Source organism: Aeromonas ichthyocola, from assembly GCF_046087985.1.
Lineage (GTDB): Bacteria > Pseudomonadota > Gammaproteobacteria > Enterobacterales > Aeromonadaceae > Aeromonas > Aeromonas rivipollensis.
This window is the reverse complement of sequence record NZ_JBJSWH010000002.1, coordinates 288,358-402,883: the sequence shown is the minus strand read 5'-3', so window position 1 is coordinate 402,883 and position 114,526 is coordinate 288,358. Positions and strand designations below refer to the sequence as shown.

At 62.1% G+C, this 114,526-nt stretch carries 86 protein-coding genes, 4 tRNA genes and 12 pseudogenes (2 of these 102 running past the window's edge); 45 read left to right on the top strand and 57 right to left on the bottom strand.

Translation table 11 applies throughout. The features are described 5' to 3' along the window. Window positions 1-2,753, bottom strand: the 5' portion of a protein-coding gene (locus ACF2JD_RS06535) for an ATP-binding protein (RefSeq protein ID WP_440987041.1). 685 nt of this gene lie to the left of the window's left edge; the window shows 2,753 of its 3,438 coding nt (coding positions 1-2,753); its start codon is at window positions 2,751-2,753; its stop codon lies off the left edge, out of view. 248 nt (window positions 2,754-3,001) lie between these two features. Between ACF2JD_RS06535 and ACF2JD_RS06530 the strand changes: the two genes are divergently transcribed. After that, window positions 3,002-3,077 (top strand) — tRNA-Gly (locus ACF2JD_RS06530). 57 nt (window positions 3,078-3,134) lie between these two features. Then, window positions 3,135-3,208, top strand: a tRNA-Cys gene (locus ACF2JD_RS06525). Between the two features lie 75 nt (window positions 3,209-3,283). On the opposite strand, the gene ACF2JD_RS06520 is transcribed toward ACF2JD_RS06525, so the two are convergent. After that, window positions 3,284-3,577 (bottom strand): hypothetical protein, encoded by a 294-nt coding sequence (locus ACF2JD_RS06520; RefSeq protein ID WP_168234597.1) that lies wholly within the window; start codon window positions 3,575-3,577, stop codon window positions 3,284-3,286. Between the two features lie 213 nt (window positions 3,578-3,790). Between ACF2JD_RS06520 and ACF2JD_RS06515 the strand changes: the two genes are divergently transcribed. Next, window positions 3,791-3,991: a YbfA family protein gene (locus tag ACF2JD_RS06515; protein ID WP_025327782.1), complete on the top strand. Its 201-nt coding sequence runs from the start codon at window positions 3,791-3,793 to the stop codon at window positions 3,989-3,991. 183 nt (window positions 3,992-4,174) lie between these two features. Here ACF2JD_RS06515 and ACF2JD_RS06510 read toward each other — a convergent pair whose 3' ends face one another. The 4 genes from ACF2JD_RS06510 to ACF2JD_RS06495 form a co-directional block, all read right to left on the bottom strand. Further along, on the bottom strand, window positions 4,175-7,387 hold the full coding sequence (locus tag ACF2JD_RS06510) for an ATP-binding protein (protein ID WP_440987040.1): 3,213 nt from the start codon (window positions 7,385-7,387) through the stop codon (window positions 4,175-4,177). 161 nt (window positions 7,388-7,548) lie between these two features. Next, complete coding sequence (locus ACF2JD_RS06505; protein ID WP_303809889.1) at window positions 7,549-8,316, bottom strand: DODA-type extradiol aromatic ring-opening family dioxygenase; 768 nt, start codon at window positions 8,314-8,316, stop codon at window positions 7,549-7,551. Window positions 8,317-8,562: 246 nt separating this feature from the next. Next, a complete protein-coding gene (locus ACF2JD_RS06500; RefSeq protein WP_106886177.1) occupies window positions 8,563-9,033 on the bottom strand; it encodes an FKBP-type peptidyl-prolyl cis-trans isomerase in 471 nt (156 codons plus the stop codon). Between the two features lie 152 nt (window positions 9,034-9,185). Continuing rightward, the gene (locus tag ACF2JD_RS06495) at window positions 9,186-10,340 is read right to left on the bottom strand and encodes a Na/Pi cotransporter family protein (protein ID WP_440987039.1); all 1,155 of its coding nucleotides are present in this window, start codon (window positions 10,338-10,340) and stop codon (window positions 9,186-9,188) included. 250 nt (window positions 10,341-10,590) lie between these two features. Between ACF2JD_RS06495 and ACF2JD_RS06490 the strand changes: the two genes are divergently transcribed. Then, entirely contained in the window at window positions 10,591-10,983 is a 393-nt protein-coding gene (locus tag ACF2JD_RS06490; protein ID WP_106886179.1) for a hypothetical protein, read from the top strand. A 78-nt stretch (window positions 10,984-11,061) separates the two neighbouring features. On the opposite strand, the gene ACF2JD_RS06485 is transcribed toward ACF2JD_RS06490, so the two are convergent. From ACF2JD_RS06485 to ACF2JD_RS06470, 4 genes and pseudogenes are all read right to left on the bottom strand, one after another. Further along, the gene (locus ACF2JD_RS06485; RefSeq protein WP_111910062.1) at window positions 11,062-12,372 is read right to left on the bottom strand and encodes an APC family permease; all 1,311 of its coding nucleotides are present in this window, start codon (window positions 12,370-12,372) and stop codon (window positions 11,062-11,064) included. 435 nt (window positions 12,373-12,807) lie between these two features. Next, on the bottom strand, window positions 12,808-14,187 hold the full coding sequence (locus ACF2JD_RS06480; RefSeq protein WP_408792670.1) for an APC family permease: 1,380 nt from the start codon (window positions 14,185-14,187) through the stop codon (window positions 12,808-12,810). Window positions 14,188-14,394: 207 nt separating this feature from the next. After that, complete coding sequence (gene gabT, locus ACF2JD_RS06475) at window positions 14,395-15,693, bottom strand: 4-aminobutyrate--2-oxoglutarate transaminase (RefSeq protein ID WP_440987038.1); 1,299 nt, start codon at window positions 15,691-15,693, stop codon at window positions 14,395-14,397. 232 nt (window positions 15,694-15,925) lie between these two features. Next, window positions 15,926-17,373: pseudogene (locus ACF2JD_RS06470) on the bottom strand (NAD-dependent succinate-semialdehyde dehydrogenase). A gap of 425 nt (window positions 17,374-17,798) precedes the next feature. Between ACF2JD_RS06470 and puuR the strand changes: the two are divergent. Beyond that, window positions 17,799-18,332, top strand: a complete 534-nt coding sequence (gene puuR, locus ACF2JD_RS06465) for an HTH-type transcriptional regulator PuuR (RefSeq protein WP_440987037.1) — start codon at window positions 17,799-17,801, stop codon at window positions 18,330-18,332. A 45-nt stretch (window positions 18,333-18,377) separates the two neighbouring features. Next, window positions 18,378-19,655, top strand: coding sequence for an FAD-dependent oxidoreductase (locus ACF2JD_RS06460; RefSeq protein ID WP_440987036.1), 1,278 nt, complete (start codon window positions 18,378-18,380; stop codon window positions 19,653-19,655). A 584-nt stretch (window positions 19,656-20,239) separates the two neighbouring features. Here ACF2JD_RS06460 and ACF2JD_RS06455 read toward each other — a convergent pair. The 5 genes from ACF2JD_RS06455 to ACF2JD_RS06435 form a co-directional block, all read right to left on the bottom strand. Next, window positions 20,240-21,433, bottom strand: coding sequence for a transporter (locus ACF2JD_RS06455; protein WP_106886185.1), 1,194 nt, complete (start codon window positions 21,431-21,433; stop codon window positions 20,240-20,242). Between the two features lie 62 nt (window positions 21,434-21,495). Then, the gene (locus ACF2JD_RS06450) at window positions 21,496-22,155 is read right to left on the bottom strand and encodes a hypothetical protein (RefSeq protein ID WP_139744216.1); all 660 of its coding nucleotides are present in this window, start codon (window positions 22,153-22,155) and stop codon (window positions 21,496-21,498) included. Window positions 22,156-22,162: 7 nt separating this feature from the next. After that, the gene (locus tag ACF2JD_RS06445; RefSeq protein ID WP_106886187.1) at window positions 22,163-22,840 is read right to left on the bottom strand and encodes a C39 family peptidase; all 678 of its coding nucleotides are present in this window, start codon (window positions 22,838-22,840) and stop codon (window positions 22,163-22,165) included. Between the two features lie 54 nt (window positions 22,841-22,894). After that, entirely contained in the window at window positions 22,895-23,884 is a 990-nt protein-coding gene (locus ACF2JD_RS06440; protein WP_171277267.1) for a hypothetical protein, read from the bottom strand. A 192-nt stretch (window positions 23,885-24,076) separates the two neighbouring features. Next, complete coding sequence (locus tag ACF2JD_RS06435; protein WP_234570209.1) at window positions 24,077-24,655, bottom strand: hypothetical protein; 579 nt, start codon at window positions 24,653-24,655, stop codon at window positions 24,077-24,079. A 369-nt stretch (window positions 24,656-25,024) separates the two neighbouring features. Between ACF2JD_RS06435 and ACF2JD_RS06430 the strand changes: the two genes are divergently transcribed. Beyond that, window positions 25,025-26,326, top strand: a complete 1,302-nt coding sequence (locus ACF2JD_RS06430) for a sigma-54-dependent transcriptional regulator (protein WP_106886188.1) — start codon at window positions 25,025-25,027, stop codon at window positions 26,324-26,326. A 191-nt stretch (window positions 26,327-26,517) separates the two neighbouring features. Here ACF2JD_RS06430 and ggt read toward each other — a convergent pair whose 3' ends face one another. Further along, on the bottom strand, window positions 26,518-28,299 hold the full coding sequence (ggt, locus tag ACF2JD_RS06425) for a gamma-glutamyltransferase (protein ID WP_440987035.1): 1,782 nt from the start codon (window positions 28,297-28,299) through the stop codon (window positions 26,518-26,520). A 115-nt stretch (window positions 28,300-28,414) separates the two neighbouring features. Between ggt and ACF2JD_RS06420 the strand changes: the two genes are divergently transcribed. Next, window positions 28,415-29,029, top strand: a complete 615-nt coding sequence (locus tag ACF2JD_RS06420; RefSeq protein WP_234691630.1) for a GDSL-type esterase/lipase family protein — start codon at window positions 28,415-28,417, stop codon at window positions 29,027-29,029. 84 nt (window positions 29,030-29,113) lie between these two features. Here ACF2JD_RS06420 and rdgC read toward each other — a convergent pair whose 3' ends face one another. Continuing rightward, entirely contained in the window at window positions 29,114-30,025 is a 912-nt protein-coding gene (rdgC, locus tag ACF2JD_RS06415) for a recombination-associated protein RdgC (protein ID WP_106886192.1), read from the bottom strand. Between the two features lie 180 nt (window positions 30,026-30,205). Here rdgC and ACF2JD_RS06410 point away from each other — a divergent pair, with 180 nt between their 5' ends. The 5 genes and pseudogenes from ACF2JD_RS06410 (at window position 30,206) to ACF2JD_RS06390 (ending at window position 36,701) form a co-directional block, all read left to right on the top strand. Further along, window positions 30,206-30,634: a GNAT family N-acetyltransferase gene (locus tag ACF2JD_RS06410; RefSeq protein WP_106886193.1), complete on the top strand. Its 429-nt coding sequence runs from the start codon at window positions 30,206-30,208 to the stop codon at window positions 30,632-30,634. Window positions 30,635-30,738: 104 nt separating this feature from the next. Next, on the top strand, window positions 30,739-31,965 hold the full coding sequence (locus ACF2JD_RS06405; protein ID WP_408792644.1) for an exonuclease SbcCD subunit D C-terminal domain-containing protein: 1,227 nt from the start codon (window positions 30,739-30,741) through the stop codon (window positions 31,963-31,965). Further along, a pseudogene (locus ACF2JD_RS06400) lies at window positions 31,962-35,721 on the top strand (AAA family ATPase). The gene ACF2JD_RS06405 and the pseudogene ACF2JD_RS06400 overlap by 4 nt, the downstream one beginning before the upstream one ends. Window positions 35,722-36,181: 460 nt before the next feature. Continuing rightward, window positions 36,182-36,517, top strand: a complete 336-nt coding sequence (locus ACF2JD_RS06395) for a hypothetical protein (protein WP_440987034.1) — start codon at window positions 36,182-36,184, stop codon at window positions 36,515-36,517. Next, on the top strand, window positions 36,474-36,701 hold the full coding sequence (locus ACF2JD_RS06390; RefSeq protein WP_440987033.1) for a hypothetical protein: 228 nt from the start codon (window positions 36,474-36,476) through the stop codon (window positions 36,699-36,701). Before ACF2JD_RS06395 ends, ACF2JD_RS06390 begins: the two co-directional genes overlap by 44 nt. A 99-nt stretch (window positions 36,702-36,800) precedes the next feature. On the opposite strand, the gene ACF2JD_RS06385 is transcribed toward ACF2JD_RS06390, so the two are convergent. The 5 genes from ACF2JD_RS06385 to cysK all read right to left on the bottom strand — a co-directional run bounded on the left by ACF2JD_RS06385 (window position 36,801) and on the right by cysK (window position 41,612). Then, entirely contained in the window at window positions 36,801-37,346 is a 546-nt protein-coding gene (locus ACF2JD_RS06385) for a cytochrome b/b6 domain-containing protein (protein ID WP_440987032.1), read from the bottom strand. Between the two features lie 274 nt (window positions 37,347-37,620). After that, complete coding sequence (gene crr / locus ACF2JD_RS06380) at window positions 37,621-38,130, bottom strand: PTS glucose transporter subunit IIA (protein ID WP_005325875.1); 510 nt, start codon at window positions 38,128-38,130, stop codon at window positions 37,621-37,623. 43 nt (window positions 38,131-38,173) lie between these two features. Then, window positions 38,174-39,901: a phosphoenolpyruvate-protein phosphotransferase PtsI gene (ptsI, locus tag ACF2JD_RS06375; protein ID WP_440987031.1), complete on the bottom strand. Its 1,728-nt coding sequence runs from the start codon at window positions 39,899-39,901 to the stop codon at window positions 38,174-38,176. Between the two features lie 44 nt (window positions 39,902-39,945). Then, a complete protein-coding gene (locus ACF2JD_RS06370; protein WP_005303128.1) occupies window positions 39,946-40,203 on the bottom strand; it encodes an HPr family phosphocarrier protein in 258 nt (85 codons plus the stop codon). Between the two features lie 440 nt (window positions 40,204-40,643). Then, complete coding sequence (gene cysK / locus ACF2JD_RS06365) at window positions 40,644-41,612, bottom strand: cysteine synthase A (RefSeq protein WP_106886198.1); 969 nt, start codon at window positions 41,610-41,612, stop codon at window positions 40,644-40,646. A 163-nt stretch (window positions 41,613-41,775) separates the two neighbouring features. Here cysK and ACF2JD_RS06360 point away from each other — a divergent pair, with 163 nt between their 5' ends. The 3 genes from ACF2JD_RS06360 to ACF2JD_RS06350 are packed head-to-tail and all read left to right on the top strand — an operon-like array spanning window position 41,776 to window position 44,959. After that, window positions 41,776-42,618, top strand: coding sequence for an AAA family ATPase (locus ACF2JD_RS06360; RefSeq protein ID WP_106886199.1), 843 nt, complete (start codon window positions 41,776-41,778; stop codon window positions 42,616-42,618). Continuing rightward, the gene (locus ACF2JD_RS06355; RefSeq protein WP_440987030.1) at window positions 42,619-43,782 is read left to right on the top strand and encodes a VWA domain-containing protein; all 1,164 of its coding nucleotides are present in this window, start codon (window positions 42,619-42,621) and stop codon (window positions 43,780-43,782) included. It begins immediately after the preceding gene. Between the two features lie 55 nt (window positions 43,783-43,837). Beyond that, window positions 43,838-44,959, top strand: coding sequence for a beta-ketoacyl-ACP synthase III (locus ACF2JD_RS06350; protein ID WP_440987029.1), 1,122 nt, complete (start codon window positions 43,838-43,840; stop codon window positions 44,957-44,959). Window positions 44,960-45,033: 74 nt separating this feature from the next. Here ACF2JD_RS06350 and tsaA read toward each other — a convergent pair whose 3' ends face one another. Next, window positions 45,034-45,738: a tRNA (N6-threonylcarbamoyladenosine(37)-N6)-methyltransferase TrmO gene (gene tsaA / locus ACF2JD_RS06345; protein WP_440987028.1), complete on the bottom strand. Its 705-nt coding sequence runs from the start codon at window positions 45,736-45,738 to the stop codon at window positions 45,034-45,036. Between the two features lie 208 nt (window positions 45,739-45,946). Between tsaA and ACF2JD_RS06340 the strand changes: the two genes are divergently transcribed. Continuing rightward, on the top strand, window positions 45,947-46,939 hold the full coding sequence (locus tag ACF2JD_RS06340; protein ID WP_106886203.1) for an NAD-dependent epimerase/dehydratase family protein: 993 nt from the start codon (window positions 45,947-45,949) through the stop codon (window positions 46,937-46,939). 71 nt (window positions 46,940-47,010) lie between these two features. Here ACF2JD_RS06340 and ACF2JD_RS06335 read toward each other — a convergent pair whose 3' ends face one another. From ACF2JD_RS06335 to cydD, 4 genes are all read right to left on the bottom strand, one after another. Then, window positions 47,011-47,397, bottom strand: a complete 387-nt coding sequence (locus ACF2JD_RS06335) for a DUF488 domain-containing protein (protein ID WP_440987027.1) — start codon at window positions 47,395-47,397, stop codon at window positions 47,011-47,013. 9 nt (window positions 47,398-47,406) lie between these two features. Further along, window positions 47,407-47,778 (bottom strand): Rcs stress response system protein RcsF, encoded by a 372-nt coding sequence (rcsF, locus tag ACF2JD_RS06330; RefSeq protein WP_440987026.1) that lies wholly within the window; start codon window positions 47,776-47,778, stop codon window positions 47,407-47,409. Window positions 47,779-47,934: 156 nt separating this feature from the next. Beyond that, window positions 47,935-49,680 (bottom strand): heme ABC transporter ATP-binding protein/permease CydC, encoded by a 1,746-nt coding sequence (cydC, locus tag ACF2JD_RS06325; RefSeq protein ID WP_440987025.1) that lies wholly within the window; start codon window positions 49,678-49,680, stop codon window positions 47,935-47,937. Then, entirely contained in the window at window positions 49,673-51,442 is a 1,770-nt protein-coding gene (cydD, locus tag ACF2JD_RS06320; protein ID WP_440987024.1) for a heme ABC transporter permease/ATP-binding protein CydD, read from the bottom strand. Before cydD ends, cydC begins: the two co-directional genes overlap by 8 nt. Before the next feature lie 201 nt (window positions 51,443-51,643). Here cydD and ACF2JD_RS06315 point away from each other — a divergent pair. Next, a tRNA-Gly gene (locus ACF2JD_RS06315) sits at window positions 51,644-51,717 on the top strand. Window positions 51,718-51,821: 104 nt separating this feature from the next. Next, window positions 51,822-51,896, top strand: a tRNA-Gly gene (locus tag ACF2JD_RS06310). Window positions 51,897-52,017: 121 nt separating this feature from the next. Here ACF2JD_RS06310 and arcA read toward each other — a convergent pair. Further along, a complete protein-coding gene (arcA, locus tag ACF2JD_RS06305; protein WP_010673581.1) occupies window positions 52,018-52,737 on the bottom strand; it encodes a two-component system response regulator ArcA in 720 nt (239 codons plus the stop codon). 385 nt (window positions 52,738-53,122) lie between these two features. Between arcA and ACF2JD_RS06300 the strand changes: the two genes are divergently transcribed. Then, entirely contained in the window at window positions 53,123-53,521 is a 399-nt protein-coding gene (locus ACF2JD_RS06300; RefSeq protein ID WP_440987023.1) for a DUF3293 domain-containing protein, read from the top strand. Window positions 53,522-53,636: 115 nt separating this feature from the next. Beyond that, complete coding sequence (locus tag ACF2JD_RS06295; RefSeq protein ID WP_025327745.1) at window positions 53,637-54,116, top strand: putative 4-hydroxy-4-methyl-2-oxoglutarate aldolase; 480 nt, start codon at window positions 53,637-53,639, stop codon at window positions 54,114-54,116. A gap of 4 nt (window positions 54,117-54,120) precedes the next feature. On the opposite strand, the pseudogene ACF2JD_RS06290 reads toward ACF2JD_RS06295, so the two are convergent. After that, window positions 54,121-54,598: pseudogene (locus ACF2JD_RS06290) on the bottom strand (hypothetical protein). A gap of 167 nt (window positions 54,599-54,765) precedes the next feature. Between ACF2JD_RS06290 and ACF2JD_RS06285 the strand changes: the two are divergent. Then, a pseudogene (locus tag ACF2JD_RS06285) lies at window positions 54,766-55,159 on the top strand (META domain-containing protein). Between the two features lie 82 nt (window positions 55,160-55,241). On the opposite strand, the gene aceK reads toward ACF2JD_RS06285, so the two are convergent. Further along, complete coding sequence (gene aceK, locus ACF2JD_RS06280) at window positions 55,242-56,969, bottom strand: bifunctional isocitrate dehydrogenase kinase/phosphatase (protein WP_111910042.1); 1,728 nt, start codon at window positions 56,967-56,969, stop codon at window positions 55,242-55,244. Between the two features lie 194 nt (window positions 56,970-57,163). Here aceK and ACF2JD_RS06275 point away from each other — a divergent pair, with 194 nt between their 5' ends. The 6 genes from ACF2JD_RS06275 (at window position 57,164) to ACF2JD_RS06250 (ending at window position 65,309) form a co-directional block, all read left to right on the top strand. Beyond that, window positions 57,164-57,853: a tRNA/rRNA methyltransferase gene (locus ACF2JD_RS06275; RefSeq protein WP_440987022.1), complete on the top strand. Its 690-nt coding sequence runs from the start codon at window positions 57,164-57,166 to the stop codon at window positions 57,851-57,853. A 260-nt stretch (window positions 57,854-58,113) separates the two neighbouring features. Next, window positions 58,114-60,573, top strand: coding sequence for a bifunctional aspartate kinase/homoserine dehydrogenase I (gene thrA / locus ACF2JD_RS06270; protein ID WP_394294521.1), 2,460 nt, complete (start codon window positions 58,114-58,116; stop codon window positions 60,571-60,573). A gap of 40 nt (window positions 60,574-60,613) precedes the next feature. Further along, a complete protein-coding gene (gene thrB / locus ACF2JD_RS06265) occupies window positions 60,614-61,582 on the top strand; it encodes a homoserine kinase (protein WP_440987210.1) in 969 nt (322 codons plus the stop codon). After that, window positions 61,579-62,853: a threonine synthase gene (gene thrC / locus ACF2JD_RS06260; RefSeq protein ID WP_440987021.1), complete on the top strand. Its 1,275-nt coding sequence runs from the start codon at window positions 61,579-61,581 to the stop codon at window positions 62,851-62,853. The genes thrB and thrC overlap by 4 nt, the downstream gene beginning before the upstream one ends. Before the next feature lie 116 nt (window positions 62,854-62,969). Further along, window positions 62,970-63,371 carry a YybH family protein gene (locus tag ACF2JD_RS06255; protein WP_440987020.1) on the top strand — a complete coding sequence of 134 codons (402 nt, stop codon included), beginning with the start codon at window positions 62,970-62,972 and terminating at the stop codon, window positions 63,369-63,371. Window positions 63,372-63,731: 360 nt separating this feature from the next. Next, window positions 63,732-65,309, top strand: coding sequence for an ATP-binding cassette domain-containing protein (locus ACF2JD_RS06250; RefSeq protein WP_408780425.1), 1,578 nt, complete (start codon window positions 63,732-63,734; stop codon window positions 65,307-65,309). Between the two features lie 305 nt (window positions 65,310-65,614). On the opposite strand, the gene ACF2JD_RS06245 is transcribed toward ACF2JD_RS06250, so the two are convergent. Further along, entirely contained in the window at window positions 65,615-67,636 is a 2,022-nt protein-coding gene (locus ACF2JD_RS06245; RefSeq protein WP_303805901.1) for a BCCT family transporter, read from the bottom strand. A gap of 246 nt (window positions 67,637-67,882) precedes the next feature. Between ACF2JD_RS06245 and ACF2JD_RS06240 the strand changes: the two genes are divergently transcribed. The 9 genes and pseudogenes from ACF2JD_RS06240 (at window position 67,883) to ACF2JD_RS06195 (ending at window position 74,989) form a co-directional block, all read left to right on the top strand. After that, the gene (locus ACF2JD_RS06240; RefSeq protein ID WP_440987019.1) at window positions 67,883-68,242 is read left to right on the top strand and encodes a hypothetical protein; all 360 of its coding nucleotides are present in this window, start codon (window positions 67,883-67,885) and stop codon (window positions 68,240-68,242) included. Between the two features lie 180 nt (window positions 68,243-68,422). Continuing rightward, window positions 68,423-68,680, top strand: coding sequence for a BufA1 family periplasmic bufferin-type metallophore (locus ACF2JD_RS06235; RefSeq protein ID WP_456305323.1), 258 nt, complete (start codon window positions 68,423-68,425; stop codon window positions 68,678-68,680). A 70-nt stretch (window positions 68,681-68,750) separates the two neighbouring features. After that, window positions 68,751-69,602 (top strand): annotated as a pseudogene (bufB, locus tag ACF2JD_RS06230) (MNIO family bufferin maturase). Further along, window positions 69,595-70,338: pseudogene (locus tag ACF2JD_RS06225) on the top strand (HvfC/BufC family peptide modification chaperone). Before bufB ends, ACF2JD_RS06225 begins: the two co-directional pseudogenes overlap by 8 nt. Before the next feature lie 33 nt (window positions 70,339-70,371). Then, window positions 70,372-70,791 carry a DoxX family membrane protein gene (locus tag ACF2JD_RS06220; RefSeq protein ID WP_440987017.1) on the top strand — a complete coding sequence of 140 codons (420 nt, stop codon included), beginning with the start codon at window positions 70,372-70,374 and terminating at the stop codon, window positions 70,789-70,791. A 62-nt stretch (window positions 70,792-70,853) separates the two neighbouring features. Further along, complete coding sequence (locus tag ACF2JD_RS06215) at window positions 70,854-71,318, top strand: GNAT family N-acetyltransferase (RefSeq protein ID WP_408849557.1); 465 nt, start codon at window positions 70,854-70,856, stop codon at window positions 71,316-71,318. Window positions 71,319-71,510: 192 nt separating this feature from the next. Next, window positions 71,511-72,818, top strand: a pseudogene (locus ACF2JD_RS22590) (methyl-accepting chemotaxis protein). Window positions 72,819-73,000: 182 nt separating this feature from the next. After that, entirely contained in the window at window positions 73,001-73,525 is a 525-nt protein-coding gene (locus ACF2JD_RS06200; protein WP_440987014.1) for a DUF3332 domain-containing protein, read from the top strand. A gap of 90 nt (window positions 73,526-73,615) precedes the next feature. Further along, window positions 73,616-74,989 carry an HD domain-containing phosphohydrolase gene (locus ACF2JD_RS06195; protein ID WP_440987013.1) on the top strand — a complete coding sequence of 458 codons (1,374 nt, stop codon included), beginning with the start codon at window positions 73,616-73,618 and terminating at the stop codon, window positions 74,987-74,989. 99 nt (window positions 74,990-75,088) lie between these two features. Here the strand turns inward: ACF2JD_RS06195 and ACF2JD_RS06190 are convergent. The 3 pseudogenes from ACF2JD_RS06190 to ACF2JD_RS06180 all read right to left on the bottom strand — a co-directional run. Then, a pseudogene (locus ACF2JD_RS06190) lies at window positions 75,089-76,130 on the bottom strand (FUSC family protein); the annotation flags it as partial. A 161-nt stretch (window positions 76,131-76,291) separates the two neighbouring features. Further along, window positions 76,292-76,794 (bottom strand): annotated as a pseudogene (gene mobB, locus ACF2JD_RS06185) (molybdopterin-guanine dinucleotide biosynthesis protein B); the annotation flags it as partial. Then, window positions 76,791-77,183 (bottom strand): annotated as a pseudogene (locus tag ACF2JD_RS06180) (NTP transferase domain-containing protein). The pseudogenes ACF2JD_RS06180 and mobB, both read right to left, overlap by 4 nt. A gap of 93 nt (window positions 77,184-77,276) precedes the next feature. Between ACF2JD_RS06180 and ACF2JD_RS06175 the strand changes: the two are divergent. Continuing rightward, a pseudogene (locus ACF2JD_RS06175) lies at window positions 77,277-78,991 on the top strand (NAD-dependent malic enzyme). 86 nt (window positions 78,992-79,077) lie between these two features. Here the strand turns inward: ACF2JD_RS06175 and ACF2JD_RS06170 are convergent. The 3 genes and pseudogenes from ACF2JD_RS06170 to ACF2JD_RS06160 form a co-directional block, all read right to left on the bottom strand. After that, window positions 79,078-79,418 (bottom strand): annotated as a pseudogene (locus ACF2JD_RS06170) (RT0821/Lpp0805 family surface protein). Continuing rightward, window positions 79,415-79,672, bottom strand: coding sequence for a hypothetical protein (locus ACF2JD_RS06165; RefSeq protein ID WP_440987012.1), 258 nt, complete (start codon window positions 79,670-79,672; stop codon window positions 79,415-79,417). Before ACF2JD_RS06165 ends, ACF2JD_RS06170 begins: the two are co-directional and overlap by 4 nt. Before the next feature lie 714 nt (window positions 79,673-80,386). Then, on the bottom strand, window positions 80,387-80,689 hold the full coding sequence (locus tag ACF2JD_RS06160; protein WP_440987011.1) for a hypothetical protein: 303 nt from the start codon (window positions 80,687-80,689) through the stop codon (window positions 80,387-80,389). A gap of 305 nt (window positions 80,690-80,994) precedes the next feature. On the opposite strand from ACF2JD_RS06160, the gene ACF2JD_RS06155 reads away from it, so the two are divergent. The 3 genes from ACF2JD_RS06155 to ACF2JD_RS06145 all read left to right on the top strand — a co-directional run bounded on the left by ACF2JD_RS06155 (window position 80,995) and on the right by ACF2JD_RS06145 (window position 83,949). Then, window positions 80,995-82,233 carry a solute carrier family 23 protein gene (locus tag ACF2JD_RS06155; protein ID WP_440987010.1) on the top strand — a complete coding sequence of 413 codons (1,239 nt, stop codon included), beginning with the start codon at window positions 80,995-80,997 and terminating at the stop codon, window positions 82,231-82,233. Window positions 82,234-82,390: 157 nt separating this feature from the next. Continuing rightward, on the top strand, window positions 82,391-83,131 hold the full coding sequence (locus tag ACF2JD_RS06150) for a dienelactone hydrolase family protein (protein ID WP_139744226.1): 741 nt from the start codon (window positions 82,391-82,393) through the stop codon (window positions 83,129-83,131). Window positions 83,132-83,382: 251 nt separating this feature from the next. Then, on the top strand, window positions 83,383-83,949 hold the full coding sequence (locus tag ACF2JD_RS06145; protein WP_005328842.1) for a lipid-binding SYLF domain-containing protein: 567 nt from the start codon (window positions 83,383-83,385) through the stop codon (window positions 83,947-83,949). 72 nt (window positions 83,950-84,021) lie between these two features. On the opposite strand, the gene pgl is transcribed toward ACF2JD_RS06145, so the two are convergent. From pgl to ACF2JD_RS06045, 20 genes are all read right to left on the bottom strand, one after another. Beyond that, on the bottom strand, window positions 84,022-85,032 hold the full coding sequence (gene pgl / locus ACF2JD_RS06140; RefSeq protein ID WP_440987009.1) for a 6-phosphogluconolactonase: 1,011 nt from the start codon (window positions 85,030-85,032) through the stop codon (window positions 84,022-84,024). A 97-nt stretch (window positions 85,033-85,129) separates the two neighbouring features. After that, window positions 85,130-85,738 carry a LysE family transporter gene (locus ACF2JD_RS06135; RefSeq protein WP_440987008.1) on the bottom strand — a complete coding sequence of 203 codons (609 nt, stop codon included), beginning with the start codon at window positions 85,736-85,738 and terminating at the stop codon, window positions 85,130-85,132. A 129-nt stretch (window positions 85,739-85,867) separates the two neighbouring features. Beyond that, window positions 85,868-89,188, bottom strand: a complete 3,321-nt coding sequence (gene mscK / locus ACF2JD_RS06130; protein ID WP_111910242.1) for a mechanosensitive channel MscK — start codon at window positions 89,186-89,188, stop codon at window positions 85,868-85,870. Between the two features lie 148 nt (window positions 89,189-89,336). Next, window positions 89,337-90,749: a pyruvate kinase PykF gene (pykF, locus tag ACF2JD_RS06125; protein WP_025327713.1), complete on the bottom strand. Its 1,413-nt coding sequence runs from the start codon at window positions 90,747-90,749 to the stop codon at window positions 89,337-89,339. A gap of 380 nt (window positions 90,750-91,129) precedes the next feature. Next, complete coding sequence (locus tag ACF2JD_RS06120; RefSeq protein WP_440987007.1) at window positions 91,130-92,260, bottom strand: JmjC domain-containing protein; 1,131 nt, start codon at window positions 92,258-92,260, stop codon at window positions 91,130-91,132. A gap of 152 nt (window positions 92,261-92,412) precedes the next feature. Next, window positions 92,413-93,783 carry an adenylosuccinate lyase gene (gene purB / locus ACF2JD_RS06115; protein WP_440987006.1) on the bottom strand — a complete coding sequence of 457 codons (1,371 nt, stop codon included), beginning with the start codon at window positions 93,781-93,783 and terminating at the stop codon, window positions 92,413-92,415. 36 nt (window positions 93,784-93,819) lie between these two features. Beyond that, the gene (gene hflD, locus ACF2JD_RS06110; RefSeq protein WP_042653881.1) at window positions 93,820-94,431 is read right to left on the bottom strand and encodes a high frequency lysogenization protein HflD; all 612 of its coding nucleotides are present in this window, start codon (window positions 94,429-94,431) and stop codon (window positions 93,820-93,822) included. A gap of 23 nt (window positions 94,432-94,454) precedes the next feature. Next, entirely contained in the window at window positions 94,455-95,561 is a 1,107-nt protein-coding gene (gene mnmA / locus ACF2JD_RS06105; RefSeq protein ID WP_106886237.1) for a tRNA 2-thiouridine(34) synthase MnmA, read from the bottom strand. Between the two features lie 318 nt (window positions 95,562-95,879). Further along, entirely contained in the window at window positions 95,880-96,347 is a 468-nt protein-coding gene (locus ACF2JD_RS06100; RefSeq protein WP_163147872.1) for an NUDIX hydrolase, read from the bottom strand. Then, window positions 96,344-97,291, bottom strand: coding sequence for a pseudouridine synthase (locus tag ACF2JD_RS06095; RefSeq protein ID WP_429165186.1), 948 nt, complete (start codon window positions 97,289-97,291; stop codon window positions 96,344-96,346). Before ACF2JD_RS06095 ends, ACF2JD_RS06100 begins: the two co-directional genes overlap by 4 nt. A gap of 135 nt (window positions 97,292-97,426) precedes the next feature. Further along, on the bottom strand, window positions 97,427-98,194 hold the full coding sequence (locus ACF2JD_RS06090) for a PTS sugar transporter subunit IIA (RefSeq protein WP_429165185.1): 768 nt from the start codon (window positions 98,192-98,194) through the stop codon (window positions 97,427-97,429). After that, a complete protein-coding gene (locus ACF2JD_RS06085) occupies window positions 98,195-98,500 on the bottom strand; it encodes a PTS fructose transporter subunit IIB (RefSeq protein WP_371158786.1) in 306 nt (101 codons plus the stop codon). 213 nt (window positions 98,501-98,713) lie between these two features. Next, window positions 98,714-100,120 (bottom strand): hexose-6-phosphate:phosphate antiporter, encoded by a 1,407-nt coding sequence (gene uhpT / locus ACF2JD_RS06080; protein ID WP_106886242.1) that lies wholly within the window; start codon window positions 100,118-100,120, stop codon window positions 98,714-98,716. A 453-nt stretch (window positions 100,121-100,573) separates the two neighbouring features. Continuing rightward, window positions 100,574-102,478 carry a fructose-specific PTS transporter subunit EIIC gene (locus tag ACF2JD_RS06075; protein ID WP_440987005.1) on the bottom strand — a complete coding sequence of 635 codons (1,905 nt, stop codon included), beginning with the start codon at window positions 102,476-102,478 and terminating at the stop codon, window positions 100,574-100,576. Window positions 102,479-103,061: 583 nt separating this feature from the next. After that, window positions 103,062-103,853, bottom strand: a complete 792-nt coding sequence (locus ACF2JD_RS06070; protein WP_440987004.1) for an XAC2610-related protein — start codon at window positions 103,851-103,853, stop codon at window positions 103,062-103,064. Window positions 103,854-103,902: 49 nt separating this feature from the next. Continuing rightward, window positions 103,903-104,427 (bottom strand): hypothetical protein, encoded by a 525-nt coding sequence (locus tag ACF2JD_RS06065; RefSeq protein WP_440987003.1) that lies wholly within the window; start codon window positions 104,425-104,427, stop codon window positions 103,903-103,905. Window positions 104,428-104,477: 50 nt separating this feature from the next. After that, a complete protein-coding gene (locus tag ACF2JD_RS06060; protein WP_440987002.1) occupies window positions 104,478-104,933 on the bottom strand; it encodes a hypothetical protein in 456 nt (151 codons plus the stop codon). A gap of 382 nt (window positions 104,934-105,315) precedes the next feature. Continuing rightward, window positions 105,316-105,801 carry a GNAT family N-acetyltransferase gene (locus ACF2JD_RS06055; RefSeq protein WP_440987001.1) on the bottom strand — a complete coding sequence of 162 codons (486 nt, stop codon included), beginning with the start codon at window positions 105,799-105,801 and terminating at the stop codon, window positions 105,316-105,318. A 73-nt stretch (window positions 105,802-105,874) separates the two neighbouring features. Beyond that, complete coding sequence (locus tag ACF2JD_RS06050) at window positions 105,875-106,156, bottom strand: hypothetical protein (protein WP_440987000.1); 282 nt, start codon at window positions 106,154-106,156, stop codon at window positions 105,875-105,877. 130 nt (window positions 106,157-106,286) lie between these two features. Next, a complete protein-coding gene (locus ACF2JD_RS06045; protein WP_193558512.1) occupies window positions 106,287-107,501 on the bottom strand; it encodes an ROK family transcriptional regulator in 1,215 nt (404 codons plus the stop codon). 119 nt (window positions 107,502-107,620) lie between these two features. Here ACF2JD_RS06045 and ACF2JD_RS06040 point away from each other — a divergent pair, with 119 nt between their 5' ends. The 4 genes from ACF2JD_RS06040 to ACF2JD_RS06025 all read left to right on the top strand — a co-directional run. Next, the gene (locus ACF2JD_RS06040) at window positions 107,621-110,899 is read left to right on the top strand and encodes a DUF5107 domain-containing protein (protein WP_440986999.1); all 3,279 of its coding nucleotides are present in this window, start codon (window positions 107,621-107,623) and stop codon (window positions 110,897-110,899) included. Between the two features lie 81 nt (window positions 110,900-110,980). After that, complete coding sequence (locus ACF2JD_RS06035) at window positions 110,981-112,432, top strand: sugar porter family MFS transporter (protein ID WP_163147880.1); 1,452 nt, start codon at window positions 110,981-110,983, stop codon at window positions 112,430-112,432. After that, the gene (locus tag ACF2JD_RS06030; RefSeq protein ID WP_440986998.1) at window positions 112,429-113,286 is read left to right on the top strand and encodes an aldose 1-epimerase; all 858 of its coding nucleotides are present in this window, start codon (window positions 112,429-112,431) and stop codon (window positions 113,284-113,286) included. The genes ACF2JD_RS06035 and ACF2JD_RS06030 overlap by 4 nt, the downstream gene beginning before the upstream one ends. Before the next feature lie 275 nt (window positions 113,287-113,561). Then, a protein-coding gene (locus tag ACF2JD_RS06025; RefSeq protein WP_440986997.1) for an Ig-like domain-containing protein crosses the window boundary here: on the top strand, window positions 113,562-114,526 show its 5' portion. 1,357 nt of this gene lie beyond the right edge of the window; 965 of the gene's 2,322 nt are visible here — the first part of the coding sequence; its start codon is at window positions 113,562-113,564; its stop codon lies off the right edge, out of view.

The window sequence follows — 114,526 nt, the reverse complement described above, 5'->3', positions numbered from 1 at the left end:
CGGGCCAGGGCGCGGGATGCAAACAGCACCACCCCCTGTTCGTCTATGAAGACCATGGGATCGGCCCCTTCCCCGAGCAGCGCCAGCAGCCGCTCCTGATCCTGATGCAGCTGGGCCTGCAGGCGCAGGCGGTGCTCTATCTCCTGCTTGAGCAGGTGATTTTCCACCAGGGAGGCGCGGCCGGCACTGGCCTCCAGCAGGGCCCTGACCCGGGCAAACAGCTCCTCCTTGCAGAAGGGCTTCACCAGATAGTCGTTGGCCCCGGCGTTGAAGCCCTCTTCGATGTCCTTGGGCTGGTTGAGGGCTGTGAGCAGCAGCACCGGCAGCTTGTCCTTGGGATGCTGCTGGCGCAGGCGGCGGCAGACGTCGAAGCCAGACAGGGTCGGCATCATCACATCCAGCAGTATGAGGTCCACCGGCTCCTGGGCCAGCTTGGCCAGGGCGTCATGGCCGTCGCTGCTCGGCAGTATGCGATAGCCGCAGGGCTGCAGCAGGTGGCGCAGTATGTGCAGATTGATGGGCTCGTCATCCACCACCAGGATGAGGGGCGCGCCTGGTGGGGGCGGGGGCAGATCGTCGCTCTCCCAGTCCGGCAGTATGAGGGGCTGCTGGCGCACCAGCTGATGCTCTATCTGGCGGCTGTCGAGGGTCAGGCTGCCCGCCTTGCCGCTGGCGAGGGGCAGGGTGAAGGCGAAGGTGGAGCCGACGCTCGGTTCGCTCTCCACGAAGAGCTCACCCCCCATCAGGTGCACCAGCTGGCGGGTGATGGAAAGGCCGAGCCCAGCCCCCTGCTTGCTCACTTCCGGGCTCATCTGCACTAGCGGCTCGAAGATGTGCTCCAGGTGGTCCTTGGCGATGCCGATGCCGGTGTCCGTCACCCTGATGCGCAGGAAGTTGCCCTCCACCTGGGCGCTCAGCACCACCTTGCCCTGGGGCGTGTACTTGATGGCGTTGCCCACCAGGTTGTAGAGCACCTGTTCGAGGCGCTGTTCGTCCGCCAGCACCGGCGGCAGCTCCGCAGGGCTTATGTCCACCAGGGTGAGGGGCTTGGCCTGCACCAGGTGCTGGCAGAGATCCAGCACCAGCCGGATCACCCCCTTGGAGGAGACGGGCTGAGGATGGATCTCCAGCTGGCCGTAGCGCATCTGGTGGTAGTCGAGCAGATCGTCCACCAGGCGGGCCAGGCCGTCGGCGCTCTTGATGATGAGACCGAGCTGCTTCTGCTGGCCCTCGGTCAGGTCCTGCTGGCTGGCGAGCATGGACTCCGCCATCCCCTTGATGCCGTGGATGGGGGTGCGCAGCTCGTGGGAGGTGTTGGCCAGTAGTTCGTCTTTCAGCTTGTCCGCCTGCTGCAGGCTGAGGTTCTGCTTGTGGGTCAGCTTGACCTGCTGTTGCAGCTCCTGGGTCTGGCGTTCGATGAGCTCTATCTTGTCTTTCACCGAGCGCTGCATGTGGCGGAATGCCTGGGCCAGCCGGTCGATATCGTCGTCGGTGCGGGGAATGGTGATGGGGTGCTCCAGGGCGCCATCCGCCACCTGCTCGGCGGCGGCGGTGAGGGATCGCAGCGGCGCCGTGATGGAGTGGGAGAGCCAGCGCGAGAACAGGATCAGCAGCAGCAGGGAGCCGGCCCCCAGCAGGATCACTAGCGTCTCCAGCTGGCGTATGGGGGCATAGGCCTCGCTGGTGGAGACCTCGGCGATGAAGGCCCACTCGGTGTCGAATACCTTCACCTGGGTGTAGGCGGCCAGCACCTCGTCATCGTGATAGGAGAGGAAGGGGCCGACCCCCTGCTCGCCGGAGAGAGCCTTGATGACGAGCGGTGTCTGCAGCGGCCGGAAGTTGGGGCTGAAGCTGTTCTCCACGCTGAATTCGGGGGCCAGCCAGGCGTTGGCGCGCATCCGCTTGTCCGGGCCTATGAGGATGGTCTCGCCGGTCTCGCCGAGCCCCTCCCGCTCCGCCATGATCTGGTTGAGCTTGTCCGGCAGCAGCTCGAAGATCACCACGCCGCGCACATAGTCGTATTGCATCACGGGGGCGGCCAGATAGGCGACCACCTGGCCGGTCAGCTCGTTGCGGCCAAAGTCGGTGAACTCGAAGATCTGCTGGGGTTTCTGGCCGCCGTCGAGGCGACGCTTGATCTTGGCGAAGGTGTTGCCAAGGCCGCTGGCCTGATAGGGGCCGGAGAGCAGGTTGGTGGCGAAGTTAGGGTGCTTGGTGACCGAATAGACAACGTCACCGTTGAGATCCACCAGGAAGATGTCGCTGTAGTTGGACTTGCGCACCATGTCGGCGTAGCCGCGGTGAAAGCGCTGGTGCACCCGGCCATACATCTCGTCTGCCAGGATCAGGGCGCTGATGGAGGGCTCGATCTCCACCTGGCTGTCCGGCTGTTGCAGCTTGTCCCAGGAGCCGGGCACATAGCGGGCCTGGGCGCGGGCGCGGGCCTCCTGAGGCGTGGTGCCGAGCTTTTCGAAGGCCCCGGTGAAACCGTAGAAGCGACCGATACTGTTGCCGGCAAAGTCCTGCTGGGAGAAGTTGATGATCTGCTCTTTGAGGTTGCCGAAGTAGTCTTCCAGCTGGCTCTTCTTGATGTTGCGCACCGAGACCAGATGGTTGGAAGTCTGGGTGGTGAGGTCCTTGCCGTGGCTGTAGAGGAAAAACAGGGTGACGACCAGGAAGGGCACCAGGCCCAACATGAAGAAAGCCAGCATCAGCTGCGGTCTGAGCCCACGAGGCCTGAAGATCCATTTCATTGTGTGATTTTCAATTGAGAATCCAGTTACTAAGCGCAGTGAGTTTCTGACTAAAGACTAACTATTTCAATGGCTTTATCTTAAATTCGCTCGTCGGGTCACAGGGAGTGGCGGGAATTTTGAGCAAGGCGTTTAAAGCCTGAGCAAACGCTCCGGAAAAGCGCGCAAAGTCATAAAAAAGGGTTGTGCCCGGGCTCGGGGTACGTATAATGCGCCTCGTTGTCAGGCAACTGGCATCATGCAGTCAGGCGGGAATAGCTCAGTTGGTAGAGCACGACCTTGCCAAGGTCGGGGTCGCGAGTTCGAGTCTCGTTTCCCGCTCCAATTTTCCATCGCACCAACGATGGATATCACTTTCAAGACAATCAGTCTTGTCAGCATGGCGCGTTAGCAAAGCGGTTATGCAGCGGATTGCAAATCCGTTTAGTCCGGTTCGACTCCGGAACGTGCCTCCATCTTCTTCCTCAGTTTCATTCTTGTTCCATGCCCTGTTTCATCCTGGAAACGTGTTTCGGCATATCCCCTTGCGTTCAATATCCTTGCTGATTCAATAACAGCTCGCATCCCTGCTTGCGCCACTCTCTTTGCAGATAGTGACTTATCTCGTCGAGGGATTGCCCCCGATATTGAAGTTGCAGCTCGGCGGCGTGGTCGGTCAGATCGGCCATCTTCTGCTTCAGCTGACCGCACTGCCACAGGCTGACGACGGGCACTCCCTGGTACGCCAGCGTGATGGCGTCATCCCGATTGAGTCGCCACTCCTGCCACTGTGACCAGGCGAGCAGACCCAGCACGCTCAGGACAGCAACATCTGCCAATTTCATGCGCTTCTCCCCCATTTACCTGCCCATGTTCTAACTCTTGCCCAAGGCGTGTTTTTTGCCAGCCTTGTTACTCTTTGGTTAAATAATGTAACCCAGTTTCACTTTATGGTTTTTAGGCGGTTTTTTTATAAAAAAAGGGGCTTGTTGGTGTAGTAATCCTACAGCTTGTGGAGTAATCTTTGCTCAGTGGTCTTACCAGTGAGGCGTTAAATCATGTTTCATCCCTTCTCCCTGACTCAGATAATCCTTCGCCGCATCTTCGTATTGATGGTGGGTCTGCTCGCCTTCCCGGTGATGCTGTTTCGCCGCGATCGCGCCCGCTTCTACAGCTACCTGCACCGGATCTGGAACAAGACCAGCACCAAGCCGGTGTGGCTCAAGATGAGCGAACGGGGTGAGCGGATCTTCTACTGATCCCCTGCCCACAATGAAAAAAGACAGCCCAGGCTGTCTTTTTTTATGGCCGGCCCCCGGCATGGGCCTCTTTTCCGCATGGCTGAGGAGTCAGCCCCTGGCTTGTACCAGGGCAGGTTTCCACCGCGCTTATCCTCACCCAGAGCCTCTCTCTTTCCCCTTCACACCCCCGATGGCGCCCCGTCATGCCTCCCGGCCGAGTTCGGCCAGCGCCGCGCGCAGGCGGGCTAGGCCTATGGGTTTGAACAGGCAGTCGTTCATGCCGGCGGCCAGGCAGAGCTCCCGCTCCCTGGGCAAGGCGTGGGCGGTAAAGCCCCAGACCGGCAGCTCATGGCCACGGGCACGCAGGTTGCGCGTCAGTTCGAAGCCGTCCATCACCGGCATCTGGCAGTCGGTGATGACGAGATCTAAGGGGTGGCTGCCGACGGCGCGCAGGGCCTCCAGCCCGTTGCTGCGCACGCTGACCTCGTGTCCCAGGTGCTTGAGCTGCTGGCGCAGCAGGATCTGGTTGGCATGGTTGTCATCCACTACCAGTATCCGCAGCCGGGGCCCTGGTTCCCGGGGAGGGAGGGGCACCGTCACCTGCGGGAGATCCGGGGTGGCCAGGGTCAGGGGCAGCCTTATCTCGAGGCGGGTCCCCCGTCCCGTCTCGCTGTCGATGCCTATCTCTCCTCCCATCATCTGGCACAGGATGCGGGCCAGGTTCAGGCCAAGGCCGCTGCCCGGGTACTGCTCGGGGGAGTGCGCACGATAGAAGGGGGTGAACAGCTGGGGCAGCTTGTCCGCCGGGATGCCGACCCCGGTATCTGCGATGACCAGGTGCAGCATGGGGGCCTGTTGGGGATCTCCTGTCAGGGCTGCGCTGATGCTCACCTCGCCCTGCTCCGTGAACTTGATGGCGTTGCCGATCAGGTTGAAGAGGATCTGGCGCAGTCGAAGGGAATCTATCAGCACAGTCGGCAGGGGGGCGACGGGCAGCTCGACACTATAGGCCACCCCCTTTTGCCCGGCCATGCCCCCGAACACCCGGGTGACCGACAGCAGCAGCGGCGTCAGCTCGCAGGGGGTCGGGGTCAGGGTCATCTGACCCGCCTCTATGCTGGCGATATCCAGGGTATCCCCGAGCAGATCCAGCAGACCGTTCGCCGAGTCTGCGGCGATGCGCAGCAGCTCGGCGCTGTGGCGACTGAGGGCGGGATCTTCGGTGGCGAGCTCCAGCATGCCGAGGATGGCGTTCATGGGGGTGCGGATCTCGTGACTCATGGTGGCGAGAAAGTCGCTCTTGGCCCGGCTCGCGCTGTCGGCCTGCAGCTTGGCCTGGCGCAGGGCCTCCTCCAGCTGCTTGCGGTCCGTGATGTCGATCCAGCCGTCGATCACCCCGCTGATGGCCCCCTCGGCATCGAAGTAGGGCACCATCCAGTGATAGATGTGGGTCTGGCTCCCTTCGCGATTGAAAATCCGATCGGCAAAGATGGGCTGGCCATGCTGCAGCACCTTCGCAAAGTCCTGCTCCAGGGTTGAGATGCTCCGGGAGTCGATCAGCCCTTCCAATCCCTGAGCGAAGGGCTGACCCATGACCTCTTCCGGGCGGGCACCGAGCTGGGCCAGGTATTTGCTGTTGCACAACAATACCTTGCCGCTCTTGTCCCGCACCACTATGGGGTGGGGCTGACTCTCCCCGAGCGCCTTGATGAATCTCACGTGGGCCTCCAGTTGCTGGCGGGAGGCCTGCTCGGCGCGGGCCAGCCGCTTGAGCATGAGGTTGCGATAGAGCAGCACCAGGGCCAGGGCGAGGAGCACCGCAAACAACAGGTAGAAGGCGTGGGCGTGGAGCTCGATGAAGCCCGGCACCGGCAGTTTGCGGTTGCGCCACTCGTAGCTCGTCATGGCCAGCTCGTTGGGCGGGATGGCGAGCAGTGTCTTGTCGAGGATATTCATCAGCATCTCGTTGCCGGGCTGGCTGGCAAAGCCCATCCGGATGGGCTCGTCATCGGCGGGCCCCGCGATGCGCAGCCGGGTTCGCGGATCATTGTCCAGGGCGTGGCGGGCAAAATAGAGCGGCACTATGGCGGCATCCAGCCTGCCCCCCTCGACGGCCTGCATCGCCTCCTCGGCGCTCTCCATGATGGTGAGACTGCTGCCCTCAAGCTGATCGGCGAGCGGGGTGTAGCGGGTCATCCCCACGCGCTTGCCCGTCAGACTCCGCAGCGAGTCCATGCTCTCCTCGCCCTGATGGGTGAGGATCACGTAGATGTCGTCCGTGGCATAGGGAACCGAGGGGCGCAGGCCATAGCGCTCGGCCACGGGCCGGGAGATGGCACCGATGAGATCGAGGCGCCCCGAGCGGATGGCCTTGTCACGCTGCCGATCGGAGTCGAAGCGGATGAACTCGAAGGAGAGGCCGGTGCGCTTGCTCACCTTGGCCAGCATGTCGACCGTCATGCCGGTGAGCTGGCCGTCGTGATCCATGGCGCCATAGGGGTAGAGGTTGTCCATCAGCCACACCTTGACGGGGGGAGACTGGCGCATCCAGGCCAGCTCGGCGGCGTCATAGCGCTCGCTCGCGCTGTCATTCATGTCACGTATGGGCCCGTTCCACTGGCTGAAGATGGCGTTGCGGGTTCCATCGTCGATGGCCTCCAGGCCGCGATTGATGAGGCCGAGCAGGGCCGGTACGCGGGCGGAAACTGCGAAGCGAAAGTCGGCCGGTGCCAGGCTGGGCTGTGCCTCGCCGCGCTGCCTGAGGTGGTCGAAGCGCTCGCTGTTGAGGTAGTGCATGGCGTGGGCGTCGCTGAGCAGTATCTCCTGGCGGCCGAAGAAGACGGCGTCGAAGGCCTCCATGTTGGAGGGATGGGTCACCAGGGTGAGGGTAGGGTAGTAGAGCCTGAACCTCTGGGTATCAATCTGCCCCGCTACGGCGGCGACGCGCTGGCCCGGGGCCAGCAGAGGGCCCTGATAGGGTTTGGGGGTCGAGAAGACCAGGGCGCTGCTGAAGTAGGGGTTGCTCAGCCGGATCCCGGAGGCCTCGGTGTCTGCCAGGGTCAGGTTGCCGAGGTTGACCAGATCGATCTCTCCCCGGCGCAGGGCGAGCAGGGCGCTCTCCTTGTCGGCGAAGAGCTGCAGTGACAGGGGCTTTTGCAGTAGATGGGCGAGGATGCCGAGGTAATCGGCGGAGATCCCCTCGAACCTGTGCTTTGAGACGATCATGCTGAAGGGGCGGTAATCCTCTGCGAGGAGGCCGACCCGCAGTTGCCTTGCCTGCCGCAACCAGCCCTGCTCGGACTTGGACCAGCGGGGAGGGGCTATCTCGGGGTCGTGACGGCTGTGCAGCGTCAAGGCCAGCGCAGGCTGGATGAACAGCAGACAGAGCAGGATCAGTGATCGATAGAGGTTCATCATGCCACCTGGAACGGGACAGCCATCCTTGCCGGGTCTGGGCCAAAGGCGGCCATTCTACCGGAAAATGGCTATAACGAGTCCCTTATTTGGCCGCAGCCAGCATGAAAGGCACAAAGATGGCGGCGTGAGCCGCCATCCGTGCCCAGGGGTTGCCGGGATCAGCCGAACCTGTAGGCGCCCATGTAGAGGCTGCCATAGTCCCAGCTCTGGTGCAGCCTGGTCGGCCTGTCGCTCCCCGCCGCCCCGAGCGCCACGAACAGCGGACGCAGGTGATCGTCATGGGGATGGGATTCCACGGCGCCCGGTGCCTGGGCCCGATAATCTTCCAGCGCCGCCCTGTCACCCTGATCCATGGTCTGCTCCAGCCAGTGCACGAAATCGCTCGCCCAGCGGGGCACGGGGCTGTCGTCCGGCCCGAGCGCCCTCAGGTTGTGGGTGATGGCGCCGGAGGCGAGTATGGCGATGCCCTGCGCACGCAGGCCCTGCAGCGCCTCCCCCAGTTGCCACAGCTGGGCCGGGGTGAAGCCGGCCGGGATGGAGAGCTGCACCAGGGGGAGCTCGCTCTGGGGATCCATCAGGGAGAGGGGCGACCAGACCCCGTGATCCAGCTCGCGGTGTACCGCAGTGGCGGGCAAGCCCGCCAGCAGCAACTGATCGCTCACCGCCTCCTGCAGCCATTGTGGACTCTTGGCCGGCCAGCGGATCCGATAGAGGGGCTCGGGGAAGCCGTAGAAGTCGTACATCAAGGCCGGGTTCGGCTCGACGTTGAGCTGCAGCTCGCTGCGGCTGAACCAGTGGGCCGAGAGAACCACCAGCCCCCTGATACCCTCAAGGCGCAGCTGTTTCAGGAACCGGGTGGCAGGCTGATCCCGCAGAACCAGATCCGGGGCGCCGTGGGAGATAAACCAGACGGGGGCGATAGCCATGACAGACTCCATATGCGTTGTGCCGATGCGTGCTGCGCACCGAAAACCCGAGGTCAGGGCGACATGCCGCTGACGATGTGGTCATTATCTGCCCCAATGGCTGGGTTAACAATCAGGCTTTATGGATAAGCACCGTTCACTTTTGGTTAATAGTCTGGGCTGTAAGGGCGAACGAAATGGCGCAGAAACGACAAAGCCGGCGCACTGCGCCGGCTTTGTCGTCAAGGCCCGTCGGGCGGCGGCAGCTTACTGGATACCCAGCAGTTCCACGTCGAAGATCAGCACCGAGCCAGGTGGAATTTTACCAGCGGCACGGTCGCCGTAGGCCAGATTGGCGGGGATGTAGAAGCGGGTCTTCTCCCCTTCCACCATCAGCTGCACCCCTTCGGTCCAGCCCTTGATCACCTGATTGAGGCCAAACTCGATGGGCTCGCCGCGGGCGACCGAGCTGTCGAATACGGTGCCGTCCAGCAGCTTGCCCTCGTAGTGCACCTTCACCTTGCTGGTGGCGGTGGGGTGAACAGTGCCGCTGCCCTGGGTCAGCACTTCGTACTGCAGGCCGGAGGCCGTGGTGGTCACCAGGGGCTTCTCCTTGTTGCTGGCGAGGAACTCGGCGCCCTTGCGCACGTTCTCTTCGGCCAGTTTCTTGTTGTTGCTGCTGGAGTAGAAGTAGTAGGCCACCCCGGCGACGAGCAAGGCGATCAGAATGAATTTCATCGGTTTTCCTATTCCCTGAAATGCAAAGAGTGCAATGAGAACGGCATCTTATCCCAGTCGGGGAGGGAGGGCGAGTGGGACGCAGGAGGATGTGACGGGGCTGACAGAGGACGAGGGGGCCAGAACCTGGCCCCCTCGTCTCATGTGGCGGATTACTTCACCGCCACCATCATCAGGGCGGGCAGGGCGAAGAAGAGCCCGGCCACATAGCCCAGCGCCAGCAGCTTGTTCTCGCTGCCCACCCGGGCCAGGGTCTCGGCGGCCTTGATGGGCAGCTCCCGCAGGAAGGGAACCCCGTAGATGAGCACCACGGCAAACAGGTTGAACAGCACGTGGACCAGGGCTATGGTCAGCGCCAGCTGGGCACCGGCACCGCTGATGGCGGTGGCGGCCAGCAGGGCTGTGATGGTGGTGCCTATGTTGGCCCCCAGGGTGAAGGGGTAGAGCTGACGGGTGGTGAAGACACCGCCGCCGGCCAGGGGGATCATCAGGCTGGTGGTGGTGGAGGAGGACTGCACCATCACAGTCATCAGGGTGCCGGAGGCGATGCCGGTCAGGGGGCCACGGCCCAGGGCCTTGTGCAGCAGCTCTTTGGCACGACCCACCATGACCCGTTGCAGCACCTTGCCGAGGCTGGTGACGCAACCCAGGATCAGCAGTATGCCGATGACTATTGTGGCGATGGCGGGTCCCTTGCCCGGCAGGAAGGCGACGGCCGAGTCGATGAGATCCAGCGACGGCGAGATGAGGGGTTTCATGAAGTCCATCCCCTTCATCGACATGTCGGCTGAGCCCATCAGCAGGCCGGAGATCCACTCAGCGCTCTGCTGCAGCAGGCTGAACATCAGCTCCAGCGGCAGGAAGATGAAGACCGCCAGCAGGTTGAAGAAGTCGTGTACTGTGGCGGCGGCGAAGGCGCGGCGAAACTCTTCCCTGTCCCGGATGTGACCGAGGGAGACTATGGTGTTGGTGATGGTGGTGCCGAGGTTGGCCCCCATCACCATGGGGATGGCCATCTCCATGGGCAGGCCACCGGCCACCAGGCCGACGATCACCGAGGTGACTGTGCTGGAAGATTGCACCAGGGCCGTGGCCAGGATGCCGAGCAGCAGGGCAACGAAGGGGTTGTTGGCGAAAGCGAAGATCTGGGCCGCGCCCTCGGCGCCGCCGGAGAAGCCCTTGAAGCCGTGGGAGACGGCGCCAACGGCGACCAGGATCAGGTAGATCAGCGTGATCACCGCGAGCCAGTTGAACAGGGGGCCGGGACGGCGGGTCTGCTGGGGTGCGGAAGATGCGGTGCTGTGCATATGGCCTCTTGGGGTCGTTCTGCGTTGAAATGGACGGGCGCATTACAACAAGGCTCCATGACAGAAATATGACAAAGTGACACTTTTATGATGTTTTGGTGACAGGGCGGCAGGGGGCGTCGCAGACAAAAAGTGTCGGAGCAAACGGCGATATGGCGCCATCCGGCTCAGAGTTGGCCACTGATCTTGCACTGAGATCCCAGGGTTATATGCTGCCAGGCTTTCCTGTCTTCAAACTGAGGAAGTGATGATGCGTGCATGGGTTTTGTGTCTTTCCCTGGGTCTGCTGTCTGCCGGTGCGCAGGCCAGCGTGTTCAAGTCCGAGTGCAACCTCGACAAGGCGGCCAGAAACGAGGCGATGAATGCGACCCTGGGGGTCAAGGGCAACTGCGATGCGGACAAGCTGGTGCGTCAGCAGAAGGAGAAGGCCAAGGCCGAGGTGAAGAACACCACCACGGACGTGCTGGACAAGAAGACGGCGGGCCTGAAAGAGGCAAAGCAGAACACCAATGCGGCCCTGGACAAGCAGACCGCCGATCTGAAACAGACTCAGGACAAGGTCAACCAGACTCGCAAGGATGTCAAAGCCGTGGCCAAGGATCCGGTCAAGGCGGCCGCCACTGCGGTGATCAACCAGGGGTGAGGGATAGTCCTGCGCAGGTCTGCATGCAAGAAGGGGAGCCATGGGCTCCCCTTCTGTTTGGCTGTCATCCGGCCGGACTTACTGGCCGTCGGCCGTTTCCTCGTACTGACGGAAGGGGATGCGGAACACCGCCAGGCGCAGGAAGAGGTAGGTAACCCCGATCCCCGCCCAGATGAGGCCAAGCTCCAGGGAGCTCTGCTCCAGGTTGATCCAGAGCGCCCCTATGGTGGCGGCCCCCAGCAGCGGCAGCACCAGGAACAGCAGGTGATCCTTGAGGCTCTTGTTGCGTTTCTCGCGCACCCAGAACTGGCCGATGACCGACAGGTTGACGAAGGTGAAGGCCACCAGGGCGCCAAAGTTCACCAGGGCCAGCGCCATGTCCAGATCGAAGGACACCGCGGAGAGGGCCAGGGCCCCCACCAGCAGCACGTTGATGGCCGGGGTGCGCCAGGTGGGGTGGATGTAGCCGAACACCCGCTCCGGGATCATGCGATCGCGACCCATCACGTAGAGGATGCGCGACACGCCGGCGTGGGCCGCCATGCCGGAGGCGAGCACGGCCGCTGTGGTGCACACCAGTACCACGCTCTGGAACAGGGTGCCGCCGACGTAGAGGGCGATCTCCGGCAGCACGGCGTCCGGCTCCTTGAAGCGGGCCAGATCCGGGAAGAAGAGCTGCAGGCTGTAGGAGACGGTGACGAAGATGATGCCGCCGATGAGCGCCGTCAGCACTATGGCGCGCGGGATCACCTTGCCGGCGTTCGGGGTCTCTTCCGACAGCGAACTCAGGCCGTCGAAGCCGAGGAAGGAGAAGCAGAGAATGGTGGCGCCGGTGAACAGCGGCAGCATGCTGGCGGACTCAACGTGGAAGGGGCGGCTGCTCAGCAGGGTGCCTGTTCCTTCGCCGTGCAGCAGTCCCCAGGCGATGAGGCCGAGGAAGGTGAGGATGATGGCAACCTGGATAAACACGATGAAGCCGTTGAGGTTGGCCACCAGCTTGATGCCGCGCAGGTTCAGGAAGGTCATGACCGTCACCAGGCCGAAGATGAAGATCCAGGGATCGACGTTCGGGAACATGGCGGTCAGATAGATCTTGGCCAGCAGTATGTTGATCATCGGCATGAACATGTAGTCGAGCAGGGAGGACCAGCCCACCATGAAGCCCACATAGGGGTGGAACACCTTCTGGGCATAGGTGTAGGCGGAGCCTGCCGAGGGGAAGCGACGCACCAGGTGGCCGTAGCTGAAGGCGGTCAGCAAGATGCCGCCGAGCGCCAGCAGGTAGGCGGTGGCGACCCGGCCCTCGGTGATGTCACCGACGATGGCGAAGGTGTCGAACACGGCCATGGGGGTCAGATAGGCCAGGCCCATCACCACCACTTGCCACATGCTGAGGGTTTTTATGAGACGAACGGGTTGCTGGCTCACTCAGGCTTCCTCCTTGCACGGCAGGCAGGAGGTGGAATGGCGTGAGGCCATGGGACTGGTTTCTCGCATCCGCAGCGGATCGGTATGCAAACCACAGACGTTGGTCGCGCGGCGACCAAAGCAGGTTCCGGCGACAACCGGAGACAAAGCCAATAAGAGCCCCATGTTTTTCCTCATTGCGGCATTAGGTCCATCTGAACCTAGATATCATTTCCGGAGTGGTTCCGGCCTCGAAGTAGACACTTGTTTTCAAAATGAAAAATAACCGATGTGAGGATCACATCGGTTATTCAAATCGGCGCGCATTTTGCCCCAGATGGGGGGGGATGACAAGCCAGGATCGGCATTCCCGACAAGAGAATGCATAAGGACAGGGTTTACATCAATAAACCGCGCCTATTCCGGTGTGGACGGCAGTGGGGCCAGCCCGCTGCTGGCAAGGCTTTGCGCCGGTTGGCTCGGCAGCGAGACGCGCCAGACGGTGGTGCGCAAAAACAGGTAAATTCCGCCGATGGCGGCCCAGATCAGCCCCAGCATCAGGGAGGTCTGCTCCAGGTTGAGCCAGAGTATGGCCACAGTCCCGGCTCCGAGCAGGGGCAGCACCAGGTATTGCAGGCGATCTTGCCAGGTTTTGTTGCGCCCCTGACGCAGGTAGTAGCAGGAGATCACCGACAGGTTGACCACGGTGAAGGCCACCAGGGCGCCGAAGTTGATCAGCGCCAGGGCGATCTCCAGATCGAAGCTGATGGCCGACAAGGCCAGCAGGCCCACCAGCAGTATGTTGAACACAGGGGTGCGCCACTTGGGATGGATGTAGCCGAAGGTGCGTTGGGGCAGCACCTTGTCCCGTCCCATCACGTAGAGGATGCGGGAGACCCCGGCGTGGGAGGAGAGCCCCGAGGCCAGCACCGCCACGCAGGCGCAGACCAGCACCACGCTCTGGAACAGCTTGCCGCCGACGTAGAGGGCGATCTCCGGCAGCACGGCGTCCGGCGCCTTGAAGCGGGAGGCGTCCGGGAAGTAGAGCTGCAGGGCATAGGCCACCACCACGAAGATGAGGCCGCCAAGCAGGGCGGTCAGGATGATGGCTTTGGGGATCACCTTGCCGGCCTCCGGGGTCTCCTCGGAGAGGGCGCTCAGGCTGTCGAAGCCGAGGAAGGAGAAGCAGAGGATGGTGGCCCCGGTCAGCAGCGGCAAGATCTCTGTGCTGCTGCTGTAGATGGGCTGCAGGCTGAAGGTGCCGACCCCTTCCCCCTGATAGACCCCATGAGCGATCAGGCCGAGGAAGACCAGCATGATGGCCACCTGGATGAAGATGATGAGGCCGTTGAGGTTAGCCACAAGATCGATGCCGCGCAGGTTGATGGCGGTCATCAGCACCGTCATGCCGAGGATGAAGATCCAGGGCTCGACGCCGGGGAAGAGGGCGCTCAGATAGATCTTGGCCAGCAGCATGTTGATCATCGGCAGGAAGATGTAGTCGAGCAGGGAGGACCAGCCCACCATGAAGCCCACCACGGGGGAGAACTCCCGCTGGGCATAGGTGTAGGCCGAGCCCGCGATCGGGTAGTGACGCACCATCTTGCTGTAGCTGGAGGCGGTGAACAGCACCCCGACCAGGGCCAGCAGGTAGGCGGTGGTGACATGACCCTGGGTGATGTCGGTGACGATGCCGAAGGTATCGAACACCACCATGGGGGTCATGTAGGCCAGGCCCATCACGACCACTTGCCACAGGGTCAGGGTTTGTTTCAGTCGCGCGGGGCGTGGGGCCATGGGGCCTGTCTCCTAAGAATGCAGTGGTGAAGGGCCCGCCTGCCGGGCAGGGGCGGGGCCCCATGACAGGGTGACTGGTCACAGAGGGAGCCAACTGCTCCTGCCATCATTTTTGGGGGCGAGATGATACCGTATAAGCAGGCCATCCGCGATGGACGGCCTGTCGTTATCTGACGATATTGTTCGTGCCAGCGAGAAACGCGGGCACTAACCCTGACTGGCGGCGGCCAGCGCCTGCTCCAGCAGGTCGAGTCCCTCGTCGATCAGCGCCGGGGAGGCGGTGAGGGGGGCGAGGAAGCGGATGACGTTGGCACGCACGCCGCAGGCCAGCAGCACCAGGCCCCGTTTGCCTGCCTCTGCCACCAGCCGTTTGGTGAGATCCGGGTCCGGTTTGGTGGCATCGCGCCCCTTGACCAGCTCCATGGCCACCATGGCGCCGGGGCCGCGGATGTTGCCTATGCTGTCAAACCGCTCCGCCAGCTGGTGCAGGCGCGCCTTGATCTGCTCCCCCTGCACCAGGGCCTGCTGGTTCAGGCGCTCCTCCTCGATGACCTCCAGCACCGCCAGGGCGGCGGCGCAGGCGATGGGGGAGCCCGCATAGGTGCCGCCCAGGCCACCGGGCTTGGCGGCGTTCATCACCTCGCTCTTGCCCACCACGGCCGAGAGCGGGAAGCCGCCGGCCAGGCTCTTGGCCAGCGTCATGATGTCCGGCTCGACGCCGCTGTATTCGGTGGCGAAGGTCTTGCCGGTGCGACAGAAACCTGTCTGGATCTCGTCGCAGATGAGCAGTATGCCGTGCTGATCGCAGATCTTGCGCAAGGCTTGCAGGAAGCTCGGGGAGGCGACATAGAAGCCTCCCTCACCCTGCACCGGCTCTATGATGATGGCGGCCACCCGGGCCGGCTCGATGTCGGCGCTGAAGCAGAGATCCAGCGCCGCAAGGGCATCGGCCTCGCTCACCCCCAGGTAGTCGGCCGGGAAGGGCAGGTGATAGACCTCCCCCGGGAAGGGGCCGAAGCCGGTCTTGTAGGGCACCACCTTGCCGGTGAGGGCCATCCCCATCATGGTGCGGCCGTGGAAGCCGCCCTTGAAGGCGATGGTGCCGCTGCGGCCGCTGTGGGCGCGGGCTATCTTGATGGCGTTCTCCACCGCCTCGGCGCCGGTGGAGAGGAAGAGGGTACGCTTGGGGGTCGGGCCCGGCACCAGGGCGTTGAGCTTCTCGGCAAGCTCGATATAGCCCGGGTAGGGGGTGACCTGGAAGCAGGTGTGGCTGAACTTCTCGAGCTGCTCGCGCACGGCGGCGACCACCTTGGGGTGGTTGTGGCCGGTGTTGAGCACGGCGATGCCGGAGGCAAAGTCGATGTAGCGGTTGCCCTCCACGTCCCACAGCTCGGCGTTTTTCGCCCTGTCGATGAAGACCGGCAGCAGGGTGCCGACGCCCTGTACCACGGCCGCTTCGCGGCGCGCTTGCCACGCCTGGTTTGAATGCTGTTCTGACTGACTCATCTTTCCTCCCTGAGGGGCATGGGCCCCTGATATTCCTGTGCAATCTGCTCATCGATTGAACCGCGCACTGCCATCTGGCAGGGCGGCATGTCTGGTGCGGGGCGCGGGTGGCGTACCCCAGGGCGCCGTCGACGCTCTCGTGAGGCCGAGCTGGCGCCCATGTCTATCTATAAAAACGATGGACTGGTGTCAGAGACATCTTTTTCAGCGATGCCTCTGCGGGGCATGGGCATCAACGGATGCCGCCAAAGCAGAGGTATTTGGTCTCGAGGTATTCCTCCAGCCCCTCTGCCGCCCCTTCCCGACCCAGCCCCGACTCCTTGATGCCGCCAAAGGGGGCCAGCTCGGTCGAGATGATCCCCTCGTTGATGCCCACCATGCCGTATTCCAGCTGCTCGGCCACCCGCCACACCCGGGCAATGTCGCGGCCATAGAAGTAGGCGGCCAGGCCATAAGGGGTGTCGTTGGCGATGGCGATGGCCTCGGCCTCGGTCTCGAAGCGCACCAGGGGGGCGATGGGGCCGAAGATCTCCTCCTGCAGTATGGGGTTGTCCCGGGTCACGCCGGTCAGGATGGTGGGGTGGTAGAAGAGCGGGCCGGCGGGGTGGGCTTGCCCCCCCACCAGCACGCTGGCCCCGGCGGCCTCGGCCTGGCTGACCAGGGAGGCGACCTTGTCGGCGGCGGCGGCATTGATGAGGGGGCCGATCTGGGTGCCTTCACCCATGCCATCCCCCACCTTGAAGCCACGCACCGCGGCGGCCAGCTTCTCGGCGAAGGCGTCATGGACACTGGCCTGCACCAGGATGCGGTTGGCGCAGACGCAGGTCTGGCCGGCGTTGCGGTATTTGGAGGCGAGCGCCCCGGCCACGGCGGCGTCGAGGTCGGCATCGTCAAACACGATGAAGGGGGCGTTGCCACCCAGCTCCAGGGAGAGCCGCTTCATGGTGTCGGCGCACTGGCGCATCAGCAGCTTGCCGATGCGGGTGGAGCCGGTGAAGGAGAGCTTGCGCACCTTGGGGTTGCGGCACAGCTCGTCGCCCACGACCGAGGCCTGATGGGAGGTGACTATGTTGATGACCCCGGCGGGAATGCCCGCCTGCTCGGCCAGGGCTGCCAGCGCCAGCGCGCACAGGGGCGTCTCGGCGGCGGGCTTGATGACTATGGTGCAACCGGCGGCGAGTGCAGGGCCCGCCTTGCGGGTGATCATGGCGATGGGGAAGTTCCATGGGGTGATGGCGGCGACCACGCCCACCGGCTGCTTGATGGTGGCCAGGCGCCGGTCGCCGGAGAAACCGGGAATGGTGCGGCCATAGGCGCGCTTGCCCTCTTCCGCGAACCACTGGATGAAGCTGGCGCCGTAGGCCACCTCGCCCTTGGCCTCGGCGAGCGGTTTGCCCTGCTCGCAGGTCATGATGCGGGCCAGTTCATCCTGGTTGGCCATGATGAGTTCGAACCAGGCGTGGAGCCGGCTGCCGCGCTCCTTGGCTGTGAGGGCGGCCCAGGCGGGCTGGGCCGCGTGAGCGGCCGCGATGGCGCGGCGGGTATCCGCTTCATCCATGTCGGGCACCTGAGTGATGACGGCTCCGGTAGCCGGGTTGGTGACCTCGAAGGTGCGGCCGCTGGCGGCCTCGCACCACGGCCATCTATATAGGCAAGGGATTTGATCAAGCGGGTTGTGATGTTGACATAGACATAGCAAGCCTCGATGTGGGTCAGCAAGGTGGCCGATGATGCCGCCCATCCTGTGCCGCTGCCGTATAAAATAATAAGCACACTGAAGACCATAAATTGAGCTGAAATGTTTTTCAAGTGTTAAATATATTTGAATTGCTGGTGTGTGGCATGCTAGAAAAAGGGCTGTGTAGCGCAGTTTTCCCGGCTTCATGGGCCAAAATGATGTTCCGGGTGTGCAAAATAATTAACGATGCGTGTGTTGCATCCTAAACAATTAGGGCTGGTGCTGGTCCGCTATTTTAACCAGAGGGAGAAGACCTATGTTGCGGAAGAGCAGACAGAGCCATGAGGGGGGTCTGCCATGAGCGGGCCACAGAGCCTGCGAGAGGCGTGGCTCGACCGCAACTGGTACCGCAAAGGGTGCTCGCACCATGGGCGAGCGGCTCGCCCTCCTGCGCCGTCGCCTCGGGCTCTCCCAGCGCCGGGCCGCCGAGCTGAGCGGCCTGACTCACGGTGCCATCTGCATGATAGAGCAGAACAAGGTGAGCCCCTCGGTCGCCTCGTTGCAGAAGCTGCTCAGCGTCTACGAGCTGCCGCTCTCCCGCTTCTTCGCCGAGGAGGAGGCGCGGGCGCCGAGCGTGGTGATCAAGGCCGAGCAGCTCATCGAGCTGGGCAGCCAGGGGGTCTCCATGAAGCTGGTGCACAACGGTAACAATCGTCGCCAGCTCGGCTTCATGCTGGAGACCTATGCCCCAGGCACGGACACCGGAGGGCAGGTCAAGCATCTGGGGGAGGAGGTGGGCACAGTGCTGGAGGGCTCTGTCGTGCTTAGTCTGGCCGGGCAGAGTTATCCGCTCGAAGCGGGCGACAGCTATGTGATCGACACAGGCGAGCCCCACAGTTTCAGCAATCCGTCGGGGCAGACCTGCCGCATCGTCAGCGCCCACACCCCGGCGAGCTTTTAATCCTGACAGTAGTTTGGCAACCGAACCGGTAAGGAAACAGGGATCATGACCGAACATGTAAAGAGTTACTACGCAGCCAGTGCCAACCAGCACGCCCCCTACCCGATGCTCACTGAGCAGCTTGAGTGCGACGTCTGTGTCATAGGGGCCGGGTATACCGGCCTCTCCAGCGCCCTGCACCTGGTGGAGAAGGGCTACAAGGTGGTGGTGTTGGAGGCGGCCAGGGTGGGGTTTGGCGCCAGCGGCCGCAACGGCGGCCAGATAGTCAACTCCTACAGCCGTGACATCGACACCATAGAAGCGAACTGCCCGCCGGATCAGGCCAGGCTGCTCGGCTCCATGTTGTTTGAGGGGGGGGACATCATCCGCGAGCGGATCCAGCGCTACAACATCCAGTGCGATCTGCAGCAGGGGGGGGTCTTTGCCGCCGAGACCCAGAAGCAGCTCCACGAACTCAAGGCACAGCATGCCCGCTGGCAGAAGTGGGGCAACGATCAGCTGGAGCTGCTCGATGCCGAAGGGGTGCGCGAGGTGGTGGCAAGCGATCGCTACATCGGCGCCCTGCTGGACAAGCGCGGCGGCCATATCCACCCCCTCAACCTGGCGCTGGGGGAGGCGGAAGCCATCCGCACCCTGGGTGGTCGCATCTTCGAGCAATCCGCCGTCACCAGCATCACTCCGGGCCAGACTGCCCTGGTGAAGACGGCCAAGGGGGCGGTGAAGGCGCGCTTCGTGGTGGTAGCTGGCAACGCCTATCTCGGCAACCTGGTGCCTGAGCTGGCGAGCAAGAGTATGCCGTGCGGCACGCAAGTCATCGCCACCGAGGTGCTGGGGGAGGAGCGGGCCCGCGCCCTGCTGCCGCAGAACTACTGCCTGGAAGATTGCAACTACCTGCTCGACTACTACAGAACCACAGGGGATCACCGGCTGATCTATGGCGGCGGCGTTGTCTATGGGGCGCGGGATCCGGCAGACATAGAGCGGCTGATCATCCCCAAGATGCAGAAGACCTTCCCCCAGCTGGCGGACGTCAAGGTGGAGTACACCTGGACCGGCAACTTCCTCTTGACCCTGTCGCGCCTGCCACAGTTTGGCCGTATTGGCCACAACATCTACTACATGCAGGGTTACAGCGGTCACGGCGTGACCTGTACCCATCTAGCGGGCAAGCTGCTTTCGGAAGTGCTGAGTGGCCAGGCGGAGCGCTTCGACGCCTTCGCCAAGCTACCACACTACCCCTTCCCGGGCGGGCGTCTGTTCCGCATCCCCTTCACCGCCGCGGGGGCCGCCTGGTATACCCTGCGAGACAGGCTGGGGGTGTGACGCCCATAAACGCCGTTCGCGTTATGGCGTCATGACGGCCGAATGGTGAAGGGCATGAGCTTCTGGTGATACGGTTGTCGCATAAGGGGGGGCACGCCATTTCCTGCACCGCAGGAGGCTGCCTACCCTGCTGGGCAAACTGGGGGATCCCATAACGGCGCCCGCGTTATAGCGTCATGACTGCCGAGTGGTGAAGGACATAAGCTTCTGGTGATTCGGCTGTCGCAAAAGGGGGAGTGGCAAGTCATCCCCTGTACCGCAGAGGGGCCGCTTACCCTGCAAGAAAAACTGGGGGCGCTCATAAACGATGATCGCACTATGGCGTCATGACGGCCGAACGGTGAAGGACATGAGCCTCTGGTGATTCGGTGGCCCAATAGGGGGAAGCCACTCCCTTTTAGGTTGAGGAGTGTTGAGTTCGAGGGTGCCCCAGGCTCTCCTCTCAGGGGATGAAGCTGCCAGCAGGCAGATGAAACGACAGAGGGAGGCGTCATGCCTCCCTCTGTTCTGGGTGAACAACCTGGATCAGCTTCAATGGTGTGGCGCCATTATCTGCCAGCTCAGGCTGCATCGACTCGCCGGTCTCAGAATCTATAGGGGAAGCGCAGCCCTATGCTGTAGTCGGGCGCATCCGTGGTGAGCCCTGCCGACCAGTTGACCGCCATGGAGAGCTTGTCAGTGATGGCCCAGGTTGACCCCATGCCGAAACTGGCGGCGTTGGCATCGGAGCCGGTGACCTTCTCCATGTCAAAGCCTTCGGCTCCCTGGCTGGATTCGAGGGTGATTCGCTGGTTGATGTTGAAGGAGAGGCTGAAGCGCTCGTTCAGTGCAAACGCGACTCCCAATCCATATTCATACCAGTCACCGAGCTGGATGCTGCCTGGCTGATCGCCGGGCTGGTAGGAGACATCGTCAAAGTCTTGCTTGAGGCTGTGGCCATAGTTGAGGTTGGCGAACAGTATGGCGGGGTCCATGGTCTTGACCAGGGAGAAGCCGGTGGACAACTGCCAGAGCCCGTTGCCGGTGGCGAGATCCTTGGGGACCATCAGGTTGCCGGACTCCGAGGTCATGATCTCTATCCCGTAGGGATCCTTGCCGGTCGGTGCCTTGGCCCGCAGGTTCCAGACCAGATCCGGCCAATCCTCATCCTCGGCCAGGACTCTGTAGTAGATGGCGAGGCTGAGATCGCCGAGCCCGCCATCGCTGACGGTCTGCTCCTCAAACTCACGACTGGAGTTTTCCTTGCCGGTGCTCTGGTAGTTGGTGTTGCGGTACATATAGGGCACGGCCAGTTCCAGCTGCCAGCGATCATTGAGGGTGTAACGGGTCACCAGGTCTGCCGTCCATTGATCGGAGCGGACTCTGTCGAGATTGATTTCGCCAAGGAAGATGGCGTCCAGGGCAAGAAAACCGCGCAGGGCGAGATCCTTGCGATTGTAGTGCTGATAAGAGAGGCCAAAATCGAGGGTCAACGCACGATCGAATACGTTGTGCTGCTCGATCATCAGGTCTTCGGTACTGCGACCGACTTCGGGGGCCCGGCGAGCCGGGTCAGGTTGGGAGGGGGCCGCGGCGGCAGCCCCTTCTGCGGCGACCGCGGTCGTACCGGTGGCCTTGACGGCCTCCAGGCGGGCCTGTAACTGATGGAGTGCCTGATTTTGCTGGATCAATTGCTGACGCAGCTGATCAAGCTGTTGTTGTAGGGCCTCTTCCTCTGCGGTCGCGCCCCAGCAGGCGAAAGGGGTCAGTGCAATCAACAGCACGGTAGACTGTTTCATCGAGATACGTCCTTGTTGTTTATTATCCTTTTTATAGTTCAGTCCATGGGATTCATCTGTTCTCAGCGAGAAAGCCAGATCCTGGTCTGATTGAGCGTCTGCAAACCGTCACCCCTGACTCTATTGAGTTGCAGCAGACCTCGACTGAAATCGGTTCCTCTCAAACTCTGTTCCAATCGGACTCGTCCGTCGGACGAGTTTAGTTGCAGCCCCGCATAATTGCCTGACACGCGGTAACTGGCAGTACCAAGGTTCCCTTGATGCTCGTAGTTGCCCGCAGAGACGATCTGTCCCGTCATTTCGGGGGCCGTCAGTGTAATACCGGCCTGGTTCACCGAGCTGTTGCCGCTCCCCTCCAACTGCACGACCTGCACCAGGCCAGCGCCTTGTACGGGGGCACTCTGGGGCGTCGTTGTTACTGTCTTGACTTCATCCTTGATGCGTACATCCAGTTTGGGTTTATTTTGCACCACGCTCAGCGCCAGGTTCATGGCGGCAGTTTGCTGGGCCTGAGCCGTCGTCAGGGTTGAAATGAACTCGATGCCGAAATAGCTGATCCCGTGGGTACTGACATAGCGACCGCGTAAATGGGCCAGCTCTCCATCGGCCAGTTCAGGAGCAAAATGGTCTGACAGCAGTGCCAGAGGATCTGAATCGGCCAGCAGTGGGCAGGCAAAGCCACCCAGACTGCAGATGAGGCATATGGCGGGTCGGGTATTCATGATGACCTCACATTAGCTCTTTGTGCTGAAAACCAAATTCCAGCAAGGATGTTTCATTGACGGGGGCGAACAGCCCATCTTTTCCTCTGGCTGAGAGTGGAGGAGAAGGATTGGCCAGAGGCGCATCCGGGCGATAACCGGCACCAATAACGGCGAGCAGTATGCCGTTCCAGCTTTCCTTGAACTCCTGGAACGTAATGACACGATTTCCGAGGGCCGGATCTGCCAGATAGACACGGTCGTGGCGATCGATGGCACGCAGCACGGCAAAGTGCTGATAGCCGCGAATATTGAGCAGCACTATGGTGGGTACTCTCACCTGCCGCAATTTTTCATCTCCCAGGCGATACCCTCTGACGCGCATGCCGAGCATTTGCAAATATTGCTTCATGTCGAGCATGGAGAAGCCATAGTGTTTGACCTGTGCCGGGTCTGCCATGGCCAACATGCCATCCATCACCCAGCGTTCATTGGTTACATGGCCGTAGGAGTAGCGCAGTATGGTTGCGACGGCGGCAGCCCCACAGCTGAAATCTGTATGTTGGCGCTCGATATTGGCATAACGGCGCTCCAGAATGCTCTGTACCGGTTTGTTGAGATCCCCCAGTGCCGGGAGATGTTCTCCCAATGGCATATTGGCTGACCAGGCAGCAGGGCAGAATAACAACAGCAGTAGCCAGCGCATTGAGACCTCCATGTCCTGAAAAAAAGGGGGCGCAAAGGCCCCCTCTGAAGAGCATTACTTGGCAAAACCTGCGGCCAGCGAGAGGTTGTTCGCTTGCAGGTTGTTGGTGCCCGACGACACGTTCACCCCGATGTTGCCCACGGCACCGTTGAAGGCGCCGCCATCGATGGTTGCCCGGTTGAAGGTTTCGCGGCTGGTGTAGGTATTGACCACGGGGATGAAGCCAGTTGCATAGCCACTGAGCTTGATATCACCCTCTTCCTCGAACTCGAACTTGCCAGGATTTTTCTTGTTGTCATTGTCGAAGTCGATGTGACCAAGCTGGCGTTGTGCTCCAGGATTGTGATCCCCGTCGACCCAGACTTCCGGATAGACGTCGTTGGACTGCTTGCTGGTCCCTTCGTACTCACCCTCGGCTTTGAGCTTGAGGAAGATGGGGTTGTAGTCCACGGTTCTGGTGGCGCTCAGGCTCTTGTTCTCGGTCATGTTCTTGGACACGCTCTGGCTGTTTGCCACTGTGGCCACGGCCATGTTGCCGGTGGACACCGAGGCCGCCATGTTGTTGGCCTGAACATTACCCGAGCCAGACGTCACGTTGGCACCTATGTTGCCCGCGGCATCCTTGAATGCCCCATCGCCGATCCCGGCCTTGTTCTGATGACCGTGGTTGGTAGTCCAGTTTTGGCTGGCACTTTGGGTGGAGAAGATCTCGGCATCCGAAGATCCACCAGGCATGCCTTGTTGTTGGCCGCGGCCCATGATGAACTCGGCATCCACTTCGTCATAGGCTGCCAGGGAAGCGCTGTTGCCTTGTACGTTGGAGTCACCGGCTGCTACGTTGGCGCCGACGTTACCGGATGCACCCTTGAACGAGCCGTCAATCTTGCTCGTGTTTTCTGTTCTTGAATTACCAGTGCCGATCATGGAGCTGGATTGTTGGTTGTCCACCACCGCCATGCCGAGTTTGTTGACATTGATGTAGCCGCCGACACGGACAGTGCCTTCGTACTCTACATCGACCTCTGCCTTGACCTTCTTGGTCAAGGTTGCCCCTGTCTCATCCCTGTCACCGCGGTAATCGGCGGAGGCGGTGCCCGACATGGCCATGACAACCGCAGCGGCTAATGAGCTATAAATAAGTCCACGCATAATGAGTCTCTCCATTGAACTTTCTGTGGAAGATTTGCCCATCGGCTGAACCTACGCCCCCGGACTCGGCTTCCGATCCCTGCGACATCATGGGGATGTCGTTACTGCGCCAGCCAGAGGCAGGGAGACCATGTTGACTGCCTGGTTTCCCTGTCCCGTGACCTGGTTCACCTGGATGACGCCTTTACTGCCCGTCAGGGCGTTGTCATCCAGGTAGATACTGGTGGTTGTGTTGGGAGGCACCTTGCCTGAAGGTGTCTTTGCAACACTGGTGCTGAGGTTGATGTCGGTCACCACGCCGATGCCGCTGTCATCCAGCGACAAGGCGAAGGCATTGAGCTGCTGGTTGGCTTCACCTGCGCCCTGATTGATCCCGACCAGCCCCTGGCTCTGGCTCAGCGCCGAGCCCAGAATGGCCACGCTCTGGTTGCCATTGAGATTGGTAGTGGATTGATTCTGTTGGCTAAATTGAACTATGGCCGGCCCTGATAGCGCTATGGCGGCGAGGTTGCCCTGCTGGTTGTTATTACCGGCAACCATATTGACACCCATGGCGCCACGAATATTGCTGAGCGCTTGCGAGCCGAGATCAACACGATTCTCTGCTTGTGACTGTTGTGCGAATGCGGAAAGGGAAATAATTGCCAGTGCAATATATGTTTTCATGCTCTGTCTCCATATGCCAGGAGGGCTTATTAGAGAGAGCAATGAATGTGCCAGTTAGTAACTTATTGATATATATTGTTTTTGTATTTGAGCTATTTGTGTTTAAGTCTCAGTTTTGATAATGAACTTTTATATGATTCATCAACATATTGTTTATCAATGACTTTATTGTTTCTCACCGTTAATTTTGCTGTCTCATTATTGTGGTGTCATCAGTCTAAATGCGGGATGGTTTATAGTTATCATCGTCTGGTTACCTTGAGTTGGCGTCATTTGATGATCGCCATGCCCTTGCCAGATGAAAGAGTGAGCCTCAAGGAGCAATGGTCAGACTCTCTCGTGCAGAGGCTATAACAAGGAGTTTTCCCTATGACAGAAACGGCATTGTTACTCATCAATTCATGTGCCGTGCTGGAAAGCCTGCTGATAAAAAGCGAATGGCAAGTGGAGCAGGCAAGTTCCCTGGCGGTGGCAGAACAGAAATTGCAGGAAAAAACTTATCCCCTGGTGCTGGTGGCCATCAAGCCGGATCAGCATGACGCCTTGTATTCCCTGATTGGCCAACACTCCAGCAGCCTGTGGATTGGCCTGATCGAGCGTGATTGCCTGGCCAGCGAGGCCCTGCGCAACCTGCTTGCAGCCTGTTTCCATGATTTCCACACCTTCCCGCTCGATCAGGAAAGACTCTCCCACAGCCTGGGTCATGCGTTGGGAATGGCGCAGCTCATCCGGCGCCATCGCCCCAAGATGCCGGCTCAGCTGCGCTTCATCCAGGGTGAGAGCAGCGCCATTCGCCAGTTGCGCGAGCAGATCATGCGGCTGCAACATTGTCGCCTGCCCGTGCTGGTGACCGGGCCCAGCGGAACCGGCAAGGAGCTGGTGGCTCGTGAGCTGCACTACAGCACCTTCGGCGAAGACAGCCCCTTTGTGGCCGTCAACTGCGGCGCCATGCCCCATCAGCTGATCCAGTCCGAGCTGTTCGGCCACGTCAAGGGCGCCTTCACCGGTGCCCAGAGCCGCAAGATAGGCAAGATTGAAGCGGCCGATGGCGGCACCCTGTTCCTCGACGAGATCGGGGAGTTGCCACTGGAGGACCAGGCGACCCTGCTGCGCTTCTTGCAGGAGCAGAGCATAGAGGCCGTGGGCAGTCATCTGACTCGGAATGTGGACGTAAGGGTCATCGCCGCCACCAATATCGACGTGGAGCAGGCGGTGGCCAGCGGTGGATTTCGCATGGACCTCTACTATCGGCTCAACGTGGTGCGGCTGCGCACCCCTGCCTTGTGCGAACGGGCGGAGGACATCCAGCTGCTTGCCGACGATATCCTGGCAGAAGTGCGGGGAGGGAGGATGCTGAGTTTTACCCACAAAGCGCGTCAGGCCATGCAGTCCTATGGTTGGCCTGGCAATGTCAGGGAGCTGCGCAACCGGGTACAGCGGGCAGCCGTCATGAGTTCTGGCCCCTTCATCGAGGCCGATGACATGGAGCTGACCAACATGGACTCCCTGTTGCTCGATGGCTCGCTCAAGGCCGTGCGTGAGGCGGCAGAGCGCCAGGCGCTGCAACGGACGCTGGCCCGTTTCCCTGACCAGCTGGAGGAGGTGGCGCGCACCCTGGACATCTCGCGCGCCACCCTCTACCGGCTGCTGGACAAGCACGATCTGCTGTAGTTCCCGTCATTTCGTGCATGGCGGCCTTTTCCCCTGCCGTTCAGTGCCAAGCCCGGGCAACAGGCCCGGGTTTTTATTTGTGCAAATGTGCGCAAACCGGTCTGGAAGAGTAGGGATGCGGCCGTCAGGCCCTGTCCGCGGCCAGCAGGCACTGACGATGCGCCGCCTCCATTGATGTGGGCGAGTGGCGATCACTCGCCCCTGGCAACCCCCTCCCGCCTCGGGTCTGCGGCGCCAAACCAGCCACCGGCATTGCGTTGCACCCCCTGCAAGCCCGAGGTCTGCTCGCTGAGCACTATCTCGTGCCCCCTGGCCTTGAGCCCCTGGATAACGGACTCGGGCGTGCGTCCCTGCTCCAGCTCGGTGGGGCCGTTGCGGCTGCCGAAGTTGGGCAGGTTGATGGCCTGCTGCAGGTTCAGCCCCCAGTCCTGGGTGCCGAGCAGCGCCTTGCCCACGTAGTTGATGATGGCCGAGCCACCGGGGGAGCCCAGGCTCATCTCCAGCTGCTTGCTCTGCTTGTCGAACACCAGCAGGGGCGACATGGAGGAGCGCGGGCGCTTGCCGGGCTCCACCCGGTTGGCCACCGGCAGACCGGCGGTATCCACCGAGGTGAAGGAGAAGTCGGTGAGCTGGTTGTTGAGCAGGTAGCCGTTGACCATCAGCCGGGAGCCGAAGCCGTCCTCGATGGAGCTGGTCATGGAGACCGCCATGCCGTCCCCATCCACTATGGAGACGTGGCTGGTGGAGGGCAGCTCGGGGGTGGCATCCTGACCACGGGCCAGCGCCAGTGGCGGCGTGCCCGGTTGGGCGACGCCCATGGACTTGGCACCGATGAGCCGGCCCCGCTCGGCGAGGTAGCCCTTGTCCAGCATGCCGCGCACCGGCACGGTGACGAAGTCGCCGTCCGCCACGTACTGGTTGCGGTCGGCGAAGGCGAGGCGCGCCGCCTCGCTGTAAAGGTGGATGGCCTCGCTTGAGGCGGCCAGCCGGCCGTCCGCCCCTTGCACCGGCTTGAGGGCCGCCATGTCGCGGCTCTCCAGCATGCCGAAGATCTGGCCGAGGGCCAGGGTGCCCGAGGAGGGGGTCGGGAAGCCGCACACCTCGCTCTGGCGATAGTCAAAGCAGAGGCCATCCCGCAGCCTGGCGCTGTAGCTGGCCAGATCCGCGGCGCTCAGTACCCCGGGGTTGGTGGGATGGGCATGGACTTTGGCCACCATGGCCTCGGCGATGGGCCCTCGATAGAAGGCATCGGCCCCATCCCGTGCCAGCGTTCTGAGTACCCCGGCCAGTGCCGGGTTGGTGAGCCGGGTGCCCGCCGCCTTGGGGCTACCATCCGCCTGATAGAAGTAGGCCCTGGCCTCGGGGTCTTTGGCCAGATAGGGATCCTTTGCCAGCAGGGTGGCCAGACGAGGGCTTATCACAAAGCCTTGTTCGGCGAGGGTGATGGCGGGCTCGAACAGGCTGGCCCAGGGCAGCTTGCCATAGCGGGCGTGGGCCAGTGCCAGTGCACGCACAGTACCGGGGGCGCCGACCGAGCGACCGCCCACCACACCGTCATAGAACGCCATCGGCTTGCCATCCTTCATGAAGAGCTGATCCGTGGCCGCCGCCGGTGCCGTCTCCCGGCCATCCACGGCCGCCACCTGCTTGCCATCCCACACCAGCATGAGGGAGCCGCCACCGATCCCGGAAGATTGCGGCTCCACCAGGGTCAGTACCAGCTGGACGGCGATGGCCGCATCGACGGCGCTGCCTCCCGCCTTGACGATCTGGTAGCCCGCATCCACCGCCAGCGGGTTGGCCGCGGCCACCATGAAGTCGCGCCCCTGCCAGCCCGGCTTGTCGGTCCAGCCGCTGGCCGCCTCGGGGGCTGTCAGGGTCTGGGGAGGGGGGACATAATGAAAGGCACTCTGGGGGGCGCAGCCGGTGAGCAGGCCGAAGGCCACCAGCAGGGCGAGGGGTTTGAGGGACATGACAGGCTCCTTGTCGGTTTCTTGTACAGTCATCGGAATGTGGCACAGTTGGAGCCCGATTGAAAGATTGTCTTTATACTCATATGGTTACAAAAATATCAAGGAGGGGCCCAGGATGCACAAGGAGGGACTGGTGAGGCGTTGCGTGACGGGGCTGCTCTGCCTGCTGCTGACCGCCTGTGGCGAGCCGGGGTTCAGACCCCTGGCGGCGGGGGAGACCATATTGGCGTTCGGAGACAGCCTGACCGAGGGGCGCGGGGTCAGTCCGGCCCAGAGCTACCCCAGCGTACTGGCGAGCTTGAGCGGCCACCCCGTCATCAATGGCGGGGTGTCGGGGGAGTTAAGCCGTGCCGGGCGAGCCCGCTTGCCGGCGCTGCTGGCCGAGCACAGGCCCGCTCTGGTGATCTTGCTGGAGGGAGGTAATGACATGCTGCGCGGCAGCGGGGAGGGGGTGCTCAAGGCCAATCTCGCCGCCATGATAGAGGCGGCGCAGGGCAGCGGTGCCCAGGTGCTGCTGGTGGCCGTGCCTCGCAAGTCCCTGTTTGCCGATGGTGCGCCCCTCTACGGGGAGCTGGCACAGCAGTACGGACTGGTGCTGGACGAGGACAGCATTGGCGAGCTGCTGCGCACTCCCGGGCTCAAGTCCGACGCCGTGCACTTCAACGCGCAGGGATATGGCGCCCTGGCCGAGCGGCTTCACCGGCTTTTGCAGGAGCGCGGCGCTCTATGAGGCAGCTGCTCCTGCCGCGTCGGCGGGGCCGCCCGGGATCAAAAAAAACCGCCGAGGCGGTTTTTTTTACGGGCAAGGGACAACTCAGAGGGACTGCTCTTCGCCACCCAGGGCGGCAAACAGCGCCGGGATGAACTGGGCCAGCTCGGCGGTCACCAGGGCAAAGTCCGCATCCAGGCGGGCGGCGGGATCCTCGCTGGTGACGTCGTCGTTCTGCTCGCGCAACTCTTCGCTGAACTTGAGGCGCTTGATGGAGAGATCGTCCCCCAGCACGAAGCTCAGGGTCTCGCCCCAGTTCAGGGCCAGCTTGGTCACCAGCTTGTCGTTGGCCAGGTGATTCTTGATCTCGTCGCTCATCAGATCCTGCTGCTTGCAGCGGATGATGCCGCCGTGCTCCATGGCGCTGCGCAGCTCGGCCTCGTCTTCCAGGGTGAAGCTGGCGGGCAGGTTACCCTCGTTCAGCCACTCGGTCATGGTGATCTCGGGCGGGTTCTTGAGGGCCACCGGGACCACCGGCAGGGTACCTATGCTCTTGCGCAGCAGGGCCAGCAGATCGTCCGCCTTCTTTGCGGAGCCGGCGTCCACCACCATCAGGTTGTCGGCCGGATTGATCCAGGCGAAGGTCTGGCTGGTGCGGCTGAAGGCGCGGGGCAGCAGGGTATGCATGATCTCCTCCTTCAGCGCCTCCTTCTCCTTCTTCTTGAGGGCGCGGCCCTGCTCGAATTCGATCGCTTCGACCTTCTCCGCCAGCATCTCCTTGACCACTGTGCCCGGCAGCATTTTCTCTTCCTTGCGTGCGCAGAGCAGGATATGGCCAGAGGCGCTGTGAGTCAGGGTGGAGCCGAATTTGCCGAGGGGCTTGACCCACCCGAACCGGGAGATGTCCTGACTGCCGCACGGGGTGAAGGCACAGGCCTCGAGCTGGGTTTCCAGCTGATCCACGGTCAGGTCAAAGGGGCGGGTAAAGCGATAAATCTGCAGGTTTTTAAACCACATGGCGTCCTCGGTCTCATAGATTGTCCGGCGGGCATTGTACTAGAGAGGCGCTTTGTGATCAGCCAATCATTCTCGCTAAATAAAGGGCGATCGACTTCACATGGCCTCATCTTGACCGCCCGTCTTGTCATCGAACTCCCCTAGACTGCGAGTGTTCAAATTGTTAACAAGGATGCGAATATGTTGAGAGCGAGCCGGCCGGAAGACATGGAAGAGATCGTCGAGATCTGGCTCCTGGCATCCTTGCAGGCCCATGATTTCGTTGACGCTTCCTGCTGGTGGCAGGCTCAGGAGGAGCTGCGTACCCGCTACCTCGACCACGCCCGCATCTGGGTGTTTGAAGAGCGCGGGGAACTGCTCGGTTTCATGGCCCTGGTGGATGACTACCTGGCCGCCCTCTTCGTGCGACCCGACCGCCAGGGACGCGGGGTTGGTCATGCCCTGCTGCAGGAGGCCAAGCAACAGGTGGGGGCGCTCCATACCCGGGTCTTCGTGGAGAACGAGCCGGCGGTGCGCTTCTATCGCCGCCACGGGTTCAGGATCGGGGGTGAGGTCTCGGATCCCCTGACCGGTCATCCCCAGTACCAGATGCATTTCCAAGCCGTCTGAATCTGACGTCACCGGCCTGTTTTGCTTGAAAAAAGAGGGTCGTATCCTCATCTTGTCCTCATCGGGTACCACTGCCCCCCCTCTTATCTTTCGAGCCGCTTTTCATGAAGATCCTGCACACTGCCGACTGGCACCTTGGCCATCAACTCCATGGCCATGAGCGCCGCTTCGAACACGATGCCTTTCTCGACTGGCTGACCGACACCATCAAGACGCGGCAGATCGACGCCCTGCTGGTAGCTGGGGATCTGTTCGATACCGCCAACCCTCCCGCCAGCGCCTGGCAGCAACTCTATCGCTTCCTGGCCAGGCTGCGCGCCGAGATGCCCCGCCTCAACATGGTGCTGGTCGGTGGCAACCACGACTCTCCCTCCAAGCTGGACGCCCCCCACGAGCTGCTGCGGGCCTTCGACCTGCATCTGGTGGGCAGCATCAGCCGGGACGGGGAGGGCAAGCTCGAAGCCGATCGCCTGCTGGTGCCGCTGCAAGACAGGGAGGGCAAGGTTGCCGCCTGGTGCGCCGCCGTGCCTTTTCTTCGCAGCAGCGACCTGAGGGTGGAGCCGCTCGAAGAGGGACAGGATCGGCTGATCGAGGGAGTTCGCCAGATCTACCAGGAAGTGCTGGCGCAAGGCCGTGCGCGCTGCGAACCCGGCCAGGCGCTCATCGCCATGGGCCATGCCTACCTGGCGGCGGGCCAGCTCTCCGAGCTCTCCGAGCGGCGGGTGCTCGGCGGCAATCAGCATGCCCTGCCCGCCGACATCTTCGCCACTGCCGACTACACCGCCCTTGGCCACCTCCATCTGGCCCAGAGCCCGGCCGAGGGCGTGCACTACAGCGGCTCGCCGCTGCCGCTCTCCCTCGCCGAGGCCAACTACAACCATCAGGTGCTGGAAGTGACGTTTGAGGGGGGCAAGTTGGTGGGGCTGGAGCGGATCCCTGTGCCCCGTGCGGTGGAGATGATCCGCCTGCCCCAGAGCACACTCGAGGAGGCGCTCACCGCCATAGAGGCGCTCTCCCTGCCCGATTGCCCCCAGGAGGCACAGCCCTTCCTCGAGGTGCGGCTGCTGCTGCCCAAGCCCGAGGCCCGCATCCGCGAGCGCATTCTGGCGGCCATGGCGGGCAAGCCGGTGCGTCTGGCCCGCATCAGCACCCAGTATCAGGGCTCGGGGGAGGGGCTGGCCGATGGCCGCGAGCGGCGCAGGCTGGATGAGCTATCCCCCACAGAGGTGTTCCGTCTCTGCTATCGGCGGCAGTTCGAGGGGGAGCCGGCGGCCGAACTGGTGGCGTCGTTTGAAGAGATCCTGGAGCAGGTCAAGGAATCCAACACATGAAAATCTTGTCTCTTGCAGGGGAAAACCTGGCCAGCCTGACCGGGGCTTTCACCATCGACTTCGCAGGTGGCGCTTTGGGGGCTGCCGGGCTCTTTGCCATCACGGGCAATACAGGCGCAGGCAAGAGCACATTGCTCGACGCCATCTGCCTCGCCCTCTATGACGAGATGCCGCGCTTTATCGCCAATCGCAAGAATGTTGAGAAAATTGGCCGAGCGGATGAAGACGAAAAAGAAAAATTAACCGCCAATGATGTGAAAAATATCCTCAGCCGCGGCCACGCCAGCGGCTATGCCGAGGTGCAGTTCCGCGGCTGTGACGGCCGCATCTACCTGGCGCGCTGGGCGGTGCGGCGGGCACGCAATCGCTCGGAAGGGCGCTTCCAGGCCCAGGAGCGCAGCCTGACCGACGTCGAGTCGGGGCAGGTCTTTTCCGGCAGCAAGCGGGAGCTGCAGGATCGCATCGACGAGCTGGTGGGCCTCTCCTGGGAGCAGTTCCGCCGCGCAGTGATACTGCCGCAAGGGGAGTTTGCCGCCTTCCTCAAGTCGAGCGCCGATGAGCGCTCCGCCCTGCTCGAGCGGATGACGGGCACCGAGCTCTACTCCGCCATCTCCATCCAGACCCATGAGCGGGCGCGGGCCGAGCAGCAGGCGCTGGCGACCATACAGCAGCGGCTCGGCGACGTGGCCCTGATGGACGACGAGACACGCGAGCACTGGGTCGCCCGGCAGCTGAACCTCTCCACCAGCCTCAAGCACGAACAGCAGCAGCGTCAGCTGTTGCAGGACTTGCGGGATCTCAACGGACGGATTGCCGCCCAGTTGCAGGCCTGCCGGGAGGGGCAGGAGGCGCTGGCCGCCGCCGAGGCGGCCCATGGCGAGGCGGCGTCCGGCCGGGAAGAGTTTGCCCGCGCCGAACAGGCCCAGGTGGCCCGCGCCGATCACGACGAACTCGCCCGCCTCACCCTGGAGGTGCAGCAGCAGGAGCTGCAGATAGGCCAGCTTGCCCCCCAGCTGGAGCAGGTTGAACCTGTGTTGCAGCAGGCCGCGCTGCGCGAGCAGCAACTGCTTGCCGACAAGATTGCCGCCGAGCGGGAGTGGGGCGCCCTGCAACCCGAGCTCAAGCGGGCGCAGGAGCTCGATACCCGCATCCGGGAAAAAGTGCAGCAGTTGCAGAAGATCCAGCAGGAGGGGGCGCAGGAGCGGGAAGTCCAGCTCACCCTCGAGCAGGGCTGGCGCGAGCAGAGCAAACAGGTCGAGCTGCTCAAGCAGCAGCACCAGCAGTGGGGGCTCTGGCTCGAAGAGCACAAGGGGCTGGCCCCGGTGGCCCGCCAGTGGCAGCCCCTGCTCACCGCCATGCAGGATTGGGCCGAGGATGCCGACAAGCTGCAACAGCTGCTCACCCTGCGGGATCACCAGCTGCGCGCCCTGCAGCAGTTGCAACGCCAGCTGGAGCAGGGCCAGCAGGAGCGCGACTACTGGCAACAGGAGCAGGCGCGGCTGCAACAGCAACAGAACGAGCTGCAGGAGCAGCAGTGGGAGAGCCGCCTCGCCAAGGCGCAGGAGCAGTGGCAGCAGCAGACCGAACAGCTGGGTCAGCTGCGCCAGCTGCTGGAGCTGGCCGATTATGGCCGCAACCACGGCGAGCAGCATGGCCGCCTGCAGCAGGAGATTGCCCAGCTGGAGCAGGCACTCGGCAAGCTGCCACCCGGCGAAGAGCTGGCGCCAGCCCGCGAGCGGCTCGCCCTGCAGCGGGATGAGGCGCGCCACGCGCTGGAGCAGTCCCGCGCCATCGCCAGCTTCGAGCAGTATCGCCATATCCTGAGCGATGGCGAACCTTGCCCGCTGTGTGGCGCCGAGGAGCACCCCTACAGCCAGAGCCAGCCGCAGGTGGCGGGGATTCTGGGTCAGCTGGCGGAGCGGGCCCGCAGCCTCGAACTCGAATGGGAGCGGCTCAACCATCAATACATTCAGTGCGAGAGCGAGCGTCAGAGCTGGCCCGTCAGCTGGCGGTGCGCCAGCAACATCTGCCGGAGCTGGAAGCCGCGCCGAGCAGCTGACCCAGCGCTGGCAACAGCTGGGGGGCGATACCCTGCTCGGCCATCCGCTGCCACTGCGCCAAAGCCCCATTGAGTGGAACGAGCTGATGAGCACCCTGCTCGGCCGTGGCCAGGCGCTGGAGCAGGGGTTGGCCCAGAGCCAGCAGCAGCTGCGTCAGGCCCAGCTTGGTCAGCAACAGTTGCAAGGGGTGCGTCAGCAACTGAGCCAGCTGGCTGCCCAGCACCAGCAGTTTGACCAGCAGTGGCAGGAGGCCGACCGCCAGCGCATCGCGCTGGAAGGGGAAGTGAAGGGGATGGGCGAGCAGGAAGCGACCCTGCGCCAGCGCCTTGAGCAAGGCGCCCAGCCGCCTCGACGAGCAGATGGGCGGCCAACCGTGGCGCCAGTGGCTCGGCAGCCAGCAGTGGCACGAGTGGCAGCGGGCCTGCGAGGAGCCTGGCTGCACGGCCAGAGTGAGTGGGAGCGGCTGGCCAGCGAGATCGCCAGCCTGACCCCGGCCTGAGCGCACAGGAGGCGCGCCTGCAGACCCAGCGCGAGCTGCTGCACAAGCTGGAGCGGGACTACAAGGAGCATGAGCAGCAGCGGCAGGGGCTGCTCACCAGCCGCGCGGCCTGTCTCGGAGGCCGGAGATCGCCGCTGGTCGAGAGGACCGTGGCAGCAGCGACTGCAGCAGCTCGCCAGCGAACTGGAGGCGATGCAACAGCGGCGCCCGTCGCCCTGCGGAGCGGCAGACCGAGCTCAAGGCCCGCCTCACCCATGTGGAGCAGGAAAAGCAGGTGAGCAGCCGCCGCAAGCGGGAGGTGCTGGGGCGCTGGGCTGCCCATGCCAGTACCCTCGGCATCGCCGAGTACGACCTGCGCCGCCTGCTCGCCATCACCCCCGATGAGCTCAAGGCGCGCCGCACCGCCCTGCAAGGGCTGGAAGATGCCCTTGGCGAGGCGCGCACCCGTCTTGCCGAGCGGCAGCGGGCGCTGGCGCTGGAGGAGAGCAAGCGGGAACGCTATCGGGAGCATCATCCCCGAGCTGGCCGCCCTGCCGGATGCAGAGCTGAGCTAGCGGCTGGCAGCGCTGCGAGGCCCGCTGCCGCGAGCTTGAAGAGCAGCTGTTCGAGTGCAAGAGCACCCTGGCTCAGGCCGAGGCGGCGGCACTGAAGGCGGGGAGCCTGCAGGAGGCGCTGGCCGCCCAGCAGGCGGTGGCGGATCACTGGCTGCAACTGTCCGAGCTTATCGGCTCCGCCAGCGGCGCCAAGCTGCGTACCTTCGCCCAGAGCCTCACGCTCGAACGTCTGCTGCTGGAGGCCAACGCCCAGCTCGGCGAGCTGTCGCCGCGCTATCGGCTGGAGCGGGTGCCCGGCACGGATCTGGCGCTGCAAGTGGTGGATCTGGACATGGGGGACGAGGTGAGGTCTGTGGACTCCCTCTCCGGCGGCGAGAGCTTCCTGGTGTCGCTGGCGCTGGCGCTGGCCCTCTCCAGCCTCTCCTCCCGCCAGACCCAGGTCGAATCGCTGTTCATCGATGAGGGGTTCGGCACCCTGGATCCGGACAGCCTGGATCTGGCGCTCTCCAGTCTGGACTCCCTGCAGGCCGCCGGTCGCCAGATCGGGGTCATCTCCCACGTTCAGACCCTGGTGGAGCGGATCGGCGTGCAGATCCGGGTCGAGGCCCTCGGCGGTGGCGAGAGCCGGGTGGTCTTGCCCTGAGGGTGACGCTTCAGCCATAACAAAAGGCTATGTCCCAGATGTGTCAAAACCTTGATCTCGGTGTGTTTTTTAACATCTTATTTGTACTTGCCCCAGACACTGGTGCCCATATCGATGTCTTCATTTAACAGGGCCATGCCGGCCAAGGTGGTGAGGGGTTGCATCATGAAGCATCTGAGAGTGGGCGTGCTGGCAGGTTTGATGTCGTCGGCCATGCTGCTGGGGATGGCGGGGGTCGACGAGGAGCGGCTGGCTGCGGCAGAACCTGGCCGACCGACCATTTTTCAGCTGATCTCGGTTTGTTGCCGGGGCTCATCGATTCCAACGGCACTGGTCCCTTCGTCGACTTGGTTAAGGCCATCGCCGGGCTGGATGATGGGGTGGAGGTGAGCGTGATGGTCTACCCCATGTCCCGTGCCACTCGCAGCGTGGTGGTGGGAGGTGAGGTCTCCACCTGCTGGTGCTGCGAAATCCTTACATCGACGAGTCCATGCTGCCCTATCGCTTCAGCTCGGTGACCTTTGGCAAGGTGACCCACGTGCTCTACAGCAACAGTGCGGCGCCCATTACTCCCGCCATGGTGCTGGGCGACCAGACACCAAGCGGGGACCTGCTCATCGAGGGTATGACCCACTTCTGGCCCTTCTCGGTCAAACGCTCCCTCTCGCTCGAGCAATCCCTCGGCAAGCTGAGCCGGGGCCGCATCGATGCCTTTCTGTGCGCAGGAGGAGGCGGATTTCACCCTGCGCAAGATGGGGCTGACCAATATCCACCGGGTCTATTTCGGCGAGTTTGACGGACTGGTTCATCATCCCCAAGGGGCCGAAGGGGATGCGGTCGACCGTTTCCTGACCCAGTCCATCGAGCGGCTCAGGGCCTCCGGTCAGCTCGACAAGATCTACTCCGCCATTCACGGTCCCTATCAGGAGTGGCAACCGGGAGAAAATGCTGCGACCAAGGCGGTCAGAGCCGCGCAATGAGCGCTTTACCCGCGATCAGCGCTCACTTACCTTTGAACCATACCTTGGAACAAAAAGGCTCCGGTATCGGAGCCTTTTTGTTGCTGTTGTCCGCCCGGGCTATTTTATCTCGGGCAACATATTGGTCAGTGTGTTGTCCTTGAGCACATGATGGTGATAGATGGCCGCCGCAGCATGCAGGGCTATCAGGGCATAGCCTATGTTGGCCAGCGTCTCGTGCAGCTCTTTTATCGTTCCCTTCAAGCCATCATCCGGCGCGATAAGGGCGGGCAGTTCTAATCCGAAGAAGGGGATGGGCTTGCCACCCGCGCTCAGCAGCAGCCAACCCAGCAGCGGCGTCAGGATCAAGAAGCCGTACAGGGCCAGATGGGCGAGGTGGCCGAGCTTGAGCATCAGGGGCGAGGGGGCGGGCACTATGCGCGGTGAGGGGCTGCCAAAGCGCACCAGCAGTCGCGCCACCACCAGCGCCAGAATGAGCAAGCCCACCATGAAGTGGCACTCCTTCATCAGGTCGCGTCCGGCCGAGCCCTTGGGGAAAATATCCCTGAACTCCATCAGCCCATAGACGGCCACCATCAGCAGCAGGGTCAGCCAGTGCAACCCTATGCTCAGGCTGCCATAACGTTGTTCCGTATTCTTCAGCATCTTCATCTCCTTCCGGAGGGCGCATTGTATCGCCCTGGTCCATCCCGTCACGCACGGCGCCGGGATCCCGTGGTTTCCACACCCATGCTACAAGGCTTGCCGGACAATGCCTTGATCTTGACCGCGCTTTTACATCGGATTGCCCTTGCCCGGTCAGGGAACCAGCTAGCCCAGATGGCTAAGGGGCAGGCGGACCCAAGGTGTTGCCCATAAAAAAACCGAAGCCCAGGGCTTCGGTTTTTTGTTGCAGCAGCTGGCACCAGCCAGCGTTGCATTATTTCTTGATGCGGATAACCGGGGTCTCGCCCACGGTCACTGCGCCAGTCATCTTGATCAGCTCTTTGATCTCGTCCATGTTGGAGATGACCACCGGAGTCAGAGTAGACTTCGCCTTGGCTTCCAGTACGGCCAGATCGAACTCGATGATGGTGTCACCGCGCTTGACCTTCTGACCTTCCTGAGCGATGCGGGTGAAGCCTTCGCCTTTCAGCTCGACGGTGTCGATACCGAAGTGAACGAACAGCTCGATACCAGAGTCGGATTCCAGAGAGAACGCGTGGTTGGTCTCGAAGATCTTGCCGATGGTGCCGTCGCACGGAGCAACCATCTTGTTGCCAGCCGGCTTGATGGCGATGCCGTCACCGACGATCTTCTCGGCGAAGACAACGTCAGGCACATCTTCGATGGGCACGATTTCGCCAGACAGCGGAGCGAAGATTTCGATGCCGCCGGTGTCAGAACTGTCATCGGAGACCAGTTTCTTCAGTTTATCAAACAGACCCATAGTAAAAGCTCCTAGAGATGATTGTCGCTGTTTGCAGCCGATCTTAGCAGACTGCCTTCTGCTTAATAAAGTTATCTACACAGGCTTCGATTTCGGCGGCGGTCGCATAGCTCAGAGCCTGGTCTGCCATTGCCTTCACATCTTCGAAGTTGGTGTTGCGGATAAGCTTCTTGATACGCGGTACAGAGATGGCGCTCATGGAGAACTCATCCAGACCCATACCCAGCAGCAGCAGGGTGGCGCGTTCGTCACCAGCCAGTTCACCGCACATACCGGTCCACTTGCCATTGTCATGGGAAGCGTCGATCACCATCTTGATCAGGGTCAGGACGGAGGGTGACAGCGGGTTGTACATGGCGGAAATCATCTCGTTACCACGATCGACAGCCAGGGTGTACTGGGTCAGGTCATTGGTACCGATACTGAAGAAATCCACTTCCTTGGCCAGATGATGAGCCATCACGGCAGCAGCCGGGGTCTCGATCATGATACCCACTTCGATGGATTCATCAAAGGCTTTGCCGTCGGCACGCAGTTCGGCCTTCAGCTGTTCCACGGTTGCCTTGAGGCTGCGGAACTCTTCGACGGAGATGATCATCGGGAACATGATGCGCAGTTTGCCGAAGGCAGAGGCGCGCAGTATGGCCTTCAGCTGGGCGTGCATGATGTCTTCGCGATCGAAGAAAATACGCACGGCACGCCAGCCCAGGAAGGGGTTCATCTCTTTCGGGAAATTCATGTAGGGCAGTTCTTTGTCGCCGCCGATGTCCATGGTGCGGACGATGATCGGCTGATCCGGCATGGCCTCTGCCACTTCTTTGTAGGCCTTGAACTGCTCATCTTCGGTCGGCAGCGCATCGCGGTCCATGAACAGGAACTCGGTGCGGTACAGACCCACGCCTTCGGCGCCATTGCGGATGGCACCCTCGGTATCCTTGACGGTACCTATGTTGGCGCAGACTTCGACCTGATGACCATCCAGCGTGATGGCGGGCAGATCTTTCAGCTTGGCCAGCTCGTCTTTCTCGGCCTGGAACTGGGCCTGGAATTTCTTGGCCTCAGCCAGCTGAACGGCGGTCGGGTTGATGATGATCTGGTTGTTGATGCCATCCAGAATCAGCATCTCGCCATTGTTGACGCGCGCAGTGATGTCGTTGGTGCCCACTATGGCCGGCAGCTCCAGGGAGCGGGCCATGATGGAGGTGTGAGAGGTACGGCCACCGATGTCGGTGACAAAACCCAGCACATATTTCAGGTTGATCTGAGCGGTTTCGGACGGGGTCAGGTCTTTGGCGACTAGGATGACCTCTTCGTCTATGGTGCTCAGGTTGACAACGGCGATGCCCAGCACGTTCTTCACCAGACGGGTACCGATGTCACGGAAGTCGGTGGCGCGCTCGCGCAGATAGGGGTCATCCAGCTCGGCCATCATCTTGGCGTACTGTTCGATCACCTCATAGATGGCTTTGTCGGCGGACGCCTTGTTGTCTTTGATGAAGGATCTGATATCCCCTTCCAGCTCCTCATCTTCGAGCAGCATGATGTGGCCTTCGAAGATGGCCTCTTTTTCTTCACCGAAGGTACGACCGGCCATCTCTTTGATGGCTTCCAGCTGTGCGGCTGACTTGGTGCGGGCTTCGAGGAAGCGGTTGATCTCGACGTCAATCTGGTCAGCAGAAATCTTGCCCTGATTGATAACGATTTCATCTTCTTTCAGAAGAAGCGCCTTACCGAATGCGATACCGGGGGACGCAAGAATGCCAGATATCATAATCCTTCCTATTAAAACGACTGTGGGGGAGGAATAAAGCTGGATTACTCCAGCTCGTCCATCAGGGCAACCAGCTTCTCAACGGCTTTCTGAGCGTCCGGGCCGTCGGCCTGGATGGTCACGTTGGTGCCTTTGGTCAGGCCCAGGGTCTGCAGCTTGAACAGGCTCTTGGCGCTGGCGGATTTGCCACCGGAGACCACAGTGATCTCGCTTTGGAATTCTTTGGCTTCTTTCACGAACTGAGCTGCAGGACGGGTGTGCAGGCCGTTTTCAGCAGTAATAACAACAGACTTCTCGTACATGGTTTCACCCCATATTATTGATATTGTGTGGAGAGATGGTCGCTAATGAGGCTTCCTGTCTCACCGTGTCAGTATGGATATGTTGTAAAGTAACGAAATCAGACCCGCAATGGTTTAATCCAGGTCAATTTTCTGTGCAGTATTCGGCGTCCAGGCTAAGTCTTTTCGTTATCGGGCTGAAAGCCGCGTCAGGACTGGCCTGAAATTAATTTATAACGAAAAATAACACTTTGTTACCTTGTGATACCTAGCCGGTAAACACCTCGTGACGCGGCACAGGATATGAGATTTATCACAGAATGTCTGCTTTTTTTGTCAGGCCCAAGTTTGTTATTTTACCCCAAAAAATAAGGGGCCGACTGACACTGATGGCTACTGAGTTTAGCGCATAATGAAAACGGCGCCCCAGAGGCGCCGTTGTTTTGATGTAAGACGATCAATTACTGCTGCAGTTCCTGCTCGCTGAACACGCCGGCGAAGAGGGCGCTGGAGAGGTAGCGTTCGGCGGCGCTTGGCAGCACGACGACTATGGTCTTGTCCTTGAACTCCGGCAGCTCGGCCAGACGGGCGGCAGCCACCACGGCGGCGCCTGAGCTTATCCCCGCCAGTATGCCTTCCTCTTCCATCAGGCGGCGAGCCATCTCGATGGACTCCTCGCTGCTCACCTGTTCGACGCGGTCCAGCAGCGTCAGGTCCAGGTTGCCAGGAATGAAGCCGGCGCCAATGCCCTGGATCTTGTGGGGGCCGGGTTTGATCTCTTCACCCGCCAGTTTCTGGCTGATGACGGGGGACTCGGCCGGTTCGACCGCGACCGAGATGATGGCCTTGCCCTTGGTCTGCTTGATGTAGCGGGAGACCCCTGTGATGGTGCCGCCGGTACCGACACCTGCCACAAACACATCCACCTCGCCGTCGGTGGCATCCCAGATCTCGGGGCCAGTGGTCTGTTCATGGATCTCGGGGTTGGCGGGGTTTTCGAACTGCTGCAGCAGCACATACTTGCCCGGCTCGGATTCCAGGATCTCGTTGGCCTTGGCGATGGCGCCCTTCATGCCCAGGGGCCCTTCGGTCAGCACCAGGTTGGCACCGAGCGCCTTGAGCAGCTTGCGGCGCTCCAGGCTCATGGTGGCCGGCATGGTCAGGGTGATGGGATAGCCACGGGCAGCCGCCACGAAAGCCAAGGCAATGCCCGTGTTGCCGCTGGTAGGCTCGATGATCTCCTTGCCCTGGGTCAATACGCCGCGTTTCTCGGCATCCCAGATGAGATTGGCGCCGATCCGGCACTTGACGCTGAAGCTCGGGTTGCGGCTCTCGATCTTGGCCAGCACGCGGCCCTTGGTAACACGGTTGAGACGAACCAGCGGGGTGTTGCCTATGGTCTGGCTGTTGTCCTCAAAAATTTTGCTCATGGTGCTATCCCTGTGTTTGTTAAGGCGATGAAACAAGATTACCCTGTGGTTTCTGAATGAGAAGTGACGAATCGTTATAACAATATGTTATTACAACATATAGAACTTATTCTCTCTCGCCGAAGGACCCTGAGGTTCTCCTGCGACCAAAGGAATGGATCTCATGGGATTTGCAGGAAGCGATCGCTATCTCGCATCAAGGTCACTGAGTATGGCCGTCAATGCCGCCATAGTGCTGGAGAAGCCGCTGCTGATCAAAGGTGAGCCGGGCACCGGCAAGACGGTGCTGGCCGAGGCGGTCGCCGAGTCGCTCGGTGCCGACCTCATCAGCTGGCACATCAAGTCCACCACCAAGGCCCAGCAGGGGCTCTATGAATACGATGCGGTGGCCCGGCTGCGGGACTCCCAGCTTGGGGATCCCCGGGTGGGGGAGATCCACCACTACATTCGTCGGGGCAAATTGTGGCAGGCGTTTTGCGCCGAGCAGCGCCCTGTGCTGCTCATCGACGAAATTGACAAGGCCGACATCGAGTTTCCCAACGATCTGTTGCTGGAGCTGGATCGGATGGAGTTCGACGTCTACGAGACAGGGGAGCGCATCAAGGCCCGCCAGCGTCCCGTGGTCATCATCACCTCCAACAATGAGAAAGAGCTGCCGGACGCCTTCCTGCGCCGCTGCTTCTTCCATTACATCCGCTTCCCCGACAAGGCCGAGATGCAGGCCATAGTCCAGCTGCACTATCCGGATCTCAAGGAGAGCCTGCTCGGCGAGGCGATGGAGCTCTTCTTCGAGCTGCGTAACGTGGAGGGGCTGCGCAAGAAACCCTCCACCTCAGAGCTCTTGGACTGGATCCGCCTGCTGCTGGCCGATGACATAGCCCCCGAGGCGCTGCGGAGCCGGGAGCCGGGCAAGCTGGTGCCCGCCCTCTATGGCGCCCTGCTCAAGACGGAGCAGGACTTGCACCTGTTCGAGAAGCTGGCCTTCCTGGCGCGCCGCGGCGGCTGAATGCTGATCGACTTCTTCACCCATCTGCGTCGTCACAAGCTGCCCTGCAGCCTGCGCGAGTTGCTGGATCTCCATGGTGCCCTGGCGGCCGGGCTCGCCTGCGTGGACATGGACGACTTCTATCGCTTGTCCCGCTGCCTGCTGGTGAAGGACGAGGCTCACCTCGATCGCTTCGATCGCGCCTTCGCCGAGTACTACCAGGGGCTGGAGGCCATCCCCCTGCTGCCCGAGACGCTGCCGGATGACTGGCTGCGCCAGGAGTTTGAGCGGCTGCTGAGCTCTGAGGAGAAAGCCTTGCTCAGCTCCCTCGGCGGGCTCGACAAGTTGCTGGAGACCCTCAACCAGCGCCTGCGCGAACAAAAGGCGCGCCACGCCGGCGGCAACAAGTGGGTGGGCACAGGGGGCAGCAGCCCGTTCGGCCATGGCGGCTTTCACCCGGAGGGGATCCGCATGGGAGGCGAGGGCCAGCATGGCAAGGCAACCAAGGTGTGGGAGGCGCGCCACTACCGCAACTTCAGCGACGACTCGCCGCTCGGCCAGCGGGCCATCCAGTTGGCCCTGCGCAAGCTCAGGCGCTGGGTGCGCAAGGGCAATCCCTCGGAGCTGGATCTTGACGACACCATCAGCAGCACGGCCCGCCAGGGCTGGCTCGATGTGAAGCTGCGCCCCGAGCGTCACAACGGGGTCAAGCTCTTGGTGTTCTTCGATGTGGGGGGCTCCATGGATGCTCACGTGGCCGAGGTGCAGCGCCTCTTCAGTGCCCTGCGCCACGAGTTCAAGCACCTGGTGTTCTTCTATTTTCACAACTGCCTGTACGACTTCGTCTGGCAGGACAACAGCCGCCGCGCCCAGGAGCGCCTCGATACCCTGAGCTTGCTGCGCACCTACGGCAGCGACTATAGGGTGATTTTTGTGGGGGACGCCAAGATGGGCCCCTACGAGATCACCTGGCCCGGCGGCAGCGTGGAGCAGTGGAATGAGGAACCCGGCCAGGTGTGGTTCGAGCGCCTGCAGCACCACTTCCCCAGGCTGGTGTGGATCAACCCGGTCCCCAGGCAGGAGTGGCTCTGGCACCCCTCCATCAAGTTGATGAATGACGTGATTGGCGGGCGCATGCACCCGCTGACCCTGGCTGGTCTCGCCGCAGCGATCGATCAGCTATGAACCTCTGACCCCTAAAAAACAGACAAGCCGGGATTGCACCCGGCCAGGAGCAAAGATGACCTCTATCGTAATCAGTGGCTCAGGCCTCTATACCCCGCCCTTTGCCGTCAGCAACGAAGAGCTGGTGGCGGCCTTCAACCAGTATGTGGATCTCTACAACGAGGAGAACGCCTCCGCCATCGACGCCGGTCAGCTGGACGCCAAGCAGCATTCGAGCTGCGAGTTCATCGAGAAGGCCTCCGGCATCAAGAGTCGTTATCTGGTGAGCAGGGAGGGGGTGCTGGATCCCGATATCATGCAACCGCTGCTCCCCGAGCGTCCCGATGACCAGCCCTCCATCATGGTGGAGATGGCGGTGGCGGCCGCCGAGCAGGCACTGATCGCCGCCGGTCGCGAACCCGGCGAGATAGATCTTGTCATAGTGGCGGCCTCCAACATGCCGCGTCCCTACCCGGCGCTCTCCATCGAGCTGCAGCACTATCTGGGGGCGAGCGGCATGGCCTTTGACATGAACGTGGCCTGCTCCTCCGCCACCTTCGGCATCAAGACGGCGGCGGATCTGCTGGCGGCCGGCACCGCCAGACTGGCCCTGGTGGTGAATCCCGAGATCTGCTCGGGGCATCTCAATTTCCGCGATAGAGACAGCCACTTCATCTTCGGCGACGCCTGCACCGCAGTGCTGCTGGAGCGGGAGGCCGACTGCAAGGTAGCCAACCCCTGGCAACTGGTGGCGAGCAAGCTGGTGACCCAGTACTCCAACAACATCCGCAACAACTTCGGTTTCCTGAACCGCTTCAGCCCGCGCACCCGCTATGGGGATGACAAGCTGTTCCGCCAGCAGGGGCGCAAGGTGTTCAAGGAGGTGCTGCCCCTGGTGTGCGACCAGATAAGCACTCAGCTCGATGAGCAGGGGTGGGCGGCAGACTCTTTAAGCCGGCTCTGGCTCCATCAGGCCAACCTCACCATGAACCAGTTCATCGGGCGCAAGCTGCTGGGCCACGACGCCAGCCAGCAGGAGGCGCCGGTGATCCTGGACAGCTATGGCAACACCAGCTCGGCGGGCTCCGTCATCGCCTTCCACCTGTTCAACCAGGACTTGCCGAGCGGGGCCCGCGGTGTGCTCTGCTCCTTCGGCGCCGGTTACTCCATCGGCAGCCTGCTGTTGCAGCGCCTCTGATTGCCGCCATCCGGCGGCGGCAGCAAAAAACCACCCGGGCGGGTGGTTTTTTTATGGGCCTGGGCTGGCGAAGATCAGGCGGGCTCTATGGCCGATACCAGGCAGTCGGGCTCGCTGATGCGAAAACGCACATTGAGGTCGAACAGCCTGACGCCGTACTCCTTGTCGTCCGGCTTGCCCTTCTTGTAGGCGGGGCGGGGATCCTGGGCCAGTACCTCGCTCACCAGCTGGCGCAGCTCGGGGTGGGCCTTGAGCCAGGGTATGAGCTGCTGCTCCACCTCCGGGGTGAAGCTCACCGACAGCGGCGGTGTGGGGGCCTCGGGGGCGAAGCCACCCCGGGCGTGGGGCAGGCTGTCGGCGTAGGGAATATAGGGCTTGATATCGACCACTGGGGTGCCGTCCAGCAGATCCACGGCGCCGAGATCGAGCCACAGCTTGCCACGCTCTCGGCCCACCCCGTGCAGCTCGACCACGGAGAGGCCGAGGGGATTGGGGCGGAAAGTGGAGCGAGTGGCAAAGACCCCGACCCGCTCGTTGCCGCCGAGGCGCGGCGGACGCACCGTCGGGTGCCAGCCCTGGGCCATGGTCTGGTGAAACACGAAGCTGAGCCAGAGGTGGGAAAACTGCTCTATGTCGCGCAGCACGTCCGGCTGATCGTAGGGAGGCAGCAGCTCCAGGCGGGCGCGGGCCGATTTGACCAGGCCGGGCTGGCGGGGGATGGCGAACTTCTCCTTGTAGGGAGAGCGGATGATCCCTAGGGTGTCGATGTCGAACTTCATGGCGGATCCTGGCTGAAAACCCCGGCAATGTATCACAGCCGGGCCGAAAACGCAGGCGTCGCCACAGGAGGGAGCCCTTGCCGCCCGCTGTGATCCCGGTCGCAGAGCGCGGCATCTGAGGCTGTGCCCTGGGGCCAACTTGCGTAGGGTGGGGGGAAGAAAGGGATTGGCCGAGGTCATGGCGCCGCGGCACACAGGAGAGACAGGGATGAAACTGCTTATTATCGGCGGCACCGGGTTCTTGGGCCGCCACCTCACCTCGCTGGCCCTGGATTGGGGTCATGAGGTGACGCTGTTCAATCGGGGTCACCGCCAGCACCCTGACTGGCGCGAGCTGACCCAGCTGCAGGGGGACAGGGATCATAACCTGGATCCCTTGCTGGGGGAGGGACTGCACTGGGATCTGGCCATAGACACCTGCTGCTATGACCCAGCACAGGCGGCCAGCCTCTCGGCGGCCCTGCTCGGGCGCTGCGAGCGGCTCATCTTCATCTCCACCATCAGCGTCTATCGTGACTTTGCCCGTCCCGAGATGGACGAGTCGGCGCCGCTGCACGAAGTAGCCCCCGGCGAGTCAGCCAGTGACTACGGTCCGCTCAAGGTCTTGTGCGAGGCCGAGTATCGGGCCCGCTGGGGGGATCGGCTCTGCATACTGCGCCCCGGCGTGCTGTGCGGCCCCTTCGACCCGACCGGCCGTCTGGCCTGGTGGGTGCAACGGGTGCAACAAGGAGGAGCCTGGCTGCTGCCGGGGGAGGGGCAGGACAGGCTGCAATACCTGGATGTGCGCGACTGCGCCGAGTTCGTGCTGCGGGCCGCCGAACAGCGGCTGGAGGGCTGCTTCAACCTCGTCAAGCCCGGCATCTTGCTGGTGGACTGGGTGGAGCGTCTGGCGGCCCGCCTGATACCGGCCTCCCCCCTGCAACCTGAGTGGACCCCCTGGCCCGCCCTGATCGCGGCCGGGGTCGAACCCTGGCAGAGTTATCCCACGCTGTTGCCCAACACCCAGACCGAGTTTGCCGGCTATGGCAGCATCAGCGCCGAGGCCGCCATCGTTCATGGCCTGAACTTCCGGCCGTTGGAGGAGACGGTGGCCGATCTGGTTGCGTGGCTGGCGAGCAACGAGCAGACGCCCCTGGCTGGCATGACCCTGGCCGAGGAGGCGGCGTTGCGGCAGCGGGTGCGGGAGTTCTCGCCGTCATAGGTCGGCAGGGGGAGCGCAGAGGCAAACGAGAGAGGGCACCCCGGGGTGCCCTCTCTCGTTTTTCCCTGGCGTCAGCGCAATTGTGCGCCGCAGCCGACCAGCAGCTCTTTCAAGATGCTGCGATGACAGCGGGACTCCTGCTCGCAATAACAGCCTACCGACAGCTGGGTATGGTGGGAGAGGGCCGCCAGCAGCGCCAGATCGTGGCGGGCAGCGGGGCTGGCCATCTCGGCCTTGTACTGCTTGCAGAAGGCGGCCCACTGGGCCGGGGTCTCGGCGGCCTGGCCCAGCTTCATGGTGTCGGGACTGGGGGCCAGGTTGGGGAACCAGACGTCGTACCAATCCTGGCTGGCAAAGTCGCTCTTGGGCACGCCGCGAGGCGGACGGCGCACTGTGCCGATGCGCAAGCCTTCACCCTCGAGACGAGGGCTGCCGAGGCGGACTATGGCGATTGCCATGCCGAGACCTTACTTCTCTTCGGCCACTTTCAGCGCCTGGCCGTAGCAGATCACCTGCTTCAGGCAGCCCGGCACGTCGCTGAATTCGGCGCACTTGTCGAAGCTGACGCCGTTGCCGCCCATGTCGGCCACGCGGCGGCGCGCCAGGGTGCGTGCCTCACCGGAATTGGGCACCGCCTGGTTGGCGTCGGCCTGGCAGGATTCGCCCTCGACTGTGCCGAGGTAGAGATAGTTGAGGTCGGCGAGCTGGTTCTGCTCATAGATCCGGACGCCGCCCGGCTTGAAATACTCGTCGAAGTTTTCCTTGTCCAGATTGCTGTTGAAGGCGAAGTCGGCACAACCGGAGGCAATCAGGGGCATCATCAGGATCAGGCGTTTCATGTCGAGGTCTTGTTGAACAGTGAGGGGGCCATTATAGGGGTCAGTCGCTGCCTGCGACCAGCCCCATTTTTCGCCCGGGAGGCGAGGTGTGACGGGGATCTTGGCACTATCCACAAGAGAAGGGGCACATCAGTGCCCCTTGTTCATTTGCTTTCATCAGGCGGGAGCCAGCCGCTGGTGCAGGCTGCGGTAGTAGTCATCTTCCAGCAGTGCCTGGTGCGGGGCGCAGAGGCGGATCTTGCCCTCTTCCATCAGGGCCACCCTGTCCATCTGCTCCAGCCCCAGCAGGCGGTGGGAGATGAGCAGCAGGGAGCGCTCTGCCCCCAGCTTGAGCAGCAGGGCCATGATCTCCCGCTCGGTCTGGCTGTCGAGGCCTTCGGTCGGCTCATCCAGCAGCCAGAGCGGGGCGTCGTGCAGCAGGGCGCGGGCTATGCCGATGCGGCGGCGCTCGCCGCCGGAGAGGGGGCGGCCGCCATCCCCGAGCCAGGCGTCCAGCCCGCCCTCGGCCTCTTCATCCTCGCCTGCCAGCAGGGTGGTGAGACCCACCTGGGTGAGGACTTCGGTCAGCCGCTCGTCGCTGGCGTCGGGGGCGGCCAGCTTGAGGTTGCCTCGCAGGGTATCGGCAAACAGATGCACCCGCTGGCTCACCACTGAGCAGGAGGCGCGCAGGGCCCCTTCGCCATACTGGGTCAGCGGCTTGCCATCCAGCAGTATCTCGCCGGTCTGGGCCGTCCACTCCCGGGTCAGCAGCCCCATCAGGGTGGACTTGCCACACCCTGTCTGCCCCAGCAGCGCCAGCTTCTCGCCGGGGTTCAGTTGCAGGGTGCAGCCTCGCAGCACGGGGCCGTCCTGGCCCGGGTAGGCGAAGTGGAGATCCCGTATCTGCAAGGCGCCTTGAGTCGCGGGCGCTTGCTCCTCTCCCCACTCTGGCGCCTTGGCCTCTTGCAGTATCTCGTTGAGACGACGGGCCGAGGTGAGGCTGGTGGAGAGGTGCTGGAAGGCACCCGCCAGGGGCAGCAGCGCCTCGAAGCTGGCCAGGGTGGCGAACACCATGAGCGCCGTGATGGGGTCCGGGGTGCCACCGCCGACGCCGTGACCGGCGAGCCACAGCATCAGGGTCAGGGTCCAGCCGCTGAGCAGCTGCACCGAGAAGCTGGCGAGGCCGCTCACCCTGGCCATGCGGGCCTGGGCCTGGATCAGGGCCTGCTCGGCCTGTTGCAGCTCGGCCAGCGCCTTGGGGGCGGCGGCGAACATCTGCAGCTCGGCATGGCCGTCCAGGTAATCCACCATGCGGGTGCGCATGGTGGATTTTTCGGCGATGAGTCGACGACCGGGGGCCCGACCGGCGAAATAGAACACCAGCGGCAGGGCCAGCATACCGAAGAGCAGTATGGCCCCCAGGGTCAGCGCCAGGCGGCTGTCAAAGAAGGAGAGGAAGAACACCAGCCCGGCGCAGCTGAGCAGGGCCGCCCCTATGGGGGTGACGAGGCGCAGGTAGACGTGATCCATGGCGTCGATGTCGGCCACCAGACGGTTGAGCAGATCCGCCTGACGAAAACCGGCCAGGGTGCCGGGGGAGAGGGGGGAGAGTCGCTGCCAGAACCAGACTCGCAACCGGGTGAGCACCCGGAAGGTGGCGTCGTGGCTCACTACCCGCTCACCCCAGCGGCTGGCGGTGCGCACTATGGAGAAGAAGCGCACCCCGCCGGCCGGAGTCATGTAGTTGAAGGTGTCCCGGCTGGCGACCGCCAGCCCCGCCACGGCAGCGGCGGAGAGGAACCAGCCTGATAAAGAGAGCAGCCCCATCCCGGCCACCAGGGTGACCAGGGACAGCAGCAGGCCGAGGGAGAGGCTGAGCCAGTGCTGGCGGTAGAGACGCAGGAACGGCAGTAGATCAGTCATCGAGAGAATCCCCTGAACGTTGGGACAGCAGACGGGCGAAGGGCCCCTGTGCCTGGCAGAGTTGTGCGAAGTGGCCTTGCTCCACCAGCTGGCCGCGCTCCAGCACCAGTATGTTGTCCATCTGGCTGAGCTGATCGAGGCGGTGGGTGATCATCAGCAGGGTCTGGCCCACTGCTGCCTGTTCGAGTGTGCTCATGATGGCACGCTCGGAGTGGCGATCCAGGCTGGCTGTGGGTTCATCCAGCACCATCAACTGGGTGGACTTGAGCAGGGTGCGGGCCAGGGCGAGGCGCTGGGCCTGACCGACGGAGAGGCCACCGGCCTGATCCCCGACCGGATAGTCGAATCCTTTCTCCTTGGCAAATTCCCAGGCCTGGGCCCGCACCAGGGCGGCTTCCAGCTCGGCATCGCTGGCCGTGGGCCTGGCCAGCAGCAGGTTGTCTCTCAGGGAGGCGTGGAACAACTGGGGGTTCTGGGAGAGCCAGCCCAGTTGCAGCCTCCACTGGCTCATGTCCAGCTCGGCGAGCTCCTGGCCGTTGACGCAGAGCGAACCGCGATAGGGGGCAAAGCCGAGCAGGGCGTTGACCAGGGAGCTCTTGCCCGCCCCGCTGATCCCGACCAGGGCGGTGCGCGTGCCTGCCTCAAGGGTGAAATCTATGGGGCCGACCAGCACCTTGCCCTCGGCGCTCAGCACCTCCAGGGCATGGGCCTCCACCCTGATGGGACCATCGGCCTGGAAGGGGGCACTCCCTGAAGCCGGTTCGCTGACCTCGGCCTCGAGAAACTCCAGCAGCTGCTCGGCGGCGCCTATGGCCTGCGCCTTGGCGTGGTAGTGGGCGCCGAGTTCCCGCAGCGGCGCGTAAAACTCGGGAGCGAGAAACAGCACGAACAGGCCGGTAAAGAGCGTTACCTTGACGCCATAGTTGCCAAAGTTGAGGTGATCTATGTAGGAGAAGCCGAAGTAGACCGCCACCAGGGCCACCGCGATGGCGGCGAAGAACTCCAGCACGGCCGTGCTCAGGAAGGCGAGTCGCAGCACCTCCATGGTGCGCTCCCGAAAATCTTCCGAGGCGTCGCGAATGGCTTCACCCTCCGCCTGGGTGCGCATGAAGAGCTGCAGGGTACGCAAGCCCTTGAGGCGATCGAGGAAGTGGCCGGAAAGCCGTGCCAGGGACTGGAAGTTGCGGCGGTTGGCATCGGCGGCGCCGACGCCCACCAGGATCATGAAGAGCGGGATGAGGGGCGCTGTGCCGAGCAAGATGATGCCGGCGGCCCAGTTGACCGGGAACACGGCCACCAGGATCACCAGGGGGATGAAGACGGCTATGGCCATCTGGGGCAGATAGCGGGAGAAGAACTCCTGCATGTCTTCAATCTGCTCGAGCAGCAGGCTGGCCCAGCTGCCGGCGGGGCGGCGCTGGATATAGGCAGGGCCGAGGCGGGCGAGGCGGGTGAGCACCAGCTCGCGGATGGCCTGGCGCACCGCACTGCCCGCCTTGAAGCTCGCCACCTCACGGCCATAGGCCAGCGCGGCCTTGGTCAGGGTCACCAGCAGCAGGGTAATAAAGAGGGGAATGGACTGCTCGGGCGTGGTGCCCTCTATGATGAAGCCGTGGAGCAGGGTGGCCAGCAGCCAGGCCTGCATCACCATCAGTATGCCCTGACCCATGCCCAGACCAATGGAAAGGCCGATCCAGCGCCGGCCATGGCCCGATTGTTTGCGCAACCAGCCATAGAGATGTTTCTGCTTGTTCTTGTCCATTACCACCCTCCTCGGTCGAGTGGCGCAAGACTATCGTCGCCCCCACGGCTTGGCAACCTCGCAGATCCGGGAGTGTGAACGTCTTTGTTTGAAAAAGCAGCTTCATGCTCAATAGTTGGTCGAACAGCTTGATTTATGGCAAAAAACACGAAGGCGGTGATTGCGCTCGTCGGCAAAATGCATATAGTAGAGGCCACTGACGCGGGTGTAGTTCAATGGTAGAACGGTAGCTTCCCAAGCTGCATACGTGGGTTCGATTCCCATCACCCGCTCCACATTCTGATACCCGGTACCTGTCCCGTCTCGTTGCTGCCTCCTTCTGGCACGTCTCTTCAGACGCCGATTCCATACCTTGTATCTACAGCGTTCTTGATGCCTAGCGGGCATCGTATAATGGCTATTACCTCAGCCTTCCAAGCTGATGATGCGGGTTCGATTCCCGCTGCCCGCTCCAGCTTTCATGCAAAAAGCCCACTCGACTGAGTGGGCTTTTTGTTTTGGCGGGCTCGCGCGGTGGCGCCCGCCATAAACAGAAGAGGCGCCCACAGGCGCCTCTCGCTTCACCGGGCAGGGGGTTATTCCTGCTCCAGCTCGCCACAGAAGCGGTAACCTTCGCCATGAATGGTGGCGATGATCTCCGGGGTGTCGCCCACGCTCTCGAAGTGCTTGCGAATGCGGCGTATGGTGACATCCACTGTACGGTCGTGGGGCTTGAGCTCACGGCCCGTCATCTTCTTGAGCAGCTCGGCACGGGTCTGGATCTGGCCCGGGTTCTCGCAGAAGTGCAGCATGGCACGGAACTCGGAGCGGGGCAGCTTGAACATGTCGCCCGCCGGGCTGACCAGGGCACGGCTGTTGATGTCCAGCGCCCAGCCATTGAACAGGTAACGCTCCACCAGCTTCTTCTCTTCGCCACCGGCGGCCACGTTCATGGTGCGGCTCAGCAGGTTGCGGGCACGAATGGTCAGCTCGCGGGGGTTGAACGGCTTGGTGATGTAGTCATCGGCGCCTATCTCCAGCCCCAGGATCTTGTCCACTTCGTTGTCACGGCCGGTCAGGAACATCAGGGCTATGTTGTCATCTTCACGCAGCTCGCGCGCCAGCAGCAGGCCATTCTTGCCCGGCAGGTTGATGTCCATGATCACCAGGTTGATGGTGTGGCTGGTCAGGGCTTGATGCATCTCGTCGCCATTGTTGGCTTCCAGCACTATGTAGCCTTCGGCCTCGAAAATGCTCTTGAGGGTGTTGCGGGTGACCAGCTCGTCTTCGACGATCAGAATATGTGGTGTTTGCATGAGTATTCCCAGATTCTTATCAGTTAATTATCGAAATTTTAACACTCTTTGGCGTTATCCGACCGGTCCTGAAAATTTATTACGTCATCCTGGGTATGAATATCAGGTCGAATCATCGCGAATTTGGTATCTATGTTGGCAAACATCCCTGTGCCGCACATAGGCTCTCAACAAGTCTGATCGAGAGAAGCCTGGAAGGGTAGTCCATTACAAAAGTTGCTGCATTTTATCAGTTAACAGGCGCATAACAACACTCTTTGCCGTCAGATAGCAACTTTTTAACTCAGGTTTGATATAAGTCAATCCCGAGGTTCGCTGCATCATACTTGGGCTGGCCCGCTTTTTCGCCCTTAAGAAATGTAATGGGATGCAACATGTGGTTGACATGACTTTGTGGGAAAACTACAGAAATGTGTGTTTTATTGCCCCCTTCGCCCCGCCCCCCTGGCCTGCCTACGCCATCGTCACGGCATGGAATCCGGCCAGCCGCTGGGTGGGGATGCGCCGCAACACCCGGCGTCAACGTGCCTTGTCACGCCAGCTTGCCGATGCGCTGGTGATGGGGCCCGTGTGGGGCAGCGATCCGGATGAGTGCTGGCAGGAGGCGTCCCTGTTGCTGCGTCTCCCTCGGGCCGAAGCCATGCGGCTGGCCGCCCGCTTCGGGCAGAACGCCCTCTACTGGGTGGAGGAGGGGGAACTCTGGCTGGTGCCCGTCCTGCTGAAGGGGGCGCCATGCCACCTTGGCAAGCTGGCTTCCCGCTGGACTCTCAGATCCTCTGCATGATGAGAGGCTGTACGGGTCACACCATACGGGGATAGCGGCGGCTCGCTGGATTGTCAGCCTGTCCACATGATGAAAGAATGAGCGGACTCATTCACTCCATGGAAGGATGCTGACAATGCTGGATCTACTGCCCGACCTTTGCGATCAACATGGCGATGCCCTGCAGGTGGCAGAGCCGCTGTTTCACGACTATGGCGGCAAGCCGCTGTTTTACGGCCAGGCGGTCACCCTCTCCTGCTTCGAGGACAACAGCCTGGTGCGCGAACTGGTTAACCGTCCAGGTCATGGCAAGGTGATGGTGATCGATGGGGGCGGCTCCCTGCGCCGGGCGCTGCTGGGGGACCAGCTGGCCATCAAGGCGGTGGAGCAGGGATGGGAAGGGATCCTTATCCACGGCGCCGTGCGGGATCTGGGTACCCTGGCGACGCTGGCGTTGGGGGTCAAGGCACTGGCGGCCTGTCCGGTCAAGACCGAGAAACGCGGACAGGGGGAGCTGGATGTGGTGCTGTCGTTTGCCGGGGTCAGCATAGCGCCAGGGGATTATGTCTACGCCGATCTCAATGGCGTGCTGGTCAGTGGCGCCAGGCTCCTCTGATCCCTCAGAAGTTGAAACCTACCCCCAGGGTGAGGAAGTGCTCTGTGCTGAAGGCACTGAGGCCGTAGTTGGCCGTGATGGCCAGCTGCGGCGTCACCAGCAGGCTGCTGTTGAGCTCCACCAGGGTGCTGGCCTTGCTCACTTCCAGCTGTTTGAGCTGGCTGCCGATGTTGAGTGAGGGGGAGAGGCGGTAGCGCACCCCCGAGCTGATATTGAAACCGGCCTGTTCGCTGTGGCGCCCCACTGCGGGCCCGGCTCCATGTAAAGAGGCTGATGTCATCCTCTACCGGATACTGGTAGCCGGTGTTGATGAGCCAGATATCGAAATTGTCGCCGGTATGGGTCTGATTGCCGAGCAATACGCCGGAATAGCTTTTCACGTAGAGCTGGCTGTCTGATTCGGTCTGGAGAAAACTCCAGTCGGCAGCCTGGGCCGAAAAGGCGAGGCTTGATGCGAGTGCGATGACGAGAGACTTGACCATTCGTTTCCCCTCCCTGGGTCCGAACAGGACTACAAGCATGGCACATGCCAGCAGGGAGTAAAGGGAACCCCGATCACAATAAAAGAGTTTTAATCGACGCCAGAGTCGTGCTAAACAAGCCCCCTCACTCTGTGTCTTCACGACTTTCTCCATCACGAGGTGAACTCATGAACAAGAAACTGACCCTGCTGGCCGCGCTGGCCCTGGGAGGCTGCGCCATGGCAACGGGTTCCACCCTGGCAGAGCTGCAAGCATCTACCTGGCAGCTGCAAGGGGCGAGCGGTGACACCTTCACCCTGCAGGTCGCCGGTGACAAGGTGGCGGGCAAGGGCGGCTGCAACCGCTACTTTGGCGGCATCACCCAGCAGGGCGACGGCGTATTGACGCTGGGCGCCATGGGCTCGACGCGCATGATGTGCGCAGGGGATCTGGCTGGCAAGGAGATGAACTACCTGCAGACGCTGGAGAAGGTGGCGAGCTTTCAGATAGATAAGCGGCAAACAGCTGGTGCTGAAGGATGCCGGCAAGGCCACGCTGCTGACCTTCGATGCGGTGAAATAAGCAGGCTTGTCGTCAGGGGCTGTCGCAGCCTGACGCCAGAAAAGGGACGCCACGGCGTCCCTTTTTGCTGCTTCAACCGGGCTCATCCCCCCCGTTGAAAACGAAAGCGCTTCTTGCGCCTGTAGGGATAGACATCCTCGAACACCCCCTCCTTGATGTTGCCCTGCAGCATCTTCCAGTAGTTGGCATCGAACAGCTCCTTGTGTACCTGCATCATGATCTCCCGCACCTGGGGCTTTTGCAGCAGGAAGGTGGCGAACTCCTCGGGGAAGATGTCGTTCGGGGCCACCGAATACCAGGGCTCGGCGCTCCACTCGTCCTCCGGGTAGCGCGGCGGCGGGATCTGGCGAAAGTTGCACTCCGTCATGTAGCAGATCTCGTCGTAGTCATAGAAGACCACCCGGCCGTGGCGGGTCACGCCGAAGTTTTTAAACAGCATGTCACCCGGGAATATGTTGGCCGCCGCCAGTTGCCGGATAGCGTTGCCGTACTCCTCCAGAGCGAGCCGGGTCTGCTGCTCGTCCGCCTGATCCAGATAGAGGTTCAGCGGGATCATCTTGCGCTCTGTGTAGAGGTGCTTGATCACCAGCTTGTCGGCGGTGATGGTGAGGGCAGAGGGGGCCACCGACTTGAGCTCGGCCAGGAGCTCGGGGGAGATGCGGTCCAGGGGAAACTCGAAGTTGGTGAACTCCTGGGTGTCGGCCATGCGGCCCACCCTGTCGTGCTGTTTCACCAGCCGGTATTTCGCCTTCACCTGCTCGTGGCTCACATCCTTGGGCGGGGTGAACTCGTCTTTGATCACCTTGAACACCACATCGTAGGAGGGGAGGGTGAACACGCTCATCACCATCCCCTTGATGCCGGGGGCGATGACGAACTGCTCCCGGCTCTGGGCCAGGTGCTGCTGGTAGTGGCGATAGAGCTCCGTCTTGCCGTGCTTCTGGCAGCCGATGGCGTTGTAGATCTCGTAGTCCGGCTTGCGGGGCATGATCTGGCGCAGGAAGAGCACGAACAGGGCCGGCACAGGGGCATAGACCATGAAGTAGGCGCGGGCGAAGCCGAATACGATGGAGGCCAGCTCAGGCTCGAAGATGACGGTGTCCACATAGATGCTCTGGCCCGTGCTGAGCAGGGGCAGGATGAAGGGATGCACCTCGCCTTTAACCCGAATGAGCCCCACCAGATAGGCCCCCTTGTTGCGGTAGAACACCTCCTTGAGCAGCTCGATGGCGAACGGCTCCTCGTGCAGTATGGCCGGGCCGCTCTCCGCCAGATGGCGATGAATGTCGATGATGTCCCGTTGCTTGTCCTCAAAGGGCAGGGTGAAGCTGTAATCCCCGAGCAGCTGGCTCAGGGTCTGGGGCAGGTGGGCAAGGTCGGTGCGATAGACCCGCAGCAAGGCGCTCAGATCCGGGTGCTCCCCCCGGCTGCGAAAGGGGTGGATGTAGAGGTTCTCGTCGCGGATGTTGCGATGGCGGAAGATCCGGCGATAGACGGAGTTGAAGAAGGACTCCGCCACCTCGAAGTTCTCACAGCGGGGCAGCAGATCGCTGAAGGCCCCCTTCACCTGCTTGAGCAGGGCCTGGGTCGGCAACTGCTCCCCCATCATCTGCTTGATGAGGGCCGTGGTGGCGCCGACGTGATGATCATAGAGGCGAATGCGCTCGCGCCCGGCGAGCTGCACCCCCAACCAGTCGCTGTTCTCGAAGCGGCTCTTGCTGCCCTGGGTTATCTCGAGAAAGCGGCTGTAAAACGATTCGAAACGCTGCAAGATCGTCTCGGCGACCGCCTGTTCCAATGGCTGCTGCATCTCTCTCTTCCTTGTGATGTATCGGGCCCATGGCGTCTGTGCCGGTAGGTCGGGGGCTCACTCGTCCGGCCACTATGGCAACATCCAAACATCTGTTCAAGTGGCAATGTTCGGGGATAAACGGTAGATTGCGCCCCTGTTTTGCCGGCGGTTTGCTGCAGTTCGCGGCGCTGGCCCTGTTCAGGAGAAACCCGATGAAACTCTATTTTGTACTGGTTGCCCCCGCTCGTGCGGCGAACGTGGGTGCGGCCGCCCGCGCCATGAAAACCATGGGCTTCGATGCCATGCGACTGGTGGGGAGCCGGGTACACGAAGAGGAGGAGGCGAGCTGGGTCGCCCATGGCGCCCAGGAGATCCTGGCCGAGGCAGAAGCCTTCGACACCCTGGAAGCGGCCCTGGCCGACATGGATCTGGTGATCGCCACTACGGCCCGCCAGCGCGGTCGCTACCAGCACTACCTGACGCCGGGGGAGATCCGCGACCAGATCCGCGCCAAGCCTTCCCTTGGGAAGGTGGCCATCGTGTTTGGCTGCGAGGAGTCGGGTCTCTCCAACGAGCAGCTTGCCCAGGTGGATCTCATCAGCTACCTGCCCCTCAAGGTGAGTTATCCCTCTTTGAATCTGGGGCAGGCGATCATGCTGTATGCCTACGAGATGAGTCCGCTGCTGGACGAGCCCCAGGCGGTAGCAGAAAATTTTGATGGTGCCGGGCAGGTTCGCGTACTCAAATCAAAAACAGCAGAATTACTTGGTGAACTCGGAGTTTCTCAGGATGAAAAACTGCATCAATGGGTAATGGACCGAGTGCCCATGCTGCCACAGCGGGATCTGAATATGCTGCATCTGCTCTGCAAAGACCTTGCGCGCCGATTTGGGCGTGAGTAGCAAAGAGGTTTAGGTTGACAGCCCAAGGTCCGGCAAGGTATTGCTAACAACCAGTTTCGTTCAAGAGTGTTCGTCATGCAGCTATTCACCAACATCACCACCACCATTATTACCGGTACCACCACAGGTGGCACTGGGGCCGGTTGATGCGCTGACGAACAAGCACTGAAATCTTAAAAGGCCCGTACCCACCCAGTACGGGCCTTTTTGTTGGATTGGTTTTTAGATTGAATTTCATAGATTTACAGGGAGAGAAAGCGATGAGAGTGTTGAAATTTGGCGGGTCGTCACTGGCCGACGCAGAGCGTTTCTTACGGGTCGCCGATATTGCGGTGAACACCCACGGCCAATCCCAGGTTGCCCTGGTGCTGTCGGCACCGGCCAAGGTGACCAACCACCTGGTCGCCCTGGTGGAGCAGACCAGTCGCGGCATGGATGCAAGCGCCACCCTGTTCGAGATCAACGGCATCTTCTCCCGCCTGCTGGCGGGCCTGAAGGCGGCCTACCCGGCGCTGGATGACAAGGCGCTGCAGTCTCGTCTCACCAATGAGCTGGATCAGGTCGAGCGCCTGATGCAGGGCATCCGCCTGCTGGGCCTCTGCCCGGACAACGTCCAGGCCCGCATCCTGAGCCGGGGGGAGAACCTCTCCATCGCCTTCATGCACGAGCTGCTGCGGGTCCGTGGCCTCGAGCTGGATCTCATAGTGCCGGAGCAGTTGCTGGTGACCGACGGCGGCTACCTCGAAGCCCATGTGGACATCGAAGCTTCCCGCCTGCGCTTTGCCGCCAAAGGCTTGCGCACCGATTGCCTCTACCTAATGCCGGGCTTCACCGGTGGCAGCGACAAGGGCGAGACTGTGCTGCTGGGCCGTAACGGCTCTGATTACTCCGCCGCCGTCTTGGCCGCCTGCGTGGACGCCGAGTGCTGCGAGATCTGGACAGATGTGGAAGGTTGCTACAACTGCGACCCGCGCCTGGTGCCGGATGCCTATCTGCTGAAAACCCTCTCCTATAAAGAGGCGATGGAGCTCTCCTATTTCGGCGCCAAGGTGCTGCACCCGAAAACTATCGCCCCCGTGGCCCAGTTCCACATTCCCTGCCTCATCAAGAACAGCTTCAACCCGCAAGGGCCGGGCACCCTGATCGGGGTCGATCAGGGTGATGATGACCTGAAAGTGAAGGCCATCTCGGATCTCTCCGGCATGTGCATGTTCAACGTCTCCGGCCCCGGCATGAAGGGCATGGTGGGCATGGCCGGTCGCATCTTCTCCGCCGTCTCCCGCGCCGGGGTCAGCATAGTGCTGATCACCCAGTCATCCTCCGAGTACAGCGTCAGCTTCTGTATCCACAGCTATGACAGCGACAAGACTCGCAAGGTGCTGGAGCGCGAGTTCGAGCTGGAGTTCAAGAACCAGCTGCTGGACCCGCTCGAGATCATGAGCGATCTCGCCATCATCTCCCTGATCGGGGATGGCATGCGCACCAGCAAGGGGATGGCGGCGCGCTTCTTCACCTCCCTGGCCCAGGCCTCCATCAACATAGTCGCCATCGCCCAGGGCTCGAGCGAGCGCTCCATCTCGGCGGTGGTGCGGGATCGCAAGGTGGCGGAAGCCATCAAGGCGTGCCATCAGAACTTCTTTGGCAGCCAGCAGTTCATCGATCTCTTCGTGGTCGGTGTGGGCGGCGTCGGTGCGGCGCTGGTGGATCAGATTGCCCGCCAGCAGCCGGTGCTCGCCGAGCAGGGCACCGGCCTGCGGGTGGTCGGCATCGCCAACAGCCGCCAGATGGCGGTCAACAAGGATGGCCTGAGCCTCGCCAACTGGCGTGAACAACTGGTGGAGGCTCGTGACAGCTTCAGCCTGGAAGCGGTGAAGAAGCTGGTGGAAGAGAGCCACCTCATCAATCCGGTGATCGTCGATTGCACCTCGAGCGAGGCGGTCGCCGTTCAGTACGCCGACTTCCTGGCCGCCGGTTTCCACGTGGTCACCCCGAACAAGAAGGCCAACACAGGGTCGCTGGATTACTACAAGGCGCTGCGCCGCACCGCCCGCCAGACTCGCCGCAAGTTCCTCTACGAGACCAACGTGGGCGCTGGCCTGCCGGTCATCGAGAACCTGCAGAACCTCATCAAGGCCGGTGACAAGCTGCGTGCCTTCGACGGCGTCCTGTCCGGGTCGCTCTCCTTCATCTTCGGCAAGCTGGACGAGGGGATGGCTTTCTCCGAGGCGACCAAGATTGCCCGTGGCAACGGCTTCACCGAGCCGGATCCCCGCGACGATCTGAACGGCATGGACGTGGCTCGCAAGCTGCTGATCCTGGCCCGCGAGGCCGGCATGGCGCTGGAGCTTTCCGATGTGGAAGTGGAGCAGGCGCTGCCACCTGGTTTTGATGTGAGCGGCGATGTGGAGTCCTTTATGGCTCGTCTGCCCGAGGCCGATGGCTGGTTCCGCGATCAGTTCGCCCTGGCTCAGAGCGAGGGCAAGGTGCTGCGCTACGTGGGCTCCATCGAAGGAGGCAAGTGCAAGGTCGCCATCAAGGCGGTCGGTGCCGACGAGCCCCTGTTCAAGGTGAAAGACGGAGAGAACGCGCTCGCCTTCTTCTCCACCTATTACCAGCCCATCCCCCTGGTGCTGCGCGGCTATGGCGCAGGAACCGAAGTGACTGCCGCCGGCGTCTTCGCCGACGTGCTGCGCACCCAGAACTGGAAGCAGGAGCTGTAACATGAGTTCAGTGATGAACCCCGATTTTGAACAAGATGCCATGGTGCAGGACGGCAGCGTGGTCGCCTATGCCCCGGCCTCCAGCGCCAACCTGAGCGTGGGATTCGATGTCCTGGGGGCGGCGCTTGCCCCCGTGGATGGCTCCCTTCTGGGGGATCGCGTCCAGGTAAAGGCTGCCGATGTGGCGTTCGCCCTCTCCTCCGTGGGCCGCTACGCCCACAAGCTGCCGGACGATCCCAAGAAGAACATCCTCTATGACTGCTGGCTTGCCTATGGGAAGGTCCTGGAGAAGCGCGGCCTGACCCTCAAGCCGCTGGCGATGGTGCTGGAGAAGAACCTGCCGGTGGGCTCGGGTCTGGGCTCCAGCGCCTGCAGCGTGGTGGCGGCGCTGGAAGGGCTCAACGCCTTCCACGGTGAGCCGCTTGATGAGCACGACATGCTGCTGCTGATGGGGGAGATGGAAGGCAAGATTTCCGGCTCGGTTCACTACGACAACGTGGCCCCCTGCTATCTCGGCGGCATGCAGCTGGTGCTCGAAGAGCACTGCGTCATCAGCCAGGGCATTCCTGTGTTCGAGCAGTGGTACTGGGTGGTCTGCTACCCGGGCACCGTGGTTTCCACCGCCGCCGCCCGCGCCATACTGCCGGCCCAGTATCGTCGTCAGGATTGCCTCACCTATGGCCGTCGGCTGGCCGCCTTCGTGCACGCCAGCTACACAGGGCAGGAGGGGCTGGCGGCGAGCGTACTCAAAGACGTGATTGCCGAACCCTACCGCGCGGCGCTCATCGAAGGTTTCAACGAGGTGCGAGCCCAGGCGGCTCAGAACGGGGCCCTGGCCACCGGCATCTCGGGCTCGGGCCCCAGCGTCTTCGTGGTGATGAAGGATCTGGCCCAGGCCGAGCGCATGAAGGATTGGATGGACGCACATTTTGTGCAGAACGAAGATGGATTTGCCCGGGTCTGCAAACTGGACATGGCCGGGGCACGGGTAACAGGAAGCGAGCTATGAATCTTTACAATATCAAGGACAAGAGTGAACAGGTGAGCTTCGCCCAGGCGGTGCGTCAGGGTTTGGGCCGCGAGCAGGGGCTCTTCTTCCCCGAAACCATCGCGCCCCTGGCCGATGTCGATGCCCTGCTGGACTTGCCGCTGGCCGAGCGCTCCGCTCACATCATCAGCCACCTGCTGGGGGACGAAGTGCCCTTGCCTAAGGTCAGCGAGCTGATCGACGCCGCCTTCACCTTCCCGGCGCCCCTGGTGAAGCTCAAAGACGGCACCTATGCCCTCGAGTTGTTCCACGGTCCGACCCTGGCGTTCAAGGACTTCGGCGGCCGCTTTATGGCCCAGTGCCTGGCCACCTTCCGCACCAACGACAAGATCACCATCTTGACCGCCACCTCCGGCGACACCGGCGCCGCCGTGGCCCACGCCTTCTATGGCCTGGAGGGGATTGAGGTGGTCATTCTCTATCCCAAGGGCAAGATAAGCCCCCTGCAGGAGGCGCTCTTCTGCACCCTCGGCGGCAACATCCGCACCATCGCCATCGACGGCGACTTCGATGCCTGCCAGGCGCTGGTCAAGGATGCCTTCGATGACCAAGGGCTCAAGACCGCCATCGGCCTCAACTCCGCCAACTCCATCAACATCAGCCGCCTGCTGGCCCAGGTCTGCTACTACTTCGAAGCCCTGGCCCAGCTGCCAAAAGCTGACCGCGCCAAGGCAGTCATCAGCGTGCCGTCCGGCAACTTCGGCAACCTTACCGCGGGTCTCATCGCCAAGGCGCTGGGGCTGCCGGTGAAGCGCTTTATCGCCGCCACCAACGCCAACGACACAGTGCCGCGCTACCTGAAGACCGGCAGCTGGGAGCCGCACCAGACGGTCGCGACCCTGTCCAACGCCATGGACGTGAGCCGCCCCAACAACTGGCCGCGCGTGGAAGAGTTGTGCCGCCGTGAAGGCTGGGCGCTGGAGACCTTGGGCTCTGGCATGCGCAGCGATGCCGAGACTCGCGATGCACTCAAACGCCTGCACCAGCTCGATTACCTGTGCGAGCCCCACGGCGCCATCGCCTGGGATCTGCTGAACGAGCAGCTCGCCGAGGACGAGGTAGGGGTCTTCCTCTGCACCGCCCATCCTGCCAAGTTCAAGGAGTCGGTGGACGAGATCCTGGGGTTGGATGTGCCGCTGCCGGGGCCCCTTGCCAAACACGCAGTCCTGCCGCTGCTGTCCCACAACCTGCCCGCAGACTTTGGCCGCCTCAAGGCCTTCCTGCTCGGTTAAGCACCCATGAAAAATGAAAATCCCCCGCCTTTTTGCAAAGAACGGGGGATTTTTTATTTCCGGCATAGGGCGGGGAATCCATCCCTGGATGATCACCCTGAAACAAGGATCACAGTATGAGTCAGCATCCCCTTCGCACATTGATCGAGACCTGTGACGCCGCCATCTCCCGGCGCGACTTCGACGCCCTGATGGCCTTCTACGCCGAGGACGCCGCCCTGGTTATCAAACCCGGCATGGTGGTGCGCGGCATCCCCGCCATTCGCCGCGCCTTCACCGCCATCTCCGATTACTTTGACGGCCAGCTTGAGGTGACCCAGGGGGCCATGGAGGTGATAGAGGGGGCCGACAACGCCCTGGTGATCATGGAGACCCGGCTGCGCTACCCAGACGGGCAAGGCGGCCTGGTGGACGAGACTCGCCGCGCCACCTATGTGTTTCGCAAGGAAGCCGATGGGCAGTGGCGCTGTACCATAGATAACTCCTATGGCACTGCGCTGTTGGTGGCAGTCCCATAACCCCTGCGGCTCAACGTCGCCACAGCTGGCTGGATCCTTGGTCCGCTCGCGCCCATAGCTAGCCCTTGGATCGGGGCTCCGGCTCGCTCTCCAGGTTAGTCGCCGTGGCGCACGGGTTGATCTTGTTGGGGCATTTGGTTACCGTTACCGCTCTTCTGATCCCAAGAGTACTTCCTCCGATGCGCATTTAACCTGTCCGCACCCCGCTTTTGATTCCTCTCCCGCCTGGGAGTTCGGGTGCGTCTTACCGTGACAGGTTGATGCTGATTCCTCTGCTGTTTTCCCATTCGTGGACACGCGTCCCTGTCATTTGGCTTGGCTCTTGGCCTGCGGCTCTCGCACTGGCCCACAGGAGTTCAGATGACCCATATCGCATGTCATATCAATGCCTTGCAGCTGCCCTTCGGCGCCTGCACTGTGCCCCTTACCTTCACTTTGCCCACTGCGGGCTGCACCCTGATCGGCCCTAACGGCATCGGCAAGAGCCTGCTGCTCGAATTGCTGGCGGGCCAGCGCCGCCCCGCTGCGGGCAAGATCGAGTGGCTGACCCCCATCAGCTGGTTGTCCCAGTTTGCACCCCTTCAAGATCATGACGGCGCAGCCAGCGTGGCCGACGTTATCGGCTGGGGCGAGCCGCTGCGGGCCCTTGAGCGCATTGAGCAGGGGAGCTGCGCCCTAGACGATTTTGAGTTGCTGAGTGATCGCTGGAACCTGCGCAGCGATCTTGCCGACCTGCTGGCAGAGGCGGGCCTCAGACTCGATGTCCATGCCCCGGTCAGCGCCCTGAGCGGTGGCCAGCTCACCCGCTTGCGCCTGCTGGCACTGTTTGCCAGGCCAGATCACTTCCTGCTGCTCGATGAGCCGGACAACCACCTGGATGCCAGTGGCATCGAGTGGCTGAGCCAGCGATTGGCCAGCCACAGTGGTGGCTATCTGCTGGTGAGTCACGACCGGCGCCTGCTCAATCAGACCAGACAGATTCTGGAGCTGAGCGAGCAGGGGCTGCAGAGCTCTCACCTGTCGTTTGAGGCATTTTTGGCGCAGCAGGCCGAACTGCAGGCTGCTCGCAGCGCCCGGCTGGCGCAGGCGGAGCGCAGTGAAAAGGCGGCGGCGCGCAGCTTGCAAAAGGTGCGTGAGCAGGCGGCCAAGCGGGCCAGTCAGGGGCGGCGAGAGCGCGGCTCCCAGGCCAGGATCCTGCTCGATTTCAAAGCGGATCAGGCGGGCAAATCCCTTGGCAAGGTGCTGGATCGCCACGAGCGGGGCCACAGTGCGCAGATGGAGGCTCGCGCCGAAGCCGCGGCCGCGCTGGCGGCGGTGCAGCCGCTGATCATGCAGTGGCCGGCGGGAAGCGAGTGCAAGGGGGCGGCCCAGCCGCTGGTGATCACGGCTGCGTGCCACAGGCGTTGGCACGATCAGCAGGTAGACCTGGTGTTGCAACGGGGCGAACGCTGTTTGCTGGCCGGTCGCAACGGCAGCGGCAAGTCGAGCCTGCTGCAGATGCTGCGCGGGGAGCTGGTGCCTGATGCGGGCAGCTTTCGCATCAATGGCCGGCTGGCCTGCCTTGATCAGGGACTCAGCCTGATTGTGCGAGACCTCAGCCCGCTGGCCAACCTGCTGGCGGTTGCACCGACTCTTTCCGAGAGCGACGCAAGAACCCGACTGGCGGGCATAGCGCTGCGCGGTGATCGCGCCCTGATGCCCTGCCATGGTCTGAGCGGTGGCGAGCGGCTAAAGCTGGGTCTGCTGATGGTGCTGGCGCAACTGCCCGACCTGCTGCTGCTGGACGAACCGGACAACCACCTGGATCACCCTTCGCGCCAGTTGCTTATTCAGGTGTTGGCCGACTACCCGGGCACCCTGCTGCTAGTCTCCCACGATCCCGACTTTGTGGCCGGGGTGGGGATTGGGCGGGAGTTTTGGTTGGAGGAGGGGAGCTAAGTTGTGAGCCAGCCGAGTAATGGCTGGCTCAGAAAGGTGGATGTCCCAGATTGTATGTCGAGTAAGGCCACGCAGATTTGGGATCCGGTCGTGGCGAACGGCGGTCTGCTATCTCGGTCGTTGGTAGCTGTCGGGTAAAGGTGTCGGCTACTTTGTCGTGGGTTGCCCTCTGGGGCGCCGTCGACTAGCCAAATGGCCGCCAATAAAAATCCCCCTTGATGGGGGATTTTTATTGCTCGGGTTGGGCGCCAGCGTGACCGACTTGTTGGGCCCTGGGCGCTACCCGTTTGCCCATTACAGATCCATCAGGCCCCGGTTTCGGGCGGGGTATGCTCGGGGGCGCCGCTCAGCAGATCCTGCCCCTGGTCCTGACTTAGCACCAGATAGCGTTCGTACTGGCGCAAGACGTCGGCGCTCAGCTCGTCCCGGGTCAGGTACTGGATGTCGTAGCCGGCGCGGCCGTCGGCGAAGAAGGTGATGGGCTCGAAGATGCGGGCCTCGGGGTCGTGGTTGTGGGTCGCCTCCAGGGGGTTGAAGGCGGGGGCGGGGCGGGCCTCGATACGTACCCCGTAGCAGAAGTCTCGCCGTCCCTCCTGAGGCACCAGCAGGTGGCACTGATCCGCATCCTGCTCGACCCGGCTGGTGAGCCCGCGGGCCTCGAACTCCCGGCAAAGAGCCGTCAGTGCAGGCAGCGCTGTCTCCCTCAGGAAGCGGCGGGCGTCCGCCTCGGTGGAGGGGCTCAGCAGGTGATCCATGCGGGTGCGCCACTGCTTGCCGTTCCAGAAGTCGGTGGCGGGGGAGAGGCGCCTGGCCGAGTGCTCCTTGTCCGCGATGAGGCCGCGCACCAGACCGAGGCAGAGCAGCACCATGATGAAGGCGAACGGCAGGGCGGCGATAAGCGTCATGGATTGCAGGGCCGCCAGCCCCCCCGTGCTCATCAGGGTGCCCGCGGTGACACCGAGCAGCAGGGCCCAGAACAGGCGCTGCCAGATGGGGGAGCCCTCCTTGCCCTGGGTGGCGATGTTGTCGATGACGAAGGCCCCCGAGTCGGCGGAGGTGACGAAGAAGACGCTGATGAGGATCACCGCCAGCGCCGAGGTGATGTCGGCCCCAGGCAGCAGATCGAAGAAGTTGAACAGCAGGGTGTCTATGTTGCCGACCGAGTCGATCAGGGTCTGGCCCCCCGCCTGCTGGCTGGCCCAGATGGCCGCGTTGCCGAACACCGTCATCCATAGCAGGTTGAAGGCGGTGGGCACGAACAGCACCCCCAGGATGAACTCGCGCAGGGTGCGCCCGCGGGAGATGCGGGCGATGAAGAGGCCGACGAAGGGGGACCAGGAGATCCACCAGGCCCAGTAGAGCAGGGTCCAGTTGCCAAACCAGCCCGCCTGGCGGGTCTCGCTGTAGGTGAAGGTGCGGAAGGTAAGCTGGCTCAAGGAGGAGACATAGTTGCCTATGTTCTCTGACAGGGCCCCCAGCAGGTACTGGGTGGGGCCGGCCACCAGCACGAACAGCAACAGGACTATGGCGAGAAACAGGTTCAGCTCGGAGAGGCGCTTGACCCCCTTGTCGAGCCCGGTGACCGCCGACAGACCGGCCAGGGCGATGACGACCCCGATGAGGCCAAAGCGGAACAGCTCCCCCGAGGTGTCCATCCCGGTGAGCCGGGTGATCCCCGCCGACAGTTGCAAGACCCCGTAACCGAGCGTGGTGGCGATGCCGAAGATGGTGCCCACCAGGGCGAAGACGTCCACCGCGTGACCGAGCGGCCCGTGGATCTTCTCCTTGAAGATGGGGTAGAGGCCTGAGCGTATGGTCAGCGGCAGGTTGTAGCGAAAGCCGAAGTAGGCCAGCACCAGGCCGACGATGGCGTAGATGGCCCAGGCGTGAAAGCCCCAGTGGAAGAAGGTGGTGACCATGGCCTCGCGGGCGGCCACCGGGGTCAGGGGCGTCGCCTGGGGCGGGGAGACGAAGTGGGTCATGGGCTCGCCCACCCCGAAATACATGAGCCCTATCCCCATGCCGGCGGCAAACAGCATGGCGAGCCAGGAGGTGAAGCTGAACTCGGGCCTGGCGTCGTCCGGCCCGAGCCGGATGTTGCCGTAGCTGCTGAAGGCCAGCACCAGCAGCAGGATCAGGAACATGCCGACCACCAGCACATAGAACCAGCTGAAGTGCTCGGCGATCCAGCTCTGGCCGCTGCCGAAGAAGCGGGCGGCCGCCTCCGGCGCCAGGGAGCAGACGGCCAGCAGCCCCAGGATAAAGAGCAGGCCGGGAATGAAGATGGGGAGCGACAGTGTGCATCTGGGAGGGCGAGGAGCGTTCATGGGGCACCTTTGGGTAGAGGGACTCAAGACACTATAGGGCCATTGTTCGCAAAAGAGACTAAAAGAGCGGGCATTCTGGTCACTCCCCCCCCAGGTGCGCCCGTTCCCGTCTCTGGTGGAACACAGGGGGGCAGCTTGGTTGTCTTCAAACGGGGCGACTATAGTGCAACCTGAAAGGAGAGGGGCGCTGAGCCTTGTCCCTTTGTCGCCAGAACCACAATCAAATCAACAACGAGGGTTTGCCAGATGAAATTCATTGCCATCCTGATGACGGTATTTTTGTTCGGTATGGGGACTGCCCACAGCGCGGCGCAGCAGGAGTGCGAGGCGCAGGCCGCGGCGAAGAAGCTGGCGGGCGCCGCCAAGACCAGCTTCGTGGGCAAGTGCGTCAAGAATGCCTCGGCCAACGGTAAGGCAGCCCAGTGTGAAAAAGCTGCCGCCGACAAGAAGCTGGCGGGGGCAGCCAAGAACAGCTTTATCCAGAAGTGCGTGAAGACGGACGCCGCCACCGACAAGGCGGCTCAGTGCGAGAAGGCAGCGGCCGACAAGAAGCTTGCCGGGGCGGCCAAGAACAGCTTCGTGCAAAAGTGTGTCAAGACCACCTGAGCCTTTTGATTAAATTAATATTCATTAAAAAACAATTGCTTGCTTGTTTTCTGTTGGCTTTTTTTCAGGTTTTTTCAATTTTTGGGAAATCTTTTCTCCCCTGGGCCGGTTCTATTGGACGTAACCGGATGACATCCGCCGGAGACACCACTCTAGACAACAAGGAATATGGATATGAACGTGAAAAAGAGTACTGCCATCGCCTCTGCCATGACGGGTCTGCTGGCGCTGGGCGCCCAATTTATCGCGGCACCAGCCATGGCTGCCGATGAAAAGGAGAAGTGCTACGGCGTGGTCAAGGCCAGCAAAAATGACTGTGCGACCAAGAGCAGCTCCTGCGCGGTTCTGCCCAAGGAAGATGCTCAGGGTGATGCCTTTGTGGTGATGCCCAAAGGGCTGTGCGAGAAGCTGGTCGGCGGTTCGCTGCAACCCAAGTAGACATCGGGCAGGGGATGGCCAACGGGCCGCTCCCCTGCATCTTCTCTGGTTGGCGAAAGCGAGTCTTGCGATGAACCCTTTGATTGGCATAGGATTACGCACTCCCCATTACGAAGAACGAGATCCGGCGAACCCTGCCGGCAGCCGGTTGGCTGGAGGTGCACAGTGAAAATTACTTCGAACGGCACAGCCGGGGTTTTTCAGGTGCTCGCCGAACTGGCGCAGCACTACCCCGTCAGCCTGCACGGCGTTGGCATGTCCCTCGGTTCTGCCGACCCGCTCGATCCGCACCATCTGCAGCAGTTGTCGACACTGGCCGCGCCATCAAACCGGTACGCATCTCGGAACATCTCAGCTGGGGCAGCATTGGCGGGCGCCACTTCAACGATCTGCTGCCAGTCCCTTATACCCGCGCCTCCTGCTCAACATGAGCGACAAGAATCCATGCAGGTACAGGAGACCCTGGGTTGCCGCATGTTGATTGAAAATCCCTCCTCCTACCTGCAACTGCCGGGGGAGATGAGCGAGTGGGAATTTCTGGCCGAGCTGCAGCAGCGCAGCGACTGCGCCATCCTGCTCGACCTCAACAATCTCTATGTCAGTGCCTTCAATCACGGTTTCTCTGCGATGAGTATCTGGCTGCGATCGACCTCGCCACCGTCGGGGGAGATGCCACTGGCCGGTTATACCGAGAAGCAGCTGCCGGAAGGCTCTCTCTATATCGACACCCACAGCGCCTGTGGTCGCACGGTTGTTGGAACTCTATCGCCAAATCTGCCGCAAGCAGGCCATTCCGACCCTGATTGAGTGGGACCTCGAATGCCGCCGCTGCCGGTCTTGCTGGCAGAGGCGGCGCAGGCCGGCGCCATTCTGGATGAGGAGTGCGCCATGAGTGTCGCCACGGGAGGTGGCCCATGGCTGAACTGGCACAGCTGCAACAGCACTTTGCCGAGGGTCTGCTGGGGGCGCCTGACGCCATTTCCCCTCACATCAGCCTGGGCGCTTTTCTGCCGAGTCCGTGCTGCAGGTCTATCGCAACAACGTCATCCTCGGCCTCACCGAGGTGCTCGCCAGCAGCTACCCCGCCGTCGCGGCCATGGTCGGGGATGACTTTTGCAGCGGCGGCCCGTGGCTCGTGCTGGCCGAGCCCCTGCAGAAAGGGAGCGTCATGCACTATGGGGAGGGCTTTGGCCAATGGTTGGCCCGCTTGCCAACTACAACCGGACTGCCCTGGCTGGAGGAGCTGGCTCAGTTCGAATGGCTGCTGGAGCGCGCCAGTCTGGCGCCGCTGGAGACGCTGGCCAGCCGAGCGTCTGGCCGCATTATCGCCGCAACAATGGGAGCGGTGCTGCACTCTTTGCCAGCCACGGATCTGCTGCTGGTTGCCAGCGATTATCCGGTACTAGCCCTGTGGCAGATGGCACTGCACTGTGGTGAAGCTGTGGAGGTGCTTGATGCCCCCGTCTGGCTGGCATTGAAGAAACAGCCGGATTGCCGGGTTGCCCCTGCCCCTGACGGCGGGTGAGTGGGCGCTGCTACAGGGATGTCTCGCTGGTACGGCGCTGGTTGAGCTGCTTGCGGCCGACCCTGCGGCCAGTGAACATCTCACTCGCCTGATAATCCTTGGTCTGCTGGTGGACATGGAGGTAATGCCATGATGGCAAACAAATGGTTGGCGCTGGCCAGCTCGAGTGGTGATTTGCCGCGCTGGAGGTGCAGCTGGCGCCCTGCTGCTGCTGGCCAGACTCTGGGTCGCCGCCGTCTTCCTGCGATCCGGCTGGCTCAAGTTCACGGCCTGGGATTCCACCCTCTACCTGTTCGAGTTCGAGTATCAGGTGCCCCTGCTGCCCTGGCAGTGGGCGGCCTACGCGGGCACCGCGACCGAGCTGCTGCTGCCGCTCTTCCTGCTGGCGGGACTCTTCACCCGCCCGGTCGCCTTGCTGCTGTTTGGCTTCAACGCCATGGCGGTCATCTCCTATCCCACCCTGTGGGCGGCGGGCTTCCACGATCACCAGCTGTGGGGCTGGATGCTGCTGACCCTGGCGGTGTGGGGCGCAGGCCCCCTGTCATTGGATCACTGGCGCCTTGCCAGGGGACGCAGCGGCCATTAACGTGGCTGTCAGATGAAGGGGCCTGCGGGCCCCTTCTTGTCATGCCACCCGAGGAGAAAAAGATGATGGTTCGCGAGGCCCTGGCCGCCGATATTCCCGCCCTGGTGCGTCTTCGCATGGCGCTGTTTGGTGAACTGGGGGAGCTCGATGACCCGCAGGCGAGCGATGCGCTGTGGCAGGCGACCCAATCCTATTTCAGCGCGGCACAGGCGGATGGCAGCGCCCGATCCTGGCTGGTGGAGGTCGAGGGAGAAGCGGTGGCGTGCGGCACCCTGGCCCTCTTCGTGCGCCCACCCTATCCGGGCAACCTGTCGGGGCGCGAGGCCTATCTGCTCAACATGTATACACTGCCGGCCTGGCGCAAGCGGGGCATGGCGAGCGCCCTGCTCGATGCCATGGCAGCCCATGCCCGGGAACAGCGACTGGGCAAGCTGTGGCTGCACGCCAGCGAGCAGGGGCGTCCGCTCTACGAGCGACTCGGTTTTGTTTCCAATCCGGCCTGCCTGGAGTGGTGTCCCGCCCCCTGAACTAGCCGCAGTGATCCTCGGCAGATTCTTTTACGTACTGGCAGCCCTTGGCGGCCTAGTCGCTTTTCTATACACTGCGCGCCCCCCATGACCCAAGGTCATCTGACCACTCTTATTGGGACTTGCGGGGCCGATACAGTCAGTGGGGGAGGCTGTGGTGCCGATCCGGATCGTCAACGAGGTAGGAGTGTCATGTTCAATCACAAACTCAAGGCGCAGTTGCAGGCCTGTCAGGCCCGGCTAGATGAAGAGCAGGGCTTCGCCCAGGGGATCAAGAGCGGTGCCGCGACCATCATCTTCAGTCCGGACGGGGAGATCCTGGAGGTCAGCGACCCCTTCCTGAGCCTGATGGGATATGGCGCTGGCGAGCTGCTTGGGCGTCACCACAGCCTGCTCTGCCCTAAGGGCTGGACCGGCTCCACCGACTATCAGCAGTTCTGGAGCCGCCTGCGCCAGGGTCAGCCCCAGTCTGGCATCTTCCAGCGGGTCAACCAGAAGGGCGAGACCCGCTGGCTGGAGGCGAGCTATTTCCCGGTGAAGCAACAGGGGCGAGTGGTCCCAGGTGGTCAAGATGGCCAGCGATGTTACCGAGCATCACCAGCGCCTGCTGAGTCAGGAGGCGATCTCCCAGGCGCTGGATCGCTCCCTCGCCATGATAGAGTTCACCCCGACGGGGAGATAGTGACGCCAATGCCAATTTCCTCGAGTTGCATGGGTTACTCCCTTTCGCAGCTCAAGGGGCAGCATCACAGGCTGTTTTGCGATGAGGCCTTCTATCGCGAGCAGCCCCACTTCTGGGACGAGTTGGCCCACGGCCAGTTCAAATCCGGGCTGTTCATGCGCCGTGACAGCCATGGCAATGCCATCTGGCTGGAGGCTACCTACAACCCGGTCAGGGACGAGAGCGGCAAGGTGGTCAAGGTGATCAAGTTCGCCAGTGACATGACGAGCGGGTGACCAAGAGTCATGCCAGTGAGCGAGGCGGCCCAGGTGGCCCAGCCACGGCGCAGGAGACCACCCGCTTTGCCGAGGCCGGGTCTGAACTGCTGGCGGCATGGTTGCCTCTTCCCTTGTCAGTGAGCAGGTGACGCCATCCGGCCTGATTGGTCAGCTCAACGAGCAGTCCAAGAGCATCGAAGCCATCGTCTCCACCATCAGCAGCATCGCCGACCAGACCAACCTGCTGGCCCTTAACGCGGCCATCGAGGCGGCCCGGGCCGGCGATCAGGGGCGCGGGTTTGCGGTGGTGGCCGACGAGGTACGCCAGCTGGCTGCGCGCACCTCCCTCTCCACCGGCGAGATAGCCAAGGTGGTTCAGAAGAACCGCGAGCTGACGGCCAGGGTGACCGGCAACATCAATGAGGTGGCCACCAGCGCCCAGCGTGGCAAGGAGCAGATCGGCGAGGTGAGTGGCGTGATGGCGACATCCACCAGGAAGCCATCAATGTGACCGAGACAGTCTCCAATCTCCATCGGACTCCTGACGGTTCTGGTTATTGAGGCACACCACGATGATAATCCCATCGGTGCTTGCTTATTGAGCACTTGATATGCCAATCTGAACCCCTCCTGTATGACCCCGACCATTGTGAATTGTGGCTCTTCTGGCCCCTTGTTTAGGCTGCCGCCTCATTTTCTATTGAGCAGGAACAAAACAATGGCATTACAACAAGGGGCGGGCAATGGCCCTGCTGGTTACGGTAGCGAGCATGGGGCTCAGCGGTTGCATGGGGCAGATGGGCCTCTCCTCCATGGTGACCAAGGGCAACCTCAGCGTGGTGGACAATCGCTACGGCCGTGCCGGTGTCTTCGTGCTGCTCTCCCCCGTCTATGGCCTGGCGGCGACGGCGGATCTGTTCGTGTTCAACACCATCGAATTCTGGTCGGGCAAGAACCCCATCACCGGCAAGTCGCCGGCCCTGGTGGATCACAAGGCCGATGCGGTGATCAAGGTCAACCAGCATCTGGATCCGGCCCTCAACAAGGTGCCGCTCGCCATGCTGCCGCAAGGGGTGCGCGAGTTGAAGGTGAGCTACCCGGACGAGCGCACGGCCCAGATGGAGCACTACATCGACGGTCATCGCGGCATGATGCGTGGCGAGAAGCGTGGCGAGTTGATGGATATCTACTTCGATGGCCGCTTTGTCTCTACCCTGAGCCGCGCAGAGCTGGAAGAGCGGGCGAATCAGGGGAAGGCTGCAGCCTAAATTCAACTGAATCAGAAAGCTGTTCCAGCTTCAGATGGGGTATACCTAAGCTGCTGGCAAAATCGCCATGCATGTCTAAGGGAGCAGGCTATGACGGTGACCGGATTGCGGTTGGCTGAATTGATTGGTTCCCTCAGCCATGCCCTGGACATGACTGAGGGTCAACCACGGGGGCACTGTATCCGCTGTTGCTGGATAGGTGCCCGTCTGGGGGAGCGGCTGGGACTGGATGCCCGGCAGCGCCATGACCTCTATTACACCCTTCTGCTTAAGGATCTGGGGTGCAGCAGCAATGCCGCCCGCATCTGCGAGCTCTATCTCACCGACGATCTTCACTTCAAGCGCGACTTCAAGCTGGTGGATGGCTCCCTCTCCGAGGTGGTCAACTTCGTGCTGGGTCACACCGGCTTGCAGGCGGATCTGCTCGGCCGTTTTCGCAGCCTGTTCCACATCTTTCGCAACGGCGATCAGATAGCCAACGAGCTGATCCAGACCCGTTGTCACCGGGGGGCGGACATAGCTCGCCAGCTGCGCTTCAGTGACGAGGTGGCCAACGGCATCCTCTCCCTCGATGAGCACTGGAATGGCAAGGGGCGGCCGCTGCAACTGGCGGGGGAGGCTATCCCCCTCTTCTCCCGCATCGCCCTGCTCTGTCAGGTGGTGGATGTGTTTCACGCCGCCGCAGGCCCGGATGCGGCGAAGAGGGAGCTGCGCGAGCGCAGCGGCAGCTGGTTTGATCCTGCCCTGGTCGGCGAGTTTGAAGCGCTGGCGGACGAGGATTTCTGGCAGGGGCTGGTGGACCCCAGGCTGACCGAGTGGGTCTTCGACCACCCGGCCGGGCAGGGGGAGGTGGCGCTCGATGAAGATTATCTGGACGAGATAGCCGCGGCCTTCGGTCAGGTGGTGGACTCCAAGAGCCCCTATACCGCGGGCCACAGCGGCAGGGTGGCGCTCTATACCGACATTCTTGCCGCCCAGATGGGGCTGCCTGAATCGAGACGGCGCTGGCTCAAGCGGGGTGCCCTGCTCCACGATGTGGGCAAGCTCGGGGTGAGCAACGCCATCCTCGACAAGCCGGGCAAGCTAGATGCGCAGGAGTGGGCCGCGGTGCAGATGCATGCCGCCTATACCGAGGAGATCCTGGGCCGCATAGGGGCGTTCAGGGAGCTGGCCCAGGTGGCCGGGGCCCATCATGAACGGCTCGATGGCAAGGGCTATCCGAGGGGGCTCAGCGGCGCAGAGATTGCTCTGGAGACACGCATTATCACCACCGCCGATATCTTCGACGCCATCACCGCCAAGCGCCCCTATCGCGACGCCATCCCCGTGCCCCAGGCGCTGGAGATGATGGCCGAGCATCTGGGCAGCGCCATCGATCCCGACTGTTTCGCCGCCCTTCAGGCGGGGATCCGGGACTTCTCCCTCTACCTCAGCCCCGAGCAGCCCTTGGCGCAGGCCAGTTAAGATTTGCTGCCTTCATGGCCCAAGCGGCCAGTAGACGATGACAACGCCCCGCATTGCGGGGCGTTTTGCATTGGGTCTAGTCCGGCTGCTTGCGATGGGGCGGGGTGGGTACATCACCAGCCCCAGCAGGCGGCGCAGGTGGGTGAGCTGCTCGGTCAGCTGGACGTTGAGCCAGAGGTAGCCATTGATGGCCGCCTCTGCGTTGGGCGGCAGCGACACCTGGGTCGCCACCTCGTGCAGGCGGGCGATGGCGGCATCGGCCCCGCGACCGTCGCCGGTTTGCATCATCAGGGCAAGCTGGTTGATCGCCTCCTCGGTGGCCAGATGGCAGGCTTGCAGCGCAGCCGTGCTCTGCATCAGGAAGTGGCTCTGCCAATCGTTCCAGTAGGTGTTGGCCAGCATCTCAAGAGTGCAGAGGGTGTTGCGCATGGTGACCTGCACCGCATCAAACAGGGCGACGCTGTGGCGCGTCTCCTTGGCCGCCGGGGCCAGCAGGGCCCGCAGTTTGCCGGTCTGTGCCAGCAGCTGGGAGAGATTGTGTTTGAGGCGCGGGTCGCTCCAGCACATTGGGGGAGAGGTGGGTGTGGTAGAGCCGCCCCGACTGCTGCAGGATCTGGTGCAGTTGCAGCCGCCAGTGGCTGTAGGCCCGCTGGGGGTAGATGCTGCAAAAGAGCAGCGCCAGCAGGGAGCCCAGGATGACGTCGCCGCTGCGCCAGAGCGCCGTCTCTATGTCTCCCGGCACCCCGCCGACTATGACCCCCAGGGTGATGCCGATGAGCAGCCCCACATAGGGGCGCTTGCCGAGCGCCAGGTAGCCGCACAGGAACATGATGGCGCAGCACCAGACCAGCATTAGCGGCAGGGAGTAGAGCTCCAGATAGAGGGCCACCACACCGCAGGCGGCGCCGAAGATGGTGCCGACCACCCGTTGCAGCGCCCGGGAGAGCACGTTGCCCCAGAACGAGATGGGGCCCATCACCACCACTAGGGTGATGAGGGGCCAGGTGCTCTCCGGCAGCTTGAGCTCCCGGGTCAGCAGGAAGGTGAGGGTGAAGGCCAGGGCGATGCGCAGGCCGTGAACCAGGCGGTAGCGACCATAGATCAGCAGATCGAAGCGGGAGAGCGGCGTGTTCAGGCGCAAGGGAGTCGTCTCATGTCAGGTCACCTGCAAGCAGCCGCTGGCATCCTGGCTGAGGTGGCCGGGCAGGCAAGCCTCCCCCGCCGGATTGGCAATGGCCTCCAGGGCCAGGGCGAGCAGGCGCAGCGGCGGCGACAAAGGGGGCTGGTTGCTTGCATCCCGGGGCAGCCGGGCGCAGACGAAGTCGGCGATGGCGTCCAGATCATTGATGTCGAGTCGGGGCAGGGTGGTCTATGTGGGCTGATCGCTGGCCACGGCGATGATGTCGCGATCAAGCGGGAACAGCAGCAGCTGCGATGGCGGCGCGGTGCAGCTCGATTTTCGGGAAGTGCTCGTGCTTGAACCCTTCGACCAGCAGCAGGTCGAGGCTGCGCTGTCGAAGCTGGCCAGCAGCGCCTCCGAAAATCGGCCTCACCCAGATCGGTCTCAACGATGCGGGCGTGACGACGGCGGGAGGCCACCATCATCTGGCTGGCACCGGCCTTGCGCAGGCGGTGGCTGTCTTTGCCCGGCTGGTCGATGTAGAAGTCGTGGTGGGCGTGCTTGAGCACCCCGAGGCGCAGGCCGCGGCTCACCAGCAGGGGGATGATCTGCTCGAGCAGAGTGGTCTTGCCGGTGCCGCTCCGGCGGCAAAGCCGAGCAGGGGCAGGGTGGGGGCCGGGGTCATGAGGTGGCTCCTTGTCCGGTCGCGGAGTCTGGCAGGCGCGCCTCGTAGGCGGCCAGCTGCGTCCGGGCTGTTGAGATTGATGAAGGCATCCGGCTGGTCGGCGAAGCCGCCCCACCGCCATCTGGTGGCGGGCAAACCAGATATCGATTTTGCGCTCTCCCTCGGCCAGCGCGGCGGGAGGGGAGGGGAGCAAGGATTTGTGCAGCAGGGCCACCACCGGGTTGCAGGTGCTGGCCGTCGTGGGCCACCACCAGCTCGGTCTGCGGCGTCATGGCGGCGCGAAAACGGGCCATCAGATCCCGTGGCAGGGCGGGGCCGTCACAGGGCACGAACAGCACCCAGTCGTGGCGGGCGGCGGCAATTTGGCCGCAGGGTATGCCCAAGCTCACAAAACCGAATCCCCAAACGTCATATGATCCCCTGCAATCTGAGTCTTGCTCTCCTGCCTAATGGCAACATCATGTAAATCAAAGAGAATGACTATGGCTACCGGACAATATCTGCTGTGGAAAGACGCACAGGGAGAGGATTTTCGCCCCGTTGCACTGACAGGCACCGATCTGCTCAACGATCGCAATCTCAACAAGGGCACCGCCTTCACCGAACAGGAGCGGGCCGACTTCGAGCTCGACGGCCTGCTGCCGCCCCAGGTGCAGACCTTCGAAGCCCAGCTGGAGCGGGTCTATCAGGGCTTTTTGAGCGCCTGCAGCGACATCGAGAAGTACCAGAACCTGCGGGCCTTGCAGGATCGCAACGAGACCCTGTTCTACGCCCTGCTGTCGCGCCACGTGGAGGAGATGACCCCCTACATCTATACCCCGACCGTGGGCAAGGCCTGTCAGGAGTTCAGCCACCGCTTCCAGAAGCCGCGCGGTCTCTACATCACCCCGAAGAACGTCGATGACATGGGCTCCCTCGCCCGCCACATGGACGCCAAGGCGGTGCGCATCATAGTGGTCACCGACAGCCAGGGGATCCTCGGCATCGGGGATCAGGGGGTGGGGGGCATGGGCATCCCCATCGGCAAGCTCTCCCTCTATACCCTGGGGGCTGGGATCCATCCCGCTTGCTGTCTGCCCATAGCGCTGGACGTGGGCACCGACAACCAGGCGCTGCTGGACGATCCCATGTACCTGGGTCAGCCCCACAAGCGCATTCGCGGCAAGGAGTACGACGACTTCATCGACAAGTTCGTGGCCGGGGTCAAGCGCCACTTCCCCAACGCCGTCTTGCAGTGGGAGGACTTCAGCAAGTCCAACGCCTTCAACAACCTCTCCCGCTACCAGCAGACGCTGCCCTCGTTCAACGACGACATCCAGGGCACAGGGGCCGTGGTGCTGGCGGGCATCATAGGGGCGGTCAAGTCCAAGGGCGAGACCCTGGGCCAGCAGCACTACCTGGTCTATGGGGCCGGGGCCGGCGGGGTCGGGGTGGCGGATCAGATCTGCGCCGGGATGATCCGCGAGGGGCTGGACCCGCAGGCGGCCCGGGATCGCATCTACATTCTGGATACCCAGGGGCTGGTGTGCGACAACCGCGAGGGGCTGGATGAATACAAGCGCCGCTACGCCAAGCCGGGCCTGTTGCTGGCCGGCTGGGACACCGAGGTGCCCGGCAAGGCCAATCTGGCCGATGTGCTGCGTCATGTGCCCATTACCGTGCTGCTGGGTACCAGCGGCTCGGGCGGTGCCTTCCAGGAAGAGCACATCCAGCTGATGCTGCAGCATTGCGAGCGCCCCATGGTGTTCCCGCTCTCCAACCCGACCGCCAACTGTGAAGCGCTGCCGGAGGATATCTACCGCTGGAGCAAGGGCAAAGCCATCGTCGCCACCGGCAGTCCGTTCAAGGATGTGAGCTACGAGGGGCAGGAGTTCCGGGTCGGGCAGGGCAACAACGTCTTTATCTTCCCCGGTGTAGGTCTGGCGGCCATCGTCAGCCAGCTCCGCGAGATCACACCCGATGTCTTCACCACCGCCGCCTTTGCGCTGGCCGAGTGCGTGAGTGAGGTTGACCTGGCGAAAGGGGCCGTCTATCCGCGCATTCGCGAGCTGCGCAGCATCTCGGTGCATGTGGCGACCGCGGTGCTCAAGGATATCGTGCGCCGGATCCCTCCCACCCGCTGATCGGTCAGGATCTGCAGCAGCATATCCTCAACCACATGTGGGAGCCGGTTTACCTGCCCTATCGTCGGGTATAACCGCGTATTCACCGCCCGGATAACGGGTCGGTAAAGATGACAAGGGGGTAGCGCTGCTACCCCCTTCGTTTACCCCGTGGCATTCACTAAGTTCGCAATGGCCGCCAGCGCCCTTGCTGATTGCGACAGGCGGTATCCTGCCACTGCTGGCTCGCCTTGCCGATATAGAGTTGCTCGCGATAGTCGCGGCACCACTCCCCACTGGGATGGCGGAAGGTGCGTAGCGGGGTGACGCTACCGAGTGACGGTTAGCCGGATTGAACCAGGTGAGGCTTTGCCCTTTGGTGCGGGTTTCCAGCGCCTTGGCAAGGGCCTGATTGGCCAGTTGAACATCTGCCTTATCCATCTGATGGTAAAGCGGCGGGGTGTCGACCGTGGCGCAGCCAGTGAGGCCGAGCAGGAGGAGTGGTAACAGATATCGCATTATGGTTGCCCCTGTTGGCGAAAACCGTTGTTGAGCAGCGCCCGCTCCTGCTCATCGGTAAGCACTTGCTGGCGATCATCGACCGTGCCATCACCCCTGAGCTTGTTGCCGTTGGCATCGACGGCATCCACACCGTTGTCATCGACCGTGCCATCACCTCTTAGCTTGTTGCCGTTGGCATCGACGGCATCCACGCCGTTGTCATCGATGGTGCCATCGCCCCTGAGCTTGTTGCCATTGGCATCGACGGCATCCACACCGTTGTCATCGATGTGCCATCGCCTCTGAGCTTGTTGCCATTGGCATCGACGGCATCCACACCGTTGTCATCGCCATTGCCATCGCCCACCCCCTTGTTGCCATTGGCATCGACCGCATCCATGCCGTTGTCATCACCCATTGCCGCGGCCACCCCCATGGCGTTCTCATCGCCCCCCATCGCTTGTCCACCAGCATGCCGTTCTGTCACCATGCAGCTCTCCGCCGCTGTCATGCTCCGCCGCTGTCCTGCCACCGCCGCTGTGCCATCGCCGCTGCCCCCATCGCTGTCGCTGCCACCGCCGCTGTTGCTGCCACCGCCGCCGCTGTTGCCGCCTCCACCGCTGTCGCCACCACCACTGCTGCCCCCCGCTGCCCTATTGCCGCCGCTTCCGCCGTCACCCCCTTTGTTGTGAACGATCAGCGATTGGCGATATAGCTGTGGCTGCCATCGAGCAGCAGGTTGAAGAGTGCGGTAGTGGGCGGGCTGTCGATCCAGCAGAGTGACTCAACCAGCAGCTCGGCGGGCTGGGCCGCAGGGCCAGATTGCCCGTCACCATGCGTAGGTGCCGGGGCGACACATTATCTGCATGCCGGTAAATAGCGGCAGCACCGCCAGTTGCGGGTTTTCGGTTCGGGTCATGGCGGGTGAGATGGCCACCCAGCCCCGCGTGGTCAGCAGAGGGTGCTCTGCGGTAAAGAACGGGGGCAGATCATTGATCCCGTAGAGTCTCCGCTTGCCCAGGATGACGCGCTCGACCGCCAGGATCCGGTTGACTGCCGCCATGCTGATCCAGCACCTGTTCACCGGCCTGGAGCGTTTCGATGGGGCGGGTGGAGCCATCGGCCATCGTGATGCGGGTGCCGGCGATAAAGCAGGACTTGGCATAGGCCTGATTCATTTGCCACTCATTGTGGGCGAAATCATAACTGAACGGGTTTGCAAACAGGGCGAGTGCGATGGCCGAGCCGATAAGCAATCTGCGCTGGCTGGCCTTGAATGGGGGCTGTGACATGGGGACTCCTTGTCCATCTTGATTCACAGGATCCATTATAGAGCGCCCCCAGGTGGCGGCATTTTTGACCATAAACACAATAAACATGATGGAAAAACGATTGGCGTTCGTCACAATAATGCGTAAAATCGCATACTCGATGCTTGTAGCAACGAATCCCGCCTAAAAAGCCAGTTTCATGCCCTCCCCAAGCAGTGAAAGGTAACGAATGACGCCGAATGGCGCATCTCATGCCTTGAAAAAGTCTTGTGATGACTGAAAAGTGTCAATTATCCCTGTCAGTTATCAAAAAATTAAGGATACCCATGTTTTCCTTGGTCAAGCAAAGCGTCGCCGGGCTGCAAATTCTGTTTGTTGCCTTTGGTGCCATGGTTCTGGTGCCCCTGCTCACCGGATTGAACCCCTCCATGGCCCTGCTTGGCGCCGGTGTAGGCACCCTGCTGTTCCAGCTCTGCACCCGTCGCCAGGTCCCGATCTTCCTCGGCTCCAGCTTCGCCTTCATCGCCCCCATCATCTATGCCACCCAGACCTGGGGCCTGCCCTCCACCATGTTCGGCTTGTTTGCCGCCGGTTTCATGTATTTCATTCTGGCGGCGCTGATCCGGGCAAAAGGGATGGGTTTTGTGCACAAATTGCTGCCCCCGGTGGTGATTGGCCCGGTGATCATGGTGATCGGCCTTCTGTGGCGCAGGTTGCCTGCAACATGGCGATGGGCCGTGCCGGTAGTGAGCAGGTGGTGGCCTGCGGGGACAGCGCTGACCCTGGCGGGGATCTCCCTGGCGGTGACCCTGATCGCGGCCGTGTTCTGCAAGGGCTGGATCAAGCTCATCCCCATCCTCTCCGGCGTCATCGCCGGTTATGTGGCCGCCGTGCTGATGGGTCAGGTGAGTTTCGATGGCATGGTCAACGCCCCCTGGCTGGCGCTGCCCCACTTCGAGACCCCGGAGATCAACTGGGCCGCTGCCCTCTTCATGCTGCCGGTGGCCATAGCCCCCTGCATAGAGCACATAGGTGGCGTGCTGGCCATCGGCGGTGTGACCGGCAAGGACTACACCAAGGATCCCGGCCTGCACCGCACCCTGGCCGGTGACGGCATCGGCGTCTGCTTCGCCGGTTTCATCGGTGGCCCCCCCGTCACCACCTATGCGGAAGTGACAGGTGCCGTGATGATCACCCGCAACTTCAACCCGGTCACCATGACCTGGGCCGCCGTGTTCGCCATCATTCTGGCCTTCTTCGGCAAGTTCAACGCCCTGCTCACCTCCATCCCCATGCCGGTGATGGGCGGCATCATGCTGCTGTTGTTCGGATCCATCGCCGCCATCGGTCTCAAGACCCTGGTGGAGTCCAAGGTGGATCTGGGGCTGGCCCGCAACATCGCCATAGTCGCCGTGACCCTGACGGTCGGCGTCGGCGCGCTGGAGATGAAGATAGGTGACTTCGCCCTGGCCGGTGTCGGCCTGGCCTCGGTGGCCGCTATTCTGCTCAACCTCATCCTGCCCCAGCACTCCGAAGAGGGTGCCATGGAGTCGGCCAAGGACTAAGCGGACTGAGCGACGACCCCTCAGCCACAGCGATGACAGGAGGCCACCCTTGGGTGGCCTCCTGCTTTTGTAGCACCCGGCCGGGAGGGCCTTGATCCCTCGGGGCTCGGCCCGGCGACTACAATCAGTGGCGTTGTTCACAGTCAAGGAGACGAACATGAAGACGAGATGGATCCTGGCCCTGCTTGGGCTTATCTGGGGGGGCGCGGCCCAGGCCGGTGCTGTGCGCTACCAGGTCGACGGTCAGCCCTTCGAAGGATATTACCTGGCCGCTGCCGACAAGCAGGCGCCCCTGGTGGTGCTGGTGCACGACTGGGACGGGCTGACGGATTACGAGGTCAAGCGGGCCGAGATGCTGGTGGCGCTCGGTTACAGCGTGTTCGCGGTGGACTTGTTCGGGGCAGGGGTCAGACCGACCGCCGTGGAAGAGAGGAAGAAGCTCACCGGGGCGCTTTATCAGGACAGGGCCAGGATGCGCAAGCTGTTGCAGGCAGGGCTCGCCGAGGCGGGCAGGCAGGGCGGCCGGCTCGACAATGCGGTGGCGATGGGCTACTGCTTCGGCGGCGCCGCCGTGCTGGAGCTGGCCCGCAGCGGCGCTAGCCTCAAGGGGATCGTCAGCGTCCACGGGGGGCTGGAGACCCCGGCCGGTCAGAACTACGAGCAGACCAGGGCCAGCCTGTTGATCCAGCATGGCAGCGCGGATCAGGCGGTGTCGCTGGGCCAGTTCGCGGCCCTCATCACCGAGCTGGAGAGCGCTGGCATCCGGCATGAGGCGACCAGCTACAGCGGCGCCCCCCATGCCTTCAGCGTCTTTGGCTCGGACAATTACCGCGCCGATGCCGATGCCAAGTCCTGGCGGCGCTTCACCGAGTTTCTCGGCGAGGTGACCAAGGGGTAGGGCAGCCTTAGGCGGCGAAGCGGGATCATGCCACCAATGGCCCCGCGTGGCTGGGCACCACTGCTTGCCGGGTCAGCAGAAGTTCAGTGGCGCTGGTTATACTGACTCGATGAGGTACTTGTATCTGGCCAGCGCCCCCGGGGCACCGGACGGTGAATGCTGATAACGGGTCACAGGGATGGCCTCTGACCCGATTCTGGCGCGGGAGGCCCCCTCAGCCCCCCGCACACGAGACACGAAGGAGTAATGACATGCGTCTATGGACTCATATTCTGGCCGTTCTGCTGCTGGTTGGTTGTGCCAAGGGGGATACCCCCGCCGAGCAACGCAACCACATTCAACAGATGCGCCAGCAGACCCTCTCCACCCTGTATGGTCAGGATGCGGGCACCAGACAGGAGGTGGCAAGATCCAAGGGTTATGCCGTCTTCACCAATGTGAACAACAACCTGCTGGTACTGAGCGCTGGCAGTGGTTATGGGGTGCTTCGTGACAACCGCACCGGTCGCGATACCTACATGAAGATGGCGACCGCCGGCATGGGGATCGGCATGGGGATCAAGAAATTCCAGGCCGTGATCATCTTCAACGATGCCGCCGCCCTGGACAGATTCATTACCACAGGCTTCGATGCCAGCGCCCAGGCGGATCTGGCCGCCAAGTCGGCGGACGATGGCAAGGTGGTGGTCAGCGAGGCGGCCAATGCCGACTTCCAGAAGGTGAAGATGTACCAGCTCACCGAGAAGGGGGTGGCGGTGCAGGCCACCATGCAGGGCTACAAATACTGGCCGGATGACGATCTCAACGGCACCCAATAAGGCCCAGAGATTAATGTTCACTGCGCGGCGCTCATCAGAGCGCCGCGTGCATTTCTGCGGCCTTGAACCTCCCTAGGCGTGCTTGTCCAGCGTCAGCACCCTCACCCACATGGCCCCTTCCCCCACATGTTGGCGGGATGAGAGGCTGAGCTCCCCCGTCTGCGCCGCGATGCGGTGCACGGCCAGGCTGTGGGACTTCTGCCCTGTGGCGATCAGATAGTGGCCGCTGTGGTCGATGGCAAAGCCACGGGGGCAGGATTCGGTCGGGAAGTGGCCCAGCAGGGTCAGGGCGCCGTCCTCCTCGTCGACCCCGAACAGGCTGAGCAGGCTGCTGGCCCGCTCGCTGGTGTAGAGATAACGCCCATCCGGGGTCAGGTGGATGTCGGCCCCCCAGCGCTCTCCCTGATAACCCTCGGGCAGCATGTCCAGGCTCTCCCGCGCGCCGATGCGACCATCCGCCTCCCTGTGGTAGCGGTTGAGGGTGCAGTCGAGCTCGTTCAGGCAGTAGAGATCGCCGTTGGTGGGGTGCAGCGCCAGATGGCGGGGCCCGGCGCCGGCGGCCGTGTGGATGTCACCCAGGGGATGGGGGCTCAGCTGACCATCCTCTCCCAGGGTGAAGCGGCGAATGACATCCTCCTTGAGGCAAGCCACCAGCAGTTCCTGCTCGCCCTGCTCGGTTGTCAACAGGGTCACCGAATGGGCAGCCATCAGCCGGTCGATGCGCTGGTGGGGTGCCAGCACCCGGCCAGCGTCGTCCATGGGCGAGACGCTGACATGGTCGAAGGCGTAGGAGGCGGCAAAGAAGAGGCGCCCGGCCCCATCGGTGCAGCTGTGGGAGGCGCTGCCATAGAGCGGCGCCGAGGAGGGCGCTCCGAGCCGGCCATCCGCGGCTATGGGGTAGCTCAGCACCCGAAAGTCGGGGCGCACCCCCGCATAGAGCCAGTTCTTGTCCGGGCTGATGACCAGGGGCTGCACCTCGCCGCCGGTCTGGACTTGCTGCAGCGGGGCCAGCTCGCCTTCTTCCAGTCGAAACACATGGATCAACCCGCTCACCGGGTTGGCCACATACACCACTTGTTCCATTGCACGCTCCAGAGAAAAAGAGTGCCCCGCGAGGGGCAGGGAGATAAGACATGGTCCCATGGATGGCGCCCGCCATCCACAGCCTCATGGCGCCGCGTCAGGGCCGACTCAGGATCTCGTGTATGACGGGCACCACCGAGAGGGCAAGCAGGGCCGCCATGGCATGGTTGAACCGGCGGCGGGCGAGGGCATTGGTCAGCCAGCGTTTGAGCAGGGTGCCGCACAGGAGCCAGAGCCCGACGCAGGGGAAAGAGACGATGAAGAAGGTCAGGGCTATGGTCAGGTTCTGCTGGTGGAAGTCGGCCCCCGCGCTGGTGAAGGCGGCGATGGCGCCGGTAGCGACCACCCAGGCCTTGGCATTGACCCATTGGAACAGGGCGCCCTTGAGGAACCCCAGGGGGCGGGCAGAGGCGTCTCCCGTCACCTCGTCGGCGGAGCGGGCAATCAGCCAGGCGAGATAGAGCAGATAGAGGGTGCCGACACACTTGATGACGAAGTGCAGGCTGGGGAAGAGGGTGAACAGCTGGCCGAAACCCAGCCCCACCAGCAACAGCATCAGGGTGAAGCCAACGCAGATCCCCATGAGCAGCGGCAGGCTGCGCCTGATCCCGAAGTTGGCGCCGGCGCTCATCACCATGATGTTGTTCGGTCCCGGGGTGACAGATGCCGAGATGGCAAAGAGCACCACGGCGTAGAGATAGTCCATGAGATCCTCGTGGGTGACATTCCGTTGTCTTCCCTATATTGGGGGCCTGCTCCCGCTTTCAAGTCCGGCGGCCCGGGTAAAAAAACAGGCTCCAATATGGAGCCTGTTTGCAGGGGCAGGAGGTCGGCATCAGGCCGGCTTGCCACCATTGGGCGGCGGCAGGGCCGGGCGGGACTCTATCTTCTGCTCGTCCCCTTGCCGGTTCTTGATGTGGACGTCCATCTGGTTGAACGCGATGTCGATGCCGTGTTCACGGAACAGTACGTCTATCCGGCGGTTCAGCTCATCGATGGCCGGGTTGCGATCCCCGAGCTCGCTCACGAAGAAGCGCAGCTCGTGATCCAGGGTGCTGGGGCCGAAGGTGAGGAAGTAGACGATGGGGGCAGGGTCCTTCAAGACCCGGCTGTTCTCCGTGGCCGCCTGCATCAACAGCTTGCGGGTCAGCTCCAGATCCGAACCATAGGCCACCCCGACCCGGGCGATGACCCGGGTGACGGTATCGGACAGGGACCAGTTGATCAGTCGCTCTATCATCAGCTGCTGGTTCGGGATGATCACCTCCTTGCGGTCGAAGTCGGTGAGGGTGGTCGAGCGGATGCGGATCTTGTTGACCGTGCCCGAGATGGTGCCAATGGTCACAGTATCCCCGATCCGTACCGGGCGCTCGAACAAGATGATGATGCCCGAGATGAAGTTGGAGACTATCTGCTGCATGCCAAAACCGATACCGACCGAGAGGCCGGCGGCCAGCCACTGCAGCTTCTCCCACTGGACCCCCAGCATGGCCAGCGCGGTGAGCGAGCCCATCCCGATCAGCACATAGTTGAGCATGGTGGTGAAGGCGTAGGCGGTGCCCTGGGCGAGGCGCAGCTTGGAGAGCACCAGCACCTCCAGCAGGCCTGGCAGGTTGCGGGCCAGCGACAGGGCAGCCCCGAACAGGAAGAGGCCGGTCAGCACATCGCTCAGGCTGATGGGATAGAGCACGGCGTTGGCACCTGTGCCCTCGCTCTTGTGCCACAGCACCACGCTGTCGAGGTAGGTGAAGACAGCGACCAGATCGGACCAGAGCCAGTAGAAGGCGACGCCGAACACCAGCAGCAGCATGATGCGGGTCAGGCGCAGGGACTGCTGGCTGACCTCTTCCAGATCCATGGGCTGCTCTTCGATGGCCTCGCCCCCTTCCGCATCTTCCGAAGGCTTGTGCTCGCGCTTGGCGACGGCGCGGCGGTAGGCCAGACGGCGGGCCGCCAGCTCCAGACCACGCAGGGCGGTGCGATAAACCAGGCTCCAGATGATGATGAGGTAGAAGGATTCGATCAGGCGACCGGTCAGCTTCAGGGCCGTGTAGTAGTAGCCGAGCGCCGCCAGCACCATCAGGGCCACAGGCGCCAGCGCCAGGGCGACTGCCGTCATGGTCTGCAGCATGCTGGCCTCGCCCTTGATGCGGGCGCGGGAGATGGGCAGCACCAGGTAGGCGGTCAGCCCCAGCAGCAGCATGGTCAGCGCCTGGCCGATGACGTCATTGCCGAGCGATGAGGGTTCCACCACCGCCTTGGTCGACAGCATGATGAGGGGCAGCAGGGGCAGCCAGAGGTAACGCATGCTGGTGCGCTTGGCCTGCAGCTCGTCCCGCGGGATGCGGAAGTGGCTCTCGCCAATGCCGCCGGGGCGCATCACCGACAGGTAGACGCTGAACACCAGGTAGCCCAGTGCCAGGTTCAGGGTGATCTGGAAGATGAGGCGCGGGCTCAGCAGGCCGCAATAGGCCAGCAGCAGGCCGGCGGCCAGGATGAAGAGGGTACCCGGCAGGCGCTGCAGCACGGTGTAGAGCAGGGCGCGCGGGGTGTGCCACTGGCTGTCTTGGCGGAAGCGGCCGAGATCCTTGGCGATCTTCTGCTGGCGCTTGACCAGGGTCGGACGTTTCCACAGCAGCAGGCCACCCACCAGCAGCAGCGGGAAGGCGAGCAGGGAGACCGCCAGCAGCATGTCGCCCCAGCCTTGCCAATCCGGCTTGAGCACCCAGTCGGAGACCTGCTTGTAGGCATGACCCGGCCAGTTGATGAACCACTTGCCATCGATGGGCTTGTTGCTGCTGACCCAGAAGATGTGCTGTTGCAGGGTGAATTCGATGGAGGCATAGATGCGCGTCAGCTGCTGCTGGGTGAGCTGCAGGCTGATGGCGTTGGTGAGCTGGGCATCCATCTGGCGGTTGAGCTGATCCAGCAGGCTGATGCGGGTATCGATCAGCTTGACCAGGTTAGCCTTGTCCTCTTCGCTGACGGTCTCCCTGCTGTTGGCGATCAGGTTGTCCAGATACTGGCCCTTCTGGAACAGCTGATCCCGTTGCTGGCTCAGTTCAAACTGGGCCAGGTGCAGGTCGGCTATCTGCTCTTCCAGGTTCTTCACCAGGGTGGAGGGGGCGGCCTCCAGCTGCTGGTAGAGCTGATAGAGGATGCGGGAGAGCAGCAGGTTGCCCTTGAGCATCTGCACCTGTTCGTTCAGGTTGCGCTCGGTCTGGGTGCCGCGCTCCAGCCAGCTCTTGGCCTGCAGGTTTTTCTGTGCGAGCAGGTTGAGGTTGGTGGTGGCGCTGATGAGCTGCTGGCTGAGCTGGTGGTTGATCTCCTGCTCTTTTTGCACCAGCGGGTTGTCCTGGGTGGCGACCAGTTCGCCGGTCTGCTCGGCGGCCTTCTCGGTGTCGCCGAGGCGCTTGGCGCTGCTCTGCTCCTGCAGGGCCTGCAGTTTTTGCTCTTCATGGGCGAGGCGCGCACTCTGGTAGTCGCGCTGCTTGACCGCCAGATCCTGCATGCTGGTGCGGTTGTCCAGATCCTTTTGCAGGTTGGCCAGTTGCAGGTCCAGCAACGCCAGCTCGGTATTGAGCTTCATCTTCTCGGCGCTGCTCACGCCATCCCCGGAGTTCAGGCGAGTGCGGATCTCCTGGCTGCGTTGATAGGCGCGGCTCATGTTGGCCTGGGCCCGCTCCGGCAGGGTTTGCAGGCTGGTGATCTGGCTGCCTATGGTGCCGAGGGCCTCCTGGGCATCCTGCATGTTGGCCAGCACTTCCGGCTGACGGCTCTCCAGCTCCGCCAGGCTCATGCTGGCGTATTCACTCTTGAGCTGCTCGGGACCCTTGTCCTGGGCCAGGGAGTCTATCTTGGCGCCTATCTCTTTCATTTCGCCGGGCAGGGAGCGTACCCGCTGTGTCAGCGCCTTGGCCTTGGCCTGCTCCTTCTCGATGCTGTCGAGCAGGGCTAAGGTATCGGTCAGCAACTTCTGATCCGCCTGCTGGCTGACGGTCAGGGTCTCTGACTTGCCGAGGGCATCGAGCGCCCGCTGTACCGTGGCGCGCTGGGGTAGATCCTGCGCCATGGCTTGGGGGGCGCAGAGGCTGATGAGTAAACAGAGCAGCGGCAACAGGGTGGCCGAGGCTCTTCTGAACTGTATTGAGGGCATAAAACGTCCGGGTGATTATGCGAGATTCGGGAGGTTTCCCACTGGGGGGAAATCCGCGTGGATTCTAGCACCGGCGCGAGAGAGGCAGCAGGGGGGAGAGATAAAAAAAACGGCGCCCCAAGGCGCCGTTTTATCGGTTCAAGACTGATTAGAGTACGTGAACGGAGGCGGTGTTGGTGGTACCGCTCGGTACCAGGGCACCGGAGACCATGACGACCACGTCACCCTTCAGGCCCATGCCGCTTTGCAGTGCCGCTTCTTTGCCGATGCGATAGAAATCGTCGGTAGAGGCGATGCTGTCAACCACGTGAGCAACCACACCCTTGGTCAGGACCAGCTGGGCAGCAGTTTTCTTGTTGGTGGTGATGGCCAGGATCCAGGCTTTCGGGAAGTACTTGCGAATGGCCTTGGCAGATTTGCCGCCTTCGGTGGCAACCACGATCAGCGGGGCATCCAGCTTCTCGGAGGTCTCGACGGCGCCTTTACAGACGGCTTCGGTGATGCGCAGCTTGTTGCTGTCGTTGGCAGCAGACAGGTTGGACGGCATCACGGCGTCGGTACGCTCGCAGATGGTGGCCATGATGGTCACGGCTTCCAGCGGGTACTTGCCCTTGGCGGATTCGCCAGACAGCATGACGGCGTCGGTACCATCCAGGATGGCGTTCGCCACGTCACCGGCTTCGGCGCGGGTCGGACGCGGGTTCTTGATCATGGAATCCAGCATCTGGGTGGCGGTGATGACCACTTTACGTGCCTTGTTGCACTTGGTGATGATCATCTTCTGGGCGAAGATCACTTCTTCAACCGGAATTTCCACACCCATGTCGCCACGAGCAACCATGATGCCGTCGGAGACAGCCAGGATGTCGTCGAAGTTGTCCAGGCCTTCCTGGTTTTCGATCTTGGAGATGATCTGGATGTTCTCGCCACCGTGGGCCTTCAGGTGCTCACGGATTTCCAGCACATCTTCTTTCTTGCGGATGAAGGAGGCGGCAACGAAGTCCACGCCCTGCTCGCAACCGAAGATGAGGTCACGCTTGTCTTTCTCGGCCAGGGCCGGCAGCTTGATGGAGACGCCCGGCAGGTTGACGCCCTTGTTCTCGCCCAGATCACCGTTGTTCAGCACCTTGCAGATGACTTCACGCTCGGTGATTTCGATGACGTCCAGACCGATCAGGCCGTCATCCACCAGGATGCGGTTGCCGACGCGCAGGTCGTTGGCGAAGCCGGCGTAGGTCACGGCGACTTTGTCCTTGTTGCCAACCACTGTCTGGTCGGTGGTGAAGGTGAAGGTCTGGCCGGCGACCAGAGAGACATCGTTGCCACCTTCCAGCTTCATGGTACGGATTTCCGGACCCTTGGTATCCAGCAGGATGGCTGCGTGCTTGCCGGTCTCGGCCATCACTTCACGCAGGTTGCGGATACGGGTGCCGTGCTCTTCGTAATCACCGTGAGAGAAGTTCAGGCGCATGACGTTCATGCCGGCGTCGAGCATCTTGCCGAGCATTTCTTTGGATTCGGTCTTGGGACCTATGGTGCAGACGATTTTGGTCTTTTTCATGTCAGTCTTCATGGTTAAGGAGTTTCCGCCGTGCAATATACACCAGTTTTTGGATACTTTTTATGATCCAGAAACAACGTTTTGAGCTAAAAACGCCTCAATTTGAAAGATAACGTTTTCGCTCACAGCTGATTTTAGGGGCTAAAATAATTGATTTTCCGCGAGTGAGGCCATTTGGTTCCCATTTCTCGCCCCCTCGATGGCCTGATCCCATGTAGTTAAATGACCAACAAGGGATGAGACCGTCAGCGAGGGAACCTGGGCCCCTTTCCCCCTCTGGCCGTCACCCAGTGTAGTCATTGGGCCGCCACAACGCAGGAGAGGCGTCAGCATCCGACCAGGCGCGTCGCCCATGCAGGCGGCGCGCCTGTTGCGCAGGCTTAGCCGAAGAACCAGTAACCGCGGTTGATGAGACGGGTGAGCAGCTGCAGGAAGCCGGCCTGATCGGCGAGTTCCACCATGTCGGCCTGGGTGATGATGTCCTTGTCGCACAAGAGGGAGATGGCGGCGGCGTCCTCGCTTGGCAGGGTCCAGGCCTCGCCGTCGATGTAGCAGCTACGGCTCTCGCCGCTGAACCAGACAGAGCGCAGGCCCGGCACCTTGATGGCGGGCTCGCCCTGGGTCAGCAGATCGGCCACTTCCTCGGCGCTGTAGTCAGGCTCCATGGGGCTCACGTCCAGATCGTGCTTGGCCTCGGAGATCATGGTGCCGAACCACTCCTTGAACAGGGTCTCGTCATCCAGAGCCTGTTGCATCAATTCCCGCAGGCGGTGCAGCTCATGGGGCTGGATCTCGCCGTGACGGGCGCGGGGCTTGAGGTCCCCATCGCCGTAACGCTCGGTGCGCAGATCGTTGTCGATCAGGTGATCGGCAAACGACGAGATGAGCGCCTTGGCGTCCGGTGCCCGGAAACCCACGGAGAAGTTCAGGGAGGGCTCGATGGCGTAGCCCTCGTGGGGGAATCCAGGCGGAATGTAGAGGATGTCGCCCGGCTCCATGATGGCGTCGATGATCGCCTCGAACGGCTCGCAGTGCAGCAGGGCGGCGTGGGCGGCAAACTCGTTGAGGGGATTGGCATCGCCGACCCGCCAGTGACGCTTGCCCTGGCCCTGGGTGATGAAGACATCGTAGTTGTCGATGTGGGGGCCGACACCGCCGTGAGGGGTGGAGAAGCTCACCATCACATCGTCAAAGCGCCAGCCCGGGATGAACTGGAACGGCAGCGCCAGCTCGTGCACCTCGGGGGCCCAGTGGTTGCAGGCCTGCACCAGCACAGTCCAGTTCTCTTCCCCCAGGTGATCATAAGACTCGAAGGGGCCGTGGGCAGCCTCCCACTTGCCGTCGAAACGGGTCACCAGGCGGGATTCGATGACCTCCTCCATGGCCAGGCCCGCCAGCTCGTCCGGGCTGATGGGATCCTGAAAGTCTTTGAAGCCACCCTTGATGAGGAGCGGGCGCTTCTGCCAGTAATGCTCGAGGAAGTGGGCGATATCCAGATTGAGTTCGTACATGGTGCTTCTCGTATCTTGTGAGAGATCTTGCCCAAACTTGGCTTGGGCAAGGGCTCTGAAATGGCCCGATAGGCTATGACGCTATCGAATGGGCCAAAATCAACGGGGGCCCTGCCGTCATGACAGAGCCCCCGCCGGTTCGGTTTAGCCGCTTACTTCAGCAGATCGACCAGGCGCTGGGCCTGACCGAGGTAGTTGGCCGGAGTCAGCTTCTTCAGTTCGACCTTGACGGCCTCGGGCAGTTCCAGGGTGTCGATGAAGGTACGCATCCCTTCGGCATCCACACGGCGACCACGGGTCAATTCCTTCAGCTTCTCGTAGGGCTTCTCGATGCCGTAGCGGCGCATCACTGTCTGGATGGGCTCGGCCAGCACTTCCCAGTTGGCGTCCAGATCGGCGGCCATGGCATCCGCGTTGGCTTCCAGCTTGGAGATGCCCTTGAGGGTCGCCTGATAGGCGATCAGGGAGTAACCCACGGCCACACCCAGGTTGCGCAGCACTGTGCTGTCGGTCAGATCACGCTGCCAGCGGGAGATGGGCAGCTTAGCTGCCAGGTGCTGGAACACGGCGTTGGCCAGCCCCAGGTTGCCTTCGGAGTTCTCGAAGTCGATGGGGTTGACCTTGTGCGGCATGGTGGAGGAGCCGATCTCGCCCGCCACAGTGCGCTGCTTGAAGTGACCCAGGGAGATGTAGCCCCACACATCGCGGTCGAAGTCGATCAGTATGGTGTTGAAGCGGGCCATGGCGTCGAACAGCTCGGCGATGTAGTCGTGGGGCTCGATCTGGGTGGTGTAGGGGTTCCAGGTCAGGCCGAGGGAAGTCACGAACTCCTCGGAGAACTGGTGCCAGTCCACTTCCGGGTAAGCGCTCACGTGGGCGTTGTAGTTGCCCACGGCGCCGTTGATCTTGCCGAGGATCTCCACCGCCATGATCTGCTTGTACTGGCGCTCCAGGCGATAGGCGACGTTGGCCATCTCCTTGCCCATGGTGCTCGGGGTGGCGGGCTGGCCGTGGGTGCGTGACAGCAGCGGCATGTCGCGGTACTCATGGGCCAGGCGCTTGAGCTCGCTGATCAACTTCTCGCAGTAAGGCTTGATGACCTGGTCGCGGGCGGTTTTCAGCATCAGACCGTGGGAGTTGTTGTTGATGTCTTCCGAGGTGCAGGCGAAGTGGATGAATTCGCTGACGGCGGCCAGCTCAGGGTTCACTTCCACTTTTTCTTTCAGGAAGTACTCCACCGCTTTCACATCATGGTTGGTGGTGCGCTCTATCTGCTTGATGCGCGCGGCGTCCGCTTCGTTGAAGTTCAGGACTATGTCGTCCAGCAGGGCGCTCGCGGCCGCACTCAGGGCAGGGACTTCCGGGATCCCGGCGTGGCTGGCCAGTTTTTGCAACCAGCGCACCTCGACTTCGACGCGAAAACGCAGCAGACCGAATTCGGAGAAGATGGGACGCAGGGCATCGGCCTTGTCGCCATAACGACCGTCAATCGGGGAAACAGCAGTCAGCGCGGACAGCTCCATGGGGTGAACTCCTGATGTGTGTGGGGGGTTAGAAACTTAAAAACGTTTGGCCAGTTCCACCATCTTCTTGCGAGCGAAGATGATCTGGGTACGGCTGCCGCCAAGCTGACGCCACAGCACGGCGGCACGGATGCCTGCCAGCAGCAGGGCGCGCACCTTGTGCTGCACCAGGGGCTGCTGCAGGAACAGCGGGGTGCCCGCTACCTGGATGCGCGGCCCTATGGGGCTGATGAGATCGCTGTAGATGCTCGCCATGTTGGCCAGGATCTGCTCGTCGAGCAGATCGAAATGCTGTTGCTGGCGGCCGATCTGTCCGATCCGCTCCCCCAGCATGTTGAGAATGTCCTTGCGCTTGGCCAGCTTGCGCTCCAGCGCAATCAGGCTCACCACGTAACGGGTCAGCTCGGCGTTCTTCTGGCTGCCGTCGGCCCCCAGCTGCTCCACCAGGGCGCGGTAGCCGTCGCGGATGGCGAGGTGGCTGCCGAACACTTCCAGCGGCTGCTTGGGATTGGTCACCAGCACGCTTTGCAGGCTCTCGCGCAGGGAGGCCTCGTCACAGCTGCCGTCACGGGCCACTTTTTGCACCAGATAGGCCGCCTGGCAGATGCCGGCGAAAGCCATTGTTCTGTCTTGGAATTTGTCGCTCACGTCTGCTGCCTTCTGTTAAGGATTCAAACCGGATGGCTGAAACGCTGTTCTATGATGCCGCCGCCCAGGCAGACTTCCCCGTCATAGAAGACGGCGGACTGGCCCGGGGTCACCGCAGCCTGTTTCTCGTCGAAGATGACCCTGATGGTCTCATCGTCGATGGGCTGGATCAGGCAGGGGATGTCTTGCTGGCGGTAACGGGTCTTGACGGTGCAGCGAAGCGGCGCCCGGATCGGGGTGCGATCCACCCAGTGCAATTGGCTGGCGATCAGGCCATCGGAGTAGAGGCGGGGATGCTCCCCCTGCGCCACTACCAAGGTGTTGCGCTCCACCTCTTTGTCCACCACGTACCAGGCCTCTTCGGTCGCATCCTTCATGCCGCCGATGCCGAGTCCCTTGCGCTGGCCCAGGGTGTGATACATCAGGCCCTGGTGCTCGCCTATCACTTTGCCGTCCACGGTTTCGATGGGGCCGGGCTGGGCGGGCAGGAACTTGGCCAGGAAGTCCTTGAACTTGCGCTCACCGATGAAGCAGATACCGGTGGAGTCCTTCTTCTTGGCGGTGATGAGCTCGAGCTGCTCGGCGATGCGGCGCACCTCCGGCTTCTCCAGATCCCCGACCGGGAACAGGCTCTGACCCACCTGGGCTTCGCTCAGGGTGTAGAGGAAGTAGCTCTGATCTTTGTTGTTGTCGAGACCGCGCAGCAGGCGCGGGCGGCCTGTGCTGTCGTCACGGCGCACATAGTGGCCGGTGGCGATGTAGGTGGCACCCAGCTCTTCGGCGGCAAACTCGAGGAACGCCTTGAACTTGATCTCCTTGTTGCACAGGATATCCGGGTTCGGCGTGCGCCCCGCCTTGTACTCTTCCAGGAAGTGCTCGAACACGTTGTCCCAGTACTCGGCAGCGAAGTTGATGGTGTGCAGCTTCATGCCCAGCTTGTCGCAGACGGCCTTGGCATCAGCCAAATCCTGGGAGGCGGAGCAGTACTCGTCCGTGTCGTCTTCTTCCCAGTTCTTCATGAACAAGCCTTCGACCTGATAACCCTGCTGCTGGAGCAGGTAGGCCGAGACGGAAGAATCCACGCCGCCGGACATGCCGACGATCACCTTGATTTGGCTGTTGTCTGTCATTAGTCGAAGTTACCAGTTCGTTTAAACGGGGCGTATTCTACCAGAGTTTTGCGCCCCCGGTCACATCTCCCTGCCGTCGTTCCCCTCGGGAGCCCTGCGGCGGGAAATCGTTTTTCTGTTTGTCGGCACCATGATGAAATAAATGGTGCCAAATGATCCTAAATGGCCTGTTCAGGAGCTGTCACGAGAGGTCGGAAGCTCGGTAAATAGCAGCGCAGGAACCGGAGTGTGTAAATACACATGAGCTTTCCTGATTACAAACAAGCGAGCAGCACATGAGCCTTGATCACGGCCTCGCAGCAAGATCGTGGCAGGTTCTCAAATAAAGGCCTTGAGCGCCGACAGGGGCAGGCGAGTGCCCCCCAGATAATCCTGGATGCACTGCCACACCAATGGGCTGCGCAGGGCCGGTTTGCACTCGGCTATCTCCTCCAGGGTGAGCCAGTGGCAGGCCAGCACATCGCCGTCAGGATCCTCTGGATGGTGCTGACCCGGCGCCTTTTCAAGGTCGAAGATGACGGCGGTGCGCACAAAGGTGGCCTCGCTGTCCGCCGGTTTGAACAGATAGACCCCGAGCCAGGCGCTGGGGGCGGCAGTCAGCCCAGTTTCCTCTTTCAGTTCGCGGCAGGCCGCCTCAATCAGGTTTTCCCCCGGCTCCACGTGGCCGGCGGGCTGGTTGAAGCGGCGCTGCCCCTTGATCTCCTCTTCCACCAGCAGGAAGCGACCCTGCCAGTGCACCAGGGCGGCCACCGTCAGGCGGGCGGGCAGGGGCGGGTGTTCGATCATGATGACTCCTTGTCGCCGGGATGACGGGCGGGTCGGCGGGCCGTGCCCTGGCCGCTGCTGCGGGGTTTGTTCTCGCCCGCCGTGGGTGATCCGGGTTTGCCCGTGCCGCGGGGCTTGTCCCGTTGCTGGGGCTGGCTCGCCCGGCGCGGCGTTTCGCCTGCCGGTTTGGCTGCGCTGCCACTCGCTCGGGGTGATGACGGCTGGCGCCTGGCCGGTGCCAGCTCGGGGGCGGGCAGGCTGCGGCTCTGGCCGGGTGCCAGACCGTCTTCTTGCCAGTTACCCAAGGTCCAGTCACCTATGGCGTAGCGGATGAGGCGCAAGGTGGGGTGGCCTATATGGGCCGTCATGCGCCTCACCTGGCGGTTGCGCCCCTCCACAATTTTTATCTCGAGCCAGCTGGTGGGGATCTCCTTGCGCATCCGTATGGGCGGGTTGCGTGGCCACAGCTCGGGTTCATCCATAATGCGCGCCCCGGCGGGCAGTGTCATGCCGTCGTTGAGCTCCACCCCGGCGCGCAGGGCGGCCAGTTTCTCTTCGTTCGGCATCCCTTCCACCTGTACCCAATAGGTCTTGGGGGTCTTCTCCCCCGGCTGGGTGAGGCGCGCCTGCAGCTTGCCGTCGTTGGTGAGCAGCAAGAGCCCCTCGCTGTCGCGGTCGAGCCGCCCTGCGGCATAGATGCCGGGCTCTTTGATGTAATCCTTGAGGGTTTCGCGCCCCGCCTCGTCGGTGAACTGGCAGAGCACCATGTAGGGCTTGTTCAGCAGCAAGAGCTTGCGATCTGCCGGTGCCACCTCTGGTTTTTGCCCCGCCACTCTGGCGTCGCTCGCCTGCCGGGTACCGGCCCGTGAGCGGGCAAGGCCGGGCTTGTGGGCCTCATCCTGTGTGGGGCGGCCAGAGGCGCTGGTGCGGCCGGAGAGGGAGAGGCGGGGACGGGCAGGTTTCATCGCATGCATACCAAAAACAGGGGATGCCGGAGTGTATCACGGAGGCGCCCGCCTTGGGTCATAGGGGTATAGAGGGAAAGGGTTTGGCAGACCCCCTCCCTGCCTCTCCTTCGCAGGAATAGGGGGCCGGGAGATTCAGCTCAGCAGGCTGTCGATGACGATGGCCTGGCGGGCGGGGGCCGAGCTTGCGTGCAGCAGCGCCGTGCTGACCACCTCGTTCATCAGGGCGCGGGCCAGCCGGGTGAGGGGGCGCAACTGCTCGGGGGCCAGAGCGGCCGGAATGGCCAGCAATATGATGGTCTGCACAGGCCCGAGTGCCGATCCCCAGTCGAGGGGCTCATCGCAGCCAAGCAGCGAGAGGGCGGGTTTGGTGATGGCGGGGCAGATCACATGGGGCATGGCCAGCCCTGGCCGGATGATGGTGGCGGCGAGTTGTTCCCGCGCTGCTATGGCCTGCTCCAGCGCGGCTCTGTCACTCACCCGCTCCCCTGGCAGCAGATCCACCAGGACCTGCAACGCCAGCGCCTTGTCGAGGGGCGCCGAGCTGTGGCCGAGCTGGGCGAGGGAAAAACCGTAGTCGGGCAGGGCGGCGGCGAGACGCTGCTCGGCCCGGGCCGAGGTGGCGGGGCGCCCCAGCGGCTGGCCCAGCTCCACGCACCAGCAGGTGAAGGCCATGTGGGCGAGCTCCGCATCCAGCCCTTCGATCAGCAGCTGGCAGAGATCCCCGGGCTGGGTGGCCAGGGTGAGCAGGGCGAGCTGGCTGCTCGCCTCTGCCCGCTGGCGACGGCTGATGTTGATGAAGAGGATCTGGGACTTGAACAGCCCGGCCAGTCGACAGAGCTGCTTGGCCTGGGTGATGGTCAAGCCCTGGTGGCAGCAGAAGGTGAGCTCGCGGCGGAGCATTCAGGCGCCGGGGGTGGCGGCTTTGAGCACGGCGGCGGCGTCCAGCAGCACGGACTCCAGGGATACCTGGCGCACTGTGCAGCCGAGGAAGCGCTCCTTCTGCTCTATCTCGATGTCGGAGGCGATGAGCACCAGATCCGCGCTGGCGATGTCCCGGGCGGTCAGCACGTTCTCCAGTCCCATGGCGCCCTGGGTCTCCACCTTGATTTTCAGTCCCAGCTTGTCGGCGGCGTTTTGCAGCGCCTCGGCGGCCATGTAGGTGTGGGCTATGCCGGTGGGGCAGGCGGTGACGGCGAGGATCTTCATGGGCTCTCTAGGCAAGTAGGGATGGGGCCACAAGATAGCGCCAAGCGCGCGGGTTTGCCAAAGGTGCGGGGTGAAAGTGGGATCTTGGCCGCCCTGTGGTGCCTGCGTGCACAGGGGATGGCAAGAGTGTGGATTCATCTGTTTCTGATGGGGCGACAATAAAAAACCGGCCCCACCAGAAGGCGGGGCCGGTTGCATTCAGTTAACGCGGGTTCAGGCGGACTGTGTGGCCAGCTCGGCGGCTTTCAGTTCCCGCTTGATACGGCGGATCTTGCGCTCCTCGGCCACGGCCACGCAGGCCATCAGCACCAGGCAGGCGGCGGCGGCCATGTCCAGCGCCGCGAAGGTGCCGGTCCAGCCGGTCAGGCCGAAGATGGGGGTGCCGTCGGCTATCATGCCCAGACCCAGCTTGGCGAAGCTGTCACCGATGAGGTAGGCGAAGGTCCCCTTGACGCCGTCGGCCACGCTGATGCCCTGTTTCGGCACGAAGCCCACGGCGGCCACGCCGATCAGCAGTTGCGGACCGAACACCAGGAAGCCCAGCAGGAAGAGGGAGCCCAGGAACATGAACTGGGTGGTGGCGTGCTGGTAGAGCCCCAGGGTGGCGATGATGAGCGCCAGTGCCACGCAGGCCACCAGACCACGGCGACCGTTCGCCAGATCCGAGAGGTAGCCCCACATCAGGGTACCGACCAGGGCGCCCACTTCGAAGAAGGTGAAGCCCTGGATGGCGACTTCCTTGGAGAAGCCGAGTTCCTGGTGGGCATAGACGGTAGACCACTGGTCGATGCCGATGCGCACCACGTAGAGGAAGATGTTGGCAAAGCAGAGCAGCCAGATCACCTTGTTCATCAGCACGTACTTCACGAAGATCTGACCCTTGGTCAACTTCTGCTCTTCGGTGGCGATATCTTCTTCGCTCGCGACTTCGTCAAACAGCTCCTCTACCTTGCCCAGACCATAGGCTTCCGGCGAGTCGCTGCCAAAACGCAGGCCGACGAAGCCGACGATGAGGGCGATGATGGAGGGGAAGATAAACATGCCGAGCACGTTGCCATCGAACAGGTAGTTGGCACCGAACAGCGCCACACCGGCCGCCCCGGCGCCGCCCACGTTGTGGGAGAGGTTCCACATGCCGAGGTAGGTGCCGCGTTTGTTGCGGGGAGTCCACTTGGTGATGGTGGAGTAGCTGCAAGAGCCACCACAGCTCTGGAAGAAGCCGCTCAGGGCATAGAAGAAGATCATGAAGTAGAGACTAAAACCCGTGCCCCCCATGCTGGCGCTGAAGCCCAGCATGCAGAGGGCGGAGAGGATCAGCATCAGCGGCAGGAACTGCTTGGTGTTCTTGCCGTCGGCATAGTAGGAGACGACCGTCTTGCCCACCCCGTAGGTGATGGAGAAGCCGAGGCCTATCATGCCGAGCTCGGTCATGGAGAGACCGTACTCCTGGATCATGTCGTTCTGGGCGATGTTGAAGTTCTTGCGGATCAGATACATGGTAAGATAGCCAATGAATACAACCAGATAAGATTGCATGAATGGCTTGAACCAGAGCTTGCGCCGGGCTTCGACCGGCAGGTCCAGGGTGGGGATCCGGACCTGTTCGAGCAGTTTAAACATCTTCGTTCATCCTCTGCGAGATAGACGCTATTCCCGCCGCGTTCCTCATTTGTGTATTGAACTCGTTCAATCTGTTATGGGAGGTCACGCCACGGGAAGGGCGACAGGAAGAGGGCGAACTGCAGAGCGCTCCCCTGTCGATTGAACCCATGCCCGAACGCACCATGGCGTGCCGGGTAACTACATCAGGTAGGTCGACTGTAAAGAGGCGGGCTGTGGATGGCGTGAGAGCCATGCCTAGGGGGATTAGGAAAATTTCCTAGTTTGGCGGCTTGTGGCCGTGAAGCGTGAAGGGGATCACAGAGTTTGCTCAAGAGCCCGAGAGCCTGGATGGGGGCGCCGCCGCAGGGGCAGGCGCCGTCAGGCTCGCAAAAAGGGGGCGAGCGCGCAAAAAACAAGGAGGCCACCCGGGGGTGGCCTACTGTCATCTCAAGTGCCTGTGGTGGACAAGGTTCAGGCGGCCTTGGCCAGTTCCACCTGGTCGGTTTTCTTCACTCGCAGTTTTTTCAGGGCAACCGCCACCACGCCGGTGACTATGGCGCCACAGATCATGCAGAGAAGCGCCAGCAGCGGCTTGTTGACCGCGCCCAGCAGGGCGACGATGGGACCACCGTGGGCGACGCTGTTGGTGATGCCAAACAGGAAGGCCATCACGGCGGCTGTCATGCTGCCCAGCACGTTGGCGGGAATGACGGCGAGCGGGTCACGGGCGGCGAACGGAATGGCGCCCTCGGAGATCCCCACCAGACCCATGGCACCGGCGGCCTTGCCCGCCTCGATTTCGGAGGCATCGAAGATGCCGAGCTTGCGGCCGAGCACGGTAGCGAGCGACATGCCGAGCGGCGCCGCCGGTATGGCGCAGGCCATGGCCCCCATGAACTGGGTCTGGCCGGAGGCAATCATGCCCACCGAGAACAGGAAGGCCACCTTGTTGACCGGGCCACCCATGTCGAAGCCCGCCATGCCCCCGAGCACTATGCCCAGCAGCACCAGGCTGCCGCCGCTCATGGAGAGCAGCATGGCGTTCAGACCAGTCATCATGTCGGCGATGGGCGCACCTATGATGAAGATGAAGACGGCGGCGATAAAGAGCGACCCGACGATGGGGGCGATCAGGATGGGCACCAGGGGCTGCACCATCTTGTGGTAGTGGCGGGTCGCTATCCAGCGCACCAGATAACCGACCAAGAGGCCTGCGATGATGGCACCGATAAAGCCGGTGCCGGCGTCGGCGCCGTAGAAGCTGCCGTTGTTGGCTATCCAGCCGCCGATAAAGCCCGGCGCCAGGGCGGGGCGATCACCGATGGCGTAGGCGATATAGCCCGCCAGAATGGGGATCATCAGGGTGAAGGCGGCGACGCCCACGTTGAGGATCTGGTTCCACATGCTCCCTGCCGGGATCTGCATGCCGCTCGGGGTCGGATCCCCGCCGATGGCGAGCGCCAGGGCGATCAGCAAACCACCCGTGACCACAAACGGGATCATATGGGAGACGCCGTTCATCAGGTAACGGTAGAGATCCGAGCTGCCGCCCGCGCTCTTCTCCTCGCTCTTGCGCTCATCCTTGTCCGCCACATAGGCGGGGGCCTTGAGGGCCTGCTCGATCAGTCCCTTGCCATCCTTGATGGGGGCCTTCACCCCGGTCTTGATGAGCGGCTTGCCGTTGAAGCGGGCCATGTCCACCTGCTTGTCACAGGCCACGACTATGGCGCTGGCGCGGGCAATCTCGGCAGCGGTCGGGCTGTTCTTGACGCCGATGGAGCCATTGGTCTCCACCTTCACCTCAAAGCCCAGCTCCTTGGCGGCACGCTCCAGGGATTCTGCCGCCAGATAGGTGTGGGCGATCCCGGCCGGGCAGCCGGTGACACCTATGATGAGGCCCTTGTCGGCGGCGGGGGCGGCTTGCTCCTCTCTCTTCTCAAGCAAGAGTGCCAGCGCGGCGGCGGGGCTCTTGGCCGCCAGCAGGGCGTCGATAAAGCCCTCTTCGATCAGCTTGGCGGAGAGCTCGGCCAGCACCTCGATATGGTGGTTGGCGCCGCCCGCCGGGGAGGCAATCATGAAGAACAGCCGGGACGGCTTGCCATCCTCGGCGCCGTAATCGATACCGCTGCGGCTGATGCCGATGGCCACCGCCGGAGTGCTCACCGCCGCGCTCTTGGCGTGGGGCAGGGCTACGCCTTCCTCGAAGCCGGTGTTGTCCAGCTCTTCCCGGGCCCACAAGTCCTTGATGAACTGCTGCTCGTCGCTGACCTTGCCTTGGGCGACCAGCAAGCGGGTCATCTCGCTGAAGACCTCCTCCTTGCGGCTGGCCTTTAAATCGAGCGCGATCAGTTGCTCGTTGATAAGGGTGGTGATCATGGCGTTCTCCCTGCTCCCTTGATGGAGCCTGTTGGCATGCCGTGCACACGGCATGCAGACAAAATTGACACGACTATTATCGCGCCGGGGCGCAAGCAACCCTATCGGACAAATGTGCGAATGACTGGATTTTTGTGCGGTAAAATCCCGAGTGTGAGCGGGATCTCAAAGCGAGGAATTGGGCGCAATTAGTGAATTTAATTGGTTTTTACATATAAAATCATGTGGTTATCTGGCGTTCCCTTGCGGCTATATTGCTGTGGCCCTACCAGTCTGGACGGGAGAGAGAAGCTTCTTCTGTAAATTTGTGAGGGTTTATGATGGGCGAGATGTGAGCCAGCGCACATAAATGGCTGTCATCAGGGGAGCTTGGAGGAGTGCAAGCTGGAGAAATGGGCTTGGCGAGCGGGATTTGTGGGGGCAACCGTAGCACCGCCCAGCGCCGTAGGGTGCAATGAACGAAGTGAATTGCACCGCTTGTGTGGTGGCAGAAAGGTAGAGGTGCAATGCGCTGCGCTTATTGCACCAATACCGAGTGGATGATGTGAATGTCTAAGTGCGATTGGATATTAAAATTTGCAAGTTAACTTTTGGCTATTGCTTCTGGAAGGTAAAGCCAGCGGACAAGGGGGCCTTTTCTGGAGGCAAACCGAATCTTAATCCAGTCATCTTTCTGCTCGAGAATTTCTACTTTGTCGTTATGAATAAGATAGGCTTTGGTTTTTGATGTTTTTTCAGGTGATGAGTAGAGAAAGGCTTTCTCGGAAGTGACTGGCCAGAGAATTTTCTTACCATCAAAGTCAATCGCAACGGTGTCCAGCTTCTCTCCCTTCTGATTAAATGTGTGCTCGTAGAGAGGGAATGTATCAATCTCGGCGTTTTGGATCTGATACTCAGTTGTCTTATATAGCCAGAGTTCACCTTGGGCATTATATCGGTAAGTGTCGTAATACCAAACAGGGCCGGAGCGGCAAGAGCTAACCAAAGAAAGATCATCTAATCGAACTGAAAGGTTATAGAGATCTTCGCAGGCAGATGTTGGTGCCTTTGAGTCTGCAATTGTTACCTCTTTAAATGCAGTCTTTACATGGTCATATAAGAATACATAAAAAATATTATTTACCATTCCAAGATAGTTGGTAATGGCAATGTCCTTATAACCATCAAAGTTGAAGTCCTGTCTGATAATATCAGACTCTAAGTTATCATCAATACATTTAAGTCGCTGCTTTTCTTTTCCTGCCGTTAGTAAGTAAAAGCATTCACCTTCTTTTTTAATCTCTATATTCACTCCGTCAATTATAAATGTGGAGTCTGCTCTTGCAGAGATGGAGAAGCATAGTAATAAAGTTGTGATGATGATAAGGAATTTCATGTTGATTTACTCTACCACTTGAATTTTTGTAAAGTGTTGCTTGCGTAGTTTATTTACTGTCTTGGACCGTTTTTATGAGCGTGAGCTGGTTTTTATCAACAATGTAATAATTGGTGTAGTAAATAAATGATGTATCATCGTTACTATTCTCAACCTTGGTCGTTATAAGAAGACGGCTATCAATCTGGGGAGACTCTATCCATTCTCCCACACGGGTATCAGAATCATCACTCACATTATATGAGCTATAAGCATTAAATACCGTATCCAGTACCTTACCCGTGCGCTTGTTGACAAGGACTTGATTATAACAACCTGATGAACCGCATCCCCAACCTGTTAGTACATATTCACCAGCATATACTGGTTTCTGCGACAATGCTGCGGTAAGTCGGGTGCGGAATGTTCTGGCCAATTCAGAGTCTAGTAAAACCTTGGCTGGCTTACCTTTATATACTTCTGGTGCCGGGTAGTCCTCTGGCCGAGGTTGCTGTTGAGATCCGACTTCGCTACCAAAAGTGATTTGGCTGGATAATCCGAGAAAGAATAATAAGAAAATTACGCGTGCTTTCATAATGTTTTGTCTCGGTTTTCAAATTTATATTTACACAGGCTTTTTAAAAATCATTTAACTCTTGTACTTCTCAACTCTTTATGTGAATTGTGTGGCAAGCAATTAACATATGCCTTAGCCGTATAATTGTTTCCCATATCATCAACAATAGTGCAAGTCAGGTTGCAAGGTTTACCAAGATCACGACGCCAGAAATGGTGGTGTTGATATTTTGCTTCAAATTCAGATGTTATTGTGACAGATATTATCCAGTGGATAGGTATTTTCTTATTGCATACTAATTTAGTAAGCATTTCTGAATATGATAGAGACATGACCTTCAATTCATCTATATCTGGAGTTGCGACTTTTGTAATCAACTCTATAGAAACGACTTTCGACTCTACAGGTTCAATAGCTTTGTAAAGCTTTCCCAATCCCCAATATCCATCAATATCATTGTTTCTACTTGAAAATGAATTGATGATCCCGGAGGCTACACATATTAATTCTTTTCTATGTCCCATTATTATTTAATCCATAATATTTTTTCAGACTTGGTGATCTAATGGTTGTAGTTGCGAGTTGCGAGTTGCGAAGCGTGATTGGACTGTCGCGAGAGCGTTATGACTGGATTTAATTTCTTGCAGGAACGCTACCGCCCCTGGACGACAGCCTCCACAGCTGCTGCTGTTAACCGGCGATATGACGTAAGGGGATAGCAGTTTGGTGGCTTGGTTGCTAAGCCGACAGCGCCCTCCGAACGAAGCCTAGTTGCCAACTGAGACATGGTAACTAAGGTGGGGGGTGATGTAAAACAGGAAGTTTTTAATAACTAGCAGCAGATCAATAAATTACTTGATAAGGACGGTGGGTTGGCTGCCGCCTGGCGGTATCCGTACCCGCAGGTTACTGGCTGTTTTGGGTCGAGATAGTGTGGTCCAGCACCAGCGATAGCCGCAGCATGTCCTTGTGCTGGATGCCGTGCTCCATCAAGGGCTCCGGGTAGTGGATAAGGAAGTGATCCTTCACGACGGCATCGACGAGAAAGCCGTGACGCTGGTAATAGGTGAGCTGGTGGCCGAAGCTGCCGGTTCCGAGCTCGACGCGGCATACCCCTTTCTCGGCCAGGCTCGTCAGCACGAAGCGCAGCAGGCCGGAGCCGATGCCTTGCTGCTGTCGATTGGGGGCAACTGCGATATTGAAGATCTCGGCCGTTTTCTCCCCCACCAGACCCGCCACGCAGGCTCCCACTACCTCGTTGCCATTGTTGCCCGCCAGGGCGGCAAAGCCCCAGGCGCCGGGCAGATAGGCAGCGATGCGCTGCTCAGCCGGATCCGCCTCCAGCAGCAGCGCCAGCGGCAGTTGGTCGGGGTCTATCTCGACAAACCTCATCTTTATCCCTCTTCTATCTTTATCTGTGCTGGTGACTGTCCGGGGCGGACCTCCCTCGGGGCCTTGTCGTCACTCAATACTCGAGAAAGGTCTCGCCGCAGCGCTCGCAAATCAGGTGCTTTACATGGGTGGCCTGGTAGGCCAGGGTCGAGCCAAATGCCCAGTTGGTGATCGTGCTGGCGCGAAAGGCGTGCCAGAAGGCCTTGCGCGGCTCCTTGGGCATCACATCCTGGCTGTGGTCGCGGGGCACCAGCACCACCAGATGGCGGGTGCGCTCCCCGCACTTGTCGCAGGGATGGATCTCGCTCTGCTCCTGCTGTTCACTCTGTTTTTGCTGTTCACGCTGGGCTGTCATGATGCACTGGCTCCTGTTCTGGATAGTGCGCTCATCATATTCCTCTCCGCTTGGCTCTCCTACCCCCATGTGGTGTTGGTCCACTGAGTGAGGGAGACCCTTTCTTTGTCGGGGCAGGGGCGACCCGTTTTCACTGGCTAAAGCCTGCCGCATCACGCTGCGCCAATGCCCGCTCCACATAGAGATAGCCGATGCCCATCACCTGCTGGGGGCGGCTGAGCTCGCCAAAGCGCAACTGGGTCGCATTGACCGCATCGCTGCAATCGAACGGATTGGCACCGGTCTGGCTGATGATGGTCTGCAGCCAGGGCTCGCCGAAGTCGCAGCTGCGGCCATACAGATAGATGCGGTTGATGTTGAGGATATTGAGGAAGTTGTAGAGGCTCAGGCCAATGGCGCGGGCCCCCTCGTCCACCAGGGCGCGGATCATGGCATCCCCCTGATGGTAGAGCGCGAGCAACTGGGCCGTGTCGAGCTCCCCGCCCGCTGGCGCCGGGTTGTCGGCGCTGGCTTGCTGCTTGAGAAAGACCCTGGCCCGCTTCTTGATGGCAAACAGCGAGGCGACCGTCTCCAGGCAGCCGTAGCGGCCGCAGGCACAGGCGCTGCCGTCCGGGTTGATGATGGTGTGACCTATCTGGCCGCTGCCAAAGAGGGCGCCCCTGTAGATCTGGCCGTTGATGATGAAGGCGGAGCCTATGCCGTAGTCGACGTTGATGACGCAAAAATCCCCGCCACTCTCCCGGCCCTGCCACTTCTGGGCCAGCGCCAGCATGATGCAGTCGTTGTCCACCATCACCTCGCAGCCGAGGCGCTCCTCCAGCAGGTACTTGAGCTCGACCGGCGCGTGCCAGGGGGCCTGCGGCATGGTCTGGGAGACCCCGGTGGCCGGATTGACCTGGCCGTGCACCGCCAGTGCCAGCCGGATCGCCAGCCCCTTGTGGCGGCGCTTGTGCTGGTAGTAGTGGGCCTCGATCAGGCGCAGCAGCTCCTCCGGGGTCTGCGGCGCTATCTTCTGGCCGCTGAACTCATCCAGCGGGGTGATCAGGTTGTCCACCAGTATGCTCTCCAGGCTGGTGGGGCTGATGTTGAGGCAGAGGATGGCTCCCTTGCCGCTGGCGATGCGGTAGCTGCCGCCGTTGATGCCGCGCAGGGAGAGGTTCTGCTCGCTGTGGCTGATGGCACCATCGGCCACCAGCTCGTCGAGGATCTTGCTGACCGCCGGGATGGAGAGCTCGCAGTGGCGGGCCAGGGTGGACTTGCTCGCCTCCTTGAGCTGGTAGAGCAGCGCCAGCAGCACCTGCTTGTTGTGGTGGCGTACCTTCTGGTTGTTCAGGCCAATGATCATCAGTTCACTAAACTCCGCTTACTGTATTGCGTGATCTTTAAGCGAAAATCGCTGTCATCGCCATCTTAAACTGGCCTCATCGAAACGTTTACTAATAAATGTTGAATGAGGCGAGATTGATGAGAGCTGATGTAAGAGTCTGGGTAGAAGCCGTCACCCTGCCGACCTACGAGGTCGGTGCCGAAGATCCCAACCCCATGTTTCTCGAGAAGCGGGTCTATCAGGGCTCCTCGGGGGCCGTCTATCCCTATGGGGTGATCGACACCCTCACCGGCCAGAAGCAGATGAAGTCCTATCAGGCGGTCTGGCTGGAGAATGACTTTATCAAGGTGATGCTGCTACCTGAGCTGGGCGGGCGCATCCACCGCGCCTACGACAAGGTGATGCAGCGGGACTTTGTCTACTACAACGAGGTGATCAAGCCGGCGCTGGTGGGGCTGGTGGGGCCCTGGATCTCCGGCGGCATCGAGTTCAACTGGCCCCAGCACCACAGGCCCACCACCTTTATGCCGGTGGACTTCACCATCCAGGAGCACGAGGGCGGCGCCAAGACCGTCTGGCTCGGCGAGGTGGAGGCGATGCGCGGCTTGCAGGTGATGGCGGGCTTTACCCTCTACCCGGACAAGGCGCTCATCGAGATCACCGGCAAGGTGTTCAACGGCAACGACACCCCGCGTCACTTCCTCTGGTGGTCCAATCCGGCGGTGAAGGGGGGCGATGCCCACCAGAGCGTCTTCCCGCCCGATGTCACCGCCGTCTATGACCACGGCAAGCGCGACGTGAGCGCCTTCCCCATCGCCCGTGGCACCTACTACAAGGTGGATTACTCCGCCGGGGTCGATATCTCCCGTTACCGCAACATCCCGGTGCCCACCTCCTACATGGCGGACAAGTCCGACTACGACTTCGTCGGTGCCTACTGCCATGACGAGCGGGGCGGCCTGTTGCACGTGGCGGATCATCACGTATCCCCCGGCAAGAAGCAGTGGAGCTGGGGCAACTGCGACTTCGGTCTGGCCTGGGATCGCAACCTGACCGACGACAACGGCCCCTATATAGAGCTGATGACAGGGGTCTACACCGACAACCAGCCCGACTTCACCTGGCTGGATGCGGGGGAGGAGAAGGTGTTCGTACAGAACTTCCTGCCCTACAACACCCTGGGCACCCTGCAAAACGCCAATACCCGCGCCGCCATCAAGCTGGAGCGCACCGATGACGGCCTGCTGTGCGGCGCCTACGCGATCGCGCCGCTGTGCCACGCCCGCTTCGAGGTGAGTGACGAGGGCGGCGTGCTGTTCACCCAGACGCTGGAGTTGCAACCGGGTCAGGCCTGGCTTGAGCCGTTCGCCATCACCAGCGAGGGACGCTTGCAGGTACGGCTGCTGGATGAGCAGGGCCAGCCGATCCTGAGTTATCTCGAGCATCAGCCCGCGGGCGAGGCCCTGCCGGATCCGGCCACGGCGCCTGAGCCTGCCGTCAATCTCGACTCGGTCGACGAGCTCTACTTCATCGGCCAGCACCTTGAGCAGTATCTGCACGCCAGCCGTTCGCCCTTTGATTACTACCTGCGGGCGCTGGAACTCGACAGTGGCGACTATCGCTGCAACCTGGCGCTGGCGACCCTGGAGTACAACCGCGCCAACTATGAGCAGGCGCTGGTCTACGTCAATCAGGCGCTGGTCCGTGCCCATCGGCTCAACAAGAACCCCCAGTGTGGCAAGGCCAGCCTGCTGCGGGCCCACATTGAGGAGCGTTTGGGCCAGTTCGATGCCGCCTTCGACGACTTCTACAAGGCGACCTGGAGCGGCAACTGCCGCGACGGCGGCTTCCTCGGGCTGGCCCGCATCGCCATGGTGCGCCGTGACCCATCGCAGGCGTTGCCCTTTGTCGAGAAGAGTCTCGCGGTCAACGGTACCCACTATGGTGCCATCGCCCTCAAAGGGTTGGCGCTGCTGGAGTGCGGTCAGCGGGAGGCGGCCCTTGCCTATATCGACCAGCAGCGAATCCGTTATCCGCTCCACTATCAGCTGGCCTTACTGCGCTGGCTGGCGAGCGAACAGGAGGCGGATCTCGAGGCGCTGCGCACCCTGTGCAACGGGCGCGGGGTGAACCTCTGTTTCCTCGCAAGTGACCTGCTGGCGCTGGGTCGCCCCGAGCTGGCGCAGCAACTGCTCTCGCTGCTGCCGGTGGAAGAGACCCTGCCGCTGCTGTTCCTGGCCAGTCTGTTGCCGGAAGGTGAGGCGCAGTATGCCCTGCTGCAACGGGCCGAGCAGGCCTTTGGCCGCAAGGTGCGCTTCCCCAATACCCTGGGGGAGGTGGCCATGCTGGCACAGCTGCCCCACAGCTGGTTTGCCCGCTATCTGCTGGGCTGCTTCCACTACAGCAAGCGCAGCTACCCGCAGGCCATCGCCCTGTGGCAGCAGGTGTGCGAGCAGGCGCCCGGGTTCGCCCCCGCCTTGCGCAACCTTGGCATCTATCACTTCAACAAGAGCGGCGATCTGGCGGCGGCCGCGCAGTGCCTGAGTCGCGCCTTCGCCCTCAAGCCGGATGATGCCCGCCTCTTGTTCGAACTGGATCAGCTGCACAAGCGCGGCGCCATGGCACCCGCCGAGCGGCTGGCGCTGCTGGAGGCACACAGTGAGGTGGCCCTCAAGCGCGACGATCTGACTGCCGAACTGCTCAGCCTCTATCACATCACCGGCCAGATGGATGCGGCGGCCGAGATCTTGCGGCTGCGCGAATTCCATCCCTGGGAGGGAGGCGAGGGCAAGGTGACAGGTCAGTACCTCATCAACCAGCAGCGCCGGGCGCTGGCACTGATGGCGCAAGGAGGTCACGAGCAGGCCATACCGCTGCTGCAACAGGCGCTGCACTACCCCCTCAATCTGGGGGAGGGGCGTCTGGTGGGGCAGACCGACAACGACATCCACTACCTGCTGGCGCTCTGCCACCTCGCCTGTGACAACCAGAGTCTGGCGGCCCAGTGCCTGCAACAGGCCTGCCTCGGTCAGGGGTCGCTGGGGGCCAGCCGTTACTACAACGATCAGCCGGTGGATTACCTCTTCTATCAGGGCATGGCGCTGGCACGTCTTGGTCGGGTAGCGGAGGCGCAGCGTCTGTTTGAAGGCATGGTCGGCTGGGCCGAGCAGGCCATGGGCGAGCGGGTCGAGGCGGACTTCTTCGCCGTCTCCCTGCCCGATCTCATCGTGCTCGATGACGACCCCCAGCACAAACACCGCCAGCACTGCCTGCTGGTCAGGGCGCTCGGCCTCTTGGGGCTGGGTCAGCACTATGGCTGTGAACAGAGCTTGCGAGAGCTGCTCACCCTGAACCCGGCCCACGACAAGGGGCACCTCTTTGCCCTGATCTGCCGTGATCTTTCACTCAACTCATAACACTCATAACAAAAACCGGCGCTTCGCCACGGTGCGAAGCGCCCCAGTACCCTACAATCGACAAGATAGAGAGAGTGCGTCATGAAAAGTTCGCGAAATCAATTGGATACGGGTGGGCTCAATATGGGCTACATCTGGATGATCTGCCTGGTGGCCGCCTGCGGTGGCCTGCTGTTCGGCTACGACTGGGTGGTGATAGGCGGGGCCAAGCCCTTCTATGAGGCCTACTTCGCCATCACGGATCCGGCCCAGTCCGGCTGGGCCATGAGCTCGGCGCTGGTGGGTTGCGTGCTGGGGGCGGCCATCTCCGGCTGGACCGCCGATCGCTTCGGTCGCAAGAAGCCGCTGATCCTGGCCGCCATCCTCTTCACCATCTCGGCCTGGGGCACGGCCGCAGCCGGCAACTTCGATCTGTTCGTGGTCTATCGCATCATAGGCGGCATAGGGATAGGTCTGGCTTCGGCGCTCTCCCCCATGTACATCGCCGAGATAAGCCCGGCCGACAAGCGGGGCAAGTTCGTGGCCATCAACCAGCTCACCATAGTCCTGGGGGTGCTGGCGGCCCAGCTGGTGAACCTGATGATCGCCGATCCGGTGGCGAGCAACGCCACCCAGGCCGACATTCTGGCGACCTGGAATGGCCAGTCCGGCTGGCGCTGGATGTTCGGTGCCGAACTGGTGCCCGCCCTGGCGTTTCTGGTGCTGATGTTCTTCGTGCCGGAGTCCCCGCGCTGGTTGGCCAAAGATGGTCAGTATGAGAAGGCCTCCCGCATGCTCGGCAAGATTGGCGGCGATGCCTATGCCAAGCAGACCCTGGCCGAGATCCGCCAGACCCTGGTGGGTGAGACCCACAAGGTGTCGCTGTCGGATCTGGGCAAACCCTCGGTGCGCCCCATCCTCATCATCGGCATTGTGCTGGCGGTCTTCCAGCAGTGGTGCGGCATCAACGTCATCTTCAACTACGCGCAGGAGATCTTCGCCTCCGCCGGCTTTGACATCAACAGCACTCTCAAATCCATCGTCGCCACCGGCCTCATCAACCTGCTGTTTACCCTGATCGCGCTACCCATGGTGGACAAGATCGGCCGTCGCAAGCTGATGCTGATTGGCTCGGCCGGTCTCACCATCATCTACGGCATGATGGCGGCGGCCTATGCCAGCGGCGTGCTGGGACTGCCGGTGCTGCTGCTGGTGCTGACGGCCATCGCCATCTATGCCCTGACCCTGGCGCCTGTCACCTGGGTGCTGCTCTCGGAAATCTTCCCGAACCGGGTGCGCGGGCTGGCCATGTCGGCGGGCACCCTGGCGCTCTGGATTGCCTGCTTCGTGCTGACCTACACCTTCCCGCTGCTCAACGCCGGGCTGGGCGCCGCTGGCAGCTTCCTGCTCTACGGCCTCATCTGTTTCGCCGGTCTCATCTTTATCTATCGCAAGGTGCCCGAGACCAAGGGGGTCACCCTGGAAGCGCTGGAAGCCCAGCTGGCTCAGGGCAAGGTCGAGCTGACCCCCGCCAAGGTGAGCACGGCGGTATGACTGTATACACATTGGGTAACCCGCATCTTCGGATGCGGGTCTCTGCAAAAGGGGCCTGCCTGCTGGGGCTGGAGGATGATCAAGGGCGCCCGCTGCTGCGAGACACAGACCCGGCGCAGCCCTGGCATCCCGGGCAGAGCGCCCTGTTTCCCATGCTGCCCCTGGCCAATCGGGTGGCCGGCAACCGGTTCGAACTGTGGGGAGAGGACTATTCGTTGCCCGAAAGCGAGCGCGATCCCGACTTCTTTTTGCATGGAGATGGCTGGCTACAGCCATGGCAACCGGTGGCGCTGACCGACAGCTCGATGACCTTGCAGCTCACCAGCCAGAATGGCCCCTTTCACTATCTGGCGGAGATCGACTATCGGCTGCAGGGGCCAAGCCTGGTGGCGCGCCTCGGCTTGACCCATCTGGGGGAGGTGCCCTGCCTCTACGGCGCGGGTTTCCATCCCTTCTTCTGGCGTGACGAGCAGACCCGCATCCGCTTTCTGGCGAGCGGCGTCTGGCAAGAGGGGCCGGATCATCTGCCGACTAGCTGGAGCAGCGAATTGCTGTCAAACCTCGACTTTCGCCAGTGGCAGCGGCCACAAGGGTGGCTCAACCACTGTTATGGCGGCTGGCGCGGTCAGGCCGAGATTGACCAACCTGCCCGCCAGCAGCGCCTGCTGGTTTCAAGCGAGTGCGCCTTCCTGATGCTCTATCAGCCCGATGAGGGGAGCGGCTTCGTCTGCCTGGAGCCCCAGAGTCACGCCGCCAATGCCCACCACCTGGCCGGTCACCCCGGTTTGCGCCTGCTCGACCGAGGGGATCGCATGAGCCTTGGCATGACCCTCAGCCTGCGCCCGGCGCCATGACTCCGGGCAGGCAATGACAGGGGCCCGAAAGGGCCTCACTCCTTGGCGTATGCCGCGGTTCGGCGACGGATAAAGGGCGGCTGGTCAGGGACTTGGGGGCGGGTTGCCGGGTTTCATCACGGTTTTCTTAACCCAGGCTGTCTGCGCCGTGGCTTTCGGTGGACGGTAAAATACCCCCTTGCTCTACTCCCCGTCAGGTTCAAACAGCCGCAGCGACAGGCGGCCCCGGCAGGCTAAGCGCACCGGGCAAGGGAATGGTTTAGGGAGAAATGGGCATGGCAGTGGGCAAGTGGTTGATAGCAGGATTGGCAGCGCTGGCGCTGCTGGGGTGTGGCAGTGATGACGAGGAGGGCGCAACGGGGGAGGGGCCCTCCCTCGCCTCGTTGCGGATTAGTCCGGAAGAGATCAGGGTGCCCGTTGGCGTCGAGCAGCAGTTCCAGGTACAGGCGACCTGGGATGATGGCGCCGTGCAGGATGTGACCGGGCATCCCGACATTGTCTGGAGCAGCAGCGACACCGCCGTGGTCAGGGTGGATGAGCAGGGCCTCGCCACGGGGGTCGGCCCGGGCACGGCCACCCTGACCAGCACGGGCACAGTCAATGGTGAGTCTCATATCGCCACCGCCAGGGTGGAGGTGATCGATGCCTATGTGACAGAGCTGCAACTGACCCCGGTCACGGCCAGGGTGCCGGTGGGATTGAACCAGCCCTTCGTGGCCATCGCCACCTTCTCCGACGGCCAGTCGCGAGACGTGACCAAGGCCGCAGGCCTGCAGTGGCGCAGCAGTGACGAGGGCAGCGCCCTGGTCAGCAACGAGGCCGGCAACAAGGGTCTCGCCACCGGGGTGGCGGTCGGGGAGCCGAACATTGAGGCCAGCGGCACCCTCAACGGCGTCTCCTTCCAGGCGTCGGCCCCGCTGACGGTGACGGATGCGGTGATCACCGGGCTGGACATCCATGCCCCCGAGGATCCGCTGCCCATGGGGTTGAGTGCGCAGTTGCACGCCTTCGCCACCCTGTCCGATGACAGTGATCCCATAGAGGTGACCGAGCATGACGCCTTGACCTGGCACAGCAGCGATCCGGCGGTGGCGAGCATCAGCGAGACAGGGCTGGTCACCGGGCTGACTCCGGGGAGTGCCACCATAGGGGTGAGCGGCATGATCAACGGTGTCTCCCTCGAGGCGACCGAGCCGCTCAGGGTGAGCTCGGCCGCCGTCATCGGGCTTGAGGTGCAGTC

What these genes read in the sequence shown, in the direction of transcription:
- ACF2JD_RS06505 (WP_303809889.1), bottom strand. Translation starts at nt 8,316, where the DNA reads ATGGCTATCGCCCCCGTCTGGTTTATCTCCCACGGCGCCCCGGATCTG.
- ACF2JD_RS06385 (WP_440987032.1), bottom strand. Translation starts at nt 37,346, where the DNA reads ATGCTGAAGAATACGGAACAACGTTATGGCAGCCTGAGCATAGGGTTG.
- thrA (WP_394294521.1), top strand. Translation starts at nt 58,114, where the DNA reads ATGAGAGTGTTGAAATTTGGCGGGTCGTCACTGGCCGACGCAGAGCGT.
- ACF2JD_RS06065 (WP_440987003.1), bottom strand. Translation starts at nt 104,427, where the DNA reads ATGAAAGCACGCGTAATTTTCTTATTATTCTTTCTCGGATTATCCAGC.
- ACF2JD_RS06100 (WP_163147872.1), bottom strand. Translation starts at nt 96,347, where the DNA reads ATGATCGAACACCCGCCCCTGCCCGCCCGCCTGACGGTGGCCGCCCTG.
- ACF2JD_RS06350 (WP_440987029.1), top strand. Translation starts at nt 43,838, where the DNA reads ATGACCTCTATCGTAATCAGTGGCTCAGGCCTCTATACCCCGCCCTTT.
- ACF2JD_RS06500 (WP_106886177.1), bottom strand. Translation starts at nt 9,033, where the DNA reads ATGAAATTCATTCTGATCGCCTTGCTCGTCGCCGGGGTGGCCTACTAC.
- ACF2JD_RS06215 (WP_408849557.1), top strand. Translation starts at nt 70,854, where the DNA reads ATGATGGTTCGCGAGGCCCTGGCCGCCGATATTCCCGCCCTGGTGCGT.
- ptsI (WP_440987031.1), bottom strand. Translation starts at nt 39,901, where the DNA reads ATGATATCTGGCATTCTTGCGTCCCCCGGTATCGCATTCGGTAAGGCG.
- ACF2JD_RS06070 (WP_440987004.1), bottom strand. Translation starts at nt 103,853, where the DNA reads ATGAAATTCCTTATCATCATCACAACTTTATTACTATGCTTCTCCATC.
- ggt (WP_440987035.1), bottom strand. Translation starts at nt 28,299, where the DNA reads ATGTCCCTCAAACCCCTCGCCCTGCTGGTGGCCTTCGGCCTGCTCACC.
- ACF2JD_RS06515 (WP_025327782.1), top strand. Translation starts at nt 3,791, where the DNA reads ATGTTTCATCCCTTCTCCCTGACTCAGATAATCCTTCGCCGCATCTTC.
- rcsF (WP_440987026.1), bottom strand. Translation starts at nt 47,778, where the DNA reads ATGAAACGCCTGATCCTGATGATGCCCCTGATTGCCTCCGGTTGTGCC.
- ACF2JD_RS06405 (WP_408792644.1), top strand. Translation starts at nt 30,739, where the DNA reads ATGAAGATCCTGCACACTGCCGACTGGCACCTTGGCCATCAACTCCAT.
- thrB (WP_440987210.1), top strand. Translation starts at nt 60,614, where the DNA reads ATGGTGCAGGACGGCAGCGTGGTCGCCTATGCCCCGGCCTCCAGCGCC.
- ACF2JD_RS06090 (WP_429165185.1), bottom strand. Translation starts at nt 98,194, where the DNA reads ATGCTCCGCCGCGAGCTCACCTTCTGCTGCCACCAGGGCTTGACCATC.
- ACF2JD_RS06455 (WP_106886185.1), bottom strand. Translation starts at nt 21,433, where the DNA reads ATGAAACAGTCTACCGTGCTGTTGATTGCACTGACCCCTTTCGCCTGC.
- thrC (WP_440987021.1), top strand. Translation starts at nt 61,579, where the DNA reads ATGAATCTTTACAATATCAAGGACAAGAGTGAACAGGTGAGCTTCGCC.
- ACF2JD_RS06430 (WP_106886188.1), top strand. Translation starts at nt 25,025, where the DNA reads ATGACAGAAACGGCATTGTTACTCATCAATTCATGTGCCGTGCTGGAA.
- mnmA (WP_106886237.1), bottom strand. Translation starts at nt 95,561, where the DNA reads ATGACAGACAACAGCCAAATCAAGGTGATCGTCGGCATGTCCGGCGGC.
- crr (WP_005325875.1), bottom strand. Translation starts at nt 38,130, where the DNA reads ATGGGTCTGTTTGATAAACTGAAGAAACTGGTCTCCGATGACAGTTCT.
- ACF2JD_RS06030 (WP_440986998.1), top strand. Translation starts at nt 112,429, where the DNA reads ATGACTGTATACACATTGGGTAACCCGCATCTTCGGATGCGGGTCTCT.
- ACF2JD_RS06195 (WP_440987013.1), top strand. Translation starts at nt 73,616, where the DNA reads ATGACGGTGACCGGATTGCGGTTGGCTGAATTGATTGGTTCCCTCAGC.
- gabT (WP_440987038.1), bottom strand. Translation starts at nt 15,693, where the DNA reads ATGAGTCAGTCAGAACAGCATTCAAACCAGGCGTGGCAAGCGCGCCGC.
- ACF2JD_RS06045 (WP_193558512.1), bottom strand. Translation starts at nt 107,501, where the DNA reads ATGATCATTGGCCTGAACAACCAGAAGGTACGCCACCACAACAAGCAG.
- ACF2JD_RS06435 (WP_234570209.1), bottom strand. Translation starts at nt 24,655, where the DNA reads ATGAAAACATATATTGCACTGGCAATTATTTCCCTTTCCGCATTCGCA.
- ACF2JD_RS06335 (WP_440987027.1), bottom strand. Translation starts at nt 47,397, where the DNA reads ATGGCAATCGCCATAGTCCGCCTCGGCAGCCCTCGTCTCGAGGGTGAA.
- ACF2JD_RS06035 (WP_163147880.1), top strand. Translation starts at nt 110,981, where the DNA reads ATGAAAAGTTCGCGAAATCAATTGGATACGGGTGGGCTCAATATGGGC.
- ACF2JD_RS06145 (WP_005328842.1), top strand. Translation starts at nt 83,383, where the DNA reads ATGCGTCTATGGACTCATATTCTGGCCGTTCTGCTGCTGGTTGGTTGT.
- ACF2JD_RS06245 (WP_303805901.1), bottom strand. Translation starts at nt 67,636, where the DNA reads ATGAACGCTCCTCGCCCTCCCAGATGCACACTGTCGCTCCCCATCTTC.
- ACF2JD_RS06420 (WP_234691630.1), top strand. Translation starts at nt 28,415, where the DNA reads ATGCACAAGGAGGGACTGGTGAGGCGTTGCGTGACGGGGCTGCTCTGC.
- ACF2JD_RS06135 (WP_440987008.1), bottom strand. Translation starts at nt 85,738, where the DNA reads ATGGACTATCTCTACGCCGTGGTGCTCTTTGCCATCTCGGCATCTGTC.
- ACF2JD_RS06095 (WP_429165186.1), bottom strand. Translation starts at nt 97,291, where the DNA reads ATGAAACCTGCCCGTCCCCGCCTCTCCCTCTCCGGCCGCACCAGCGCC.
- cydC (WP_440987025.1), bottom strand. Translation starts at nt 49,680, where the DNA reads ATGACTGATCTACTGCCGTTCCTGCGTCTCTACCGCCAGCACTGGCTC.
- pykF (WP_025327713.1), bottom strand. Translation starts at nt 90,749, where the DNA reads ATGAAAAAGACCAAAATCGTCTGCACCATAGGTCCCAAGACCGAATCC.
- ACF2JD_RS06300 (WP_440987023.1), top strand. Translation starts at nt 53,123, where the DNA reads ATGACTTTGTGGGAAAACTACAGAAATGTGTGTTTTATTGCCCCCTTC.
- ACF2JD_RS06445 (WP_106886187.1), bottom strand. Translation starts at nt 22,840, where the DNA reads ATGCGCTGGCTACTGCTGTTGTTATTCTGCCCTGCTGCCTGGTCAGCC.
- ACF2JD_RS06390 (WP_440987033.1), top strand. Translation starts at nt 36,474, where the DNA reads ATGGGGCTGACCAATATCCACCGGGTCTATTTCGGCGAGTTTGACGGA.
- ACF2JD_RS06460 (WP_440987036.1), top strand. Translation starts at nt 18,378, where the DNA reads ATGACCGAACATGTAAAGAGTTACTACGCAGCCAGTGCCAACCAGCAC.
- ACF2JD_RS06410 (WP_106886193.1), top strand. Translation starts at nt 30,206, where the DNA reads ATGTTGAGAGCGAGCCGGCCGGAAGACATGGAAGAGATCGTCGAGATC.
- ACF2JD_RS06055 (WP_440987001.1), bottom strand. Translation starts at nt 105,801, where the DNA reads ATGAGGTTTGTCGAGATAGACCCCGACCAACTGCCGCTGGCGCTGCTG.
- mscK (WP_111910242.1), bottom strand. Translation starts at nt 89,188, where the DNA reads ATGCCCTCAATACAGTTCAGAAGAGCCTCGGCCACCCTGTTGCCGCTG.
- ACF2JD_RS06155 (WP_440987010.1), top strand. Translation starts at nt 80,995, where the DNA reads ATGTTTTCCTTGGTCAAGCAAAGCGTCGCCGGGCTGCAAATTCTGTTT.
- aceK (WP_111910042.1), bottom strand. Translation starts at nt 56,969, where the DNA reads ATGCAGCAGCCATTGGAACAGGCGGTCGCCGAGACGATCTTGCAGCGT.
- ACF2JD_RS06250 (WP_408780425.1), top strand. Translation starts at nt 63,732, where the DNA reads ATGACCCATATCGCATGTCATATCAATGCCTTGCAGCTGCCCTTCGGC.
- cydD (WP_440987024.1), bottom strand. Translation starts at nt 51,442, where the DNA reads ATGGACAAGAACAAGCAGAAACATCTCTATGGCTGGTTGCGCAAACAA.
- ACF2JD_RS06060 (WP_440987002.1), bottom strand. Translation starts at nt 104,933, where the DNA reads ATGGGACATAGAAAAGAATTAATATGTGTAGCCTCCGGGATCATCAAT.
- ACF2JD_RS06340 (WP_106886203.1), top strand. Translation starts at nt 45,947, where the DNA reads ATGAAACTGCTTATTATCGGCGGCACCGGGTTCTTGGGCCGCCACCTC.
- ACF2JD_RS06255 (WP_440987020.1), top strand. Translation starts at nt 62,970, where the DNA reads ATGAGTCAGCATCCCCTTCGCACATTGATCGAGACCTGTGACGCCGCC.
- ACF2JD_RS06085 (WP_371158786.1), bottom strand. Translation starts at nt 98,500, where the DNA reads ATGAAGATCCTCGCCGTCACCGCCTGCCCCACCGGCATAGCCCACACC.
- ACF2JD_RS06200 (WP_440987014.1), top strand. Translation starts at nt 73,001, where the DNA reads ATGGCCCTGCTGGTTACGGTAGCGAGCATGGGGCTCAGCGGTTGCATG.
- tsaA (WP_440987028.1), bottom strand. Translation starts at nt 45,738, where the DNA reads ATGAAGTTCGACATCGACACCCTAGGGATCATCCGCTCTCCCTACAAG.
- cysK (WP_106886198.1), bottom strand. Translation starts at nt 41,612, where the DNA reads ATGAGCAAAATTTTTGAGGACAACAGCCAGACCATAGGCAACACCCCG.
- ACF2JD_RS06040 (WP_440986999.1), top strand. Translation starts at nt 107,621, where the DNA reads ATGAGAGCTGATGTAAGAGTCTGGGTAGAAGCCGTCACCCTGCCGACC.
- puuR (WP_440987037.1), top strand. Translation starts at nt 17,799, where the DNA reads ATGGGCGAGCGGCTCGCCCTCCTGCGCCGTCGCCTCGGGCTCTCCCAG.
- ACF2JD_RS06120 (WP_440987007.1), bottom strand. Translation starts at nt 92,260, where the DNA reads ATGTACGAACTCAATCTGGATATCGCCCACTTCCTCGAGCATTACTGG.
- rdgC (WP_106886192.1), bottom strand. Translation starts at nt 30,025, where the DNA reads ATGTGGTTTAAAAACCTGCAGATTTATCGCTTTACCCGCCCCTTTGAC.
- ACF2JD_RS06480 (WP_408792670.1), bottom strand. Translation starts at nt 14,187, where the DNA reads ATGGCCCCACGCCCCGCGCGACTGAAACAAACCCTGACCCTGTGGCAA.
- ACF2JD_RS06485 (WP_111910062.1), bottom strand. Translation starts at nt 12,372, where the DNA reads ATGTGGCAAGTGGTGGTGATGGGCCTGGCCTATCTGACCCCCATGGCC.
- purB (WP_440987006.1), bottom strand. Translation starts at nt 93,783, where the DNA reads ATGGAGCTGTCCGCGCTGACTGCTGTTTCCCCGATTGACGGTCGTTAT.
- ACF2JD_RS06050 (WP_440987000.1), bottom strand. Translation starts at nt 106,156, where the DNA reads ATGACAGCCCAGCGTGAACAGCAAAAACAGAGTGAACAGCAGGAGCAG.
- ACF2JD_RS06355 (WP_440987030.1), top strand. Translation starts at nt 42,619, where the DNA reads ATGCTGATCGACTTCTTCACCCATCTGCGTCGTCACAAGCTGCCCTGC.
- ACF2JD_RS06495 (WP_440987039.1), bottom strand. Translation starts at nt 10,340, where the DNA reads ATGCACAGCACCGCATCTTCCGCACCCCAGCAGACCCGCCGTCCCGGC.
- ACF2JD_RS06075 (WP_440987005.1), bottom strand. Translation starts at nt 102,478, where the DNA reads ATGATCACCACCCTTATCAACGAGCAACTGATCGCGCTCGATTTAAAG.
- arcA (WP_010673581.1), bottom strand. Translation starts at nt 52,737, where the DNA reads ATGCAAACACCACATATTCTGATCGTCGAAGACGAGCTGGTCACCCGC.
- ACF2JD_RS06160 (WP_440987011.1), bottom strand. Translation starts at nt 80,689, where the DNA reads ATGTCACAGCCCCCATTCAAGGCCAGCCAGCGCAGATTGCTTATCGGC.
- ACF2JD_RS06490 (WP_106886179.1), top strand. Translation starts at nt 10,591, where the DNA reads ATGCGTGCATGGGTTTTGTGTCTTTCCCTGGGTCTGCTGTCTGCCGGT.
- ACF2JD_RS06510 (WP_440987040.1), bottom strand. Translation starts at nt 7,387, where the DNA reads ATGAACCTCTATCGATCACTGATCCTGCTCTGTCTGCTGTTCATCCAG.
- pgl (WP_440987009.1), bottom strand. Translation starts at nt 85,032, where the DNA reads ATGGAACAAGTGGTGTATGTGGCCAACCCGGTGAGCGGGTTGATCCAT.
- ACF2JD_RS06295 (WP_025327745.1), top strand. Translation starts at nt 53,637, where the DNA reads ATGCTGGATCTACTGCCCGACCTTTGCGATCAACATGGCGATGCCCTG.
- ACF2JD_RS06520 (WP_168234597.1), bottom strand. Translation starts at nt 3,577, where the DNA reads ATGAAATTGGCAGATGTTGCTGTCCTGAGCGTGCTGGGTCTGCTCGCC.
- ACF2JD_RS06240 (WP_440987019.1), top strand. Translation starts at nt 67,883, where the DNA reads ATGAAATTCATTGCCATCCTGATGACGGTATTTTTGTTCGGTATGGGG.
- uhpT (WP_106886242.1), bottom strand. Translation starts at nt 100,120, where the DNA reads ATGTTTAAACTGCTCGAACAGGTCCGGATCCCCACCCTGGACCTGCCG.
- ACF2JD_RS06370 (WP_005303128.1), bottom strand. Translation starts at nt 40,203, where the DNA reads ATGTACGAGAAGTCTGTTGTTATTACTGCTGAAAACGGCCTGCACACC.
- ACF2JD_RS06150 (WP_139744226.1), top strand. Translation starts at nt 82,391, where the DNA reads ATGAAGACGAGATGGATCCTGGCCCTGCTTGGGCTTATCTGGGGGGGC.
- ACF2JD_RS06360 (WP_106886199.1), top strand. Translation starts at nt 41,776, where the DNA reads ATGGGATTTGCAGGAAGCGATCGCTATCTCGCATCAAGGTCACTGAGT.
- ACF2JD_RS06450 (WP_139744216.1), bottom strand. Translation starts at nt 22,155, where the DNA reads ATGAATACCCGACCCGCCATATGCCTCATCTGCAGTCTGGGTGGCTTT.
- ACF2JD_RS06275 (WP_440987022.1), top strand. Translation starts at nt 57,164, where the DNA reads ATGAAACTCTATTTTGTACTGGTTGCCCCCGCTCGTGCGGCGAACGTG.